The following is a 115,343-nucleotide window of genomic DNA, read 5'->3' as shown; positions in this document are numbered from 1 at the left end:
TGTAAAAATATACTCTTTGGTAATAGGAAACTTTAATAAACGTGATAAAGCAGAACGTTTTAAAAAACGCGTAGATAAAAAATACCCCGATAGTTTTATTGTAGATTTTGCAGAACTAACCAGTAATTAATAGATTATGCAAAACATTCTAAGTCTTTTTTCTCTTATACTCTTGCTTAACGCGTGTAAAACAAGCCAAAACGATTCTGGGCAAAATGAAAATTCTTCTCAAGGTAATAACCAACATTTAACTTATGAAGTTCTTATAAAAGAACCGGGGTTTATAGCTTGGAAAAAGAACCAGCCGCAAATAAACACCTATAAATTAGGGTTTTTAAAAGAAAAAAATACTGATTTTATAAACAATTTTAATAAGCGGGTCGATAATTCAGAATATGATAAAGAGCTATACCTCTCTGAGATAAATTATGACGAAAATCGCGAGTACGGCAAAGAAGTGCATTACAACTTGTACAATTACTTTATTTATTTTCAGGAGAAATATAAACAAGACTTATGAAGAAATTAAAAGAACGTTGGGGCATTAGCTCTAACTTTCAGCTAACTATAATTTTTATTGTTTTTGCCATAACCGGCTCGCTTTCCGCATATCTGGCTAAGCCTGTTTTAGACTTATTAAACCTTACTAGAGACAACTTTTCGGAAAGTTTCTTTTTTGGCGGATTTATTTATTATTTTTTACGTATAGCCTTAATATTTCCTATTTACCAAGTACTTCTGGTTTTTAACGGATGGATTTTCGGGCAGTTTAAATTCTTTTGGGCTTTTGAAAAAAAAATGCTTAGTAGATTAGGATTAGGTTGGCTCTTTAAAGAATAACCTAAAGTAAGTTTACATATTTTTCGATATGGTCAGCTTTAATCCTATTCTTTATGCTTGTCACAGGTTGGGGAACTTTGAATTTCTGCTTTTTTATATCTATTACCATTTCTTTAAAAGCATCGGTTTACATATAATCTGCGTAACCCCTAAACGATTTATTGCGCCACGTTGGCTGAATTTGGCTTTGGCGTTCTTCTGCCGCCTAAAGCTTTTAAATGTTTGTACGCAATGTTTTCTCCCGGTAAAGATTCTGCTAAGGCTTCTTTTTTTAAATGTAGAAATTTACGTGAGCCAGGAAAACTTCTTACATCTACCAACATTTCTATCTCGGCAGCTTTTAGCATAGCCAGAAATTCTTCCAAACTATGGGTAGAATGCCCTATGGTATAAATGATTTTAGAGTTTTCTTTATTCCTAATAAACAAACTTGTATTATTTTTCTACTGAAAAATTTTTACTAAATATAAGCTATACTGCTACATTTCTAGTAGCTAAATATTGATAAAAGTTCAATATTTGAGCAGTTCTGCATTTTCTTTTTCCGTAAAGTAAAATTTTCTTTTTTAATAAACTACTAACTAGTTGCTCTCAAATAAAATATTCTTTGCCGTAATAGACAAAGAGCATAAAATACTTGGTATTTCCGGCAAACCTTGCCAAATCTAAATTTTATAAAAGCGTTGCTTCCATAGTGATTTTAAGTGATATAGCTTTGCTTACCGGGCAATTATCTTTTGCCGTGTGGGCACACTCCATAAACTTGTCTTTATCTATATTTGGTATTTTAGCTTTAAGGTCTAAATGCGACTCTGTTAACTCCAGTTCATCTGCATTCATAGTTACCGCACCAGAAACTTCTAAAGAATCTGGAGTAAAACCTTCTTACCTAGAATAAGGCTTAAAGCCATTGCGAAACAACCTGCATGCGATGCTGCAAGCAACTCATCTGGATTCGTTTTCAAACCTAGATGCATACGAGTATGCTGCTTTATCTAGGCTTTTACTGGCAGTGGTTATTTTACCTTTTCCTTCTTTTACCGAGCCACTCCATACGGCGTTAGCTGTTTGTTTCATAGATTCTATTTTTAAGGTTTAATACTGTTTCGTTATTTTTCTGCAACAATTGCAAAGGCGGCCATTTGGTTTTTATAATGCCTAAAAATTCTCCGCATTTGTTTAAATTCTTTTTTCTCTTTGGGATGTGATATTAGGTAATATCCCAGTTATAAGTTCAAAAAAAACCTTCATCTTTCTTAACTCTAATCGGTTCTAATGTTGCATAAGGTTTTTATACACTTCCTTTATTTTAAATCCTTTTTCGTTAATAGTTCGCACCATTCATTTTGCGCTAAAGAAGATCCAACGTTAATTTAGATTTCTTTTAGACCAACATTAGCCACATTAGTATTTATAATTTTACGTTTTCCCTACTGTATTGTTTGTTTAATTTGGTAGCAACCTCTTCAATAAGTTCGATACCGGTATAGGTTCAGGATTCTTTTTTAATAAGATTCATACCGTAATCTATGCCCGGCGAAAACTCTATCAAATTATTTTGCTTCTTAAAACTTAAGGGATCTACTAACTTTAAAGTAAGTTCTTTATCTCTTGGACGCAATACATTTTGCCCATATTGGTCAAAATCTAATATCCTTCTTCTGTATTTATGGCTTTATGGCTCATCAAGATTCTTTTGCTACATTTTCTACGCGTTTTGCGCTATCTGCTTTATTTAAACTAAGCCGAACTATACTGTCTTTTAAAGCCTTTAAATCGTGCGGCACGTTTCCTTCTAGACCAACCAAAGCACCTTTTTTTAAGTTATGTTTGTCACCGTTTACTCCAAATTCTATTTCTCCATCAAAAATTTCTACTATAATTGGGAAAGGCGTTTTGTGCTCTTTCATAATCTGCTCTTTTTTAAAAGCTATTCTTATTTCTTTTCCAGACGCGGTTTCTAATAAAACTTTTATTGCCGGACGCTTTTCTTGGTATTCTATTGCCGAAGTTAAAGAAGCTAATTTCATGTTTATCTTTTTACATTATTTAGAATGATTCAAAATTAATAAATAATTTATACTTTAGGGAATTATTTGCGGAAAATTTTCGGTTTAATTTGATTAATTAGCAAGTATTTATAGCTCAGGAAAAATTGTTAGTAATATGAGCTAAGCTAAATTAAATAATTCTGCATTATAAGTGCAGAGTTTAAAATTTAAAGTGTTTAGATAGCTGAAATAAGCATATACTTTAACTGTAAACTTTTAAATTAATACTTATTTTATAAAAATTTCTGTTTAAATTTTAGCAATACTTTAAGGAATGATTGCCTTATGAAATTAGCAAAAAAAAGCCGACTTAAAAAAGTCAGCTTTTTATTAGGTAAGATTTACCGAAAATTTATTCAAATCTGCTTATGCGTGTTGTAAATCGTGTTTTCCTTCTTTAATTTCTTCAATTAACTTATCGTTAAATGCATCTAGATCTTTTGGAGATCTGCTGGTTACAAGAGCTTCGTCTACCACCACTTCTTTGTCTACCCAAAGTGCGCCGGCATTTTCCAGATCTTTTCTTATAGAGTGGTAAGATGTCATTGTTCTGCCTTCTACCACATCTGCATTAATTAAAGACCAAGGCCCGTGACAAATTGCGGCAACGGGTTTGCTTTGCTTAAAAAAGTCTCTAATAAAAACCAAAGCATCTTCTTCTACTCTTAATAAATCCGGATTTATTACTCCGCCGGGTAAAACCAAAGCGTGGTATTGTTTGGCGCTAACTTTGTCTACTGTTTTATCTACATCGTATTCGTTAGACCAATTACCATCGCTCCAAGCTTTAATCTTTCCGCTTTTTAAGCTAACAATGTCTACATCAAAGCCTTCTTTTTCCATCGCTTTTTTTGGCGATTTTAATTCGCTTTCTTCAAATCCGTCTGTAGCTAATATTGCAATTTTCTTTTCCATAGTGTTTTTTTTATAATTAAAAATATTTTTTACAAAATTAAACACTGTTTATTTTATTATTCCTAAACCTTTAATAAAAAAAATTAGAATTACGTTAAAAAGACTTAAGGAGAAAGTTTATCTAAATCTTTTTTATTGTGTTCTATATCTCGGCGTTTTTGTTTTAGTTCTTCTAATTCTTGATAATAAGCAGGTTCCGCCAATTTACTGGGTTGAATATCTTCGTTTTTATACAAAGCATATTGTACAGTAAATTCTGCACCAAAAAACAAAATCATACACGAATAATATACCCACAATAAAATTAAGACCACAGAAGAGGCCCCGCCATAAACCGATGCCGGATTGCTTTGACCAAAATAAAAACTCAAAACGTATTTACCTATTAAAAATAAAATAGTAGTTAAAGAAGCACCAATAAAAGTTGTTTTCCATTTAATTTTGATATCGGGAAGTAAGCGAATAATGCTGGCAAATAAAAAACCAATAAAAATATAACTTAACAGAAAGTTTATTACTGCTACGCCGTAAGAGGTTAATTCTGGTGCATAGACGCTAATATAATCGCTTAAATAAGAAATTAGCGTAGTGACTACCAACGAAACTAACATTAGAAAACCTATAACAAAAATCATCCCCAGAGATATTACTCTATCTAAGATTATCCCTTTAATATTTTCGTTTTTTGGGCGTACGCTCCAAATATTATTCATAGCTTGTTTAAGCTGAAAAAATGCCCCGGTAGCACCAAATACCAAAACGCCAATACTAATGATTAAAGTAAAGAAACTGCCGTCTTCTATTGCCGCTTTTTCTACCATAGATTGGATAGAAGTGGCGGTTTCTGGCCCGATAATATCTGCAATTTCGTTTATTAGTTTTTCTTCTACATTAGACCTTTCAAAAAAATAGCCGGCAATCCAGGTTACAATTAGCAGTAAGGAAGGAAGAGAAAAAAGCGTGTAATAAGCTACTACCGCACTGTGCTGAAAAGGATCATTTTTCATCCAGTTTTGATAGGTTTTTTTTAGCACCATTAGTTTTTCTTTCATTTTTGCAGCTTTAGTTTATCTTAAAAATAAAAAATCTGCCGGGATAGGCAGATTTTATGTAGTTAAAAAAGCGCTAAATTAAGCAATACGCTTCACAAATTGCCCATCTCTACGCTTCTTCTCTTCTCGCAATAATGCCAGCTCTCTACCGGTTTGACCTTTTACAGATGAGTTTTCTTGCGCTCTACGAATAAGATAAGGTATAACGTCTCTAACTGGTCCAAATGGCACCAATTTGGCTGCATTATAACCATTTAGTCCAAGATTAAAGCTAATATGATCACTCATACCAAATAATTGACTAAACCAAATGCGGTCATCGTCTTTAGCTATATCTTTTTCATCCATTAATTGCATGGCCAAATAATTGCTTACTTCATTATGCGTACCTATATAAAGATTTATTTCATCTAGGTGCTGCATTGCATAATACAAAACCGCATTAAAATTAACGTCTGTAGCTTCTTTATCTTCACAAATTGGAGTAGGGTAATCTTTTTTAGAAGCGCGTTCGTTTTCTTTTTCCATATAAGCGCCACGCACAATTTTAACGCCTATTTTAAAACCCTTATTTTTGGCGCGTTTATGTAAGTCTTTTATATACTGCAAACGGTCCCAACGGTAGCATTGTAAGGTATTATAGACAATAATTTCTTCTTGGTTGTATTTTGACATCATCTCTTCTAGCAAATCGTCTGCTGCATTTTGCATCCAGCTTTCTTCTGCATCTGCCAGTATGCGTATACCTAATTCGTGCGCTAACTTGCAAATGTTATCTACGCGTTTTTGAATGTTTTCCCACTCTTTTTGTTCTTTTTGTGTTAAGGTTTCTTCCGCAGAAACTTTTTCCCAAATGGCAAAACGCCCAACCCCGGTTGGTTTAAAAACTGTAAAAGGAATCTCGCCGTGTTCTTTTGCAAAGCGAATTAAACCCATTTTAATATTCATAGCTTTGTCAAACTCTTTTTCGGTTTCTTTTCCTTCCGAAGAGTAATCTAAAACACTATGCACGTGCATTTCGTGCATTTTTTTTATGATGTCTAACGAATCTTCTTTCGAAACTCCACCACAAAACATATCAAAAATTGTTTTTTTAATAAGCCCTTCTATTGGCAAATGTATAGACAATGCAAAATTGGTTGCGCGCGTACCAATATCTACAAGCGGACCTTTGTTCATTAACGTAAAAATCCACAGAGCTTTTTTTAAATCTTTATCACTTTTTAAAGCAAATGCGCGCTTGGTGTTATTAAATATTTTTGTAACCATTTTTTACTGAAAGTTTTTACAAATATAAACTGCAAGAAACAATAATTTGATTATTCTTTTTAATTTCGCACTGTATTTAACGCAAATTTTAATGAAGTCTATTCAATCTGTTAACAACTTTATATATTTTGGAAAACCGGGGTATTTGCAGCTCAATGAAATGCTACAAAAATTACAGCCATCCAAAATTTTCATTCTTACAGACGTCAACACACAAAAATTTTGTGCTTCGCTATTTCTGCAACAACTACAAACCAATATTGATATAGAAGTTTTAGAAATTGAAGAAGGCGAAAAACATAAGAACTTAGAAACCTGCCAAGCGCTATGGGAAACGCTATCAGATTTTGAAGCAGATCGTAAAGCTTTGCTAATCAACTTAGGCGGTGGCGTGGTTACAGATTTAGGCGGTTTTGTAGCTTCTACCTTTAAACGCGGTATTGCTTATATAAATATACCAACCAGTCTTTTAGCAATGGTAGATGCCTCTGTAGGCGGTAAAACCGGAATAGATTTAGGCTACTTAAAAAACCAGATTGGTGTGATTAATAATCCGGAAATGGTGCTTATAGACGTTGCTTATCTAGCCACCTTGCCACAACAAGAAATGCGCAGTGGCTTAGCAGAAATGCTTAAACACGGCCTTATTTACGACGCTGCTTATTGGAAGAAAATGAAAGACTTAAGCAAATTAAGCTCTAAAGACTTAGAGCAACTTATTTACGAATCTGTTATAATAAAAAACACTATTGTTTGCCAAGATTTAGAAGAAGATGGTATACGTAAAACCCTTAATTTTGGTCATACTTTGGGGCACGCCATAGAATCATATTTTATGCAAAACACTGCTAAAAAGAGTTTGCTGCACGGTGAAGCAGTAGCTATTGGAATGATTTTAGCAGCTTATCTTTCTACCAAATTAACCGGCTTGTCCGGCAAAGAATTAGCAGAAATAAAAGCAGTTATTCTGCATAATTTTCAGCGTGTTGCCTTTGCCGATGAAGACATACAGCCCATTATAGATTTACTGAAATTTGATAAAAAGAACTCGCACGGTAACATAAACTTTGTGCTTCTAGAACAAATTGGTAAACCTATAATAGACTGCAAAGTTTCTAACTCTTTAATTAAAGAGGCCTTTAATTTTTATGCCGAATAATTACAAGATTTGCTCGGCGTGGGTTTTGGTTTTCACCTTTTTAATTATCTCTTCTATTTTACCTTCTTCGTCTATAATAAAAGTAGTACGTAAAATACCTTCGTATTCTTTTCCCATAAACTTTTTTGGTCCCCAAACGCCAAAAGCCTCAATCATTTCTTTGCTTTCGTCTGCAATTAACGGAAAAGGCAAATCGTGTTTTTCTTTAAAGTTTTGTTGTTTTCTGGGAGAATCTGCACTCACACCCAATATTTCAAAGTTATTATCTTGAAAGTTACGCCAGTGATCGCGCAAATTGCAAGCTTCTGCCGTGCAACCCGGCGTATTTGCTTTCGGGTAAAAAAAGATGACTAACTTTTTTCCTTTATAATCTTCTAATTGGTGTTTATTTCCGGCTTGGTCGTGCACAGAAAAATTAGGCGCCTTATCGCCCGGCTCTAATGTTATCATAATTCTTATTTTTGTTTAAAAATAGCCAAAATGACCAAACAAGAAAAAGTTGCGTTTGTTATAAATAAGTTAAATGAGATATATCCCAAAGTTGCCATCCCGTTAGACCATAGAGATCCGTACACTTTATTAATTGCAGTTTTATTATCTGCTCAAAGCACAGACAAAAAAGTAAATGAGATTACCCCTATTCTTTTTAAAAAAGCAGATACACCGCAAAAAATGCTTACACTTAGTGTGGAAGAAATAAGGGAAATAATAAAACCGGTAGGTTTATCGCCTATGAAAGCAAAAGGAATTTACGGTTTGTCAGAAATTTTGTTAGAAAAGCACGACGGAAAGGTTCCCGCCAGTTTTGAAGCGCTGGAAGAGTTACCAGCCGTAGGACACAAAACTGCCAGCGTTGTAATGTCACAAGCTTTTAATGTACCGGCTTTTCCTGTAGACACGCATATACACAGACTTATGTATCGTTGGAATTTATCTACGGGCAAAAGCGTAAAACAGACAGAAAAAGATGCCAAACGGCTTTTCCCTAAAGAAATATGGAATAAACTGCATATACAAATTATACTTTACGGAAGAGAATATTGTCCGGCCCGCGGTTGGAATTTAGAGCAAGACGAAATTACCCAAAAAATAGGTAGAAAAAGCGTCATACAAGCGTACCACAAAAATAAGAAAACCCGAAAATAGTTTTTCCGGGTTTTTCAAAGTTTAGTTTAGCAGGGTATCAAATTGCATAGCGTTTTTACTGTTTGTAATGCATAAAGCTTTAGAATAATTCAGTAAAAAATCTATGGTTTCTTTTTTTGGCCGCAAAGGCTTAGCTGTTTTTTCTTCTTTGGAAGGATTTAAGTAAAGTTTTGCCATCAAAAAATGTTTTGTACGGGTTAGCAAAATAATAACGTACAAAACAGTAGCATATTGCCTTAACGCGTCAAAACTATATTATGCTTGTCTATTACTTTGCGCATATTTATCAAAGCATAACGCATTCTTCCTAAGGCAGTATTAATACTAACCCCTGTGCGCTCGCTAATTTCCTTAAAACTCATATCTTTATAAATACGCATAACCAAAACATCGCGTTGATCTTCTGGCAATTCTTTTATTAAGCCGCGAACATCACTTTCTATTTGGTCTTTTACCATTTCTTTTTCGGCATCTAAACCACCATCTTCTATTACAGAAAAAATATTAAAATCTCCTTTGCCTTCAAATTTAGGCATCCGGTTGCTTTTTCTAAAGTGGTCTATTACCAAATTATGCGCTATACGCATTACCCACGGCACAAATTTTCCTTCTTCGTTATATTTACCGCGTTTTAAAGTGCGTATTACTTTTATAAAAGTATCTTGAAAAATATCTTCGGTTACATCCTTATCAAAAACTTTAGAAAATATAAAGTTATAAATTCTTTGCTGGTGCCGGTTAATAAGTTGAGAAAGTGCTTCTTCGTTGCCTGCGATATATTGTTTTACCAAAACCGCATCGGTAGTAGTTTTTATTTTCTTCATACAGTTTTTCCTCTTTAAATTCAAAACAATAGTTTTGAAAGATCTACGTTCACGTAAAATTTAAGTTAATTAGAGTAACTGTATGTTATAGGCAACTGGGGTTTTTGTGTGGGCGTAAATATAACAACATATCTTTAAGAAAACCAAATAAGTTAAAAATTTTAACAGTTTTAAAAGAAATTCTTGGCTTTTTTGCACGTGCTAGTTTAATTATCTTTGCAGCTTATTGATAAACTATGCAGAAAGACTTGTCGAAAATAAATCCGAAAGAAAATATTATAATTAAAGGTGCAAAATTGCACAACCTAAAAAATATAGATGCGGTAATACCTCGTAATAAAATGGTAGTTATTACCGGTTTGTCCGGCTCGGGAAAATCTAGCTTGGCTTTTGACACGTTGTATGCAGAAGGTCAACGACGTTATGTAGAAAGTTTATCTTCTTATGCGCGTCAATTTTTAGGCAGGTTAAACAAACCAAAAGTAGATTACATAAAAGGTATTGCGCCGGCCATTGCCATAGAGCAAAAAGTAAATTCTACCAACCCGCGTTCTACCGTAGGAACTTCTACAGAGATTTATGACTATTTAAAATTGCTGTACGCACGCGTTGGTAAAACCTACTCCCCCATTTCGGGCAGAGAAGTTAAAAAAGATCGCGTTAGTGATGTTATAGATTACATTAAATCTTTCCCCGAAAGGGAAAAACTTTTACTTATTGCTCCAATTTATGTGGAAGAAGGTAGAAGTCTTAGCGAAAAAATAAAGGTTTTGGCACAACAAGGCTATAGCCGAATAAAATCTAACAACAAAGTAATGCGTATAGACGAAGCCGATTTGGATACGCTAAAAAAAGAAGAAACAGAATTGGTAGTAGACCGGATTATTACCAAAGACGACGAAGATTTTTACAACCGACTGGCAGATGCATTAGATGCCGCTTTTTATGAAGGTAAAGGTGAGTTGTTTATAGAAAAAATGCAAGATGGTAGCAGGCAGCATTTTAGCAATAAATTTGAGCTGGATGGTATTAAATTTTCTGAACCCAATGTGCATTTATTCAGCTTTAACAATCCGTACGGCGCTTGCCCCAAATGCGAAGGTTATGGCGATGTAATTGGTCTGGACGAAGAACTTATTTTTCCTAACACTAATTTATCTGTTTACGAAAACGCCATTTTTCCGTGGCGCGGAGAAAGTATGAGTTGGTATCGCGACCAGTTGGTAAATAATTCGCATAAATTTGATTTTCCAATTCATAAACCGTTTTATGAACTCACCGAGGCGCAAAAAGAATTATTATGGACAGGAAATAAACATTTTACCGGTTTAGAAGCTTTTTTTGAAAAGTTGGAAGCCAAAGCCTATAAAATTCAAAACAGGGTAATGTTGTCACGTTACCGCGGAAAAACAAAATGTAACCTCTGCAAAGGAAAACGATTAAGAAAAGAAGCAGAATATGTAAAAATTAACGATACGCCAATAACACATTTGGTAGAAAAGCCATTGGACGAAGTGTATACGTTTTTTCAAAATTTAGAATTAAACGAGCACGACGCCAAAGTTTCTAAACGCTTGTTAAAAGAGATTTGCAGCAGGTTAAAATTTTTAAACGATGTTGGCTTAAGCTATCTTACATTAAACAGAAAATCAAATACTTTATCTGGCGGAGAGTCGCAACGTATAAATTTGGCAACTTCTTTGGGTAGTAGCTTGGTTGGTTCTATGTATATTTTAGACGAACCTTCTATAGGTTTGCACCCCAAAGACACAGAGAATTTGATACGGGTTTTAAAGCAACTTCGCGACATTGGCAATACCGTGGTTGTGGTAGAACACGACGAAGATATTATGAAAGCCGCAGACGAAATTATAGATATTGGACCCGAAGCTGGTAGTCACGGCGGCGAAGTTGTTGCTACGGGTAACTTTATGGAAATTTTAAAACAATCTTCTTTAACAGCAAAATATTTAAACAACGACCTCGCTATCGAAGTGCCAAAAGAAAGAAGAGAATATAAATATTATACCGATATAATTGGCGCGCGAGAGCATAATTTAAAAAATATAGATGTGCGTTTTCCGCTTGGTGTCTTTACGGCGGTGACCGGGGTTTCGGGAAGTGGAAAAAGTACTTTGGTAAAAAACATTCTATATCCTGCAATTTTAAAAGAGACAGACGGCTACGGACAAAAATTAGGCGAGGTTTCTAAAATTGAAGGTAAATTTGGTAATGTAAAAAACGTAGAGTTTGTAGATCAAAACCCTATTGGCCGTTCTTCTCGCTCTAATCCCGTAACCTACATTAAAGCCTATGACGATATTAGAAATTTATTTTCTAATCAAAAGCTTTCAAAAATAAGAAACTTTAAACCTAAACATTTTAGTTTTAACGTAGAAGGCGGTCGTTGCGAAATTTGCAAAGGCGAAGGCGAAGTTACCATAGAAATGCAGTTTATGGCAGATGTGCATTTAGAATGTGAAGCTTGCGACGGAAAGCGTTTTAAAGACGAAGTTTTAGAAGTAAAATTTGAAAATAAGTCTATTCACGACGTTTTGGATATGACCATAGACGATGCGGTTGCATTTTTTGGAGAACATAAGGAGAAAAAAATTAGAAAAAGTTTGCAACCCTTGCAAGATGTTGGTTTAGGCTATGTAAAATTAGGACAAAGTTCTGCAACACTTTCTGGTGGAGAGGCACAGCGTATAAAATTGGCTTCTTTTCTTGGCAAAGGAATCACCAAAAATAAAACTCTGTTTATTTTTGATGAACCCACCACCGGTTTACACTTTCACGATATAAAAAAATTGCTCAAATCTTTTAATGCCCTTATAGAAAAAGGCCATTCTATTGTGGTGATAGAACATAATATAGATTTGGTAAAATGCGCAGATTATATAATAGATTTAGGTCCCGAAGGCGGTATAAACGGCGGAAATTTATTAGTTAGCGGTACGCCGGAAGAAATAGTAAAAAGCAAAAAATCGTATACAGCAAAATATCTAAAACCAAAACTAAAATAATGGCACAGAGTTTGCTTAAATATTAATAGATTGTCACATTGCTTTGCAATCATGATAATAAATTTTTTGGTTGGTTAGTTAGAAAAAGCCTTGACAGATACTGTTAGGGCTTTTCTTTTTTGTTATTGCACAGAAATCAATTCTATTTGGCAAAAACCTTCCGTAAAAACTTTTTTATCAACAAATTAATATCTTCTGAAAAGTTTAATTTATATGCCAGAAAAACATACAACACACTAATAAAACCAGACTTTAATAAAATATTAATTACGGGATTAATATTAAAATCTATATAATAAAAACCCGCGGTAAATAATGCAATAAAAAGCAGAATAAAAGCTGTGTTTTTAGAAAACGGATGCATTTTAAATTTTTGTAAGACCACCAGTAGTTTTGTGATGTTGTAAGCAATAAAGGTTATAAAACTTGCTACAGCTGCTCCTACCAAGCCCCATTTTGGTATTAACCATAAATTGGTTAAAAAAGCAAAAACTATAAGCCCCACAGAAAGTAACAAGATAAGTTTGTAATAGTTAGAATTAAATAAAATACTGTTGGCATTACCCAACATATTATCAGAAAGTTTGATAAGCGCCAAAAGCAAAATAATACCAATCTCTACTTGATAAATTTCGGGCATTAGTGCGTATACTTGATTAATATTGGTAACAATAATCACAAATATAAGTCCGCTAACTATCAAAAGACTTACAGAGCTTTTTGTGTATAGCGTACGCAATTCTTCAAAATTTTTATTGTTTAATAAATTGGCCGTAATTGGATGCGAAATTTGATTCATTGCCCTTGCGGGAACGGCAATAACCGTTGCAACATATACGGCAATACCATAAATAGAAACTTGTTCTATTGGCAAATAATGTTCTATCATAACTTTGTCTAAATCTAGTAAAGCAATGGCTATAGAACCAACAATAAAAATTAAAAAGCTATATTTAAAAACTTCTATTTTATTATGCGGAAACCGGAATTTCAAACTAGGTTTAACAAGGCTAAAGGCATAAATTTTTATAATTAACGCCCTTATAAAATAAACACCGGTAAGCAAATAAACAAAGCTTTCTATCCCTATAATTTCCAAATAAACCAGAACCAGCAAAATACTTACGCAAACTCTATGAAAAACCTCGCGCATAAAATTACCAAAAACACTTTTGTATTTTAATTTGGCCCAAGCATAAAAAACTTCAAAATAAGCGCTAAAAATAGCAATTACAAAAATGAGCCAAACATAGGGTTGCACAATAGGGTTTTTAGTAAAATAACCTAAAATAGCTTGGTTACAAAACAAACCGAATAACCCCAAAATTAAACCAACGCCCAAAGGTAAAAACATAGCTAAACTTAATAAACCCTGCTTATCTATTTGTTTAGTATACCCACTGTAAAATTTTATTAATGTGTGGTTTACGCCAAAAGACATTATAGGCCAAAGCAAAGTGCTTGCAGATAACAAAAAAGTAATTAAACCATAATGTTTAGGCGTAAAAAAATTGGGATAGAGCAACAGAACATTTATTGCTCCTATTGCAAAACCAAAATAGGTAGTAATTAAATTTTTAAACGATTGGTCTACAATTATTCCCATAAAATTATACGGCAGATTCTATTAATTTGCTCAGTTTTTTTGTGAGGTTTTTACGAGAAAATTCTTCCAAATCGTGTAATTGCAATTGGGATTTATTTTCTTGATAAGCTTCAAAAACTTTTAAGATATCTTTTTTTATGGCATTTTTTTGATTGTATAAAAAACTTTGCCCTGCTCCTACTTGCGTTAAAATTATTTGTACATCCCAATTTTCAGGACCAATTGCCAAGATAGGTTTTTTGGTATAAAGATATTCAAATAACTTACCGGGTATTATTGCCTGGGTTTCGGGTTTATCTATTTCTATCAATAGCAACAAATTAGATTCGTACTGAAATTTTATGGCTTCTTCGTGCGTCACATAACCCTTTTTATCCAGATAACTTCCCAATTCAAACTTTCTTAGCATTTGCTCTACTACTGTACTTACTTTCCCTACCAAAAGCAAACGAAATGCTTCTTTAAAAGCTTTGTTTTCCCGTGTTAACTCTGAAAGCGCTTGCCACAGCATTTTTGGATTTCTTTCTGAAAGTAAAGAACCAATATGCGCCACTGTAAAATAATTATCTGGTTTTACTACTGGCTTTTTATAGGTTTCGTAACCATTGGTAATAACGCTAACGGATTTTGGCGTTAGTTGTTCAAATTCTTTTTTAGTACTAAAACTGGTGGTTATTATATGTGATGCGTTTTGCAAAACTTCTTTCTCGAGCTCGCGATGTTTCTTTGCGGAAGTTTTTGAAAGTTTTAATTTTTTATGATAACCAATACTCGTCCACGGGTCCCGAAAATCTGCAATCCAAGTAATGTTTAGCGCTTGCTGAAGTTTTAAACCAATTAAATGTAAACTATGCGGCGGACCGGTGGTAATTATGGTTTTAATTTCGTTTTCTTGCAGATACGTTTTTAAAAAGCTAACTGATGGTTTTACCCAGAATTTCCGGGCATCGGGAATAAATAAATTTCCTCTTATGGCAAGTAAAACTTCTTGTAGAACACTGGTTTTTTCTTTGGTTTTTATTAAACCTGCGCTTATTTCTTTGGTTTCTTTTTTAGCGAATAAAGAAGCCAATTTGTAAGGCTCTAAAATAGGTTTTTTGATAATTTTTAGCTGTGGCAGAATTTCTTTTTCCAAGCTTTTATCTATAATGGGATAACTTGGATTTTCAGGAACGTAAACTATAGGTTCTATCCCAAACTCCGGCAAGTATTTTACAAAGTTTAACCAACGTTGCACGCCGGGACCGCCGGCCGGTGGCCAATAATAAGCAACGATTAAAACTTTCTTCATTTATAAAAATTAAGACGGTTTATTTTCTTTGTACAAAAACCAAATGCCGCCAATTAATACCAGCAATAAAACTACGCCGCTAATTATAGTAATCGTGCTACCGGTTTTAACAACTTCAGGATCAAATTTAAAAACCAATTCGTGCGTTCCTGCCGGTAAAACCGCAGCACGTAAAACATAATCTGCTCTAAAATGCTCTATAGGTTTTCCGTCTACAAAAGCTTTCCACCCGTGTGGATAATAAATTTCTGAAAAAATCGCCAATTGAGGAGAATCTATATTATAGGTGTAAACTAACTCATTAGGTTGGTACGACTGCAATGTAATACTGTCTTTTGGCGAAGGATTAAAATTTTGTTTTGAAATATATTCTAAAAACTTCTCATTAACTACCGCAGTTTGCTTTGTTTGAAGTGTATCTAAACTCAAAATTTCCTGATTGGCATTTTTTACCGGTACAACTTTATTTACAAACCAAGCATTGCCATTAGCATTTGGGTTTAATTGCGCCATAGTTTGCCCTTGATTGGAAATAATAGTGTATTTGGTATTGAGCATGTTTAATACTTCTTGATTTCCTTCGTAAATATGAAAATCAAAAAGTTCTTGCATTTTGCCTGGTTTGGCAGCGTGATATCCCCCAACCGAATTATGGAAAAAAGAGGCTCGGGCAGAATTTAACGGACTTCCGCTTAGATCTAAAACTCTAAAATGTCCTTTGTCTTGTAAAATTTCTTTGTCTGCTCCGGTTGCCTGAAAAGGCTGTTCCATAGCTTTTTTACTCACAAAATCTTCGTTATTTACATAGCGTTTATCTACATTAATAAGATCTACCATTAACAACAACCCAAGCGCAACAATGCTAACTCCTTTAGATAATTTCCCTTTAAGGTAAAACCATATAAATCCTGCTGCCACCAAAACAATAATTAAACTTCTAATTGTATCTTCCGTAAAGATTGCAGCACGGTCAGCTTTTAGAGCGCTAACAAAATCCGGTCCTAATTGTTCGATATACATTCTGTCTGAAGTCGAAGAAAAATCAAACAGCATAGATTTTAATAATAAAAACAACAATGCCAAACCGCCGGTAATTACTGTACTCCATTTTAAAGCTTCTAACTTTTCTGAATTTTCTACATCGGGCTTATAGATTTTAGATAAACCAATTATTGCTAAAATTGGCAAACAAAGTTCTATTATTACCTGTATGGAAGAAACTGCTCTAAACTTATTGTACAACGGTACATTATCTATAAAAAACTTGGTTAAAACCGAGAAATTATCGCCAAAAGAAAGTAACAAGGCCAAAACTGAGCCGCCTACCAACCACCATTTTTTTCTGCCTCTTACCAAAAAAAGTGCTAAAACAGCTAAGAAAATAACACCTGCTCCAATATAAGCCGGCGCGCCTACAAAGGTTTGATCTCCCCAGTAGGTAGGAGCATTTTTAATAAAATTGTCTGCTTGCGCAGGCGATGCCCCTATTTGCCGCAAAGCTTTATAGGTTTCTGAGTCAGAATCTAATGTTTCTGTACTGGCACCACCCATAAATCTGGGAATAAAAAGATTAAAACTTTCTAACCAGCCATAACTGTATTCTGTAATATAATCGTAATCTAAACCTTGTTCTTTTTTAACAGAACCATCTTTGTTAATAGTTAAACCGGTTTGTCCGCGTGTACTAAATTCTGAATATTCTTTTGTGGCCAGCAAGCCGGTAGCGTTTGTTCCTACCGCAATTACAACCGTAATTACCATAACGCCCAAAGCGGTAAAAAAGGTTTTTAATTGCTTTTTTCTGAAATAATCTATAAAATAAGCTATGCCCAAAACAATAACCAAAAGCAAAAGATAATAGGTCATTTGCGGGTGATTGGCATTTACTTCTAAAGCCATCGCAAAAGTTAAGAGTAAACCGCCGGTAATATATTTTTTCCTAAAAGTGGTAATAATACCTGCCAGAACCAGTGGCATATAAGCAATGGCATGAGCTTTTGCGTTGTGCCCAACACCAAGAATAACTATTAAATAGGTAGAAAAACCAAAGGCTAAAGCGCCAACGGCCGCTAACCTATAATCTATTTTTAGACAACATAGTAAAATGTAAAACCCTATAAAATATAAGAAAAGATAGTCTGCCGGCCGTGGCAAAAAACGAAGGCTGCGGTCTATTTCTTTAATATAATTGTATGGATAGTTTGCACCTAATTGGTAAGTTGGCATTCCGCCAAAAGCGGCATCTGTCCAATAAGGTTGCTCGTTCTCGTTGGCAATAAAATCTTTTTGTTGTTTTGCCATTCCCTGGTATTGAGCAATATCACTTTGGTAAATAACTTTACCCTGTAATACCGGGTAAAAGTAAATAAGCGAAACGGCAATAAAACCAATTAAAACAAAAAAATGGCGTAGAAACTTTTTCCAATTAAACGTCATGGACATTAGTTTAAGATAGAGGTTGGTAAATTAATCAATTTCTTCGTATTCTATGTACTCTCCAACGTCTTTATTGGATTTTGTTTTCTTAGTAGTTTTTTTTTGGGAAAGCGTTTCTTCCTCGCTTTTATGGTTTTGGTTATTAAAGCCCTGTTGCTCCCGAAACTTTTTTTCGATATTGCTTCCAACTTTATTCATTATATATTTTAATATGGAAGGTCCAAACCATTTAAAAAAAAGTTTAACCCCAAAATAAACCAAAAGAATTATTAGAATAGTCTTTATTACGCCCGTAAATGATGCTTCGTACATACTTTACTTTTTCCGCAAAATTATTAATATAAACCATTAAAAAGCCTTTTTTAGTCATAAAAAATCGTAAAAATCTATCTATATTTGATGCTTAAAACTAAATTGACGATGCGTAAACCACTATTTTTACTTGTTTTATTTTTTAGCTTCTCGCCCCTATTTGCTCAATATACAGAAACTATAAACTCTGATAGACCAGGAGAATCACAAGGTGCGTTTGCAGTTGGTACGCAGGTTTTACAGCTGGAAGCCGGCGGAAAATTTGGTAGCGATGAGCACAATTTACTCAATACAGAAACCAATCAATTTGGTGTAGATTATGCGTTGCGTTACGGAATATTTTTAGAACAATTAGAAATTAGTATTCGAGGTACCTATTTAAACTCAGAAGTTTCTATGCCGGTTGGCGGACTTATAGAAAAAAATTCTTATGCCAATTTTGAAAGTAATACTATAGGAGTAAAATATTTAGCATTTGACCCTTTTAAACACCTATCAGATCCTAAAGCCAATCTTTATAGCTGGAAAGCCAATAACACTAAATTTAAATGGCGCGATTTAATTCCGGCTGTTGCTGTTTACGCTGGTTTAAATGTGCTTAGTGACGACAATCCTTACCTGCCACCGGGACAAGACGCTATGTCTCCAAAATTTGCGGCTATAACCCAACACAATTGGGGCCGATGGGTTTTTGTAACGAATCTTATAGCAGATATGCCAACCTCAGACTTTCCTTCGTATGCAGGGATTTTCACCCTTACCCATTCTATAAACAGTCGTTATTCTGTTTTTGGCGAATACCAAGCGATTAAAAGCGATTTTTATGCAGATAACATTGCCAGATTGGGAGGCGCTTTTCTACTTACAAAAAACTTACAGTTTGATCTCTCCGGATTAATCAATTTTAAAGACACGCCTTCTCGCTGGAAAGTTGCAATGGGGGTTTCGTATAGATTAGATATGCATTCTGAAGATGAAATAATTATAAAAAATCGCAACGACAAAAAGAAAGAAGAGGAAGAAAAAGAAAAAGAGATAGAGATTGAGGCACAACCAGAGTAAAGTTTCAAAATTATTCTTCAGGTTGATAACCCTATGTCTTTCACCGCTATAATTTCCGTAAAGTAGATAAATATATTCTTGTTTCAACAAAAAAGTAAAAGAAGATACTTGGTTTTGTTTTAAAACTTTTTTCTATAACGCAACTTTTTTTCTAAATAGCAGGCAATATTTTCGTTTCCAAACCAATACAGAAATTTGAATTTTTCTACAGGTTTATACTCTCAAGTTAGCGGTTTTTTATTTTCAAAAAAAGTTTCTATTGGTTTAATATTTGGGTATATATAGTAGGTAGTAATTTAAAAAAATTGTTAATATTGTGGCTTTTAATCTAACTTTATACTATGAAAAACATTCTATTAGTAATGTTCCTAACATTTGGTTATGGACTTTATGCCCAGACAGAGTACAAAAAAGGTTTTTATATTAATGATTTTGGAAACAAAGTAGACGGATATATAAAATATGAAGATTGGAAATATACACCAACTACTTTTGAGTATAGGGAAACCCCAAGTTCGTCAACAAAAATTATAGCTATTGACGATGCAAAGTTGTTTGCATTTGATAATTTTAAGGAATATGAAAGATTTACGGTAAAGCTGGACACATCGGCCACTAAATTAAAAGATTTAGATTTTGAAAGAAATCCCCTTTTTAAAGAAAAAACAATTTATTTAGAAAAGTTGACAGATGGTAATGCTAAGCTATACGTATATAGTTCTAGTAAAACCAATAATAAATATTTTTACAGCAAAGGATCTGGAACCCCTCAACAATTAGTTTTTAAAGAATATATGGTGAGTAAAAATGGCAATACACCCAAATTGGCTGTTAATGAATATTATAAACAGCAAATTTTAAATAGTTTAGATTGCGAAACCATTACCACTAGAAAGGTGACCGGATTGGATTATAAAGAAAGAAACTTAAAAAAAATATTTGAGGATTATAACTCGTGTAAAGATGAAAATTATACGACCTATTACGATAAAGATAATCATAAAAAAGATGCTTTTGCTTTGTCTATAAGACCTGGTGTAACATATTCTACAGTAGATTTTACTTTTTTACAATCTATAGGTGTTGATCGAAGTGCTAGTTTAGATTATGAATTAGGTTATAAAATAGGTGTAGAATTAGAATATACTTTACCTTTTAATAATAATAAATGGAGCTTAATTCTAGAACCCTTATATACTCATTATAAGTCACAAACGTTTGTAAAAAATACTTTAGATAGTGATTATTTTACCAATAACGAAAATGTAAATGTAGAGTATAACAGTTTTGGCGCGCAAGCAGGCATACGCTATTACTTCTTCTTGAATGAAGAATCAAGTATTTTTATTAATGCAAGATACTATCAGCAATTTTTTGTTCCAAGTTCTAGCTTTGCTTTTGAAAGATCTAGAGACTATACTTTCTACGAATCTACCAATAGCATTAGTTTTGGTGCAGGCTACAATTATAATAGAAAGTTTTCTGTAGAATTAAATTATGTTCCTGCACGCGCGCTAATTTCTAACTATAACTACACCGCCAAATTAAGAGAAGTATCTCTTACTTTAGGATACAACTTTCTGTAGTTAAATAATTAATATAAAAAAAGACGCCTCAATAAGCGTCTTTTTTTTAGTATATTTTATGGGATTTTTACGCTCCTAAAGTTTCAGAAACTCCAGAAGACATACGTTTATATAAACCGCTTTCTAATCTTTCTCTTATAGCAGAGAAAGCTTTTAAAGTAATATCAATATCTTCCATTGTGTGCAATGCAGTAGGAATCATACGTAGTAAAATAAGTCCTTTAGGAATTACAGGATAAACAACAATACTACAGAAAACACCGTGATTTTCGCGTAAATCTCGCACCAAAGCCATTGCCTCAGGTACTGTTCCTTTCAGGTAAACCGGAGTTACACAACTTTGGGTAGTTCCAATATCAAAACCGCGTTCTTTTAAGCCGCTTTGTAAAGCATTTACATTTTCCCAAAGTTTATCTTTTAATTCTGGCATGCTGCGCAGCATATCCAAACGTTTTAAAGCACCAACCACCAGTTGCATTTGCAAAGATTTAGCAAACATTTGCGAGCGCAGATTATATTTTAAATAATCTATAATTTCTTGATCTGCCGCAATAAAAGCACCCGTACTGGCCATAGATTTTGCAAAAGTAGCAAAGTAAACATCAATATCGTCCTGCACGCCTTGCTCCTCTCCTGCTCCGGCTCCAGTTTTTCCTAAAGTACCAAATCCGTGGGCATCATCTACAAAAAGTCTAAAATTGTATTTTTCTTTAAGGGCAACAATTTCTTTTAATCGGCCTTGCTCTCCTCGCATACCAAAAACACCTTCAGAAATTAATAAAATTCCGCCGCCGGTTTGTTCTGCTATTTTTTCTGCACGTTTAAGGTTTTTTTCAATACTTTCTACATCGTTGTGTTTGTAAGTGAAACGTTTTCCTAAATGCAATCTAACGCCATCTATTATACAAGCGTGTGCATCTACGTCGTACACAATAACATCGTCTTTTCCTACCAAAGCATCTATGGTACTTACCATACCTTGGTAACCAAAATTAAGCAAATAAGCCGCATCTTTTTTAACAAACTCTGCTAGCTCGTTTTGTAGTTGTTCGTGCAGTTCTGTGTGGCCGCTCATCATTCTTGCGCCCATTGGATAAGCAGAACCGTATTTTTTACCGGCTTCGGCATCTACTTTTCTTACTTCAGGATGGTTGGCTAAGCCAAGATAATCGTTCACACTCCAAGTAATAACTTCTTTTCCTTGAAATTTCATACGATTACTTATCTCTCCTTCTAATTTTGGAAATACAAAATATCCTTCTGCTTGACTGGCCCATTTTCCTAACGGCCCTTTATCTTTATATATTTTTGCAAATAAATCTACCATGTAATTTTGATTTTAAACCAAGCGGCAAAAGTACTAATATAAACCTTACCAGCTTTCTAAACGACTTGATTTTTTAATATAATCACCTCTTAGTCAAAAAGATGTAACTAAGATGTTCTTCTTTATTCTACAGTTTACTACCTATCGTATTTTAGCAAAATTCAGTTTGATAATAAGCATAAACCAAAGTTAATCCTCGACTTAATTAAAGCTTTATCCGTTTACTTTACGGATTACTTTATATATTCTACTTTCTCTGCTCCTACATTGTTTTCGCTATCCGAAAAACCTTGCTCTTGCATCCAGTTGTCGCTATAAATTTTGCTCATATAACGCGAACCGTGATCCGGGAAAATAATAACTACTTTGCTATCTGCATCAAACTCACCTTCTTCTTCCAGTTGTTTTACGCCTTGAAAAGCCGCTCCGCTGGTATAGCCCACAAAAAGACCTTCTGTGCGAGCAATATTACGAGCTGTATGCGCGGCAGCTTCATCAGAAACTTTTATAAACCTGTCTATAATATCAAAATCTGTAGCAGTAGGAATTAGGTTTTTTCCCAAACCTTCAATTCGGTAAGGGTAAATCTCGCTAGGGTCTAATTCTTTACTTTCGTGGTATTTTTTTAATACCGAACCATAAGCATCTATACCTATAATTTTAATGTTAGGGTTTTGTTCTTTTAAATATCTCGCAGTACCAGAAATAGTGCCGCCGGTACCACTACACGCTATTAGGTGCGTAATTTCACCTTCGGTTTGTTTCCAGATTTCTGGCCCGGTTGTGCGGTAATGCGCATCTATATTAAGCTCGTTAAAATATTGATTGATATAAACAGAACCCTTCATTTCTTGGTGCAAACGTTTGGCTACCTGATAATATGATCTGGAGTCGTCCGGAGAGACGTGCGCGGGACATACATAAACTTTTGCGCCCATTGTTTTTAACATGTCTATTTTATCTGTAGAAGATTTAGAGCTTACTGCCAAAATACAATCGTAACCTTTTATTACGCTTACCATTGCAATACTAAAACCTGTATTGCCAGAGGTAGTTTCTATTATAGTGTCTCCCGGTTTTAAAATTCCTTTGCGTTCTGCTTCTTCAATAATATAAAGCGCAATTCTATCTTTTGTACTATGACCGGGATTAAATGCTTCTACTTTGGCATAAAAATCACCATCAAAGTCTTTTGTTATACGGTTTAATTTGATTAGAGGGGTATCACCTATGAGTTGTAATACATCGTTATAAACCTGTAAGTCTTCTCTCATAAATTGATGTTTCTTATTAAGAGTACAAATGCTGTTGTAATAAAACTAGATTTGTACAAAACACGGCAAATTTACATGTTTTTTTTTAATTATTCAGTAATTCCTTCTAAGTCTAATAAAAATGCATAATCTTCTGCGACTTCTTTTAACGCTTCAAAACGTCCCGAAGCGCCGCCATGCCCCGCATCCATATTAATATGAAATAATAATTTGTTATTATCTGTTTTCATTTCTCGTAATTTTGCAATCCATTTTGCCGGTTCCCAATATTGTACTTGCGAATCGTGAAACCCGGTGGTTACTAGCATATTCGGGTAGTCTTGCGCTTTTACATTATCGTAAGGCGAATATTTTTTCATATATTCATAATATTCTTTTTGATTTGGATTGCCCCACTCATCATATTCTCCCGTCGTTAGCGGAATGGTATCGTCTAACATCGTACTAAGAACGTCTACAAAAGGCACTGCGGCAATAATACCGTTATATAATTCTGGCGCCATATTGGCAATACCGCCCATTAACATTCCGCCGGCAGATCCGCCCATAGCGTATAAATGTTTGGCAGAAGTATATTTTTGCTGAATTAAATACTCAGATGCCGCGATAAAATCTGTAAAGGTGTTCATTTTATGCAGCAATTTTCCGTCATCGTACCATTTTCTACCCAAATATTCGCCTCCCCGAATATGAGCAATTGCAAAAATAAATCCGCGATCCAACAAACTTAACCTGCTGGTAGAAAAAGTAGGATCTGTGGTATGGCCATAACTTCCGTAAGCATATTGTAATAAAGGTCGGTTGCCTTTTCGTTCAATTCCTTTTTTGTAAACCAAAGAAATTGGTATTTCTTTCCCATCTTTTGCTGTAGCCCAAATTCTCTCTGATGCATAATTATTTTTATCAAAACCAGGATCTAAAACTTCCTGTTCTTTCATCACCTTACTGGTTTTTGCCTTCATATCATAATCTATAACAGAAGCCGGCGAAGCCAAACCGGTATGCGCATAGCGTAAAATAGTAGTATCAAATTCTGGGTTACTGCCAGTCCCAGCGGTGTAGGTTTCGCTATTAAAAGGCAGATAAAAATCTTCGGTATCATCCCAACGGATTACCCTAATTTTATTTAAACCTTGAAAACGCTCTGTTACCACCAAATATTCTTTAAAAATGTCTACATCTTCCAACAAAACTTCTTCCCGGTGTGCAATTACTTCTTCCCAATTTTCCGGATTGGTTTTTACCACAGGCGTTTTCATCAATTTAAAGTTGGTGGCTTTGTCTTTATTGGTAAGAATATAAAAATGATTGTTAAAATGTGCAATACCATATTCTAAACCACGTTCTCGCGGAGCAAATAATTTGAAATTATCTCTCGGCGTATTGGCATCCAGAATACGATATTCGTCACTCATCGTGCTGCTGCTACCTATAATTATATATTTTCTAGATTTAGATTTATAAACATAGGTATTAAAGGTATCGTCGTCTTCTTGGTAAACCAAAATATCATTTTCGGGTTTTTCTCCTAAAATATGCTGGTAAATCTGATTAGATCGCAAGGTTTCTTCGTCTTTCCTCGTATAAAACAACGTCTTATTATCATTGGCCCAAACCGAGCTTCCGGTAGTAGTTTCTATTTTAGTCGGATAGATTTCGCCGGTCTTTAAGTTTTTTATTTGTATGGTATATTTTCTTCGGCTCACCGTATCTACGCCAAAAGCCGCCATAGTATTATCTGGACTTATGCTAATTCCGGATAATTTGAAATAAGCGTGGTCTTTGGCCATTTCGTTACAATCAAACAAAATTTCTTCGGTGTTTTCTAAACTTTCTTTTTTTCGGCAGTAAACCGGATAATCTGCACCGGTTTCAAAACGCACATAATACCAATAGCCATTCTTTTTATAAGGAACCGAGCTATCATCTTCTTTAATGCGCGCCTTCATTTCCTTAAACAAATCTTTTTGAAATTCTTTGGTATGTGCCGTCATCGCATCGTTATACGCATTTTCTTCCTTTAAATAATTTAAGACATTTTGGTTTTCCCTATCGTTCATCCAAAAATAATTATCTACACGTTCGTGGTTATGGATGCTTAATTTTTTGGCTATTTTTTTCGCTTTGGGCGGAATTATCTCGGTCTGAATCATAGATTTAATTTTGAAACGCAAATTTAAGGTTTCAAAAAGAGATAATGCATTAATTTGGAATAGGAATTAGATAGAATCTGTATTTTTGTGTTTAAACAAAAAAACGATAAGCTATGTTTGGAGATATGATGAACAAACTGCAAGAAACGCAGAAAAAAGTAGAAGAAACAAAAGAGCGTCTAAACAGCGTTACTTTGCAAGAAAATTCTAATGATAATCTTTTGAAAGTTACCATTACGGCCAACCGCGAAATTAAAAATATTGAAGTTGCCGAAGAGTTGTTGCAAGACAAAGAGCAATTGGAAGATTATTTGGTGTTAACGGTAAATAAAGCCATAGAAAAAGCCACCGAAGTAAACGAAGCAGAACTTGGAGCCGTAGCAAAAGATGGTATGCCAAACATTCCGGGAATGGATATGTTTAAATAAGTAATAAATATGGGAAAAACCGGAATTTAAATTCCGGTTTTTTATTCTTAAGCTTCTCCTCTAGCCGGATAATCTTTATCTAACACAAAATCGATAGATTTTAACAACTCTTTTAATTTTGGTCTAGCAAATGGCATTGTTTGAATAGCTCCAGCGTATAAAGTTTGATCGGGTTTTACTAAAAAAAGACCTGGTTCAAAAAACACTTCTGGTTCTTCATCTTTTATTCCTTCAGAAACATATAAATCCCATTTTCTAGCTTCTTTAATATCCATTCCGTACCCTATAGTTACATTTTTTATATCCCACTCTTCAACAGTTTTTTTTGCTACTTCTTTTGAGTTTGCACTAACAGCAATTACGTCGACACCTTTTTTCTTATAATCCTCTATTAACGTATTTAATTCTTCTAAATAAGATTTACAAACGGGACAGTGCAAACCTCTATAAAAAATTACAAGTGTAAAGTTTTTTGGTTGCTGTTCTTTTAAATTGTAGGTTAATCCGCTTACGGTTTCTACAATTAATTTTGGTACTTCTTGTCTTGGCTTAAAATTTTTCATGTTTTTATTTCAAAGCTAAAGGAAGTAAATTTTAAACTCTAGTAATAAAAAATAAGTTCTTGTTAAAATTTAATTGAAATGTCGTAAAAAATTGATAAGCTTCTCATGCATCTCTCCCGTATAATCCAAATGCGTTACGATTCGCATTTTACCTTCGCCCATTGCGCTTATACCTATGTTTTTTTCTTCCAGTTTTTGCATAAATTGCTGCTGACTTAAAACTGTTTCGTTTAGATAGAAAATTATAATATTGGTTTCTACCGGCTCTACTTCTTTAATATATTCTTGTTCTTCTAAAATTTTGCCCAGTTCTTTTGCGCGTTGGTGGTCTTCTTTCAAGCGTTCTATATTATTTTCTAAGGCATACAAACCTGCTGCGGCCATAAACCCTATTTGTCGCATTCCGCCACCCAAAACTTTCCGAACACGCATGGCGTTTTTCATTAAAGCTTCTTCGCCTATTAAAACAGAGCCCAATGGCGTGCCCAAGCCTTTCGATAAACAAATAGAAATGGTATCGAACACTTCGCCATATTGTTTGAGAGTTTCGTTTTTGGCTACCAAAGCATTAAACAAACGCGCGCCATCCAAATGCAAACCCAGTTGGTTTTTATCGCAAACTTTACGGATATTTTCAATTTCCGTAAAGTCATAACACGCTCCACCACCTTTATTGGTCGTGTTTTCTAAACAAACCAAAGAAGTTAACGGACTGTGGTAAAAGTCCGGTGGATTGATAGCTGCTTCCACCTGTTCCGCTGTTACCATTCCGCGATTACCATCTAATAATCTACACGAAACACCGCTGTTAAACGAAGCGCCGCCGCCTTCGTAATTATAAACGTGCGCCCATTTATCGCAAATAAGTTGTTCGCCGGGTTGGGTGTGTAATTTTATGGCCGCTTGGTTGGCCATACTTCCGGTAGGGAAAAACAGCGCTTTGTCTTTACCAAACATTTTAGCCAAGCGCGACTCTAATTCGTTTACCGTAGGATCTTCTTTATAGACATCGTCGCCTACTTCTGCATTCATAATTGCTTCTAACATTGCGGGCGTTGGTTTGGTTACCGTATCGCTTTTTAGGTCTATTTTCATATACTTTTTCTTCTTTGGGTATAAAACTAAGAATTAGACCGGAAAAAGTTTTGAGAAACAGGTCTAAATTTTAATTTTGTTAGCAATAAACAAATCCGTAAAGAAATGAGCATAGGCCAAGATAATATAAAAGACTTGCAAGATCGTGTAACCGCCCTAAAACAATATCTTTGACATTGCTGCTAAACGAATAGAAATAAGCAACGAAGAAGAAAAAACCTTTGCGCCAGATTTTTGGGACAATCCGCAAGAAGCGCAAAAAGTTGTACGCGCGCTAAACAACGAAAAAAAGTGGGTAGAAGATTATGAAACTGCCCAGACTTTGGTTGAGGATTTAGAAGTAGTTTACGAATTTTATAAAGAAGGAGAAGCCGAAGAAGAAAACGTAGAAAAACGTTACGAAAGTGCTTTAGACCATATTGAAAAATTGGAGTTTAAGAATATGCTTTCGGAAGAAGGCGATGACTTAACCGCTATTTTGCAAATTACCGCTGGCGCAGGAGGAACAGAAAGTTGTGATTGGGCTTCTATGCTTATGCGGATGTATATTATGTGGGCAGAAAAACACGGTTATAAAATTAAAGAATTAAACCATCAGGATGGCGATGTGGCCGGCATAAAAACAGTGACTTTAGAAATTGAAGGCGATTATGCTTTTGGTTGGTTAAAGGGTGAAAACGGTATTCATCGTTTGGTAAGAATTTCGCCGTTTGACAGTAATGCGAAGCGACATACTTCTTTTGCATCGGTATATGTTTACCCAATGGTAGACGATTCTATAGAAATTACTGTAAATCCTTCTGATATTGAAATTACCACAGCAAGATCTAGTGGTGCCGGCGGACAAAATGTAAACAAAGTAGAAACCAAAGTGCAATTGGTGCACCACCCTACCGGGATTCATATATCTTGTTCTGAAACCAGATCGCAACACGACAACCGTGAGCGTGCAATGCAGATGCTAAAATCGCAATTGTATGAATTAGAATTGCAAAAACAATTGGAACAGCGCGAAGATATTGAAGCAAGTAAAAAGAAAATTGAGTGGGGTTCGCAAATTCGCAATTATGTAATGCATCCTTATAAATTGGTAAAAGATGTACGCACCGCAGAGGAAACTGGTAACGTAGATGCCGTGATGAATGGCGATTTAGACGCATTTTTAAAAGCTTACCTTATGATGATGGGCCAACAAGAGGAAAGTTAAACTATATTAGTTTTGAGTTTTGAATTATTTTTTTAACTTATTCACCAATTAACTAATCATCAAGTTAACTATTCTACCAATTAACAAATAACAAAATAAAATGATAAAAATATACCACAATCCGCGTTGCAGTAAGTCGCGCGAAGGCTTAAAAATTTTAGAAGAATCTGGAACTACTTTTCAGATTGTAAAATATTTAAACCAACCTTTAGAAAAGGAAGAAATTAAAAGTTTACTAAAATTGTTAGATATGCCCGCCAAAGAACTTGTACGTACCAACGAGAAAGTTTGGAAAGAAAACTACAAAGGAAAAGATTTGTCTGAAGACGAAATTATTACAGCGATGCACGAGCATCCAAAATTAATTCAACGTCCTATTGTAGAAAAAAACGGCAAAGCAGTAATTGGCAGACCACCAGAAAAGATTAAAGATTTGCTATAATTTAGCAAATTGCTAAGATTTTTTAACGGAAAATAAAGGTAACTTTAGTTTGTCTTTGTTAATCAAATTAAAGATTTATGAAACGATTAGTTTTACTTTTATTTTCCTTTTTTCTGTTTCAAAACATTTCTGCGCAACATCACCTTTTATTAAGAGAAGCAACTCCCTCTATAAAACAAAAAGCCGAAGATGAGGTTAGAGAGTTAGCCAAAATGTTAGCTCTTGGCGGCGAACAAAGACTTCTAGTGCGCAATGCTCTAATGGTTCATGAAGTGCAACGCCAAAAAGTAATGGCTGCCAACTGGAGTCCCGAACGAAAAAAGAAATGGTTGCAACGTATAGATGTACGGAAAACATCTGAATTGGCAGATATTCTTACCCGCTACCAATTTAATTATTATTTACAACGTAAAAGAGAAATTCGGAAAAAACACGAAAAAGCCTCAGAATCAATTTATAAGGAAAGGTCTCTAGGTCCTCTTTAAAGAGTGATAACCTATATTGCGATTTATCTACTCATTTGCCACTAAAGATGATATTAATCGAATTTATGATAGTTTTAATCGATTTTTAACGAATTGTTAACCAGATTGTTAAGCATAGCCGTTATATTAGTAGCGCAAACAAAAACTAATACACACCATGAAAAAATTACTATTAACCTTAACGATAATTGGAATGAGCGTTCATTTTGCAAGCGCACAATCTTTATTGCATAGAACATCAGAAGATAGGGCTGCAAAGAAAGTTGATAACCAAATAGCTGTTTTAACAAATCAGTTACAATTGAACGATGACCAGCAAGAACGCATCAGTAAAGAATTTGAAAAATATTACGAGCGTAAAAACGAAATAATCCAGTCTGATTTATCTAGCCGTGAAAAACGCAAAGAGATAAAATCTTCTTTAGAAGAAAGTTTATCTAATATAGAAAGCTATTTGACAGATGCACAATCTGACAGATACAACGATATTAAAAGAAATAAAATGAGAGAAATGCGCAAACGTGTAAGAAACGCACCGCGAAGACAATAATTAAATCGTTACAGTTCTAATAACGAAACCGTCTTAATTTGCTTTAAGACGGTTTTTTATTTTAACTACTTATTAACTAAGTCCTTACAATCTATTTTTTAATTTTAAACTAAACCTTAAACTATGAGAACTTTACTATTATTTTTTGCATTTATAAGTTTAAGCCTCAGTGGTTTTACACAAGATAGATTACAATCTGAACCTATACCAGAGGTCGAGAAACGTGTAGAACAGAAAACAGAAATCTTAAAAGAACAATTAGCGCTAACCGGAAAACAAGAAGTTTTGGTAAAAAAGAAATTGACCGAGTTTTATATAGAACGCAACGAAATTATTAATTCTGGAATGAGTATGGCCAAAAAACGTGATGCCATAGAAGCAGTAGTAAAGAACCAAGATAAAGAAATTCGGAATATATTAACAGGGCAGCAATACGAAGTATACTTAAATTACCGCGGTAAAAAACGCTAATTCTGTATTGTAACATTGATTTAGATTTAGGTAGATTATTTTAAACTATCAGGAATGTTTAAGCTTTAACTACTCCCAATGGCGCTAGCTCTACCACTATGTTTACCAAATCTTTTTGCAAGCGCATAACATTTTTAATGTCTTTGTATGAGCCTGGTGCTTCGTCCAAGTCTTTTTTATGACGTAAAGCATGTAGAATTCCCTTGTTTTTTAATTGAGCTACTTCTTCTTTAAAGTTTAGCGACTTTCTAGCTTTGGTTCGGCTCATAACTCTGCCGGCACCGTGCGAACAAGAATTAAAAGACTTGGCATTTCCTTTGCCTCTAACCAAGTAAGAATTTGTGCCTTGTGAGCCGGGTATCATCACCCACTCGCCTTCTTCGGCGCGGGTGGCACCTTTTCTGTGTACCATTAAATTTTCTTCAAAATGCCTTTCCCAAGCAGCAAAATTATGTGGTTTATTAATAAAATTTGAAAATTGTACAGACGGTAACAATTCCGTAAAGGCTTCTTTTACCCTATACATCATCAATTTTCTATTTTGCAAGGCAAACTCGATACAATAATTCATTTCCTTAAAATAATTATCATAATATTCTGTACCACGAATAAAATAAGAAAGATCTTTTGGTACATTATTACCGCGTTTTTTGGTCTCTTCTATTGCTTTTTCGTGATAATGTTTGGCTGTTGTATAACCAATATTTCTGGAGCCGGAATGTACCATTATCCAGATATAATCATCTGAACCGCGCTGAATTTCTATAAAATGATTGCCACCACCTAAAGTCCCTACCTGATCTCTCCCTCGCTCGTATTCTTTAGAAACTATTGGCAGATTTTCTTTTAAAACAGGCATATACTTCTCATCCTGTTTTTCTTTGTGGTGCTTATGACCCACAGGAACAGTTTGCCGTATTTGCTTCATAACGTTTTTTAAATCTGCGGTGTTTATTTCTTTCAAATCTGTTCGCAGGCAGCACATTCCGCAGCCAATATCTACGCCAACAGCATTTGGAATAATTGCGTCTTTTGTGGCCAAAACCCCGCCAATCGGCATTCCGTAGCCTTGGTGAGAATCTGGCATGATAGCAATATGTTTAAAAGCTATTTCTAAGTTGGCCAAATCTTTTGCTTGTTGCAAAGCGCCTTCTTCAATATCTTCTAACCATAGTTTTATGGGAATTTTCTCTGTGTTTATCTTTCGTATCATAAATTTTAAGATACAAATCTTTCCTATTAAAAACAAAGCTTTAGAAATTAGCAAGCCGTAGATAAAGTGCTGTGTTTTTTACTTCACGGAAAAATTAATTGTTGGGTAAGATAAAATTCCGTAAAATTTTAAAAAAAAGAAAATAAATTAAAAGATACATTTTCAAGCTCTTAATCAAAAAAAGCACCTCAAAAAACGTGATTTTTTAAAATTCTGTAAAATTTTCGGGATTACCCATTAAACTATTTACATAAAGATTAGTCTTAAAAAGAAAAACTGTTCATGAAACTACGTCCCAAATTTTTGGCAAGAAATTTCTTTTTGCTATTTATTCTTTTCCCTGCTTTAAGTTTTGCTCAAGGTAAAAAAACCGTAACCGGTAATGTGGTAGATAAAGATGCCGGTATTCCCTTAGAATATGCTACAATTACGTTTAAAGATCCTTCCGGAGAAAAAAGCGATCAAGGTGGTGTTACCAACTTTGACGGCGAGTTCTCTGTAGAAGTTACTCCGGGAACATATACGATTTTGATAGAATATATTTCTTTTGAGCCGAAAATAGTTGAGAACAGAAAAGTAACTTCTAATATAAATTTAGGTACCGTAAGGTTAGGCTTAGATACCGACAGTTTGGACGAAGTGGTGGTACGCGCAGAAACCACAGAAGTAGATATACGTTTAGACAAAAAAATATACAATATTGGTAAAGATCTTACCACACAAGGTAGCACAGTGAGTGATGCTTTAAATAATGTACCCTCTGTAACAGTAGATATGGAAGGTGGTATTAGCTTACGCGGAAATGAAAACGTTCGTATTTTAATAAACGGGAAACCTTCTGCAATGGCCGGATTTGGAGATACCAATGTTTTTCAGCAATTACCGGCAGATGCTATAGAGCGTGTAGAAGTTATCACGAGTCCATCTGCACGATACGATGCCGAAGGTTCTGCAGGAATTTTAAATATTATTTTAAAGAAAGAAAAAACCCTAGGTTTTAACGGTTCTGTTTCTGCAAATGTTGGCTATCCTACAAATTCTAATATTTCTACCAATTTAAATCTACGTACAGACGATTTTAATATTTTTACCACCATTGGTAATTACTATAGAAAGTCTCCAGGAAATGCTTTTTTTGATAATAGGTATAAAACCGGTTCGTTTGATAAAATTATAGAAGACCGCGAATATGACAGAAGATATAATGGTTTTAATGCCAATATAGGAATGGAGTATTTCTTAAACGAGCAATCGTCTGTTACCGGTAGCTTCTTTACACGTTTTGGAGACGATAAAGACGTAACAAAAAACAATACCAGCAGGTTTGTAGATAATACATTAGACAGTCGTACGCTTCGAGAGCAAATAGAAAAAGAAGACGATAAAAGTTACCAGGCTTCTGTAAATTACCAAAATAGGTTTAACGACGAAGGCCATAAATTAATGGCAGATTTTCAGTATTCTTACGATAACGAAGACAGACCAACTACTATTGAAGAAAACATAACTTTTCCTACTACAACATTTTTAGATAAGGAAAAGATATTTGAAAAAGAAACACAAAACGAATTTTTGATACAAGCAGATTATGTTTTACCAATAGGCGAAGCACAATTTGAAGCTGGTTTTCGTAGTAATTTTGAAGAAGAAGTAACAGATTATTCATTAGATACATTAAACCAAAACACCGGCAACTTTGAACCAAACTTGAGTTTAAGCAACAAATTTACCTATACCGAAAATGTAAATGCGGTTTATTCTCAATATGGTAATAAATTTGGTGATTTTTCTTTCTTGGTTGGTTTGCGTTTAGAGCAAACAAAACTAAAGGGAGAATTAGATACTGCTTTGCCTGAAACAGATTTGGAAGAAGAAGTTGGTTTTGCTTTTGAAACCAATTTTGAAAAAGATTATTTAGAGCTCTTCCCTACCATAAACTTAACTTACGAGCTTAGCGAAGACGAAAATATTACTTTAGGCTATAACCGGAGAATAAACAGACCTCGGAGTTGGTATATCAACCCGTTCCCCTCGAGATCTAGTAGAACAAATATCTTTCAAGGTAACCCAGACTTAGATCCATCTTTTTCAAGTGCTTTTGATTTGGGTTATTTAAAAAAATGGGACAAATTAACCTTAACCGGCTCAATCTACTATCAACGTGAAACTGATGCTTTTGAAAGAATACAACTTAACCCTGAAGATACCGGCAATACAGACGAAACCACAGATGGTATACCAATTGTGCGTACTTTACCAATTAACCTATCTACAGAAGAGCGTTTTGGTGCAGAAGTAGGTACAATTTATAATCCGGCAAAATGGCTTAGATTAAATGCAAGTTTTAACTTTTTTAGTCGGGAGTCTGAAGGTGAATTTGAAGGCGTAGATTATGGCAATAAAAGTACCAGCTGGTTTGGTCGTTTTAGTTCTAAAGTTAATTTACCCGGCAGCATAGATTGGCAAACTACAGGTTTTTACCGCGGTCCGCGAGAAAGCGCCCAATCTGAAACAGATGGTATTTTCTCTTTAAACCTTGCTTTTAGTAAAGAATTGGTAGAAAACACGCTAACCGCTTCTTTAAATATAAGAGACGTTCTCAACTCGAGAAAAAGAAATAGTTACACGGTTACAGAAAATGTAGTAACAGATAGCGAATTTCAATGGAGAGAGAGACAAATTACGGCTTCTTTAATTTACAGATTTAACCAACCTAACGATCAGCGTGGTTCTCGTCAAGGAAGTCAAAATAATTATGAAGAAGGAGATGGCGGTGGTTTTTAAGCTAGAAAACCATCCAACAAAAAAGGGAAGCAAAATTAATTGCTTCCCTTTTTTTATCTGGTAATTATATATTATTTTAACTGTTCTACCGTGGTTTCGTTATTTTGGTTTTTCTTTTCTTTTCTTTCACGAATCATATCTTTTACCGCACCACCAATCCAGTAAGGCACTACAAAAGTTATTAAAAAAATCATCAACCAAAATCCTATAGTTGCGATTCCCATAAAAATCAAAAACCCGATATACTGATCAAACTCAAACATAATTTTTAAATTTCAAGAATTTGTTCAAAGATAAGTATATTTTAAAATTAATTGCAAAGAAAAGTTAAAAAATATATTCTGCTTATGGCGCCCTGCTTAGGTTCAGATTTTTTATTTATGATTTTAGCTGTAGCTGAAATTTCTCCTGTAAGCTGCAATTCTATAAATCAAACTCTCTAGAATTTTGATTTACAGCCGAGGCAATTCCGTAAAGCAAAACAAAATTCTATTTTCAATTTAAAGGTAATTGAGCGGCTAAATGTTTAAATTTGTAAAAACCTTAAAATAACACACGCAAATGGAATATAGAATAGAAAAAGACACGATGGGCGAAGTAAAAGTGCCGGCCAATAAACTTTGGGGCGCACAAACAGAACGCTCTAAAAATAATTTTAAAATTGGACCCGCCGGTTCTATGCCGTTAGAAATCATCTACGGCTTTGCATACTTAAAAAAAGCAGCAGCTTTTACCAACGAAGCTGCCGGCGTACTTTCTACAGAAAAAAGAGATTTGATTGCCAAGGTTTGTGACGAGATTTTGGAAGGAAAACATGACGATCAATTTCCGTTGGTAATTTGGCAAACCGGTTCTGGTACGCAAAGCAATATGAACGTAAACGAGGTAATTGCCAATCGTGCGCATCAATTGGCAGGAAAGAAAATTGGTGAAGGCGATAAAACATTACAACCAAACGACGATGTAAACAAATCGCAATCTTCTAATGATACTTTTCCTACAGGAATGCATATTGCCATTTATAAAAAATTGGTAGAAACCACAATTCCTGGCGTAGAGCAATTGCGCGATACTTTACGGAAAAAATCAGAAGATTTTAAAAAAGTAGTAAAAATTGGCCGTACGCATTTTATGGATGCCACTCCCCTAACCCTGGGACAAGAATTTGGTGGTTATGCTTCGCAATTAACCCACGGTTTAAAAGCTTTAAAAAACACGTTACCGCATATGGCAGAATTGGCTTTGGGCGGCACTGCAGTAGGAACAGGATTAAACACACCAGATGGTTATGCAGAAAATGTTGCTAAAAAAATAGCAGAGCTAACCGATTTACCCTTTACCTCTGCCAAAAATAAATTTGAGGCTTTGGCCGCCCACGATGCTTTGGTAGAAACCCACGGGGCTTTAAAACAATTGGCGGTAAGTTTAAATAAAATAGGTAACGATATTAGAATGTTGGCCTCGGGACCACGAAGCGGAATTGGAGAGATTAACATTCCGGCCAACGAGCCGGGTTCTTCTATTATGCCCGGAAAAGTAAATCCTACGCAATGCGAAGCTTTAACCATGGTTTGCGCGCAAGTTATTGGTAACGATGCGGGTGTTGCCGTTGGCGGGATGCAAGGTCAGTTTGAACTAAACGTTTTTAAACCAGTAATGGCAGCAAGTTTATTGCAAAGTGCACAACTTTTAGGCGATGCTTCTGTTTCTTTTGACGAACATTGCGCTGCCGGCATAGAACCAAACCAAGAGCGTATAGATACGATGTTAAAAAACAGCTTGATGTTGGTAACCGCATTAAACACCAAAATTGGTTATTATAAAGCTGCCGAAATTGCCAATACTGCCCACAAAAACGGTACAACTTTAAAAGAAGAAGCGGTTAATTTAGGCTACACTACCGAAGAAGAATTTGATAAATGGGTTAAACCCGAAGATATGGTAGGAAAAATTGATTAATTTTTTAGAAAATACGTAGTTATTTTTAGAGAATAAATAAAGATCCGTCTAAAACTTTTATGTTCTTAGACGGATTTTTTGTTGGTCGAAATATTAGTCCAATTTTAACAAAGCTCTTTTATTTCTTCTATGATTTTTTCTGCTAGATTTTCGGCTTGTTGTTCTGTTTTTGCTTCTGTGTAGATTCTTATTATTGGCTCTGTATTAGATTTTCTAAGATGCACCCAAGAATCTTCAAAATCTACTTTTACACCGTCTATGGTAGAAACTTCTTCATCTTTATAACGTTGCGCCATACTTTCCAAAATCTTATCTACGTCTATTTTGGGCGTTAATTCTATTTTATTTTTACTCATAAAATAATCTGGATAGGTATCGCGTAATGCAGAAACAGAGATGTCTTTTTCTGCCAAATGGGTTAAGAATAAAGCTGTTCCTATTAAACTATCACGCCCATAATGCAACTCCGGGAATATTATACCGCCGTTTCCTTCTCCGCCAATAATTGCATTGGTATCTTTCATTAATTTTACCACATTTACTTCGCCCACTGCGCTGGCTTGATAGCTTCCGCCGTGTTTTTCGGTTACATCCCGTAAAGCTCTTGAAGACGATAAATTGCTTACCGTATTGCCTGCTTTTTTACTTAGAATATAATCGGCTACAGCCACTAACGTATATTCTTCGCCAAACATATTACCGTTTTCGTCAATAAAAGCCAACCTATCTACATCTGGATCTACCACAATGCCAAAATCTGCTTTCTCTTTAACTACCAAATCAGAAATATCTTTTAAGTGTTCTTTAAGCGGCTCAGGATTATGCGGAAAATCTCCGGTTGGCTCACAATACAACTTCACGACATCTACGCCCATTTCTTCTAACAAACGCGGAATGGCAATACCTCCGGTAGAATTTACACCATCTACCACTACTCTAAAATTAGCTTTTTTTACCGCGTTTACATCTACCCATTTAGATTTTAAAATCTCTTCAATATGCAAATCTATATACGCATCGTTCATGGTTATTTTGCCCAAATCGTCAACTTCCGAAAAGGAAATAGCTTCTTTTTCTGCAATGTTTAATATTTTTTCGCCTTCTTTTCCGTCTAAAAATTCGCCTTTAGAATCCAATAATTTTAAGGCATTCCATTGTTTTGGATTATGGCTTGCGGTTAAAATTATGCCGCCGTCTGCGTGTTCCATCGGGACGGCCATTTCTACGGTTGGCGTGGTAGATAAACCGAGGTCTATAACGTGAATTCCCATTCCTACCAAGGTTTGCATTACCAATTCTTGTAACATTTCGCCAGAGATGCGCGCATCGCGACCTACTACCACGCGGTAATTTTCTTTTTGGCGCTGTTCTTTAATCCACGTGCCGTATGCCGCCGCAAATTTTACAGCATCTATTGGGGTTAAGTTTTCGTTTACTTTTCCGCCAATAGTTCCTCTAATTCCTGAAATTGATTTTATTAATGTCATTCTTTATATCGTTTCTAAAGTTGATTTATATTGAAAGCAGAAATATAAAAATTATAACCCGAACCCTTGCTTTGCTTTGCTGTATTTTAGGATAATTTTTACAAAGCCTTCGTTTTCTAAAGATTTTAGCATTCCGTAAAGTTGCTACTATATTTTTGATTAGTTTTACTTTATGAATTTTCTCGCGCATATTTATCTTTCCGGAAACGACGATTTTTTAAAGATTGGTAATTTTATGGCAGATTCTATAAAAGGAAAAAGCTATAAAAAATATCCGTTTAAGTTGCAACAAGGCATTTTATTGCACCGCAAAATAGATACGTTTACAGACGCGCATCCCACGGTTTTTAAAAGTACGCACCGTTTATTTCCTAAATACAGCCATTATGCCTCAGTAATTGTAGACGTTTTGTACGATCATTTTTTGGCAAAAAACTGGCAGGTTTATCATAAACAGCCATTAAAAGATTTTGTGCAGGATTTTTATACATTGCTCGATAAAAACTTTGATGTTTTACCAAAAAATGTACAGCGCTTTTATCCCATAATGGTAGAACAAAATTGGTTATTTAGTTATAGAAATTTAGAAGGTTTAGAGCAAATTTTATGGCAAATGAATGGGCGTGTAAAAACAGATATTTATTTAGATAAAGCTGTAAAAGACATTAAAGAAGACTACTTACTTTATGAAACAGAGTTTACCGGTTTTTTTGAGGAAATACAGCTTTTTGCAAAGCACGAACGAGAAAATCTAAACTCTTTGTCTTAAATTCCTTTACGGAAAACGTCATTTAAATTCCAATTTTTTCTTTACGGAAAAAACTATTGCTATTTAATTACAATAAAGATAAACTTATTTATTTTGAGCTTCAGAAAAGTGGGGCAATTTTTATTGCTAAATGTATCAACTCCCAAACACAATTTACAAAAGCTTTAAGAAGGTTTTTTTCTAAAATTCAAGCTTTTAACTAACTTTGCAGCTTGCAAAAAATTATGGCAAATTTCGACGAAAAAATAGATGTTTTAGGTGCGCGGGTGCATAATCTAAAAAACATAGATGTTAGCATACCACGCGAAAAATTAGTAGTTATTACCGGACTCTCTGGCTCCGGAAAATCTTCTTTGGCTTTTGATACGATTTATGCAGAAGGTCAACGCAGGTATATAGAAACTTTTTCTGCGTACGCCAGGCAGTTTCTTGGTAGTTTAGAACGACCGGATGTAGATAAAATAGACGGTCTATCTCCCGTAATTGCGATAGAACAAAAAACCACGAGTAAAAACCCAAGAAGTACAGTTGGCACCATTACAGAAATTTACGACTTTTTACGTCTTTTATTTGCTCGTGCCGGCGATGCGTATAGCTATAGAACCGGCGAAAAAATGGTTAGCTATACAGATGCGCAAATAAAAAACTTAATTAAAAAAGAGTTTAAAGACAAGCGCATAAATATTCTTGCGCCTATAGTACGTTCTAGAAAAGGTCATTACCGCGAGTTGTTTGAGCAGGTGGCAAAACAAGGTTTTGTAAAAGTGCGTACAGATGGCGAAATTAGAGATATAGAAAAAGGTATGAAATTAGACCGGTATAAAACCCACGATATAGAGGTGGTAATAGACCGGCTAAAAATAAACGACTCTAAAGATTTAGATAAACGCCTTTCTGAAAGCATAAATACCGCTATGAACCAAGGCAGCGATGTAATGATGGTCTTGGAGCACGACGCAAAAGAACCACGCTTTTTTAGTAGAAATTTGATGTGTCCTACCACCGGAATTTCCTATCCCAATCCAGAGCCAAATAATTTTTCTTTTAACTCGCCCAAAGGTGCTTGTCCAAAATGTAACGGTATTGGGCATTTGTATGAAGTAAATATAGATAAGATTATTCCAGATGCTAAAAAATCTATTAAAAATGGCGGTTTAGAGCCCCACGGTGCACAAAAAAAGAATTGGGCGTTTAAGCAAATGCAGCTTATTGCAGAACGTTTTGATTTTAAATTATCAGACCCGATAAAAGATATACCCAAAGAAGCTTTGGATATGATTTTGTTTGGGGGAAAAGAACGCTTTGAAGTTACTTCTAAAGAATTGGGAGTTACCAGAAAATATAAAATAGATTTTGAAGGTGTTGCAACCTTTATAGAAAACACCTACCATAACAACGATTCGCGCTCGCTAAAACGCTGGGCAAAAGAATATATGGACAATGTGGTTTGCCCCAAGTGCAACGGCAGCAGATTGCAAAAAGAGTCGCTTCATTTTAAAATAAATTCTTTAAACATTGCCGAGCTGGCCCAAAAAGACATTTTAGAATTAAGCAGTTGGTTTGAAGATTTGTCAAAACACTTCAGTAAAAACAAATGGAAAATTGCCGAAGAAATCGTAAAAGAAATTCGGACCCGTTTACAGTTTTTGGTAGATGTTGGGCTCACCTATCTTTCGTTAAACAGAGGCTCTAAGAGTTTATCTGGCGGCGAAGCGCAGCGCATACGTTTGGCAACGCAAATTGGCTCGCAACTGGTTGGCGTTTTATATATTTTAGACGAACCCAGTATTGGCTTACACCAACGCGATAACGAAAAACTTATTAATTCTCTTATTAGCCTGCGCGATGTTGGCAACTCTATAATTGTGGTAGAGCATGATAAAGATATGATAGAAAGCGCAGACCACGTTATAGATATTGGTCCCTTTGCGGGGAAACATGGTGGCGAAATTATAAGCGAGGGCACTCCAAAACAAATACGAAAACACAACACGCTTACTGCATCTTATTTAAATGGCAAAAAAGCTATTGAAATTCCAAAAGAAAGACGCGAAGGCAACGGAAAGTTTATCGAGCTAAAAGGCGCTACCGGCAACAACCTGAAAAACGTAAATGTAAAACTTCCTTTAGGGAAAATGATTGTAGTAACCGGCGTTTCCGGTAGCGGAAAATCTAGTTTAATTAACGGTACATTATACCCGATTATGAATGCGCATTATTTTAACGGCGTAAAAGAGCCAATGCCTTACAAAAGCATTAAAGGATTGGATAATGCAGATAAAGTAATAGATATAAACCAATCTCCTATTGGCAGAACACCACGTTCTAATCCGGCTACTTATACCGGTGTTTTTTCAGAAATTAGAAGTTTGTTTGCCAAAACCCCCGAAGCACAAATAAGAGGTTATAAACCGGGACGTTTTAGTTTTAACGTAAAAGGCGGTCGTTGCGAAACTTGTCGCGGAGCAGGTTTGCGCGTTATAGAAATGAATTTTCTGCCAGATGTTCACGTAGAATGCGAAAATTGTCAGGGCAAGCGTTTTAATCGGGAGACCTTAGAAATTCGCTATAAAGGTAAATCTATTAGTGATGTTTTAAATATGACTATAGAAGAAGCTACCAGCTTTTTTGAGCATATTCCTAAAATCTTCCGTAAACTAAAAACTATTCAAGATGTTGGTTTAGGATATATAACGTTGGGGCAGCAAAGCACTACACTTTCTGGTGGCGAAGCACAACGTGTAAAATTGGCTACAGAACTTTCTAAAAGAGATACCGGCAATACATTTTATATTTTAGACGAGCCAACTACAGGTTTACATTTTGAAGACATTAGAGTTTTATTGCAAGTGTTAAATAAACTTACCGATAAGGGTAACACCGTTTTGATTATAGAACATAATATGGATGTAATTAAACTAGCAGATCACATTATTGATATTGGTTATGAAGGCGGAAAAGATGGCGGGAAAATAATGGTAGAAGGCACGCCAGAAAAAGTAAGCAAACATAAAAAGAGCTATACCGCAAAATTTCTAAGAAAAGAACTACATTAGCCAATTTTGCAGATTTTAAAAATACAATAAATGAGAAACGAACAACGAAACAAGGCCTGGAACGAAATAAAGACAAACGATAGCTGGGCGCTTTTTAAAATAATGAGCGAGTTTGTACACGGCTACGAAAGAATGAGCGAAATTGGCCCTTGTGTATCCATCTTTGGCTCTGCCAGAACAGATCCTGAACATAAATATTATAAATTGGCCACCAAGGTTGCCGAAAAAATTGTAGAACACGGTTATGGCGTTATTACCGGCGGCGGTCCCGGCATTATGGAAGCGGGAAACAAAGGCGCACATTTGGCCGGCGGTACTTCTGTTGGTTTAAATATAGATTTGCCTTTTGAACAACACGATAATCCGTATATTGATAAAAACAAGAACTTAGATTTTGATTATTTCTTTGTGCGCAAAGTAATGTTTGTAAAATATTCGCAAGGTTTTGTGGTTATGCCCGGTGGTTTTGGAACTTTAGATGAGCTTTTTGAAGCTATTACGTTAATACAAACGCATAAAATAGACAAATTTCCGATTATTTTGGTTGGAACCGAATTTTGGGGCGGCCTTTTTGATTGGGTAAAAAGTACGCTTTTAGACAGTTTTAAAAATATTAGCGCCGCAGATGTAGATTTGGTACAAATTGTGGATACAGCAGACGAGGTAATAGAGATTCTAGATAAATTCTATGATGAGTTTAATTTGAGTCCAAACTTTTAAAATGATTCCGTTTATTGACCAAAAGTTTTTTAAAATAATTTTTACTTTGGCGTTTCTGCTTGGTTTTTACAACTATAGCAGTTACGCCCAAACCAATATTGAGGTAGCGGTAAAACTCGATAGTTTAGAAAGGGAATTATTGTTAGACCAAGCTATTGTTTATACCAATCAATCTACCAAAAATTTAGATACCCTCTACCTAAACGATTGGAACAACAGCTACAAAAGTAAAACCACCCCTCTTGGAAAACGTTTTGCAGAAGATTATATACGCAGTTTTCATTACGCCAAAAAAGCAGATAGGGGTTTTACTTTTATCAATTCCGTAAAGATAAATAAAGATAAAGTTACAAACTGGATTAGACCGGAAAAGCATCCAGATGTTATTGCAATTCCGTTGCAACGGAAATTAAAACCCGGCGACAGTATTACTTTAAATTTGAATTACCGGGTAAGACCGCCGCACCATCGTTTTAGCAATTATGGTTATGAAAATAAGAATTTTAAATTAAAATACTGGCTTATAACGCCGGTAAATTATACCAACAAATGGAATTTTTACAGCAATAAAGATTTAAACGACCTGTTTTTTCCTTTAATGGATTTGAAAATAGATTTAGAGCTTCCGCCGGAATATGAAGTGTATTCTAACCTTACCCAAATCAGCGAAGAATTAAAAAATACGCAAAGCAAACAGATAGAACTAATTGGTAAAAACCAATTAAATACCGAATTATATCTAATTAAAAATTCCGATACTTTTAGAAACATCGACACAGATGTTACCCAAGTGGTAACCAACATAAAAGAAGGTAAAATTCAGCCGGAAGTAAGAGCTTTAATTACAGATAGGGTTCTTCATTTTCTACAGACAAAATTAGGAGATTATCCGCATAAAAAATTATTGCTTACGCAGGAAGATTACCAAGTGAATCCGGTATATGGTTTTAACCAATTACCAGAATTTATACGACCGTTTCCAGATGGTTTTCAATACGATATTAAATTGCTGAAGACTATTGCAAAAAAATACTTAGAAAATACTTTACGCTTAAATCCGCGCGAAGAACGCTGGTTATTAGACGCTATTCACATTTATTTAATGATAGAATATGTAGAAGTTTTTTATCCGGACGTAAAATTAATAGGAAACTTTAGTGATATAATTGGTATACGCTGGTTTCACGCGGCAGACTTAGATTTTAATAGTCAATATGCGATGTTGTACCAAAATATGGCGCGTTTAAATTTAGACCAAGCTTTAACTACCCCACAAGATTCTTTGGTGAAATTCAATAAAAACATTGCAAATCCTTACAAAGCGGGGATTGGTTTTAACTATTTGAATGATTATTTACAAAATGATGCTTTATCTAAAACAATTCGAGAATTTTATCAAAATTATAAGTTACAAACGGTGAACCCGGAAGATTTTCGGGCAATCTTAAAAAAATATGGTCAAAAAAACGCAGATTGGTTTTTTAATGATTACGTACAAAGTAATACTCTTATAGATTTTAAGATAAAACGCGTAAAAAAATCTAAAGATAGTCTGGAGGTGACCCTAAAAAACCGCTACGAAAACCAGATGCCGGTTTCTTTATATACTATAAAAAACGACAGTATAGTTTCAAAACTTTGGGTAGAAGGTTTTAACCAAGAAAAAACAGTGCGTATTGCTAGAGATGATGCAGATAGAATTGCCTTAAATTATGAACATGTTATCCCAGAAATAAACGAACGTAATAACTACCACCGCGTAAGTACTTTATTAAATAAACCATTGCAATTACGCTTATTGCAGGATGTAGAAGATAGCCGCTACCAGCAATTTTTTATAATGCCAGAATTTGATTACAACCTTTACGACGGTTTAACTATTGGTCCTAAATTGTATAACAAGACCTTTTTACGCAAAACTTTTAACTATAAAATAGCTCCTAAAATTGGTTTAAATAGTGGCGCTTTGGTGGGTTCTGCATTTATTTCTAACACACATCAATACAGAAATGAAGAATTGAGTGCGGTACAATATGGTTTTAGCGGCACCAGATATTCCTATGCCAAAGATTTGTATTATCACAAATTTTCTCCTTTTTTAAACATTCGATTTAGAGACGAAAATTTGCGTGCCAATCAAGCTCAGCAATTAATTATTAGAAGTGTAAATGTTTTTAGGGACAAATCTTCTATAAATCCTGTAGACGAGCCAGATTATAGCGTGCTTAACATATATTACAATTATAGCAACCGTAATTTTACAGATTATTACACCAATAATATAGATTATCAGGTTGCAAAAAAATTCAGTAAAATATCGATAACTACAAAATGGCGAAAATTATTTTTGAATAACCGGCAGTTAGAGTTTAGATTCTTTAGCGGCTTGTTTTTGTATAACGATAACCACGATTCAGATTATTTTAGCTTTGCTTTAGATCGACCTACAGATTATCTATTTGATTATAATTACTATGGCCGTAGCGAAAGCAGCGGTTTATTTAGTCAGCAGTTTATTGAAGCAGAAGGTGGTTTTAAATCGCAATTAGAACCTGCATTTGCCAACCAGTGGATAAGCACCTTAAACTCTAGCGTTACTATATGGAATTGGATTTTGGCCTACGGCGATGTTGGTTTTCTAAAAAATAAAGGACAAAGTGCTGATTTTGTTTACGATTCTGGAATTCGCGTAAATTTAGTACAAGACTATTTTGAGATTTTCTTTCCTGTATATTCTAATCTAGGTTGGGAAATTGCACAACCAGACTACGACCAAAAAATACGTTTTATTGTTTCTTTAGATTTTAATACGCTTACTAAATTATTTACGCGTCGTTGGTATTAAATTGTTTTTTCCGTAAAAAAAAGCTTTAAAACAATACATTTATTTTCATATTCACAATACATTTCTTTTTCACTAAAAAATTCATAATATATAGGTTCCTTTTTTAGTTGAAATTTAATAGTATTTTTCTTATCTTCGCTAGCACTAAAAAAATTCAACGCATGCAGAACGATACGCTTACTAAAGATAAAGATATTTCCTTTGACGAATTCAAAGAACAGGTAATAAACGATTATAAAATTGCGGTTACTAGCCGCGAATGTAGCCTGTTGGGTAGACGAGAAGTACTAACCGGAAAAGCTAAATTTGGTATTTTTGGAGACGGTAAAGAAGTACCACAATTAGCTTGGGCAAAGTCTTTTAAAGATGGTGATTTTAGATCTGGTTATTATAGAGATCAAACCTTGATGATGGCAAAAGGTCTGCTTAGCGTAGAAGAGTTTTTTGCAGGACTTTACGCCAACACAGATATTAAGCAAGAACCTATGTCTGGTGGCCGACAAATGGGCGGACATTTTGGAACGCATAGTTTAAATGAAGACGGCAGCTGGAAAAATCTAACCGAGCAACCAAACTCCAGTCCGGACATCTCCCCTACCGCAGGACAAATGCCCCGACTTTTGGGCTTGGCACAAGCTTCTAAGGTTTATAGAAATGTAAAAGGTATAGATGCCGAAAATTTCTCTAAAAACGGCGACGAAATTGCTTGGGGAACTATAGGGAACGCAAGTACTAGCGAAGGTTTGTTTTGGGAAACTTTAAATGCCGGTGGCGTACTGCAAGTGCCAATGGTAATTAATGTTTGGGATGACGAGTACGGAATTTCTGTACCGGCAAAATACCAAACCACCAAAGAAAATATTTCAGAAATTATAAAAGGTTTCCAGCGCGATAACAAGCATAAAGGTTACGAAATTATAAAAGTAAAAGGTTGGGATTATCCAGCACTTATAGAAGCTTACCAAAAAGCAGAAAAAATTGCGCGTGAAGAACACGTGCCGGTGTTAATTCACGTTATAGAGCTTACACAACCACAAGGACATTCTACTTCTGGTTCTCATGAGCGTTATAAAGATAAAAATCGTTTAGATTGGGAAAAAGAAAACGATTGTAACCTAAAGATGCGCCAATGGATGATTTCTTCTGAAATTGCAACCGAAGAAGAACTGGATAAAATAGAAAAAGACGCCAAAAAACAAGTACGAGAAGGTAAAAAAGCCGCTTGGAAAGCTATTACGGCACCACAGAAAGAAGACAAAAAAACCTTGTTGGGCATTTTAGAAAAAGTAGCGCATAACGAGGAAATAAAGAGTTTAATAGAAAATCTTAAAAATCGTAAAGAACCAGAAAAGCATCACCTTTTAAGAACTGCGCGTAAAACCTTGCACTACTTAATTAAAGAAAGCAGTGCCGAAAAACAAGAATTGGTTTCTTGGATTGAGAATTACCGCAACGAACATCAACCGGATTATAGCAGTCATTTATATAGTGAAAGTGAATGGGCTGCCAAAAATATAGAAGGCGTAGAACCAAATTATGCAGAAGATGCAGAAATGGTAGATGCGCGTTTAATTTTACGTGATAATTTTGACAAGATTTTCGAAACCAAACCGGAAACCTTAATTTTTGGGGAAGATTCCGGTAATATTGGCGATGTAAACCAAGGTTTGGAAGGCTTGCAAGAAAAACACGGCGTTTTACGTGTAGACGATGCCGGGATTAGAGAAGCCACCATTTTGGGTCAAGGTATCGGGATGGCAATGCGAGGCTTACGCCCTATTGCAGAAATTCAGTATTTAGATTATCTTTTGTATGCGTTGCAAATTATGAGTGACGATTTGGCAACCGTACAATATCGTACCAAAGGAAAACAAAAAGCACCATTAATTGTTAGAACGCGTGGACACCGTTTAGAAGGTATCTGGCACTCCGGTTCGCCAATGAGTGGTATTATAAATCTAATTAGAGGAATTCACGTTTTGGTGCCAAGAAACATGACCAAAGCCGCTGGTTTCTACAATACTTTATTGGCCAGCGACGAGCCGGCACTTATTGTAGAATCGCTTAACGGTTACCGTCTTAAAGAAAAAATGCCAGATAATTTAGGCGAATTTAAAACGCCTATTGGCGTTATAGAAACAGTAAGAGAAGGTAAAGATATTACCTTGGTTTCTTACGGTTCTACTTTTAGAATTGTAGAGGAAGCCGCAGAGGAATTGGCGAAAATTGGTATAGATGCAGAAGTTATAGATGTACAATCGCTGTTGCCTTTAGATATTAACCAAGATCTTGTAAAAAGTGTGCAAAAAACCAACAGATTATTGGTTATTGATGAAGATGTGCCAGGAGGAGCTTCTGCTTATATTTTATCTGAAATTGTAGACAAACAAAATGCTTATAGATATTTAGATAGTAAACCGCAAACTTTATCTGCCAAAGCGCATAGACCTGCGTACAGTACAGATGGCGATTATTTCTCAAAACCTTCTGCCGAGGATATTTTTGAAAAGGTTTACGGAATTTTTAATGAAGTAAACCCAAGTAAATTTACGGCTTTGCGTTAAATAAACCTGCAATTTAAATACAAATAAAAATAGTTACATCCACGCTTTTGTGGATGTTTCTATTTTATACAGTATATAATTAATTTCTTTAGCTACACTTTCAGAAATAAATCTGTAATGCAAATCGCCCCCGGCTGTATGCAGAGTAATATTTACTAGCCCTCTTTTTTTGTACCAAAAAGGCTGCTTTATACTAACGCCTTGAAATTTGAATATCTCCGCAATTTCCTGTTTTTGATTCCATAAACCTATATTTTTTCTAATGAAATTTGGCGATATACTTAGATAAGTCTTTCTATAAGCAAAAAACTGATAAACACTTACTAAAATTAAAAATACAGCACCAAATAGAAGAATATAATGCCATTCTGAAAACTCAAAAATAAAGTTTAATCCTGTTATTAATAATAGAGGAATAATAGAAAAACGTACTACTTTACGGAAAATCCAAATCTTATGAGGTTTATAAACCGTTCCGTTTTCAGAAGGTTTATCAAATATAAAACGATGAATATGTTTTAAAAACTCTTGTTTTAAGCCGGGGATTTTTACTTTGTTTTTACTTAAACCATCTGTGCTTCCGGCAATTGCCAATTGCACCTCATATAAATTTAGCTTTTTTTGAATGGGATTGGTAAGCACCCGATAAAGCTGAACCCTTTTTGGCTTTAGCGCAATATGTTTAGTGGTTTTTAAACCCATCTCTAACAGCAAACTAGTTTTGGTTTGCGTTAATTTAAGATTGTAATATTTTATAAAAACTTCTACTACGGTTATAAGCAAACCGGCAAAAAAAAGTAAAATTGCGCCAATAAAAATGTACAAAGCGCTTTTAAAAATAATTTCGGTAGAGTTAGACATAAATTCAGATGCATCTCCTACTACTTCGTTATCTACAGCAAATTGGTTTATCTCGCTTTGAATTGTTCCGTAAAGAAAAAATAACAAGCCTATACCGCGCAGATAATTGGAGGTTAACCCAATTTTAAGTAGTCTGCCAACAGACAAACGGTACGTCCATTCTTCTTCTTTTTCCGGCTCTTTTTTATTTTGTACGCTGGCTTCTTCCGTTTGAAACTCTTTTTCTGTTACGGTTTCGGTTTCTATATTTTCTACCAGGTTTAACAGAATCTCTTTTAAGTGGGAGGCCTTTTCTTGCTGTAAAGCTTTAATTTTTATTTCTTTTTCTTTACTACCGGCCGTGTCTACCACAACGCTTTTAATACCAATAATACGTTGTAAAATAGATTGCTCTAAATAGACTTGTTGTATTTTGGAGAAAGGAATAGCGGTATTATCTGTATTGAAAACGCCTTTGCTCAAAACAAATTCTTGTGCAGAATAATTAATATGAAACTGAAACTTAAGATAATCTACATAACTGTAAATCAAGGCTGCCAAACCTAATAAAATAGAACCTGCAACCATATACCAAGTGAGGCCGGAAAAAAAATCTCCCAAAATAAAATAGACTGCCAACACCCAGAAACCCCGTAAAAGTTTATAAATAGTTCTAAGAAATATAAACAAAATACCAATTTTAGATTGGCGCTCGGGTTTAGAAAAACTTTTAGTCTGCATCTACACTTTCGCTAATTTTATTGGCTAATTCTTGTTTTAGTTGAAGTGCCAAATCTGGGGTTAAGCCGGGAATACTTACGTCACTTGCCTGTCCACCGGCAGTATAAATATTTAATTGCGAAAGGCTAAACAACTTATCTAAAAAACTGCGAGAAGTAGACACATGTTGAATTCTATTAAAGGGAATTAGCGTTATTTCTTCTACAATATACCCGTGTTTAAAGGCAATATCTTTTCCGCGTAAAGCGTAACCTAAAGCTTTATGAGCCAAAAAACAATGTATTACCAAAAGCAAAATTAATACACCAGAAATGCTTGTGATAATGGGCAACCAAAAACCGGATGCTAAAAACCAGTAAGCCAGAAAATTAAGCAAAACTAACACCAAAGCAAATATGCCGCTTTGTAGCAAGGTTTTGCTAAGGTTGCGTTTATTAATTGTATGAAAATGCAAATCTTCATACTTGGGCAAGGTTTGCAAATCTATCTGTTGGTTGGTAAAATTAGTTTCTTCTACGGAAGCCATTTCTTTTCAAAATTAGGTTTTCTTTTTTCTAAAAAAGCATTTCGGCCCTCTTTGGCTTCTTCTGTCATATAAGCCAAGCGTGTTGCCTCTCCGGCAAAAACTTGTTGCCCCACCATTCCGTCATCGGTAAGGTTCATAGCAAATTTTAGCATTTTTATAGAAGTTGGGCTTTTGGCTAAAATTTCTTGCGCCCATTCGTAGGCGGTATCTTCTAAATCGTCATGTGGTATTACGGCGTTTACCATTCCCATTTCATAAGCTTCTTGAGCCGAGTAATTTCTTCCTAAAAAGAAAATCTCGCGTGCTTTTTTTTGTCCTACCATTTTGGCAAGATAAGCAGAACCGTAACCGGCATCAAAACTGGTTACATCTGCATCTGTTTGTTTAAAAATTGCGTGTTCTTTGCTGGCCAAAGTCATATCGCAAACCACGTGTAAACTATGACCGCCGCCTACTGCCCAACCCGGCACCACACAGATTACGGCTTTTGGCATAAAGCGAATGAGACGCTGCACTTCTAAAATATTAAGTCGGTGATAACCATCTTCTCCCACATAACCTTGGTGACCGCGCGCTTTTTGATCGCCACCGCTGCAAAAACTATAAACGCCGTCTTTAGAAGAAGGTCCTTCGGCAGATAGTAAAACTACGCCAATGTCGGTATCTTCTTGCGCATCGTGAAAAGCATCTAATAATTCTGAAGTTGTTTTTGGTCTGAAAGCATTGCGCACATCTGGTCTGTTAAAAGCAATTCTGGCTACGCCATTTGATTTTTTGTACGTTATATCTTCGTATTCCTTTGCGGTCTTCCACTCTATTTTACTCATAGTCTTAAAATGTTTTTTGTAAAATTACAGCTTTTAAAAAGAACAAAATAATAAAAATACACGCTATATAAGCTATTCAATAGATTATAATTTTTATTATATTTAGGGAAGCAAATTATGCTATTATGAAAAAACCAATTGTCTTGTTTTTACTTCTTTTTATTTTTCTACACGGCAATGCACAAAAAAGTGGCATTACTGCAGATTCTTTACAATTGCAGTTTTTAAGTTTTAAAGATTTAGATAAAAAACAAAAATCTGTTTTACCAATCCACTTATATCAAGTAGTAAATAAAGCAAAAACTAAAAATTTTGAATACAAGGCTTTTAAAAATTTAAATTACCAATACTTAAAGTATCAAAATATAGTAGAAGCTTACGCGGAAAGATATTATTTGTTAGAAAATTTATATCCCAATATTAGCTATTATGTTATAGAGAAGCCAAGAAATTTTAAGCTTGTTGGAATTCCCACTACTCCGCCCATTCGTAAAAATTATTGATTAAAAGAGTAGTTTTGCATACTATTTGTTACTTTTAAACAAAATATGTTTTTGAGAATGAAGCGATTATTTTTGTTACTTTTTTCTGTTATTTTATGCCAGTCACTCTTGGCACAAGAAAGCCAATCTTTAGATCTGCCGGCGGTAAATAACGAAGTAGAGACTTCTTTGTTTAGTTTATCTATACAACCAAGTTTAACCACTTTAAAAACAACCAACCACGTTTTTGGCAATTTTAATTTGCCGCTTATAAGCAGTTATTCCGCAAAGAAAAAAGTAAATATTTTTGCCCCCGAAGAAGTTTATATGGCGTCTAATCAAAAAACCAATACTGAATTTCCGCAAAGGCAATTAGAACAAATAAATTCTACGGTGCAAGTTTATTATAACCAAACCAATTTTAATCAACGTACCAATGTAGATTTAAATTATTATGGTAAACGCACCTTAGACGGCGGAATTAAAAATGAAGTATACGAAGATGTGCGCCAACCTTTATTAAATACCGGTTATTATTTACACCGCAACCGTTACGACCGCAACCAACCCGTATTTTATTTACGCAGGTAAATCCCGTCTTCTTCTATACTAATTTCGCGTTTTTTATAGAGTGTACCAATTGCTTTTTTAAAGCTCTTTTTACTCATTTCTACAGTATCTTTTATTACTCCTGGCGCAGTTTTATCGTTTAGAGGCAAAAAGCCACCGTGCATTTCTAATTCTTTTAAAATTATATCTGCATTTGGCTCTATACTTCTGTAGCCGGGACGTTGTAAAGCTATGTCTATTTTGTTGTCTTTTCTGGTTTTGGTAACCCAACCACTAAGTTTATCGCCGGTTTTTAAATCTTGAAAAATATCGTCATGATAAACCAAACCTTGGTGCAGCTCGTTTACAATAACGTTAAAACCAATGTCTGTTTTATTGGTGACAATTAGGTCTACTTTTTCGTAAGGTTCTACGGTTAACTCTGCATTGGTAAGGAAATGGTTTACCTTGCTGGAAGCTACTAACCTGTTGGTTTCTTCATCTAAATAGCAAAAAATCAAATACCATTCGTTCTTTTTCATAGGATAGGCTTGTTCCTTAAACGGAACAAATAAATGCTTCTCTAATCCCCAATCTAAAAATGCACCAATTTTAGAAACCTCTACGCATTTTAAAAATCCAAACTCATCTAATTTTACAAACGGTTTTAACGTAGTAGCTACCGGACGTTCGTCGTGATCTAAATAAACAAAAACCCTTATCTCGTCGCCAATTTCAAAACTTTCGGGTTTGTATTTATTGGGCAATAAAACTTCATTTTCTTTTTCACCGGTTTCGTCTTTTAAAAACAAACCTGGAGGCGTATCTCTGTCTATAATTAAGGTATGGTATTGACCTAAGTTTAGCATAATTGTAATTTAGGGCGCAAAGATAGTGAATAAATAACTCTATATAACATTTCGTTTCTATAGTTATGCTTCGCTTGTTTTAAAGAATTTCGTAATGAATAGGTTTAAAAGAGCCATTGTTGCTGTCTTCTGCAGAGCACGCGGTTATACCAATCAATAAATCCATTTTCGCTTCAAACAGAAGATAATCTCCCGCTTTGCTTAATGGTGGCTCTACAGATAGGTTGCCATCTTGATCCCATTGCACATTCATAAAAATATTAAATGCCGTAGGAATATCATCCGGTTCTATTTCAAATTTCTTTAAATTTTTAGATAAATTCTCAAAGCAACTCGGGTGATAGTCATTATTGCCATACATAATCTCGAATGTTTCCGGACTACAAGGTGCCAATAAAAAGTCGTTTCTACCGTTGGTGTCTTCTAAAATTTCCATCATTTTATTACAACGGTTTGACCATAAAAAATCGCCTTTTCCAATTAAAATTTTTTCTTGAAAATCTAAGGTTTTGCCGGAAGAAAGTTTTTCGCGCGGGTCTTGTGCATTAAATAAAACCATATCGCTTACTTGCTCTCCCATAGGATCTATCACTTTTAATTGTTGACCTTTTTTCAAGGTAAAGGCGGTACCGCTTTGTTTTTCTATTTTACAAATCATGCTCTTTCTTTAAATCGTTAATTAATGGGTTGTGTGGACAGGTTTGTTGTAATTCGGTAATAATATTTTTTACATCTTTTTTTTCAAATGTTTGGTGCCATTTCCCTACTCCACGAATAGTTTGCGGGTAACAGTAAAAACCCGTTATACCGGGTAGATGCTCTTCAATCATTTTATCTGGTAAATCTTTATAAAATAACGGATTAGCTTGTTCTTTTTCGAAAAAATAAACTAAATCTTTTAAAGAGGCTACCAGCTCTTCTTTTGTCTGAATTTTTATTTTACAATTTATATGAACTGCAGAATAATCCCAAGTACTAATGTTTTTCTCTTGGTACCAACTGGACGAAATATAAGCATCCGGGCCCGAAAAAATTAATAAAGCTTCTTTTTTATCGTGCAAAAAATCTGCTTGCGGATTGTTGTTGGCCAAATGTGTAACCAACCTAAAACCATCTTTTTGGTCTTCTAACATAACAGGAATATGTGTTGCCAAAAGCTGTTTACCTTGTATAATAAATTGCGCAAAAGGATTATTCTTTATTAATTTTTTGGCAAATTGCGTAGAGTTTTTTTTATACTTTTTTGGTTGATACATAAAGTTAGTTTTTAGGATGAAAAGGACATTTCCACTCCTTCTCTGGCATTCTGCCACTATACTGTTTCGCTTCAGAATCTTCACCAAAATCTTTTAAAACAGGATTAATATTGCCTTGTAGTTTTTTATCGCGTTTCCTAATTCTATTTTTAACTGTTTGGTAGGTGCTCATTTCCCGTAACTTCTCAAACTGCCAGTGTAAATTAAAAACAATGGTTGGAAAAGGTGTTTTACGCGCCAACCTAGAAGCTTTCTCGTGCATACCAACAATATAAAAAGCACGACCTTTTAGGCTAAAACTAAAGTTAGAGCTCTCCGGATTTTTCTCTACAGTCTCGTCCCAATCGCAATCATCTTTTTGATGTAAAAAATTTAATTGTTGCCACAGTTTTTCTTCAAAATTAATTTCGGAGTTTGTAGAATCGTTTGGGAAACAAGCAATAAATGTAAAGAAATTGTTATCCGTAAAGTCATATTTTTTAAGATAGGTTTCCAAATCTTCTAATAGTTTATCAGTAGATTTTTGAGTGCCAAAACCTTCATAATCTTTTAGAAATACGTGATCTTGTTTAAAAACTGTTTGTGCCATTAAACAAGGATGGTTGTTTTCTAAAATCCATTCTTTAAACCACTCTTTACTTGTTGTCATCTTTATATTTTTTATTAAAAATAGAAGCTTTTGTGAAAAGTAGTAAACAAATTAGGATTATCTTATAAGCAATTTAATTAAATTTAACAGCTTGATTATTCTATAAATAATTTTCTTGTATTTCTTTAAAATATTCTTTACGGAAAGTTTTTTTACATCAAAATTGAATTAAACCTACAAATAACACCGCCTTAGTGTTAAAAATATATTTAAACAGTAGGTTTCTATACATAAATTATAAGATATTTATAGTGTAATTAAAGAACTAAAGATTAAATGAAAATTTTACTTATTGGTTTAGGAATAGCGGTACAGTTATTAGTATTGGTAGATATGTTTAAAACCATAGTTAATATAAATGGTGCCGGACAACTTTCTAATTGGGTATCTAAGAAAGTATGGCGTCTCTTTTTTATTATAGCCCGTGGAAATGGCGATAACAAAATATTAAATATTTGCGGTCCAATTATTCTTTTAACTTTTCTGTTTATGTGGATAACGCTAATATGGTTTGGCTATAGCTTAATATTTATATCAGACCATAATTCGGTTCTTAATAACCACACGCAAGAACCGGCAACTGCTCTAGGACAAGTATATTATGTGGGTTATACTTTAACTTCCTTAGGAAATGGCGATTATCGTGCAGGCTCCGGTGTTTGGCAAATTGTCTCTAATATTATGGGACTCAATTCTATGATATTTATAAGTTTGGGTATTTCTTATATCTTACCGGTTCTTCAAGCTGTTGTAGATAAAAGAACTTTGGCAGTACATATAGATAAGCTTGGCGCCACGCCAGAAGAAATAATAGAAAATGGTTATAATGGTGATAATTTTGAACCGCTATATCAGCGTTTTAGTAACTTAGAAAACCTGCTTATAAAGCATGGCGAAAGACATTTGGCTTATCCTATTTTGCACTATTTTCATTCTAATAAAAAAGCACACGCCGTAACACTTAGTTTAGCCGTGTTAGACGAAACAATAACCATTCAGGAAGTTTATCAGATAGATAAATCTACAAAGAGATACCATTGGTATATATTAAGGGGAGCATTAGACAACTTTTTTGAGCGCCTTGATTCTAGCTTTATTCTCGCAGCAAAAGAAGCCCCTCCTTTTGATTATTTCGAAAAGCTATCGGATAAATTTACAATGGAGAACAAAAAAGAATGTTTGAAAAAAATTAAAAATATGGAAGAACGCAGAAGAAAAATCAAAGGTTATATAAGAAATGACGGTTGGAACTGGAAAGACGTTAAAATTGCCCGTTCTAAAAAAGATAAATAAAAAATTTACCTACCTTAAAATTTATCAAATGGAAATTGTTTTTACAGATTTTTTAATCAAAGCCGGGGCCGCAACTCTAGCGGGTTTGTGCATGGGTCTAGAAAGGCAAATAAAAGGCAAACCTGCGGGTTTAAAAACCAATATTTTGGTAGCCTTAGGAGCTACAATTTTTGTAATGATTTCTACACTTTTTCATAACGAACCCAACGCAGACCTTACTCGTATAATTGGTCAAATTATAGTTGGCGTAGGTTTTTTAGGTGCCGGGGTTATTATAAAACAAAAGAAATCTGACAAAATTTGGGGATTAGCTACTGCCGCAACAATCTGGTGTAGTGCTGCTGCCGGATGTTTGGCCGGATTAGGCATATACAACGTTCTAGCAGGTTTTACAGTTTTGGTGGTAATAATTAATTTAATTTTTGGATACTTTGGTAAAAAAGTACATAACAGTATTTAATCTATATCGCACCAATTAAAACAGAAGATACCAAACTCTGTAAATTTATCAAAAAAATAATTCCGTAAAATAAAAAAAGTATAAAGTTAGCTTTTACTTACTCTATACTTTTCTAGTATGTTTCTTTTAAAAATGCGTGGTTTACTTATAGATAGACTCTTTATTAAAATGTTTCGCAAGTAAATAATAGACCACTACCCGATATTTATTCCTGTTAGATTTTCCATATTTTTCCATAACACTATCAATCGCTTCATCTAAATTATCAGATTCGCTTAATCCCAACTTTTTCATCAAGAAATTTTTCTTAACTGTTTCCAACTCTTTTTTGTCTGAAGAAGAAACGGTGGAAGCATCTTGATTATAAATAGATGGCCCCATACTTTTAGCAATTTTACGTATTAAATCTACATCCGGATTGCTTTCTATTTTATTGGCATCCTCAATATACTTACCTACTAATTCGTCTAGTTTACTCATTTTAATAAATTTTAATGGTTACTTAATCTCTTGCTATAAATATAAACAAAAAATCATAAAATTCAGTTTTCATATAAACTTTTAAAATAATTTTTTAAGAATAAATCATTCTCTTCTCTTGGCGTAAAGATTTCCAAAATTTTAGGTTTATCACTTTCTGTATAAAAATTACCTAAACATTCTTCCAGACTTTGTTTATCAGTTGCTTTTATATATTCAAAATTATACATAGCAGCCAAATGTGCTGCATTAAACTTGTGTTGGGTTTCAAAAAAAGTATCAAAGTAAGACGTTTCTTTAGCACCGGGCAAAATTCTAAAAATACCGCCGCCTTGATTATTTATTATCACAATTCTAAAAGTAGGTGGGATATAATTATTCCAAAGTGCATTGCTATCATAAAAAAAGCTCAAATCTCCGGTAATTAAAGTTGTAGAATGCTGGGCTTTTACGGCAGCTCCCACAGCTGTAGAAGAACTACCATCTATTCCACTGGTACCTCTATTGCAATAAACTTGCAAACTTGAAGATAGTTTAAAAAGCTGTGCATAACGCACAATACTACTATTAGAAAGGTGTAAAATTTGCTTTCGCGGAATTTTATCTAACAAGATATTAAAAGCCAATAAATCACAAAAAGGGATACTTTGCATATATTTTTCGTGATGAATATTTCTTTTTTTATTAATCGCTAACCAAGTTTTTTGATAGTCGCTTTCCGGAAATTCTACCAGCGGCAAAAATTCCTTGAAAAATATATTGGCCTTAACATCAAAATGTTTGTTTAAGCAAAAGTAGGTATTCAAAGCCTTTTTTGGGTCAACGTGCCAATGGTGCGTAGGTTGATAGCTGCGTAGAAATGCTTTAATTTTTTTAGAAATAATCAAGCCCCCAAACGTCAATAAAACATCGGGTTGTAAGTCTTTTAAAAATTGCCGCTCATCTGCCGTATTTTCTACCGGGGCAATAAGTTTGTCTATTCTGGTAATAAATTTCTTGTGGTGTAAATTAGAAGTAGTTTCCGTAAAGATAAGCACAGAAGGATCTGCGGCTAACTGTTCTAAAAACTCTTGCTCTACGGCGTTTGGCTTATTGACGCCTACCAAAACCAACTTTCGTTTTGCTGTATTCCATATCTTGGCATAAGGCTTTAACGCTTTCGCGGAAATTGTTTTTGCATCCCGAATAGGTTCTATTTTTAGGGGCTCAACAATTGGCGCATTGGTAAGACCATAAAGCGGTTCGTAGAAAGGCGCGTTAATATGTACCGGACCATTTTTTTCTATAGCTGTATTTAAAGCCAAATTTATTTCCCGTTCATTATGTTTACAGGCTTCAAACTGTTTTTGCTTTAATTTTTCGTCTAACGGAAAAGCTTCTACCACCAACTCAGAATACAAGTTGGCCGAATATAAAATATGATTGGCAAATACATTTTTTTGTCTAATTGTTTGTCCGTCGCCAATATCTATTCGCTCTACCGGCCTATCGGCAGAAATAATCACCAGCGGAACGTCACTATAATAAGCCTCTGCAATAGCCGGATAATAATTTAAAAGTGCACTGCCCGAGGTGCAACAAAGTGCCACGGGTTTTTGCAACTGTTGCGCCAAACCAAGTGCAAAAAAAGCAGCAGAACGCTCGTCTACCACACTGTACGCTTCAATTTCAGGATGATTAGAAAAGCTTATCGTTAAAGGAGCATTTCGAGAACCCGGAGAAATTACTACATGATTAATATCTTTTGATAAACATAAAAAAGTAATGGTCTGCGCAAGCGGAATGCTAGAATATTGCATAGAAGTTGGTATTTTTCTTCAAAAATAAACTTAATTATACTACTTGCAGTATAGTTTTAGCTTTGTTTAAGGTTTCTTCCCATTCTGCCATAGGCTTAGAATCTTTGGTAATTCCGCCCCCAACATATAGCAAAATTTTGTTTTCTAAAACTTGCATACAACGCAAATTAACATACAAATTGCTTTGGCGCTTTATTAGATTATAAGCAGAGTTTTCTACATTTCTGCTTCGTTTATTGCGTGTTTTTTGCACTTTGGTATTCAATTCTCCCAAATAACCGGTATAAAATTGCCTATTATAATTTTCTTCTTTTAAAATAAAATCTTTGGCCATTTTTTTAGGAAAACCACAAACTGCCGGGGTGGGATGTAAAGCAGTAACTATTTCTCCTAATTTTTTTTTGTTAAAAACACCGGTAATATCGGTACGTAAATGTGCTACTTTTCCCGCCGGATGCGTATAAGTTTTAGAAGTTGAAATTCTTTCTGCGCCGCCGCTACTTTCTAAATCTTCCAAAATAGATTGGGTTACCCAAGCTTGCTCTTCTATTTCTTTTTTCTGCCACTTTAGTTCTTTTTCTTGATAAACTTGTGTGCCAGCCAAAGCCATTGTTTTAAAATTATTGCCTTCGGTTTGTAGTAAAGTTTCGGGGGTTGCACCCAACCATAAACCAACTTGCGGATGGTACCAAATGTAAACAAATGCCGTTTTGTAAATGGCCAACAGACTTTTAAAATATGCAAGAGCATGGGTTTGCGTAGCTAAAACCGGATTGTGCGAAACAATCACTTTTTCTAAATCCGTATTATTTATTTCCGCAATAGCTTTTTCCACCAAATGCTCGTGCTGCGTTTTTTCCTGAATATTTGGCGTATACTTTACGGAAGAATTTACGGCCGGCATTTCTATATCTTGCGAAATGCTAAAACATTCTGCATCTTCATTAGCAAAAAAAATGGTTTTACTAGATGTATCGAAAGGAGCAAAAATAAAACCTTCTTGCTCAAAGCTTTCTAAAAACTCTAAAGTAGCCGTGTTTTGAAATTGCGCTTTTATGGTTTTGCTGTTTGGATATCTATACACAACAAAAGGTAAACTATTGTTTAGCTGGGTAGATATTCTCTCAAAAAAAGCCGATGCAGTAGTCATAATTTATTTTTTAGCTAACGCGATAGTGGTTAATTTAACAAACGAAATCAAATTATCTTCAGCATCCCGAATTTTAATATCCCAAACCTGCGTGGTTCTGCCTTTATGTAAAATTTTTGCTTTTGCAAAAACCTCTCCTTCTGCAATACTTTTTATATGATTGGCAGAAATCTCAATACCTCGAATATAATAGTTTTCGCCATCTAAAAATATAAAACTGGCGGCACTGCCAACACTTTCTGCCAAAGCCACCATTGCGCCACCATGCAAAACGCCATCAGGTTGGTGTACTTTTGTTGTTACCGGCATTTTAGCCGTTAAAAAATCTTCTCCAACATCTATAAATTCCATTTCTAAGGTTTCCATCATTGTGTTTTTGCACATTTGTGCACAACGCGATAATATTTCTTCTTTTGTATACTTCATTTTTTTTCTTGGTAAAAAGGCTAAGCTTTTTTAAAAGCTTCGGCAGAATTTAAAATTATTTACTTCTTTTGTAAAAATACAAAAATCAACCTATATGGCTTCTGCAGAAAAGCAAGTTTCTTATACTACAACCAACTCCTACTCTACCCGAAACCAATTGCAAGAAAAAACAAAAAATGTATGGATTGCTTGCCACGGTTTAGGCTATTTGAGTAAGTATTTTATTCTATATTTCGCGCAATTAGATAAAGAAGAAAATTATATAATCGCACCCCAAGCACCATCTAAATACTATCAAAAAACAGATTTTAAACATGTTGGTGCCAGTTGGTTAACGCGCGAAAACACAAAGCAAGAAACAGAAAATATAGTAAATTATTTAGATGCCGTTTTTACAAACGAAAATATACCCGGCGATAAACGCCTTATTCTTTTTGGCTACTCGCAAGGGGTTTCTGTAATTATGCGATGGCTTGCCAGCCGAAAAATAGATTGCGCAGATTTGGTAATTCACTCCGGTGGTATTCCTAAAGAATTAACAGCAGAAGATTTTAAGTTTTTAAAAGAAACGAAAGTTAGTTTGCTTTACGGAAAACAAGACGAATACCTCAACGCAAAACGCGTTAAAGAAGAAATTACCCGCGCCGAAGAACTTTTTGGAAAAGAGAATTTAGAAATTCTTCCCTTTGAAGGAAAACATGAAATAAACCGGGGTTTATTAAAAAAGATTGCAGGCTAAGGAATTAGAGAATGGAAAATAAGGGGTTAGGGAATAGATTTTGCTTCTTCCCAAAATTCGTCCATTTCTGCTAAGCTTAACTGGTTTAGGGGAGTTTTGTTTTCTGCTGCTCTTTTTTCTATGTGTTGAAATCTGCCTATAAATTTTTTGTTGGTGCGTTCTAAAGCATTTTCCGGATTGATGTTTAAAAATCTGGCGTAATTTACCAAAGAAAAAAGTACGTCGCCAAACTCGGCTTCCATTTTGTCTTTATTTTCGGTTTTTACTTCGTGCTGAAATTCTTCTAACTCTTCTTTTACTTTTTCAAAAACCTGTTCCGGTTTTTCCCAATCAAAACCAACCCCGGCTACTTTCTCCTGAATTCTGCTGGCTTTAACCATTGCCGGCAACGAACGCGGAACGCCTTCTAAAACGCTTTTTTTACCTTCTCTTAATTTTAAACTTTCCCAATTTTTTTTAACGTCTTCTTCACTTTCTACTTTTACATTGCCGTAAATATGCGGATGTCGAGATACTAATTTTTCACAGATAGTATTGGCTACATCTGCTATGTCAAAACTTTTTTTCTCACTGCCAATTTGGGCATAAAAGACAATGTGCAGCAAAACATCTCCGAGTTCTTTTTTTATTTCTTCCAGGTCATTATCTAAAATTGCATCGCCAAGCTCGTAGACTTCTTCTATGGTAAGATGGCGCAAACTTTCTAGGGTTTGTTTACGGTCCCAAGGGCATTGCTCGCGCAGCTCGTTCATTATAGTGAGCAATCTGTCTAAGGCTTTTAGCTGGGTTTCTCTGGAGTTCATAGCACGATTTTTTTGCAATTTACAATTTTTTATAAAGAAGTTATTTTGCGTTAGGGATTGTAGTGTAAATCCTTTTTTTGCTGCCATAAATGGCAAAAAAAGATTGCAATGTAAAGCCCGACCTTTTCTGCAGATAGCAGAAAAGGTAACGCCATAAAAAAACTGCTTAAAAACAAAGTTCTTAAACAGTTTTGATACTTTTTATCTGCTGTATTTATTCTTCTTCCTTTGTATCGGGTTTTTCTTCTCCGTTGCTTTGCTCTTCCGGTTCTGAGAAGTCTGTTTTACCGGCTTTTACCAAAATGTTATACCATTGGAAAACTTTTTTAATATCGCTGGCATATACGCGGTCTTCGTCGTATTCTGGCAATACTTCAGAAAAATAGTTTTCTAATTTATCTTTAGATTCTCTGTGGCTAATTGCTTCTTTGCCGTCTTCTTTTTCTGCAATATTTTGAAAAACTTCGCGCAATGGTACTTCTTCTGTATAGGTGTACATTGCGATTTCGCTAAGCATACTCACGTTGTGGCGTACGTTTACAGATATTTTTCTGCCGTCTGCCAAAGATTCTGCCACAAAACCGCCGCGGGTTTGGGCTTTTAATTCGTATAAACCGGGTTTTCCCGAAATGGATAATATTTTTTCTAAGCTCATTTTTTTATTTTTTGGTTGGCAAATATCTAATCTCTTGTACTATTTACAAAATGATTACCGTGCTTTTTTTACTTTTGGAAAACGCATACGGTAGTCTACACTAATAGCACCTTTGGCTATTTTTTGCAGTTTGCCTTTAATAAGTCGTTTTTTAAGGCTGGAGAGTTTGTCTGTAAATAAAATGCCTTCTATATGGTCGTATTCGTGTTGTACTACTCTAGCAGCTAAACCTTTTAAAGTTTCAGTATGCTTTTCGAAATTTTCGTCTTGGTATTCTATTGTAATTTGCGGAGTTCTAAAAACGTCTTCGCGTACTTCTGGTATGCTTAGGCAACCTTCGTTAAACGCCCATTCGTCTCCTTCTTCTTCTACAATTTGCGGATTGATAAAGACTTTTTTAAAGTTTTTTAAGGCTTCTTTTTCTTCTTCCGGCAAAGAGTCGTCCTCTGCAAAAGGCGAGGCATCTACCAAAAATAGGCGTATAGACCTTCCCACTTGTGGTGCGGCCAAACCAACGCCTTGTGCGTTATACATGGTTTCCCACATGTTTTCTATCAACTCTTTTAGTTTGGGGTAATCTTGTGGTATGTCTTTACATTTTTTCTTTAAAACAGGATCGCCGTAAGCTACTATGGGTAAAATCATTTTTTTCTTCTATTAAATTGAAAAAACTTTCGTTTTAAATCGCTGCAAATTTAAGCATTTAAACTATTTATAGAGCTTACGTTGCCGCTTTTTCTAAAATTTATAAATGTACTTAGCGTTTTATTCTTTAATTAAAATCAAAAATTAGTTGCTTTTCTGAATTATCAGCTTCTTCTGTATAAATATAATTTCCGTTTTTTACTGATGTTTAAATGTCTACTATTTATACAAATAATTCTGCAAAATTATAGTGGCGCTAATCTCGTCTATCAATTCTTTGTTACGGCGTTTTTTCTTTTTTATACCGCTGTTTATCATGGTTTCCATCGCCATTTTAGAGGTGTAACGTTCATCTGCTCTTTCTATAGGCATTTGCGGAAATTTCTCTTTAAACTCTTTTAGAAATTCTTGTATGGCTTCTTCGCTTTGCGATGGCGAACCGTCTTTTTGCGTTGGTTCTCCCACCACCATTGTTTCTACTTTTTCTTTGGCAAAATAATCTTTTAAAAAAGTAAGCAAATCGGGGGTTTTTACCGTGGTTAGTCCGGAAGCGATAATTTGTAGTTCGTCGGTTACGGCAATGCCGGTACGTTTTGTACCAAAATCTAAAGCTAAAATTCGTGCCATCTATTTTTTTTGCAAAGATAAGACTTCTCCAGCGCTTTTTTGTAGTATTTGCGCATAAGCCCTTATATTTACCCCAAAATTGAAATTATGGAAAAACTAAAAGAAACTATTTTAAAAGCTTGGGACAACCGCGAACTTTTAAAAGAACAAGATACAATAAAAGCCATTAGAGAAGTTATCAATCAAATAGATGCCGGGAAATTACGTTGTGCGCAACCTACTAATTCCGGAGATTGGCAAGTAAACGAATGGGTTAAAAAAGCCGTGGTTTTATATTTTCCCATCCAAAAAATGGAAACGATGGAAGCCAGTATTTTTGAGTACCACGACAAAATGCCACTTAAAACCGGCTATAAAGAAAAAGGCATTCGCGTGGTGCCAAGCGCTGTTGCCAGACACGGCGCCTATATTTCCAGCGGTGTGATTATGATGCCAAGTTATGTAAACATTGGCGCGTATGTTGACGAAGGTACTATGGTAGATACTTGGGCAACGGTTGGCAGTTGCGCGCAAATTGGCAAAAACGTTCATCTTTCTGGCGGCGTTGGCATTGGCGGCGTTTTAGAACCCTTGCAGGCAGCTCCCGTAATTATAGAAGATAACGCGTTTTTAGGTTCGCGCAGTATTGTGGTAGAAGGCGTAAAAGTAGAAAAAGAAGCAGTTTTAGGCGCCAATGTCGTACTTACCGCTTCTACAAAAATTATAGACGTTACCGGCAACGAGCCTAAAGAAAGCAAAGGTCTTGTGCCAGCGCGATCGGTAGTAATTCCCGGAAGTTATACCAAAAAGTTCCCTGCCGGGGAATACCAAGTTCCGTGTGCATTGATTATTGGAAAACGCAAAGAAAGTACCAACAAAAAAACATCTTTAAACGATGCTCTACGCACTTACGACGTGGCGGTTTAAATTGTGATTAAAAAGTTGCTCTGAACTTATAAATTTGGAGCAACTTTTTTTACTTTAACTTGCTAAATGTACTAAAACTAAACCAAGAATATCGCAATGACCAAATTATCTAAAAATAGCAGCAATTCTTCTTTACGGAAGGATTTGAACGGAAAGAAATTTTTGGTCATTCAGCAAAAAATGATTGGCGATGTGCTTACCTCTTCTATGTTATGCGAAGCCATAAAAAAAGAATTTCCAACCGCAGAAGTACATTATTTGGTAAACCAGCATACATTACCGGTTTTAGAAAATAATCCGTTTATCGATAAAAAAGTGGTCATCACTACCCAAATTGAGAAATCTGTAAAACGGTTTTATAAATTCTTGTTGGGCATTAAAAATGAAAACTACGATGTAGTTATCGATGTTTACGGAAAAATTGGCAGCACGTTAATAAGTTATTACAGCGGTGCAAAAATTAAAATTGCCTACCATAAAAAGCATACCAGTGTTTTTTATTCGCACACCATAGAGCGTTTAGCCACACCAGAAAATCAAGCAAGTTTGGCAATAGAAAATAGGTTAAGCTTGTTGAAACCTTTAGGTATAAATTTTCAAAATCTAGAGCCAAAAATTTATTTGAGCACGTCTGAAAAAGAAAACGCTAAACAATTTTTAGAAGAATCCGGTTTAAATCTATCTCAGCCTATTGTTATGATTAGCGTTTTGGGAAGCGGTCCGCAAAAAACCTATCCGCCAAACTATATGGCAAAACTCTTAGATTATTTGGTAAACCACTGGCAAGAAGTGCAAGTATTGTTTAATTATATACCTAAACAACGCGAAGAAGCTTTAGCAATTTATTCCGCTACGACGGAAAAAACCCAGAAACATATTTATTTTGAGGTTTTTGGTAAAAGTTTACGGCAATTTTTAGCAATTACGCATTTTTGCAAAGCGGTAATCGGTAACGAAGGCGGGGCAAACAATATGGCAAAAGCTTTGGGTATTCCTACTTTTTCTATTTTTGCACCTTATCTTAATAAGCAAAATTGGTTCGGGAAAATTGAGGAAGATAAACACCTTGCAAAACATTTATCAGAATTTATTTCCTTTACGGAAGAAGACCTAAGCAAAAGCAAAAGGAATCCGGAAGCTTATTACCAGGCTTTTAAACCGGAATTTTTAAAAAAAGATTTGCACCGCTTTATAGAAAAAATAAAAGATGAAGTATAAATTTTTAATATATATCTCCTACAGTTACGCCGTACCAATTGGCGAACCTTTGGAAAAAGAAATTTTGCGTCAAGGCCATAGCGTAAAATGGTTTAGCGAGCTGGAAGACGGTAAAAGTGCTTTATCGCATAAAGAAAATGTGTTAACTATAAAACAAGCGGTTGCCTACCAACCCGATATAGTTTTAACCGCCACAGACGACGTAGCCGACTTTCTAACCGGAATAAAAGTGCAAATTTTCCACGGATTTTTCGCACAAAAACGACCAGGAAAAAATAACACGTTTTACCATTTTAGAATTCGGGATTTTTTTGACTTATATTGTACGCAAGGTCCAAATACCACCCGGGTTTTTAAAGAAAAGGCACAACAATACGGTTTTTTTAGGGTAGAAGAAACCGGCTGGAGCAAAGTAGATCCTCTATTTCCTTTAGAAGAGAAAACACTCACTAGCATTCCTACAGTAATGATTGCCTCTACTTTTAGTCAGAAATTAAGTTTAGCTTATAGGCAAGATGTTTTTGATGTAGTTAAAAATTTATCTGCCTCGGGAGATTATAAATTTAAGATGGTTTTGCATCCCAAACTTCCCACGGAAATTAAAGAGAAATGGAAAAACCTAAGCGGCGATAATTTTACTTATTATAACACTACAGATTTAATTCCGCTCTTTAAGCAAGCAGATTTTATGTTTGCAGATACTACTTCTGCCATTCAAGAATTTATTTTACAGAAAAAACCGATAGTAACGTTTAGACACACCATAGAACACGATTATTTGCTTAATGTTACCGAAGCAAAAAACATTTCTGAAGCTTTTAAAAAAGCCGCCAATCCTTCTGAAAAATTGTTGCAAAACATAGAAAATTTTATTGCAGAATTGCATCCGTATTACGACGGAAAATCCAGCGCGCGCGTTATAAATGCAAGTATTAATTTTCTAAACTCTGATAAATCGGATTTAAAATCCAAACCTTTTAATTTTTTACGTAAATATAAAGTTAGAAAACGTTTAGATTATTTTCCGTTAAAAACCTATAACAAAGCTTATCAAATAGAAAAATCGAAAAAATAAATTAGATTAGATATTTGCTTGAAAGATTGTTTTATTAAATACAGTTGGAGTCCAGCTAGGGACGTCTCGACTGCGCTCGACGTGACATTGGGATGCTTTCTGGTTTATTTGCGAAACTAAACAAGTATGCCAAAAGAGGTTATAAAGACTTAATTCCATAAGCCGTGGTAACACATCTCTGCTTTTTGGTATTTTTTCTAATAGCTTGGTTTTTTTGCAAACTTTCTTCGTTTTTATACGGCCGTTCGTGAAATAAATGCAGACAAATTAAACTGTAACGCGCTTGTATAAATTGGTAACCGGCATTTTGTAAACGCTCGCCAATTTCGCGGTCTTCGCCGCCATATTGCATACGCTCGTCAAAACCGTTTACTTCTAATATGGCAGATTTTTCTCCGGAAACATTCATCCCGTCAAAAGTGGCTTTGGTTGGTGTAAACTGGTTTAGCAGTTTTTCTTTTAAACCTTTAGCGGTAAGTTTATTTACCTTAAACGATTTCTTTACGCCATTATTTAAAAGCCACTTCGCATCAAAACAAATTTGATTTTCTATATGTTTTTTTTCGATTAAATCGGAAGTTGCACGCGGTAATTTAAAATAACCGCCGGAGAGAAAACAACCTTCTTTGCTTAAAGCCAAGTGTTTTTCTACAAAATCTTTCCGCGCCAAGCAATCGCCATCGGTAAATATTAAATAATTGCTTTGGGTTTTTACAATGGCTTTGTTTAAGATAGTGGTTTTTCTAAAACCTTTGTCTGCCTGCCAAACATGAGAAATACTAAGATTGCTTTCCTTTTTAAAATTAGTTATAAGTTCTTTAGTTTCATTGGTAGAGCCATCATCGGCAATAATTATTTCAAAGTTTTTTTCTGTTTGGAAGGTATAACTCCATAAAACTTTTTGCAACCATTTGGGTTGGTTGTACGTACTTATAATTACCGATGCTTTAAACCTGCTCATTCCAGCAAAAATAGTATTTTTACGAATATTTTGAAGCGAAAATGAAAAAAGTATCTGCCGTAATAATAACCTATAACGAAGCCCGAAATATAGAAGCTTGTTTGGCTTCTTTAACCCCGGTAGCAGACGAAATTGTGGTGGTAGACTCCTACTCTACAGACGCCACGCCAGAAATCTGTAAAAGCTTTTCCGTAAAGTTTATAGAGCAAAAGTTTTTAGGCTATGTAGAACAGAAAAACTTTGCTTTGCAGCAAGCTTCGTACGATTATGTAATCTCGTTAGACGGCGACGAAAGCCTTTCTAAAAAATTGCAAGAAAGCATTATAGAAATAAAGAAAAACTGGCAAAAAGACGGTTATTACTGTAAACGCTTTAATAATTTTTGTGGACAATGGATAAAACATTCCGATTGGTATCCGAATAAAAAATTGCGGGTTTTTGACCGTAGAAAAGCAACTTGGGCAGGTATAAATCCGCACGATCATATAGAATTGGAAAAGGCTGCCAAAGCCGGAGATTTACAAGGGGATATTTTACATTATACCTACCAAAGCTATTCGGAATTTAACCAAAAAACCGAATATTTTTCTACCATTGCTGCTAAGGCTTATTACAAACTGGGCAAAAAAGCCCCATGGTATAAAAGTGTTATAAATCCGTCTTGGGCTTTTTTTAAAGCTTACTTTTTACGTTTAGGATTTTTAGACGGCTACAACGGTTTTGTTATTTGCGTGCAAACCGCCAATATTACCTTTCTAAAATATAGCAAGTTGCGGGAGTTGTGGAAAAGTAAAACCTAGCAATTTATTTTTTCCAAAACTTTATTTTCTTTTTTAAACGTCTTTTTCGGTGGTATTTTTCTTGAAAAGCTTCGGTTTCTTGCCACATTAAATCGAATACTTTTTGGTACGGCTCATTGATACATTTGGCATACTCGTGGCTCATAATTTCTACCATTTTTTTATGAATGGTCAACCGGGAGAAATTTTTAATGCGTTCTTCAAAGCTTAAGTTTTTAAACTGCATACGGTTTAAATCTACCAAGTAAAAAGAATAAGCATTTTGCTCCTTTTTTATTAAGGTATTACCAGGAGAATGGTCTAAAAACAAGACTTGGTTTTCGTGTAATTTGTAGGTAAAACGCGTAAAAGCACGTAAGATTTCTTCGTAGTTTGGAATGTCAAAATCTTTTGTCAAATCGCGATAAGTGTAGTCTGCTTCCAAATGTTCGCAGATATAAAAACTTTTTTTAAACAGAAATGCGCTAGGATATTCTATATACGCAATAGGTTGCGGCGTACCAATATTGCGTTCTTGCAAAATGTTGGCATACTCAAAAGAGCGTTGGGCTTTGCTTTTTCTAAAATGTTTGTACGCGACTTGATTAATGAGGTTTGGCACTTTAAAAGCCTTAACGTTAATACGAATATCGTTAGAAAGTAAGAAGGTTTTTAGCGTATTTCGTTCGCCGCCGGAAATTAGGTTTCCTTTTTTTGTAAAGTTATTCAGAATTTGTTTTACCTCTTTTTCGTAAGCGGTAAACTTTTCGTGAAAAACGCTTATTTCCTTCATATAGATTAGTCTTTATTCTGGCTAACAAAAGTATAAATTTAAACTGTATATTTGCATCCCAAAATAGCTTATTGCCTATATGCGCAAGCAAACCGTATACATTTTACATAAAAATGGCGCCAACAGTCACTATATTGGCTTGCGTTATTTGTTAGAAAAGCAACATATAGTTTTAAAATATCGGGAGTTTTCGGTATTCGGGAAAATGTTTAAATCTGCAAAAAAAGCCGACTGGAAAAGTTTTAAAAAGCAATGGGTTAATTTGTTTTTCCTGCTGTTTTTGCTTTTCCGTAAAGATAAAAAAGTAGTTTTAGGTATCGCGCCTTTCGACAAAAAGCTAAAGCGATTACTGCCGGTTTTAAAAAACCATCAAATTTATTATCACACGTCTTGGACTTGCTGGGACAAAAGCTTTCATCCCAAAAAAAATAAAAGTGAAAAAATTTTTAAGGTTTGGAAAGACTTTTTAGAAGAAAAAACCAACCATATTTTTTGCGTTTCAAAAACCAGCAAGCAATCTTTATTGGAAAACTATAAGATTCCGTCACAGAAAATAAGCACGGTATTTCATAGTGTGAACCCTTTATTTTTTAAGAAATCTGCACAGTCTAAAATTCCGAAAAGTTTTATTTATATAGGTAGAATGCTTCCTGAAAAAGGTATTGAAGAGTTAATAGGTTTTTTCGCTGCAGCGGAAAACAAAGCTCTGCAATTAAGTTTAATTGGTAGCGGTAAATTAGAAAATTTGGCAGAAGAAGCTGCAAAAAACAATGCGAATATTTCTTTTACAAGCCATATTGCAGACAAAGATAAATTGGTAGAACTGCTTGGCAAACACGAATTTTTACTTTTAAATTCTAAAAAAACCAGGAAGTGGGAAGAACTTTTTGGTATGGTACTTATAGAAGCAATGGCGCAAGGCGTTATACCAATTGCGGCAAAGCACTCTGGCCCCAAAGAGATAATTACAGAAAAAACCGGTATTCTGTTTACGGAAGGAAAAGTAGAAGAAGCCATTTTAAAAGCGCTAGAACTGCCGGAAGTAACCTATAAGGACTTAGAAAAAAACGGCAAAGAAGAAGCCAAAAACTTTTCAGTTAAAAAAATTGCTTTAAATTGGCAATCCATTTTAGATTAAAATGATAGACGTTTCCTGCATTATAATAAACTACAATACCGCCAATTTTACCATTGCGGCCACCAAGTCTATTCTGCAAATGCACGACACTAGCAGATCTTTAGAGATTGTGGTAGTAGACAATGCCTCTAAAAAAGGAGAATTTGCGTTATTAAAAAATGCCTTTAAAGAAGAAAAGCAAGTAAAACTGGTACGCAGTAAAATAAATACCGGTTTTGGAGGCGGCAATATGTTGGGGGTAAACCACGCCGCAAAAGCAAAATATTATGCTTTTATAAACAACGACACCTTACAAATTTCTAAAAATTGCTTGTGGCAATTGCAGGATTTTATGCAAACGCAAAAAGACGCTGCTATCTGCTCTCCGCAAATGCTGGATGAAGATAAAAATTTTATGGTGAGCATAGATCATTTTTCCAGTTTAGGAAGAGAGATTTTACGCCGACCTTTGTTAGAGAAATTATTTCCAAAAACCTATTTAAACCGAAAAATACGCTATAAAAAACCAACCAAAGTACATTATGTACAAGGTGCTTTTATGTTTTGTGATTCCAAAACTTTTAATCGAGCCGGAGGTTTTGACACTAATCTATTTTTATATTATGAAGAATCTGATCTAAGCAGACGTATTTTAAAAACTTTTAAAAAGCACACGTATTTAGTGCCACATTTAGAATACATTCATTATAAAAGTAAAAGCACCCAAAAGAATATTAGTATAAAAATAGAGCAAAAAATCTCTTTGCTTTATTACATTAGAAAACATTATGGTTTTTGGCAACATAAAATTTTGCTTGCTTACTATCTTATTCGGTATTTTTTTAGTTCTATTGTAAAACCAAAATATTGGCAATTATTTGGTATCTTTTTAATTGGCGCCCCACTTAGTAAATCTTTAAAAATGCAACAGCAAGTACATGAAGAAGTTTAAAAATAAAATAGCGCAATTTCTTCGCTTATTTTCTTCTATGCCTAAAGATTATAAGAAAACACCTATTTTTATCAATAATTATAATCGTTTAGAAACCTTGCAACAGCTTTTAAATAGTTTAGAAACCCGAGGCTATACCAATTTGCATATTTTAGACAACCAATCTACCTACCCGCCATTAGTGGAGTTTTATAAAAAAACCGACTATCACGTACATTTTCTGAAAAAAAATTATGGTTCAAAAGCTTTATGGAAAAGCGGACTTTGGTTCAAGTATATGCATTCTTATTTTGTTTACACAGACTCTGATGTAGTGCCGGTAGAAGAATGTCCGGCAGATTTTTTAAACTATTTTTACAGTCTGCTTAAAAAACATCCGCAAGTACATAAAGTTGGGTTTTCTTTAAAGTTAGACGACCTTCCCGACACTTTTAAAAATAAAGAAAAAGTAATTGAATGGGAAAAAAATTATTACAATAAAACCTTAGAAAAGAATGTTTATTTAGCACCAATAGACACTACTTTTGCTTTATACCGGCCTTTTTCTAAAGCCGGCAAAAGAAGTGGCGCAACTCCTATTGTTCGCACAGGTTTTCCTTATCAAGCAAGACATTTGCCTTGGTATGTAGATAGTGATAATTTGAGCGAAGAAGAAAAATATTATCAAAAATCTATACAAACCAGAACCCACTGGACTCGTCAACATTAAAAATTATGAAAGAAACCATACAACAAGCTATACATATTCTTAAAAAAGGCGGACTCCTACTCTACCCAACCGATACGGTTTGGGGCATTGGCTGCGACGCCACCAATGCAGAAGCAGTAGATAAAATTTATGCTTTAAAACAGCGCCAAGAAGAAAAAGCAATGATTTGCCTGGTATCCGATTTTAAGATGCTTAACCAATATGTAGAAGAAGTACCGGAAGTTGCTTACGATATTTTAAAATATGCCGCCAAACCTACTACTATCGTTTACGATAACCCAATTAGAGTAGCAGAAAATGTGGTAGGCAAAGACAACACTTTAGGTATTCGGGTTTGTAAAGGTAAATTTTGCAATCAGCTTATCCGTAAGTTTAAAAAACCTATTGTTTCTACCTCCGCCAATTTTAGCGGTAAATCAACACCAAAAACTTTTCAGCAAATAGATCCTAAAATTATTGAAGCTGTAGATTATGTGGTAGAAGATAAAAAGTATAAGCTCGGCAAACCATCAACGGTTATTAAATTAAGCCTTGACGGAAAAGTTTCGGTAATAAGAAAGTAGTGTTTTAAGAATAATCAAAAAATTCCTTAAACATAAAATTCTTATCAGTCTCGCATTTACAATTAGAAAAACGGAAAAAAACGATATAAAACTATTCGTTAATCCTTTAAGAATACTACTGCAAAAATTTACTTAAAATAAATAAGCATGCTATTTTTGCAACCAGAAAAACAAAGCTTGTTATTACAAAAAACAAGTTTAAAAAAAGGATTTCTACACTGTGCAAAACTATCAAGAAGCTTTATCCCATTCCATTTTTGAATACATTGGCCAAGCCGCAGAGAACCTGAATTTAGAAACCTACGTAATTGGTGGTTTTGTACGCGATTATTTTTTAAAGCGTGGCAATCCCAAAGATGTAGATATAGTAGCTGTTGGCAGTGGTATTGCCTTGGCAGAAGAAGTTGCTAGACTTTTACCGCACCAACCAAAAGTACAGATTTTTAAAACTTATGGCACGGCAATGTTGCGTGCTTTTGACATGGAAATAGAATTTGTAGGCGCCAGAAAAGAGTCTTATTCAGAAAATAGCAGGAAGCCTTTTGTAGAAGCCGGCAGTTTGCAAGACGACCAAAACAGGCGAGATTTTACTATAAATGCATTGGCACTTCAGCTAAATAAAGAAAATTTCGGAAAATTATTAGATCCGTTTAACGGCTTAGAACATCTTAAACAGAAGCTTTTAAAAACACCCTTAGATCCTGATATTACCTACTCAGACGATCCTTTACGGATGATGCGCGCCATTCGGTTTGCTACACAATTAAATTTTAAAATAGAAACCGATTCTTTAGAAGCGATTACCCGCAACCACAAACGCATAAAAATAATTTCTAAGGAAAGAATTGTAGACGAATTGCATAAAATTTTATTGGCAGAAAAACCTTCTGTAGGTTTTGCTTTACTGAACAAAACAAAACTACTGCCATTTATTCTACCAGAACTTTCGGCTTTAAAAGGCATAGACGAAAAAGAAGGCCAACGCCACAAAGATAATTTTTGGCATACCTTAGAAGTAGTAGATAATATTGCTCAAAATACAGATAATTTATGGTTGCGTTGGGCGGCATTATTGCACGATATTGGTAAAGCACCAACCAAACGTTTTCATAAAAAAATTGGTTGGACCTTTCACGGACACGAGTTTGTGGGTGCAAAAATGGTTTTTAAGTTGTTTAAACGCCTTAAAATGCCGTTGAATGAAAAAATGAAATTCGTACAAAAATTGGTTTTAATGAGTTCACGACCAATAGTTATTTCAGAAGAAAATGTAACCGACTCGGCCGTACGGAGATTGATTTTTGATGCCGGCAACTATATAGAAGACCTAATGACGCTCTGCGAGGCAGACATAACTACCAAAAATCCTAAACGCTACAAAAAATACCATAATAACTTTAAGATAGTACGTGAAAAAATTAAAGAGGTAGAAGAACGCGACCATATTCGTAATTTTCAACCCCCAATTTCTGGAGATGAGATTATGAAAACTTTCGGCTTAAAGCCATCGCGCGAAATAGGTATTATAAAAAGCGCGATTAAAGAAGCTATTTTAGAAGGAGAAATACCAAACGAATACGAGGCGGCTAAAAAATTTATGTTAGCTCAAGGCCAAAAAATGGGATTAACCGCTGTGGCCTAAAAAGAGCGGTTATAATAAGGCTATGAAACAAAGAAAAAAAGACAATAAAAAAGTAATTTACTGGTTGCTTACCGGTTGTTTTTTGTTATTTATTATGGTAATTGTTGGCGGCATTACCCGTCTCACAGACTCCGGTTTGTCTATGTCTAATTATAAATTAATTACCGGTACCATCCCGCCCCTTACCGATGCAGAATGGCAAGAAGCTTTTGATTTGTATAAACAATTTCCGGAGTTTAACGCCTATAACACGCATTTTGAATTAGAAGATTTTAAAGCTATTTATTTCTGGGAATGGTTTCACCGTGTGTTGGGACGTTTAATCGGTTTGGTGTTTATCCTTCCGTTTTTATATTTTTTAATAACCAAACAACTCAGTAAACCTACTATAAAAAAATCTTTGGTTTTACTAGCTTTAGGCGCTTTTCAGGGCTTTTTGGGTTGGTACATGGTAAAAAGCGGCTTGGTAGATATGCCAGATGTTAGTCATTACAGATTGGCAGCGCATTTAACTACAGCTTTTCTAACCTTTGCTGCAACTTTATGGGTGGCGTTAGATTTAATTTTTCCGAAAAGAAAACCTGCACTCAAACCGGTAAAAAACTGGTTGGTGATTGGAGTAATTATTTTATTAATACAAATTATTTATGGCGGTTTTGTAGCGGGTTTAAAAGCTGGTTTATTACATAACCACTGGCCAATGATGAACGAAGGTATGTTTATGCACGACACGGTTTATCTTTTAGAACCACTTTATAAAAATTTCTTAGAAAACCCTAGCGGTATTCAATTTATACACCGCACGCTCGCTTATTTGGTAGTAATTGCCGTGGCAATTATATGGCATAAAGCCCGAAAATTCGCGTTAAGCAAAGCACAGAAATATGCTGTTAACGCGTTGGTACTTTTGGTTATTTTACAATTTAGCCTTGGCGTATTTACTATTCTTTACAAAGTGCCTTTAAGTTTGGGTATTGCACACCAGATTGGTGCATTTTTTATGATTTCGGCAATGACATTTGCCTTGCATCGTTTTAGTAAATAAGTTTAAAAAACTACCTTTGCACGCGCAAAAAATAATATTATGGTTTACAGATTTCGGATTGTATTAGACACCTTAGACGAAGTTTTTAGGGATATTGAAATAGAAGATACAGCTACTTTAGAAGACTTGCATAATGCAACAACACAGGCTTTTGGTTTTGATGGTACTGAAATGGCTTCGTTTTACCTTAGCGATGAAGATTGGAACCAAGGCGAAGAAATTGTTCTTTTTGATATGAATGAAGGTGCAAATCCTGTAAGAATGATGAACGAAACTGCGCTAGATACTGTAGTTTCAGAAAGTCAAACCAAACTTATCTACGTATATGACTTTTTTGATATGTGGACATTCTATGTAGAATTGGCCGATATTGCCGAGCCAAAAGACGGTCGCGATTATCCAAACTTGATGTACTCGCACGGACATTTACCGGACAGTCCGCCAGAGAAAAAATTTGAAGCCGAAAAATTAGACGATTTTGAAGATGACTTTAAGGAAGACTTTGACGATAATATAGATTTTGACAGTCTGGATGATTTTGATCAAAATTGGAATTAAACTTTACGGAATAAACCCGGCAGACAAACAATTTTAAGATTAAAAAAGTTTTATTAAAAGCAGAAAATCTACTTTAAAGCTTAAGTTTGCTTTACGGAATAGATTATTAGAACTTGCGGTCTAAACATCTTCAATTCTTAACCCTTAACACAATTACAAATAATGATCAACTTATATGCTGCCCAAATAGAATCGCTTTCCATTCACCGTGTTGGTAATAAAAACCGTGGGGAAGAAATGTTTTTATCAGAAGAGCCTTACGCGGTAAACGACGAATTGCATGCGTTGTTAAAAGAGTATTTCTTAAAACCTTTTCGTTCAAAAGAAGAAAACTTTTATCAGTTTGTGCACGAGTCAGATTTAGAATTTCACGAATTGTATAATGCCATCAATACCATTTTTGATAATCCGGACAGCGCACACGAAACTTCCAAAAAGATCGCTCAGCATTTATTTGATCAAGCCAAGCATCCGCACATAAAAAGTGGCGAATTATACGTTGTATATTGGGAAAATGTTATGCTCAACAACGAGCGTATGGATGCTGTTGGCATATTTAAATCAGAATTAAAGCATGATTTTTTACAGTTTGATGCGCAAGGGCCAAATTTAGAAGCCGTTTTGCAACAAGGGGTTAATTTAAACAAATTAGACAAAGGCGCACTTATTTTTAATAGCAGCAAAGAAGAAGGTTACAAAATACTTTCGGTAGATTCTAACAGATACGATACCAAATACTGGCTAGAGCAATTTTTGGGCGTAGATGTTTTTGCCGATGAAAATTTCAACACAAAAAGCTATTTAAAATTTTGTCAGAATTTTGCCAAAGACGTGGTTTTACCAGCCGAAGATAAACAACAGGAAGTAATGTTTATGAACCGAGCGGTAAATCATTTTGCTAAAAACGACGAGTTTGAAGAAAGCAAATTTTTAAACGAAGTAGTAGAAAATCCCGAGCTTATACCGGAATTCCAACATTATAAAACCGAAAAAGCACCAAAATACAAAATTGAAGACCTCACGCAGTTTCCAGTTTCCAATACGGCTGTAAGTGCAGCGCGTAAAAAGATAAAAAGCGTGATTAACTTAGATACCAACGTACAAATAAAATTAGATTTTGTAAATCCGGAAAGCGCCGAAAAATTTATTGAAAAAGGTTGGGACGAAGAAAGACAGATGTATTATTACTTGGTGTATTTTAATAAAGAAGAGAAAAAGAAAAAGTAAAAATAGATAAAACAGTTTAATACGAATGGATATTAACAGGGTAAATCGTTAGAAATTAAAACTATCGAGACTGCACATTGCCCTCCCAAACTTTTTAATACTCCATAACTTCTTTAGCATTAACATCTACGTAATTACGTTTCACAAACTCTAAGGCCGTACGTAGCACATTGCCCATTGTTTTGGCGCGCTTAAACCTAATATCTTTAGAATATGCCATCAAATCTTTCCGTAAACTTTTTACGTTTTCGCTAGAAGACACGTGATCGTTTACCATGCAGCGTATTAGCTTTCTATACCGCTTTTGCGATGCAATTAAACGTTTGGCCAGTTGTGAACGTTCTTCCCGCCGGTATTGCTCTATAGAAGATTCTTCTAATTTTTCTGTAACCAACTCAACCATTGGGTAATTTTCTTTAAAAAACTGAGGTCGGTAAACTTTTAAGTTACCTTCATAAGATTGTTGGTCAAAATCTATGGCTCTAATTTGGTAAGCCACGTGGTCAAAATCATGGGTTGGTATTACCACATAATTGTACGAACGCATATCTCCCAAAAGACGTAATGTGCAGCGCTCGTTAAACTTTACAAACTGTTTAGCAATTTGTATTTTTGCACGCTCATCGCAATTAGGCAAATGTTCTTTTATAAAAACATCTCCGGGAATACCAGCAATATGCTCTTCTATTAAAGTATCGCGATATATCAAAAAATTAATACGGTGTGGCGATAAAACATGTTCAAACTCCAAACCGTAAATTCTGGAAGCATCTGCCTTTTTTATATAGAAATAAGTAAAAGAATCGTTCAAAATGTTACGTACTTTTACACGAAAGGGTTTAGAGTTTCCAAAAGTACAATAGTCAATTGCATCTACATTTAAATGTTCAAAAGCATCGTCACTACCATCGGAATATAAAATATTATACACGCGTTTTAGGCTATTATCAATTTCGGTTCGTTCGTGGTCCGGATAGTAACAACGCACCCATAAAGTATCTTCATCGTTTTGATCGTAAACCACAATAGAGCCGGAAAAACGCAATAAATCTTCATAAAACACCGGAATTTTTGTTCTTCGGTTATAAAAAGTTAAATATTTCTCCAATCGTTCGTTTATAGGAAACGATGGTTTTTTCTTAGACATTAGCTTTTCTTCCATACTTCAATGTATTAAAAATTTTGCGATTACAAACTTCGTTTCGTAACAAAATAGTACCTTGGTCGTTGCTTTTCTAAAACCACCAAGATTTTGAATACAATACTCACACTAAACAATATTACCAAAAATTATGGCGCTGTAACCGCGGTGAGCAATTTAAGCTTTACTATTGAAAAAGGCAATGTTTACGGCATTTTAGGACCCAACGGTAGTGGTAAATCTACCACTTTAGGCATTGTGTTAAATGTAGTGAATAAAACCAGCGGAGATTTTCATTGGTTTGACGGCTCCATTTCTACACACGATGCTTTAAAGAAAGTAGGCGCAATTATAGAACGACCAAACTTTTACCCTTATATGACGGCCAAACAAAATTTAGATTTGGTGTGTAAAATTAAAAACGTAAAAAACGTAAAAATAGAAGAGAAATTAGATTTGGTTGGTTTATTAGACCGTAAAGACCATAAATTTCGTTCGTTTTCTTTAGGGATGAAACAGCGTTTGGCAATTGCTTCTGCTTTACTAAATGATCCTGAAATCTTAATCTTAGACGAACCTACAAATGGGTTAGACCCGCAAGGTATTCATCAAATACGCGAGATTATTCAAAAAATTGCCGCAATGGGAACCACTATTTTATTGGCTTCGCATTTGCTGGATGAAGTAGAAAAAGTTTGTACGCACGTGGTTATTATCCGTAAAGGAAAAAAACTATACTCCGGTCGCGTGGACGAAATGACCGCCAGTCATGGTTATTTTGAGCTCAACGCAGAAAATGCTTCGGTTCTTTTAGATTATTTGAAAAATAGCAACAATTTTGAGAAAATTAAGACAGACGAGCAGTCGGGGTTAATTACCGCTTTTCCCTCTTCTCCGCTTCAAGCGGAAAAATTAAATAAAGAGTTGATGGAAAACGGCATTCAACTTTCTCACTTGGTTATGCGCCGAGAAAGTTTAGAACAACAATTTTTAGCACTTACCAACCAAGAAAACGCTTAATATGCTTAGATTACTTACCATAGAATATCATAAATTACGCTATAGCAGATCTACAAAAATCCTGACCTTTACTTATTTTGGACTGTTCTTATTTATAGCACTTTTCGCTTCGATTCGTTTTAATTTTATGGGAATCGATTTTCAATTAGCAGACCAAGGCATTTTTAATTTTCCGTACATCTGGCATTTCAATACCTACTTTGCAGCATTGCTTAAAATATTCTTGGCCATTGTAATAGTTTCCATGGTTTCTAACGAATATAGCAATCGCACCTTAAAGCAGAACTTGATAGACGGGATGAGCAAGAAAGAGTTTGTGCTTTCAAAATTCTACACCGTTGTTGCGCTGGCCTTGCTTTCTACCATTTTTATTTTTGTAGTTTCTTTGGTGCTGGGCTTAATATTTTCAGATTATAACGAGTTTTCTATTATCTTTTCAGATTTAGAATATATACTGGCCTATTTTGTAAAATTACTTGGTTTTTTTAGCTTCTGTCTGTTTTTAGGCATTTTGGTAAAACGTTCTGCTTTTGCTTTAGGCTTTTTATTTCTGTGGTGGATTTTGGAAAGTATTGTTTACGGAGTAATGCGTTTCTACATTTTCAGTAAAGAATCTATTGCAGATAATATCGCGCAATTTTTTCCGCTTGAAGCGATGTCCAACTTAGTAAAACAACCCATAACTCGTTTAAATGTTATAAAAACAGCGGCAAACCAAATGAAAACCGATATAAATTTAGATTATGCGGTGCATTGGTACCAGATTTTAATTGTTTTGGTTTGGATGGTTATTTTTACTTACGCCTCGTATGCGTTGCTTAAAAAAAGAGATTTGTAATGCAGAAAATGTATTTTTGTAAAAATCTCCCTTTTTATGCCGTTTAGAATTTTTATTGTCTGCTTGTTTTTACCAATTTTTGCATTTGCGCAAGGCGAGGCAAATTATTGGTATTTTGGTAATAATGCCGGCTTAAATTTTAATACAAGTCCGCCAAGCAGTTTAAGCAACGGCGCGCTAAGCACCAGCGAAGGTTGCTCTACCATTTCAGACGAAAGCGGCAATCTTTTATTTTATACAGATGGCAGAACGGTCTGGAATCGCAACCATCAAATTATGAGCAATGCAGATTATTTTAGTGGCTCTGGTTTGTTGGGCGACCCCTCTTCTACTTCTAGCGGTTTAATTGTTCCGCATCCTACCAATCCAGATTTGTATTATGTTTTTACGGTAGACGAACCGCATCACGACAACGCGGCGGCATATCCCAATCAAGGTCCGGGCACGCCAAACGGTCAATATACAGACTTGCCCAACAGCAGTGTTCCGCAAGACGACGATGGCTATAACAACGGTCTCAATTACTCGCTGGTAGATATGACTTTAGATGGCGGCTTAGGAAATGTGGTTGCCACCGAAAAAAATGTACATTTAGTAACCTATAACCCAAACGATTCCGAAGAAATAAAGTACCAAGTTTCCGAAAAAATAACTGCCGTAAAAGGAAGCGATTGTAATTCTATTTGGGTAGTAACCCATTTTATAGACGAATTTTACGCGTTTAAAATAGACGAAAATGGCGTAGAAGAAACTCCGGTAATTACGCAAATTGGTCCGGAAATTCCAATTGACTCTTATCGAAGAGCAGCAATAGGTTATATGAAAATTTCGCCAAACGGAAAAAAATTAATTATAGCGCACAATACTATAACTTACAACCAAGTTGGCAATAGCGATGCCGAAGATGGCGGCGTATTTTTATATGATTTTAACGACGAAACCGGTCAAATTTCTAACCAAACCATTTTAGTAGAAAACATAAACGCTTACGGCGTAGAATTTTCTATGGAAACAAAAAAAGCTTATGCCACGGTAACAAAAGGCGTAAATTTGCGCTTATACCAATGGGATTTAGAAGCAGAAGATATTGCTAATTCTATGGTGCAAATTTCGGGTACCACCGGAGGTCAAGCTACCGCATTGCAACTGGCACCAAACGGAAAAATTTATAAAACCCTAATTAATCAAAACAAATTAGCGGTTATTAATAATCCGGAATTAGATGGTAATGCGGTAGATTATTCAGAAAGTTTGGCCGGCGGCGCTTTACCGCTTTCAAACGTCAGCTTGTTTGGGTTGCCACCTTTTATTCAGTCTTTTTTTGCTTCTCGCGTAAATATTATAGACGACACCACAGAAGAAATTGTAACCGAATTAAACCTGTGCGATGGCGAAAATTTCACCTTGCAATATTCAGAAAATATCCCCGGGGCAACCTATACTTGGTATAAAAACGAAACAGAAATTATAGGCGAAAACAATTTTACTTTAAACGTGAGTCAAGAAAGTAACCAAACGCTACCACATACAACAACCTACAAATTAGTTATAGATCCTAACGATGGCTCTTGCCCGTTAAAAGGCATTGCAAATGTTACTTTTTATCCTTATCCGCCCGCAGAAAATTTAGAAGTGGTACAATGTGATCTTGACGGATTAGATCAAGCTGTTTTTAATTTAGAGACGATAAAATCAGAACTAACCAATAACGATTCTACTTTAGAGGTTACCTATTTTGAAGCTATGGCTTACGCCGAAACAAATCAAAATGCTATAGAGGATATTCAAGCTTACGAAAATTACGAAAATCCGCAACAAATTTTCACCCGCGTAAAAAACACCGAAACCGGATGTACAAGTTTTGGCGAAATAACTTTAAAAGTAAATAATTTAGCATTAGATAGTATAAAGCTTCAGCAATGTCCTACAAACGATAACGGTTTAGAAGAGTTTAATTTAAACGAAGCAACCAACATTTTACAGGAAATAGACTCTACTTTTCAAGTAAACTATTATTTAACCGAAGAGGAAGCTTATTTTGAGGAAAATTCTTTAAGTAGTATCTCTAACTATCAAAACACTACAGCGTTTTCGCAAAGTATCTATGCTCGTGTAAGCAGCGATGGCGGTTGCGAAGATATTGTAGAAATACAATTAGAGGTAGAAAACACGATTGCAATTGGCGAAGATAAGCAACTCTATTATTGCCAAGAAAATTTTCCGCAAAGCATAGAATTAAACTCCGGTATTCCTACTTCAGAAATAAATAACTATACATTTTTGTGGAGTCCTACCAATGCTACTTCAGAAAGTATAAACATTAATACGGCCGGAGAATATACGGTAACGGCAACGCACAAAACAACCGGTTGTTATGCTTCCAGAACCTTTACGATAATAGAATCTAACCAAGCAGATTTTTCTGTAAATACGAGAGGTTTTCAAGAAAATAACAACGAAATAGAAATCCTACTATCAGAAAATAGTTTAGGCGATTATGAGTTTTCTTTAGATAGTGAATTTACCAATTATCAGGACTCCCCCATTTTTAACAATTTATCGCCTGGTGTTTATACCGTTTACGTAAAAGATAATAATGGCTGCGGAATTGCCGCTAAAGAAATAGTGCTTTTAGGAGCTATGCAATTTTTCACCCCAAATGAAGACGGCTATAACGACCGCTGGGGAATTATAGGCCGTTCTAAAACCAATTTACGCGCTACCAAAATTTATATTTTTGATAGGTACGGAAAACTTTTAAAGAATTTTGACGGTAATTTTCAAGGTTGGGATGGTACTTACAATGGCAAGAATATGCCATCTAACGATTATTGGTACAAAATTGTTCTGGAAAATGGCCGAACTGTAAAAGGTAATTTTAGTTTAATTCGTTAAAAAACCTTAAATTCAGCATAAATTTAAGAAGCCATTCCTAAGTTTATGCAGCAAAAATTACTCCTCCTGTTTTGTTTTTTTTCGATTGGAATTGTAAATGGCCAACAAATAGAATTGTACACCCAATTTAACGGGCAATACGATTATACGGCAATTGGCAACACCTTAAATGTAGAAGAAAACGAAGCCTCGTTTAATTGTACAATTTTAGATCAATCTTCTGCCAGTCTTAATTTAAACCCAAACCAAACAGTAAAAGCTGCTTATTTATATTGGGCCGGTTCAGGAAATGGTGATTTTGACGTTAGTTTAAACAATCAGCAAATTCAAGCCGAACGTACTTTTTCATACACTTTAGATTTTTACCGAAGTTTTTTTGCCGCCTTTGCAGATGTAACCAATTTAGTTAACGCAGAAGGCAACGGCCTTTACACGCTTTCTGATATAGATTTACAAGAAGCCATAGAAGGTTACCATTGCCAAACTGGAACAAATTTTGGCGGTTGGGCCATAATAATTGTATACGAAGAAGATAGTTTACCAATAAACCAGGTTAGTATTTTTGATGGTTTGCAAGCAGTTTCTATTAATAATACTTCCTTAACTATAAATTTAAATGTAAATGTAATTGATAATCAAGACGCAAAAATTGGTTTTTTAGCTTGGGAAGGCGATCATCTTTTGGCTGTGGAAGAAACCTTGCAAGTAAACGGAAATATTATTAGCAACCCGCCGCTAAATCCTGCCGATAATGCTTTTAACGGAACAAATAGTTTTACCGGAGCAACCAATTTATATAATATGGATTTGGATGTGTACGATATAGAAAACAACATAAATATTGGCGATACTTCGGCAGAAATAAAATTAACTTCCGGCGATGGCGTGCAGCAAAGCGATTTTGTTATGGTACACAACATTGTTACAGTTTTAAACAGTAAATTGCCAAATCCGTCTCCAGAAATTTCCAATGTGGCAACCAACTGCAACTCGCACGAAATATTGGTAGATTATACCGTACATAATACCAATGCCACAGACACTTTACCGCCCAATACTTTAGTTTCTTTTTATGCGAACAATGTTTTTTTGGCAGAAACACATACACAAAACGCTATTCCGGTAGATGGTTTTGAAAACGGACAGATTTTATTGGATATCCCGACTTCTATTCCCAACAATTTTACCTTGGAAATGCAGGTGAATTTGGACGAACAAAACAACCCGATTATTAATGAAATTGATCCGGAAGATAATTTCGCTTCACAAAATATACAATTAATTGTCCCCACTATTGCCAATCCGTTGCAAGACATAAAAAAATGTGACGATGCAAATAATGATGGATTTGCTATATGGGATTTTACTGAAAATGCTACATTAGCCTTAGGCAATCAAGAAAATGTAGAAATCAGTTTTCATCTTTCGCAAGCAGATGCCGATAACAATACAAATCCTATTACACCAATAAATAGCTATCAAAACACCGAAATTCCGCAAGTAATTTATGTGCGGGCAACTTCCACTTTAGATGCAAACTGCTATCAAACCGATAATTTTCTTTTAGATTTATTTTATTTACCGCAAGTCACCACGCCGCAAAACCTAATTTATTGTGACGATCCGGGAAATGACGGTCTTGCAAGTTTTGATTTATCTGAAATAATTCCGGATCTTATTGGTAATCAAAATAATCTATCTGTTTCTTTTTACCTTTCGGGGGAAGAATTAGAAAATGATAATCCCATAGTAAATCCGGAAAACTTCGAAAACACCTCCAATCCGCAAACTGTTTATATAAAAGTATTCAATACAGCAAATCCGCTTTGTTATGACACAACCAGTATAAAATTAGAAGTAGAACCTATAGAATTATTTTCTTTTGAAGGTTTACTGGCTTGTGATAAAGGTTTTGACACTGCCATTTTCGATTTAACAGAAATAGAAGAATCGTTAAACCTATCGGCAGACGAAGAAATTATAGCCTATTTTACCAGCGCGGCAGATGCCGGTTTAAACGAAAATCCGATTGCTTTTCCTACAGCTTTTGAAAATCAAACAAATCCGCAAAGCATTTTTATCCGTAAAGAAAATCCGGAAACAGATTCTTGCTACCAATTATTGCAATTTCCTTTAAAGATAGAAAATTGTCCGCCTTTTATCCCGGATGGTTTTTCACCCAATAACGATGGCGTTAACGATGTGTTTGAGATAAGCGGATTATACGATATTTTTGAGAACTTTAATTTAAAAATATATACGCGTTATGGCAATTTAATTTACGAAGGCAATAATAATATACCGCCTTGGGATGGCACCAGTACGCAAGGTTTGACCAACACAGGCAAAAATTTACCAACCGGAACTTACTATTATATTCTCAATTTAAACGACCCCAATTACCAACTTATAAAAGGTTGGGTATATCTAAACCGATAATTTTTTTCAGTAAGAACCACCCAACAAGCGTTAATCTTTCTAAATAAGCCGGTTTAACTTCCGTAAATTAATCTTTACTGCTTAATTTTGCACTGCTTTTTATTCCTATGAATTTGAAAAATTATTTTACTATTATTTTATGCTGCTTACCGGCATTTGTTTTTGCACAAAATATAAGTGTAGATTTTAATTTTTATACGCCGCAAGAATTGGTAGAAAACATTTTAATAAACAGCGGTTGCATTGGCGATGTTACCGTAACCAACACCGTTAGCGGCGATTTTAACAACGAAAAAAGTTTCGGTTATTTTTCCGGTAACGGCAGTAATTTTCCTTTTCAGGAAGGTATTGTGATGAGTACAGGCCGTTTAAGTAACGTTCCCGGTCCTAACAACTCGCTGAGCGATGATGATGCGCCCGGTTGGGGAAGTGATCCGGATTTGGAAGACATCTTAGGCGAAAGCAATACCACCAACGCTACGGTAATTGAATTTGATTTTACACCAAATGCCAACAGCATTCAATTCCGATATATTTTTGCTTCGGAAGAATACCAGGAAGGTGACCAAAATACCTGTGTTTATTCTGATTTGTTTGGCTTTTTAATAAAGCCATTGGGTGGCGAATATGAAAATATTGCCGTGGTGCCAGACACTAATATTCCCGTAAAAGTTACCACCGTGCATCCCGAAATTCCCGGCGGTTGTGCTGCAGAAAACGAAGCTTATTTTGGTTCGTTTAACGGAACTGATCATCCTATAAATTTTAACGGACAAACAAAAGCGCTTACTGCGCAAGCAGATGTTGTTCCTAACACTACTTATCACATAAAACTTATTGTGGCAGACGAGCAGAATTATCGCTACGATTCGGCGGTTTTTTTAGAAGGCAGCAGTTTTAATATTGGTGCAAATCTAGGACCCAATTTAGTTGGTCAGGATGCACTTTGCCAAGGCGAAACCTACCAATTAAATGTTGGCGATAATGGTTTGACGCCGCAAAACTATACTTGGATTCTGGTAGAAGAAAATGGCAGCGAACAGGTTCTTGTAGAAAATCCTACGCAAGACAACTATACCGTAAATTCTCCCGGAACTTATAAAGTAGAAGTAGATTATGGCAATAATTGCATCGCGACAGATTTTGTGGTTATTGAGTATGTAGATTTGAGTTATTTAAGTAACGAAAGTCTTAGCGTTTGCGATGCAAATAACGACGGTTTAAGTGTTTTTAATTTAAACCAAAGTATTGGAAACCTGGTAGATAATCAGCAAAATTTAACCGTAAGCAATTTTTTCTTGTCTGCAGAAGATGCCGAAAATAATGTAGTTGCCAATGCAATTTCTAATCCGCAAAGTTTTGAAAACACAGAGCCCAATCAAATTATTTACGCGCGGATAGAAAGTCAGACTGGTTGTTTTAGGGCTTTAGAGATACAATTAAGCACCAATTTTAGTAATTATAATCCGGTTTACTTGGTTTCTTGTTCTACAGATCCTACCAATGTGGCTTTTATTTTAGAAGATGCAAATGCGCTTATCGCAGAAGAAATTGGTACCAACGCCTTTAGCGCTGTTTTTTACGCTACTGCGGAAGAAGCCGCCTCGCAGGAAAACCCTTTACCCGAAACTTTAAACCTACCCGAAACCGAATTACCTCAAAGCATTTTTGCTCGTTTACAAAACAGTTCGGGTTGTTTGGGAACTATAGAAGTTATTTTACAAAATATCGAGCCGCCAAAATTAGATAATAATTATCAAGTACCTCAATTCTGCGGAAGCGAAACCAACAACCTTACTTTAGAAGCTGGGGTAATAGAAAACTTAAGCTCTTATTCTTACGAATGGAATACCGGCGAAACCACGCCGAGCATCAGTATAGATTCTACCGGGGTTTATGAAGTTGCTATTACCAATACAAAAATTATAAACGGCAATACCTATACATGTACGTTAAACAACAGCTTTCAAATAGAAGGTTCTGGCGCGGCAACAATAGATTATACCGTTAGCGGAAATTTTGATAATTATACCATAGAAATTTTGGCCGAAGGTTTAGGAGATTATGTATTTGCTTTAGATAATGAAAATGGTCCTTTTCAAAGCGAAAATATTTTCAGTAATTTAAAAGGTGGCGAACATACAATTTATGTAAAAGATTTGAATGGTTGCGGTACTGTTTTAAAAAAGATCTATCTGTTGGATTATATGCAATTTTTTACCCCAAATTTTGATGGTTATAACGATTATTGGCAATTAAAAAATCCGAATAATGTTCAAACAGATGTAAGGAATATTTATATTTTCGACCGTTATGGGAAGCTGTTAACCAGCATTAGCGCCAACGGAAAATGGGATGGTACTTACCACGGTAAAAATATGCCTTCTAACGATTATTGGTTTAAGATTGTTTTAAAAAGCGGCCAAGAATTGAAAGGTCATTTTACGCTTAAGCGCTAAGAATTTTGTAGTTTATAAAGTTTTAAAAAGCAAGAGAATTAGATGAAGTTCAGTATAAAATCAGATTACAAACCAACAGGAGACCAGCCGGAAGCTATCAAGCAACTTACTAAAGGAATTGAAAGTAACGAAGCTTTTCAAACGCTTTTGGGGGTAACCGGTTCCGGTAAAACCTTTACAATGGCCAATGTGGTAGAAGAAGTGCAACGTCCCACTTTGGTTTTAGCGCATAATAAAACTTTGGCTGCCCAATTGTATAACGAGTTTAAAACTTTTTTTCCGGATAACGCAATAGAATATTTTGTATCGTATTATGATTATTACCAACCGGAAGCTTACATTCCCACTTCCGGAACCTATATAGAAAAAGATTTATCTATTAATGATGAGATAGAAAAATTACGCTTAAGCACTACTTCTTCTCTACTTTCGGGCAGACGTGATGTTTTGGTTGTTGCTTCGGTAAGTTGTTTATATGGTATTGGAAATCCGGTAGAGTTTCAAAAAAATGCTATTTCGCTTAAGCGAGATCAGCAAATATCGCGTACAAAACTTTTGCAACGTTTGGTGCAAAGTCTTTATGCCCGTACCGAAGGAGAATTCCATCACGGGAATTTTCGCATTAAAGGAGATACTGTAGATGTTTTTCCCGGCTATGCAGATGATGCTTTCCGGATTCATTTTTTTGGCGATGAAATTGAAGAAATAGAGTCTTTTGACCCGGTTAGCAATGAAGTTTTAGAAAAATATGAGCGTCTTACTATTTATCCGGCCAATATGTTTGTTACTTCGCCGGATGTACTGAATAATGCCATAGATCAAATTACTTTAGATTTAGGAAAACAGGTAGATTATTTTAAAGATATAGGCAAACCTTTAGAAGCAAAACGCCTAGAAGAACGTACCAATTTTGATTTGGAAATGATAAAAGAACTCGGTTATTGCTCTGGAATTGAAAACTATTCTCGTTATCTGGATGGCAGACAACCCGGCAGTAGACCTTTCTGTTTGCTGGATTATTTTCCGGATGATTATTTAATGATTGTAGACGAAAGTCATGTTACCATTCCGCAAGTTGGCGCTATGTATGGCGGCGACCGTTCCCGTAAAGAGAATTTGGTAGAATATGGTTTCCGTTTGCCAGCCGCTATGGACAACCGGCCTTTAAAAATGGAAGAGTTTGAAGCCTTACAAAACCAAGTGGTTTACGTAAGTGCCACGCCAGCTGATTACGAGTTACAAAAAAGCGACGGCGTTTATGTTGAGCAAGTTATTAGACCAACCGGTTTGTTAGATCCGGTTATAGAAGTGCGTCCTAGTTTAAATCAAATAGACGATTTAATTGAGGAAATTCAAATTCGTGTAGAAAAAGACCAACGAACCTTGGTAACCACTTTAACCAAAAGAATGGCAGAAGAATTAACCAAATATTTAAGCAGAATAGATATTCGTTGTAGGTATATTCATAGCGATATAGACACATTAGAGCGCGTAGAAATCATGCAAGATTTAAGAAGAGGTTTGTTTGATGTTTTGGTGGGTGTAAACTTACTGCGAGAAGGTTTGGACTTACCCGAAGTTTCTTTGGTGGCAATTTTAGATGCCGATAAAGAAGGCTTTTTACGCAGTAACCGTTCCCTTACCCAAACTATTGGTAGAGCGGCGCGACATTTGGAAGGAAAAGCCATTATGTATGCCGACAAAATTACCAACAGTATGCAAAAAACCATCGACGCAACCGAGTACCGTCGCGAAAAGCAAATTGCTTATAATGCAGAACACGATATTACGCCAACCGCGCTTAAAAAATCTTTAGACAATACTTTAGCAGGAAAAAAAGTACAACCGTACGAATTTAAACCGGCAGATAACCTAAAAGCCGCCGAAGAAGAAGTGGTTTATTTTGACGAAAGCCAGTTGGAAGATCGCATTAGAAATATCCGTAAAGAAATGGAAAAAGCTGCTAAAGAATTAGATTTTATGGCAGCAGCACGCTTTAGGGACGAAATAAAAATGTTGCAAGAAAAATTAAAAAAGAAAAAGGTTTAAGCTGAATTTAGAAAAAGGCAAATCATCATTTTTTAACTACAAATTGAGTATAAAAAAATCAATCTTCGAATCTTAAAAATATTGATTCGAAGATTGATTTTCTTTTTGTTATTTTGAAATAGCTACTTGCGTATTTATAGCATTGTTACTTCTTGTAATACTTTTTATATTTTTGGTACGCTATAGCTCCTAAAGCAAACCAACCTACCAATGAAATAACAATAAATTTATAGCTTATAATCTGGTCGCCACTGGCGTAAGAATGCAAGCCGGTAAGGTAAAAGTTAACGCCAAAATAGGTCATTAAAATAGAGCCAAAAGCTAAAATTGCGGCCCAATTAAAAGCAAATCTGCTACGTAAACCGGGAACCAGACGCATATGAATTACAAATGCATAAATCATAATACTTATTAATGCCCAAGTTTCTTTCGGGTCCCAACCCCAATAACGTCCCCAACTTTCGTTAGCCCATTGCCCTCCTAAGAAGTTACCAATGGTAAGTAAAACCAAACCAACGGTAAGCGCCAACTCTGTAATAATGGTAAGTTCTTTAATATTGAGCAGCATTTTACTGCGGTTTTTATCGTTGGTGAAAATCATCAGTAAAAGAGACGTAAGTCCTAAAATCATTCCAAGTGTAAACGGACCGTAACTTGCTACAATTACCGCAACGTGAATCATTAACCAATAAGAATCTAATACTGGTGCTAGATTGGCTATAGAAGGATCCATCCAATTCCAGTGCGCCACCATCAAAATCATAGAGGTAACAAAAGCGGTTGCTGCTGTAGTGAGGTCGCTTTTTCGGCCAAAAGCCAGTCCGAAAAACATTGTTGCCCAAGCTACGTAAATAATACTTTCGTAAGCATCACTCCACGGGGCGTGACCAGAAATATACCAACGAGCAATTAAAGCCAAAGTATGTAAAATAAACAGGACAAAAATTATTATCTGACTTGCTTTTACCAAATAACCGATAGATTTTTTGTTGTAAAATATTTGTACAATTACCAGTACAAACATTACCAAACCTGCTAACATATATTGCCAAAACAAGTTTCTAAAAACGTCGTATTCGTTATAAAGTATTTCGAGTTCTATTTTACGTTCAGAAGGTAAAACTTCTGAGCCGTATTTTTTTTGAAAACCTTTTATGCTTTCTAAAATATCGTTAGACTTGCTGTAATCTCCGGTAGTTTTAGCAGTTTGAATTGTTTGCATATACAAAGGCAACACTTTATGCACGTATAAAGAATCCGGTCCTTTAAATTTATCTGCGTGATCTTTTAGCATCGGGAAAGAAACCCATTTGTTATTTGGATCGTTTGGAATGGGAAAAATTCGCAAAATTCTTCCTTCCAAAGCATTGTACAGTAAATTTACTTTTTCGTCTGCAGAAATGAAATCTTTTTGAAATTGATTTTTCACTTTTGCCCGATACGCTTCTTCTAAAAACGGACTTAATTTATACGTACCGGTAGCATCAAAAAATTGAGCCAACCTAACATGTTTGTTGCCTTCTTTAATACCCAAAATATGGTGTAAACTATCGTTTTTTGCCTTTATGGAAATAAGGGGTACGTTATACCACAAAGTAGGATTTTCTGTCATAGAAAACAGCACTTGATCTGGGTTTAAACCTTCGTACTCGTTACTTTTACTAAGTTTACGAAGCAACTCAGACGAGTAGGTATGTGCAGGTTTCATTCTACCGCCGGCATCTTGTATTACCAATCTGCCAAATTTTGCGGCGTGTTCTTTTGAGATAGCGCTCATTTTTAGAACCGAATCAATTCTCGCTTTCGGAATTTCTACCGGCTCAGCAGCGTGATGGGCGTGTTCTTCTACTTGACTGTGATCTGGTTCGTTAATTTTGCCGGAAGTTGCGTCTTGTGCAAATCCCGAAAACCCAAACAATAACAGAAGTAAGCTAGCCATTTTGGCTTTTTTCTTCTTCAATTTTTTTAGCTGCGCTTCTAATTTTCCAAAACGTGAGCCTTTATCAAATAAAATCCACATTAAGCCTAGATATAGTAAGAAGTATCCAATATAGGTAATCCAAGTTCCCCACCAATCATGGTTTACAGAAAGAATGGTTCCTTTTTCATCTGCATCAAAACTAGCTTGAAAAAAACGATAACCTTTATAATCTAATACGTGGTTCATATAAATTTCGTGCGGAATAGATTCTCCGTTATCTATCAACTCTACTTTACTTTTAAAAGCTGCGTAACTTGGGGTAGGATTATCTGCCGTACCAGGATGTTTTTCTGCTATAAAATCGTTTAATTTTAAGGCAAAAGGCAACTCATATTCCTTACTTCCGTAACGAACATTTATTTCTAAATCACCTAATTCTACCGTTTTATAATCGTTTACAATTCCTCTTGCACCCAAAAGCTTAACGGTTTTGGTTCCTGCCTGCGAGGTTACTTGCAACACAACGCCGTCTGGTTGGCCATCTTGATTTACTTCGGTATCAACCATATCATAACGCCCTTTTACGGCCTCTTCCGGAAATACAAACTGCATTCCTGCCATATTATATAAAGAACGTAGCGCTAATTTTTGTGTAGAGTCTTTGGCAACATCGCTTTGTTTTTGGTCTGACATTCGCATATAAGTTCCTTCAAAAGGAGATCTTATTTTGTATTCGCCATCTTCCCATAAAATATTAATTGCACCTTCAGTAGGTTTATTAAAAGCAAAAAGTACATTATGTAAACTGGTAATTTCTCCTTCTTTAAGAAAATGATCATGTCTTGACCCACCACCGGCTTCTACGATTTTTAAAAAATTATCGCCATTTTCGTCTTTTACCAAACCTTCTTTTGCGCCGTGAATAAAGTCTACTACTTCAAACTGCACTTTTTCCCCCTTAAAATCTGTGGTAATGGTGGTAGAATTATCTACCCCGGGAGCCAGTACTAACTCGTGTTCTTGTGAGCGCCGCAAAGGCTTACCTTCATGTTCGCCGTCTATTAAGGTACTTAAATAGGTTTTTTCAGAAAGCATAGTGTTTGAAACCTGGCCTTCTCTAATTGGCATAATACCTTCATAACCTATATATCGCGTTACTCCTGCTCCTACAATTATCAAAAAGAAAGAGACGTGAAGCAAAAGAGTACTGAATTTTTCTTTTGTTAATAAGCGGTATCTTTTTATGTTTCCGGCAAAGTTTATGGCAAATAATAACATAATGGCTTCAAACCACCAAGCGTTATAAATCCAAACCCGCGCGGTTGCCGTTGTATAAGAATTTTCGACGAAAGTCCCAACGGCCATAGCAATTGCAAAAACTATAAATAAAACAGCCATTAATCGAGTGGAGAATAAGATACTCGCAAGCTTTTTTTGAATCATGGATAGCGTATTTAAAAACTGCACAAATTTATTGAATTTACTTCGATTTTAAGACAAAATTCACAGCTAAAGTCTACCAAAAAATGTTAATTTTAAGAAGCCGCGCTTATTTTATATTTTAGCGCTATGATACAGATAACCCTTTTAGGAACCGGCAATGTAGCCACGCATTTATTTAAGGTTTTTCATACTTCTGATAATGTGAAAATTAACCAAGTTTACAACCATAAAGAAGCAAGTTTATCGCCTTTTAAAAACTTGGTGAAAACTACCACCAAATTAGAAGAGCTAGAAGAAAGCGATATTTTTATTGTAGCGCTAAAAGACGACTTTATGGAAGAAACCATAAAAAAAATAGCAAAACCAACACGTCTTATTGCACATAGCTCGGGAAGTTTACCCTTATTACAAGAAAATTGCAGAAATGCAGTATTTTATCCCTTGCAAACTTTTTCTAAAAATACAGCGGTAGACTTTACGGAAATTCCGCTTTGCTTAGAAACAGAATTTGAAAAAGATTATGCTATTTTAGAAAATTTAGCCAAAAGCATCAGTAAAAAAGTATTTTCTATTTCTACTTCGCAACGCAAATCTTTACACCTTTCGGCTGTTTTTGTTTGCAACTTTGTAAATCATCTTTACAGCATTGGCGAAGATCTTTGTAAAGAAAACCAAGTTCCCTACTCTATTCTTACGAGTTTGATTACCGAAACTGCTCAAAAAGCAACTAAAAATTCTCCCGCGCAAGTACAAACCGGACCGGCTATAAGAAACGACCGCGAAACGATAAACCGGCATTTGTCGCAATTAAGTTCGGCTAATTTTAAAGAAATTTATACCTTGCTCACCCAATCAATTCAAGACAAACATGGCAAAAAATTATAAAGAAATTTTAAACGATATTAGCACGTTTGTTTTTGACGTAGACGGCGTTTTAACAAACGGTTCTATTTTGGTTTCTACCGAAGGAGAATTGCTGCGATCTATGAATATTAAAGATGGCTATGCGCTAAAACATGCAATAAAAAAAGGTTATACGGTGTGTATTATTTCTGGCGGTAAAAATGAAGGCGTGCGCAAACGCTTACGTAATCTTGGTATAACCGATATTTATTTGGGTATAGAAGACAAAGTAGAATGTTTAGACGAGTTTTTTGATATTTACGGAATAAAGCCGGAAAATGTAGCTTATATGGGAGACGATATTCCCGATACGCACCCAATGAAATTGATTGGCTTACCAACTTGCCCGCAAGATGCCGTAAACGAAGTAAAAAGTATTACAAAATACGTTTCGCATAAAAAAGGTGGCGAAGGCTGCGTACGCGATTTGATAGAACAAGTTTTGCGCGTGCAAGGAAACTGGAACAAATAATCCCCTAAATTTACTTTAACGTGAAATACCTTAAACTGGTTAGATGGCAAAACCTGTTAATGCTTGCTGCCACCCAACTCATTATAAAATACTATCTTTTTGAACCTTTTAATATTGCCATAACGCTAAACGATTTTGGTTTTGCTTTATTGGTAATATCTACACTTTTTTTAGCTGCCGGCGGTAATGTAATAAACGATATTTTTGATAGAGAAATAGATATAGTAAACCAACCCAAAAAGCAGTTAATCGGTAAAAATATAAGCGAAAAAACCGGTTATAATTTATTTCTAGTCTTTAATATAATAGGTGTTGGTATAGGTTTTTATTTATCTAATCTAATACAGAGACCAGAGTTTGCCGCAATTTTTATAGGTATCTCTGCCCTGTTATATTTATATTCTTCTTACATAAAATCGTATGCTGTAGTTGGTAATTTGCTAATAAGTATTTTGGTTGCAATGAGCATAATTATTGTGGGAATTTTTGATTTAATGCCGGCAATTACTACCTACAACCAACAATCGCAACTTACCATTTTTTCAATTTTATTAGACTATGCAATTTTTGCTTTTCTTATTAATTTTATTCGCGAAATTGTAAAAGACCAACAAGATATTAATGGCGATTATAAAGCCGGCTTAACAACCTTGCCCATTTTATTGGGCCAGGAACGCGTTAATAAAGTAGTTTTTGTTTTGTTGCTTTTACCACTGGCAGCGAGTATTTACTATATTTACAACTATTTATACACCCAAACTTTAGCGGTAATTTATGTTTTAGTGTTAATTGTTGCCCCTTTACTTTACGGAATGGTAAAAATATGGACAGCAAACACGGCTAAAGATTACAGTTTGATCAGTTCAATTTTAAAACTGATTTTAGTTTTTGGTATTTTATCGTTAGCGCTTTATCAATTTATTTTATCATGATTTTAGCTGAAAAACTCCGGGATAAAAAAATTATTTTAGGCTCTGCCTCGCCCAGGCGTCAGCAGTTTTTAAAAGATTTAGGACTTTCTTATTCGCTACAATTAAAACCGGTAGAAGAAGTTTATCCCAAAAATCTCAAACCGGAAGAAGTAGCAATTTACCTGGCAGAATTAAAAGCAAAAGCCTTTAAAGAAAATTTAGGTTTAAACGATTTATTGATTACAGGAGACACAATAGTTTGTTTAAACAAAAAAGTTTTAGGAAAACCAAAAAATTCCGCGGAAGCTAAAAAAATGCTTTTAAATTTATCTGGAAAAGAACACCAAGTTATCTCTTCGGTTTGTTTGAAAAATAGCTTAAAAACAGTAAGCTTTTACGATAGTACAAAAGTTTTCTTTAAAGAATTAACCCCCACCGAAATAGATTTTTATATAGAAAACTTCTCTCCTCTTGACAAAGCCGGCGCTTACGGCATACAAGAATGGATAGGTAAAATTGGCGTAGAAAAAATAGAAGGCTCTTATTTTACCGTTATGGGAATGCCGGTACATTTGCTTTACAGAGAATTACTGAAATTTTAGTTAAGTTTTACGCTTCAATTACTTTTAGAAGTATCTTTGCAAAAAATTAAACTACTTAAAAAATGGACAGTATATTTTTAACCTATCAGACAGAAATATCGTTTACTGCGGGGTTAATTATTTTTATGCTTTTTTTACGTTTGGCTTTAAAGACTGCTGCTAAAAAAGTAGGCAAACGCGAAGATATTAATATAGGTCGCATTAATTTGATGTTTAAGTACATCAATGTTTTGGTTGTTTTTATCGCTGCATTTTTACTCTTGCTCATTTGGGGAGTAGAAGCTTCCAGATTGGCCTTGGTTTTTTCTTCTGTGTTTGCGGTGCTTGGCGTGGGTTTATTTGCTATTTGGTCTATTTTAAGCAATATTACCTCCGGGGTTATTTTGTTCTTTTCTTTTCCGTATAAAATTGGCGATAAAATTCAAATACACGACAAAGACTTTCCCATAGAAGCCATTATAGAAGATATTCGCGCTTTTCAGTTGCATTTGCGCACTGCAGACGGGGAGTTAATTACTTATCCCAACAATTTAATCTTGCAGAAACCGGTATCCTTAAAAAAGAAAAACCCATTAAACGACGATGGCGCAGATGCGGTTTAAATTCGTGCCTTTGCCATAACTTCTTTATAAAAACCATATAAAAGCTGCATTTCCCGCTTGCCTTGTTTTTTACCTATCCGACCACCAATGTAGAGTGCCAACCACATAAGAACCAAAAAAACACCAACGCCAATTGGTACAATAATACCTTGCTTTAAACTATACAAAGAGTAACCCCAAGCCAGAATGCCCAAGAAACTGGTAATTAAAACAAAATGTAAAAACATAAACATTGTCCAAACTGTAGGATTTGGGCCAAAAAAACCGTGTATTTTATCCTTGCCTTCGAAGTCTGTTTTTATTTCCAGATGCAGTTGCGGCGTCCAAAAATTTTGATCTTTTTTAGGAATTTTAATAAAAATATGCGTGTCTACCAAAGACACAATAAAGCGTTTCTGACTTGTTTTTTCTGCCTTAAAACTTTCAAAAAGCGACTCTTTTTCTACGGGCAAAGGCTCGTCAAACCTTGGTCTTAGCACTATTTCGTTAGATAACTCCATTAGCTTATAATAGATTAAACTACCTTAATTAAAGTTAGTATATTTGGAAAAAACTGATAAACGCCTTATGAAAAAAATAAGTTTAAGCCTGTTTGCGCTACTTTTTGCTTTTTCTTCTTTTAGTCAATATAAAACACAACTTAACAGCTCCGAAATATATCAAAAAATTGAGAAACTCAACTTTTTAGGTTCGGTTTTATATATTGCCGCCCATCCGGACGACGAAAACACCAAACTTATTTCTTACCTTTCTAAAAACCTGCACGCCAGAACCGGCTATTTATCGCTTACGCGAGGAGACGGCGGTCAAAATCTTATTGGTCCCGAAATACGCGAAGCTTTAGGCGTTATTCGTACACAAGAATTGTTGGCTGCAAGAAGAATTGACGGCGGCGAACAATTTTTTACCCGCGCCAACGATTTTGGTTATTCTAAAAATCCTACAGAAACACTTTCAATATGGGATAAAGAAAAAGTATTGAGCGATGTAGTTTGGACAATCAGGAAATTTCAGCCAGATGTAATTATCAATCGGTTTGACCATCGTACAGAAGGCAGGACACACGGGCATCATACCGCTTCTGCCCGACTAAGTATGGAAGCTTTTGACCTTGCCGGCAAAAAAGGTAGTTTTTCAGAACAGTTAGATTATCTATCTACTTGGCAACCAAAACGCATGTTTTTTAATACTTCTTGGTGGTTTTACGGAAGCCAAGGAAAATTTAAAAATGCCGATAAATCCAATATGCTGGCCGTAGATGTTGGTAATTATTATCCAGTATTGGGAAAATCTAACACAGAAATTGCTTCTTTAAGCCGGAGTCAGCATAAATCGCAAGGTTTTGGAAATACCGCTGTACGCGGAAAAGATTTAGAATATATTGAACTTATAAAAGGGAAAATGCCAGCGGGTCAAGAAGCCATTTTTGCCGGCATTAATACCAGTTGGAGTCGGCTTAAAAACGGAAAAGAAATTGGCGAATTGGTAAGCGAAATCCAGCGTGATTATGATTTTAAAAATCCATCGCACAGCATTCCGAAATTGCTTCAGGTTTACACTAAAATAGAGCAGTTAGAAAATAAACATTGGCAAGAAATTAAGCTAAAAGAAGTAAAAGAAATCATTGCTTCTGCTGCCGGTTTATACCTAGAAGCTTACGCGGAAAATCAAATAGCAACTCCAAACGATTCTGTTAAAGTAAATATTGAAGTAACCAATCGTAATGAACTGGATACTAATGCTTATAGTGTTTATTTTAATGAAACTAATTTTACCAAATCTATACAGAAAAACCTAAGTAACAACACTTCTTATAACACAACGGTAAATTTCAAACTGCCAAAAGAAATAGCCTATTCCAGTCCGTATTGGTTAGACTTGCCACACACAATTGGTATGTATAAAGTACCCGAACAATTAAAGCGTGGCAAGCCGGAAAACGATGCCGCTTTAAACGCGGTTTTTAACCTAAATATAAATGGCACAAAATTGAATTTTACCAAGCCCGTAGTTTATAAAACTAATGATGCGGTAAAAGGAGAAGTTTATAAGCCTTTTTTAATCGTACCAAAAATAAGTTTAAAAGTAGAACCGGAGATTTTAATCTTTAACGAAAATACTTCTAAAGCGATTAGCCTTAAAGTAAAAAATAATTCTTCGGCCACAGAAGGAGAGTTACGCTTAGAAGCAGGAGAAAACTGGCAAATTGAACCAGCCGCCATACCGATTAGCTTTCAGAAAAAGGGAGAAGAAAAAACTTTTAGGTTTAAGATAACTCCTCCTAAAGAAAAAACAACGGGTAAATTAAAGGCGTTTTTCTTCCGTAAAGGAAAAAAATACAGCCAAGAAAATGCGATTATAGATTATGAGCATATTCCGCAACAAAGCATCCTTTCTCCTGCAGAAGCCAAATTAATAAAACTTGACATCAAAAAGAAAGGTGAAAAAATTGCTTACATTCAAGGAGCGGGAGATAAAGTTGGTGAAAGTTTAACCCAAATTGGCTATGATGTAACCTATTTGACGCCGGCAGAAATAAACCAAAACAAATTGGCACAATTTGATGCCGTAGTTGTTGGCATTAGAGCCTACAATGTTTTAGAAAGCTTAAAATACAAGCAAAAAACTTTATTCGATTTTGTGAAAAACGGTGGAAATATGCTAGTGCAATACAATACCGCCCACGCTCTAGAAACCAAGAATCTTGCGCCTTATTCTTTAAAACTTTCGAAAAACAGAGTTACCAACGAAAATGCTAAGGTAGACTTTTTAGCACCCGAACATCCGGTTTTAAACGCTCCAAATAAAATTACGAAAGCAGATTTTGAAAATTGGGTACAAGAAAGAGGTTTGTATTTTCCGGAGGAGTGGAATAAAAAATTTACACCAATTTTAGGAATGAACGATGAGCAGGAAACTCAAAAGAAAGGTAGTTTATTAGTAGCTCCTTACGGAAAAGGCTATTACATTTATACCGGGTTAAGCTTTTTTAGAGAATTGCCTGCCGGCGTGCCCGGTGCTTACCGCTTATTTGCCAACTTGTTATCTTTAGGAAAATGAAAAACGAAAAGCCTGAAAAATACCACTGGAAAAAGAGTTACACCTTGGTTTTAATAACCAATGCAGTGTATGTAATCGTATTTTATTTATTTATGCGTTATTTCGCTTAAACCTATATCTATGCATTATTTAGATTTAATCGTTCTGTTTTCTACCTTAGGTTTTATTGTTATTTATGGCTATTATCAAACGCGTGGAAGCAAAAATGTTAGTGATTATTTAAAAGGTGGCAATCAGGCTAAATGGTATACAGTTGGTTTGTCTGTAATGGCAACCCAAGCCAGCGCTATTACTTTTTTATCTACACCCGGGCAAGCTTTTCATAGCGGGATGGGTTTTGTGCAGTTTTATCTTGGCGTACCCGTTGCAATGGTAATTATAAGCATGGTTTTTATTCCTATTTACCATCGTTTAAAAGTTTATACTGCCTACGAGTATTTAGAAGATCGATTTGATTTAAAAACCAGAACTTTAACTGCAATTCTATTTTTGGTACAACGCGGCGTGGCGGCCGGAATTACCATTTTTGCGCCCGCAATTGTACTTTCGGCAGTTTTAGGTTGGGAACTTGCAACTCTAAATATTTTAATTGGCGTTTTGGTAATAATTTACACAGTTTCTGGTGGCACTAAAGCGGTAAGCTTAACACAAAAACAGCAAATGGCAGTAATTTTTGTAGGAATGTTAACCGCTTTTTTCCTAATTACCAGTTATTTGCCCGATGAGATAGGTTTTTCTAATGCTTTAGAAATTGCCGGCGCAAATGGCAAATTGGAAGTTTTAGATTTCTCATTCGATTTTGAAAATCGTTATACTTTTTGGAGCGGACTTATAGGCGGCAGTTTTTTGGCCCTCTCCTATTTTGGTACAGATCAAAGTCAGGTGCAACGCTATTTATCTGCAAGCTCTGTTAGGGAAAGTCAGATGGGTTTAATTTTCAATGGTTTGCTAAAAGTGCCAATGCAATTTTTTATTCTTTTAGTTGGAGTAATGGTGTTTATTTTTTATCAATTTAATCCAACTCCACTCAATTTTAACCCTGCCGCAGAAGCAGCTATAGAAAATTCTTCCGTAGAGCAAGAATATAAAGATTTACAACAAGAGTTAACCAATAACGAGGCAGAAAAAGCAAAAACTTCTTTGGCTTTCGCCGAAGCAAAAAAAGCAAATAACGAAAATGCCGAACAACTAAAAACCCAATTGGTAAATCTGGAAACCGAAAATAAAAGCATTAGAGAAGCTGCCAATTCGCTTATTAATAAAGCAGACCCAGATATTGAAACCAACGATAAAGATTATGTATTTATACATTTTATATTAAATAATTTGCCACGTGGATTGATAGGACTTCTGTTGGCTGTAATTTTAAGCGCGGCAATGTCTTCTACCGCTTCAGAATTAAATTCTTTAGCATCTACCACCGCAATGGACCTTTATAAAAGGAATAACAAAACAGAACATTCCGAAAAGCATTATTTAAATGCTTCCAAACTTTTTACTTTGGCTTGGGGAATATTTGCTATTGGGGTTGCCAGTGTGGCCAATTTATTTGATAACCTTATACAATTGGTAAACATTATTGGTTCTATCTTTTATGGCAACGTTTTAGGAATTTTCTTATTAGGTTTTTTCGTAAAATATGTAAAAAGCAAAGCTACTTTTACCGCAGCTATTATTACCCAAGCTATCGTAGTTTCAGGTTGGTGGCAAGAATGGATGCCTTATTTGTGGTTAAACCTTTTTGGGTGTGCTTTGGTTATGGGTATTGCTCTATTATTACAAAGCTTCGAAAACAAAAACTAAAAAAAAGCCAATTTAACTTTAGCTAGTTAAATTGGCTTTTAGTTTTAAAAAACGGATTTTGCAATTACTGCACGCCCCACTCTTTTAAAGTCTCTTTATTTAATTTTATATAATGCGCGTCTTCATTTTTTTCAGCTAATTGAAGCGATTTTTTTAAGGTTTGCATTGCTTCTTTTTTCTTACCCAATTGCGCTTGAATTAAAGCTTTTTGTCGCAGCATCCAATGACCGGGATTATCGCTCATGCTTATAGACTTATCTACCCAGCCTAATGCTTTTTCTAATTCTTTGTTTTCTGCAGCATAGTAACTTCCCGCCGCGTAATAATCTGCCGCAGTAGGCTTACCACTAAGCGTTGTTTCAATACTTTTTACGGCTTTTTCCATAGATGGTGTTGTAATAGCAATTGGCACCATAGTATTTTGCCACATAATACGTAAAACAGCAGAATCGTTTCGTAAATTATCAAACAATAATGTAAAAGTTTCCATACTATAATCTATTTCTTCCGCTCTTACCGAAACGCGTAAAGCTTCTTTACTCTTATCCCATTTTGATGGTAATCCCCAATTTTTGGTATTTGAATAAAAAATAATTTCCCAAGTTTCTTTACCTGGAATGGTATATAAAGCATAACTCCCCGCTTTTAAAGCTTTGCCTTCTACAGTAACATCATCCTTAAAACTTACAACTGTATTTTGGTTAGCGCCGGTTCGCCATTTTTTTCCGTAAGGTATTAATTCACCAAAAATTTCTCTTCCTTTTAAAGAAGGTCGCGAATAATCTATACTAATATTAGTTAATCCCACCATCTGCTCAATGCTTGCTTTAGGACTAGGTTGCGGGGTTTCAACTTGAGCTGTAAGCGTTAGTCCAATAAATAAAAATAAAATAAGAAATGTTTTTTTCATGTGTAGATAAGTTTAATTTTTAGTAAAAATACATAATTTTTATACTAATAGCTTTTTAAAGATTCTTTTTTACACCAAATACCCTACAAAAAATCAATTTTATGAATAATATGCTCGAATATTAAAATAACAATTTTATATTTACGCTAATTAAAACTTTAAACAAATGAATAGGAAAAAAATTACCCTTTGGATGCTACTTTGTATAGCATTTCCGACATTTTTATTTGCACAATCAAACGGATTATGGCAACGTGTTGACCAGAATTCTATTAAGCAAGATAATGTTTTGGAAAGCTACACAAAGGTAGACAAATTTGAAACATTTTATTTAAATGTAAATGCGCTAAAAACTAGTATTTTGCAAGCTCCTTTGCGAAATAACGGAACAAACACATCTGTAGAAATCAATTTTCCGGTTTCTAACAATGCTGTAAAAAAGTTTTCTATCTATAAAGTTCAAACTTTAAGTCCTGGACTTAGTGAAAAATTCCCTTCTATTACTTCTTATGTTGGAATTTCAAAAGATAAGAAAAATAGAATTCGTTTAACTTTAACCAACCAAGGCCTTTACGGAATGCTATCTTCTACAGAAGGTACTATTTATATAAACCCTTACACCAAAACCGGTGATATTTACACTGTTTTTAATAGAAAAGATAGTTACCGTTCTCAAGACGTAATGAGGTGTTTGGTAGAAAGCCAAATATCTGAATCTAGAATGCTAGGTAATACTTCTAATTTAATAGATGTAGACGAAAGTGTTTTAAGAAATTACGAATTAGCCGTAGCTACCACTGGAGAGTATTCTACTTTTCACGTAAACCAAGCCGGATTACAAAATGGCACTGACCAAGAAAAGAAAACGGCAGTTTTATCTGCAATAGCGGTTACAGTAGACCGTGTAGCAGAAGTTTATGAAAGAGATTTAGCGGTAACTTTTGAATTGGTACCAGACAACGAAGATATTATTTATTTAGACCCAACTACAGATCCATTTCAAAATGGAAATGCAAGTGTTTTAATTAACCAAAGTCAAACAGAAATAGATAACACCATTGGTCCTGGAAACTATGACATAGGCCATACTTTTAGTACCGGAGCAGGAGGTTTAGCACAGCTAATGTCTGTTTGTTCTGTAAATAAGGCAAGAGGTATTACAGGTATTAATGCGCCGGTTGGTGATGCATACGATATTGACTTTGTGGCGCACGAGATAGGTCATCAATTTGGCGGTAACCATACCTTTAACGGTGACACGGGAAGCTGTGCAGGTGGTAACAGAAATAATGCCACTGCAGTAGAACCGGGAAGCGGATCTACTATAATGGCATACGCCGGAATTTGCCCGGGAGAAAATGTACAAAACAATAGTGATCCTTACTTTCACGCAATAAGCATTGGAGAGATGTATAATTTTGTGTCTAACTCTATTGGCGGTAACTGCCCTACAGACGAAACTATTGGCAATTCTGCCCCGGTAATTATTCCTGGAGACGACAAGACAATTCCTTACGGTACTGCTTTTAGATTAACAGCAGACGCAACAGATGCAGACGGAGATGAGTTAACCTATACTTGGGAACAAACAGATACAGAAATCACCCCTGCTCCCCCAACCCCATCAGCAACACAAGGACCGGTTTTTAGATCGCGTAACTCCTTTGATGATCCAACACGTTATTTTCCGGAGAAAACTAGTGTTTTAGCTAACAACTTAACTCCCACATGGGAAGTTATTCCTGACGTTGCCAGAACTTTTAACTTTGCAGTTACCGTTCGTGATAACAATGTATTGGGCGGGCAAAGTTCTCGTGACGATGTTGTAATAAATGTTGCTAACACAGGACCTTTTCAGGTAACCTCGCAAGCTACCTCTGGTATTAACTATGACCAAAACGAAACTTTTGAAGTTACTTGGGATGTTGCCGGTACAGATGCCAACGGTATTAACACCAGCAACGTAAATATTTTAATTTCATATAACGCAGGTATTGCTTTTACAGAAGTATTGGCCACCAACGTCCCTAACACAGGTTCTGCAATGGTACAAGCTCCTATTGGCCAAAGTTCTTCTCTTTGTAAAATTATGATAGAACCTGTAGATAATGTTTATTACGCCTTAAACAGTACATTGTTTAGAATTACATCAGACTTATCTACAGAAGATGTTTTAGCTTCTACTTTTGCGGTTTATCCAAACCCAAATAATGGTTCTTTTACCATTAGCATGAAAGAGAATACTAGCGAAGTTTATACTGCAAACGTTTACGACATAAGAGGGAGACTAATAAAGAATTTTGAAGTTAACCCTTCTACTTCTTTAGAAAAAAGAGTTTCTTTAGATAATGCTCAAGCCGGAATTTACTTATTAGAACTAAGTAACGGCAAGCAAAAAACGGTTAAAAAATTAGTGGTAAACTAATTAATAAACTTCTAATTACAACAAAGGTCGTTCTTAACAAGAACGACCTTTTATGTATAGTACAGTAAAAATTTTCTTATTTAAAATTCATAATCAGCCACTATAGATTTTATAATTTGTGGCACTTGGTTGTTTTCAAAATTGATTGTTAATTTTCCATTCTTCAAATTTAAACTACCTTCATGCACTTTAAAATATCCGGCAGAGCCTTTACAAAAACAAAACCTTCCGTAAGTAAAATTTACTGTACTTAAAGCTTTATTATTCAATTGTAATTCTTTTTTATTTACAGGAATTTCAAATAAGACCTCTTCACGATATTGGCCATCCATCATTTTTTCATCCTGATTTTTATTAAATTCATATTTTATAACATGCGTAGAGTCGCTATCTTTTAAATTTGGAGAAAGCATACCAATACCATCTTTAGAATACGCAATTTTTTTATTCTTCATTAGCTCTATGGTGCAATTTGCTTCTCTAGGACAATCGCTCTTTAGAGTTAGACTTTTTATATTTTTAAAAGAATCTGTCTGGGTTTCACTGGTAGCGTTATGCGTAGTATTACAAGCAAAAGTTCCAAGTAATACGGCTACTAAAAAGGATTTTTTCATAATTAAAGTTTTAATAAATGTACTTAAATATTCAGTAAAGCTAAATAAAAGTATAAAAAGAATAACTTTTGTTTAACTATTACAAAGCAACATTAAACACTTATTTTTTTATATTTGTTTTATGAAAATTTACACTATACACGAAAAGCAAAAGCTTCCCATTAGTTTAGATAAAGCTTGGGATTTCTTTTCCGATCCTAAAAATCTTAAAATTATCACTCCAGATTATATGGGTTTTGATATTGTGAGCGGCGCAGACAGAAAAATGTATTCTGGACAAATAATAGAATATATCGTAACGCCAATAGCCGGAATAAAAACCAAATGGGTAACCGAAATTACCCACATAAAAGAAAAAGAATTCTTTGTAGACGAACAGCGTTTTGGACCTTATAAATTATGGCACCACAAGCATTTTTTAACACCAATAGAAAATGGAGTTTTAATGGAAGATTTACTTCACTATAAACTCCCAATGGGAAAATTGGGACAGTTGGCACACCCATTATTAGTAAAACCTAAACTGCAAGAAATTTTTGATTATCGTTTCAAAAAATTACACCAACTCTTTGGAGAATATAAAACACACTAAAATGAAAAATATATTATTAATTGGCGGTAGCCACGGAATTGGTTCCGAAATTGCAAATTTATTACAGAAAGATTATACCGTTTATGCTGCCTGTCGTACAAAAGGAGAATTAGAAAATAAGAAAGTTACTTATTTAGAATTCGATGCTTTAAAAGATGATATAAGTAAATTAAATTTACCCGATACTTTAGACGGTTTTATATTTTGCCCCGGCACAATTAATTTAAAACCTTTTAAAATGCTGAATCCGGAAACTTTTGAAAAAGATTTTGAGTTAAATTTTATGACTTTGGTAAAAAGTTTGAACGGTGTTTTTTCTAAATTAAAAAACGCAAAACAGGCAAGTATTGTATTTTTTAGTACCGTAGCAGTTCAAACGGGAATGCCGTTTCATACCAGTATTGCTGCTTCCAAAGGTGCTATTGAAGGTTTTGCGCGGTCACTCGCCGCAGAGCACGCGCCGCAAATGCGCGTAAATGTTGTGGCGCCAAGTTTAATAGATACTCCCTTAGCGGAAAAATTACTTGGTAGCGATAAGAAAAAAGAAAAAATGGCAGATAGGCATCCGCTAAAGCGAGTAGGAAACACAAACGATATTGCCCAAATGGTGCAGTTTCTAATAAGCGATAAAACCAGTTGGATTACCGGTCAAGTATTGGGCGTTGATGGTGGTTTATCTTCTTTAAATATTCAGTAAAAAATGGCTACAGAGAAGTATAATATTTTTTGGTTTAGAAGAGATTTACGGCTAGATGACAATATTGGTTTGTTAGAAGCTCTAAAAGAAAACATACCGGTACTTCCCATTTTTATTTTTGATACAGAAATTTTAAGAGATTTACCTAAAGATGATGCGAGAGTTACTTTTATTCATCAAAAAATACAAGAAATAAGAAAAGAGCTTCAGGACAAATACAATAGTTCTATGGCAATATACCAAGGCAAACCCATAGAAATATTTAAAGAGCTTTTACAAAACTACTCTATAAATGCTGTTTATACCAACCGTGACTACGAACCTGATGCACAAGATAGAGATGCAGCAATAAAAGAATTATTACAAAAAGACAATATAGATTTTCATCTCTTTAAAGATCAGGTGATTTTCGAAAAAGACGAAATTGTAAAAAAAGATGGCGACCCCTATTTGGTATACACGCCCTATATGAAAAAATGGAAAACACAATTTGATGCAGACAAGTTGCAAGTTCATTATACTACAACGCATTTGGATAATGTGATTAAAAATACGCGTTTACCCAATCTGAGTTTATCAGATGTAGGTTTTAAAAAATCCTCTATAGAAATTCCAGATTATGATTTAACACCAAACTTGATAGATAATTACGAAAACACCCGTAACATACCTTCTAAAGAAGGAACTTCTAGATTGGGCGTGCATTTACGTTTTGGAACTATTGGCATCCGTAAAGTAATAAAAAAAGCTGCCAATAGTAGCAATAAAACTTTTTTGGAAGAACTTATATGGCGCGAGTTTTTTATGCAGATTTTATATCATTTCCCTGAAACCCTTACAGAGGCTTTTAAGAAAAAATACGATAATATTAAATGGCGAAACAATAAAGATGAATTTGAACAATGGAAGAATGGTAAAACTGGCTTTGCCCTCATAGACGCTGGCATGCGGCAACTTAACCAAACCGGCTTTATGCATAATCGCGTAAGAATGGTGGTTGGTAGTTTTCTTACGAAACATTTATTGATAGATTGGCGCTGGGGCGAAGCCTATTTTGCAGAAAAACTCTTAGATTACGAAATGGCCTCTAACGTTGGTAATTGGCAATGGGTTGCGGGAAGCGGTGTAGATTCTATGCCGTATTTTAGAATTTTTAACCCGAATAGCCAGTTAGATAAATTTGATAAAAATAGAGAATACGTAAAACACTGGATTGATGAATACAATACCAACGACTATCCGGATAAAATGATAGATCATAAAACAGCACGTGAACGCTGTTTAAAAGAATACAAAAAAGCAGTTAAAAGCTAATTACATTTCTTTGTATAGTTTATACATACGCTCTCTAGTCATTTTTTCGCGCCAATTATTTCCTAAAGCATTTTCCCACAACGGATCCATCTGCATAGAAACATCTATCATAATATTAATTTGCTCATCGCTGAGGTCTTTGCAAATATTTTGCGGAATGTTTATCTGGTGTTTCTCTACCATTTGCTTAAAAATTTTCACATCTTTAGGGTAAAAATCTTCTAATTTGTCAAAAACAATGCAATTGCCAATACCGTGATGTGTTCCTAAAAGATAAGACAAACCATAGCTTAAAGCGTGCGCTACCCCAACTTGTGAGTAAGCAATACTCATACCGCCGTGCCAAGAAGCCATCATTAATTTTGCGCGGGCTTCTTCTTCATTTTTGTAAGAATCGTTTAAAAATATGTCTAAACAAAGTTCGTATGCTTTCTCGCCGTAGCTTTCGCTAAAGGTATTAAGATAAGTTCCGTTAAGAGATTCTACACAATGTATAAAACAATCCATACCCGTATAAAACCATTGGTCTTTTTCTACGGTTTTGGTTAAATCATAATCTAATATTACTTGATCAAAAGGCGTAAAATCTGAGTTGATTCCTAATTTTTTCTCTGGCCCGGTAAGAACGGTTGTTCTAGAAACTTCTGCGCCGGTACCGGAGATTGTTGGTATGCCAACGTGATATAATGCTGGTCTTTTCACCAAATCCCAACCTTGATATTCTGAAGATTTCCCGGGGTTTTTCAATAAAATAGCAACTGCTTTTGCTAAATCTAACATAGTGCCGCCACCAATGCCAACAATACCGCTTGGCATTAATTGAAAATCATTTTTAATTTTTTCTACTAAGGCATCTACTTGAGCTGTAGACGGCTCTTCTTCCGCAGAAATAAAGATAATTTTATCGTTTCCTTTGGTATGTATACGATTTAAAAATATGGTTTCGTTTTCAAATACGCTATCTACCAAAAATATAAATGGCGCTCCAATAGCTCTTTTCTCGTTAAGTATAAACGGTAATTGATCAAAACTACCTTTGCCAAAAACAACTTTTGGCACCATTGGGAAGTTTTTAAAACCGGGATCTGCTTTGGTTTTTTTTACTGGTTTTGAGGTGGCTTTTTTAGAATCGTCTGTCCAAATTTCATTTGCTTCTTGCAAGTCTTCCGGTGTATCAATCTCGATACCTTGCGCATTACTTTCTATCATTTTTATTGTTTTACCATATTCTAAATAACGTAAGCATTCTATCTTTTCTGCAGCTTCTACCGCCCGCATTGGCAGATGATAAAAATCTAACAAAGCACTTTTTCTAAATGCATAAATACCTTTATGCTTATAATAAGTAAGCTTGGTTTCTTGGTCTCTTGGGTAAGGTATTGGCGATCTAGAAAAGTAAAGCGCAAAATTATTTTGATCTACCACCACTTTTACCGTATTGGGATCTGTAATCTCTTCGTGAATACTTATGGGAGTCATTAAAGAAGCTAAATCTATTTTTTCTGCATCTTCTTGTTTAAAAACTTCCAAAACCTTTTCTAGACTTTCTTTTTTGGTAAAGGGTTCATCTCCTTGCACATTTACAACAATATCTACATCCATATCTGCAACAGCTTCGGCAATTCTGTCGCTACCGCATTCGTGCTGTTCTTTACTTCTTATTGCTTTGCCGCCGTTATTTACAATTTCGTCATAAATTATAGGACTATCGGTAACTACAAATACTTCATCAAAAAGCTGAGTAGCTACAGTAGCCTCATAGGTTCTTCTAATTACGGACATCCCGTTGAGTTCTTGCATTAATTTACCGGGAAATCTTGTTGCAGCGTAACGTGCGGGTATCATAGCGATAACCTTCAAATTTGTAGTACTCAAAATATTATTGCTTTTTTATAATTAATCAAATGTAAGGCTTTTTTAAACCAAAGGGAATTTAAAAGGCTAAATATAGCTAAGAATTCTCGACAAAAAAATCGTCTTTAAAACCTATTAAATATAACTTTTCTTGTGCCCGCGTGCAAGCCGTGTATAACCAACGTAAATATTCTTGCGTAATACCATCGCGCAAATAAGGTTGCTCTACAAAAACGGTATTCCATTGGCCACCTTGCGATTTATGACAAGTTATAGCGTAACTAAATTTAACTTGCAAAGCATTAAAAAACGGATTGTTTTTTACCTTCATAAATCGCTTGTATTTAGAAGTTTCGTCGGCATAATCTTTATTAACCTCTTGATAAAGTTTGTTGCTATCTTCGTAAGGCAATGCGGGCGCGTTAATATCTAAAGTGTCTAAGAGAATCACCGTTTCAAAAGCTTTCATTTTGGGATAATCTACCATTTGCACGTTTACTTCGGCAAACCTAAAACCATATAATTCTTTAATTGCAAAAATCTCTAGTATTTCTAAAATATCGCCATTGGCAATAAATCCGGCTTCAGAATTCGGTTTAATCCAAAAATAATTATTCTTTACCACCATAAGGTAGTCGCCGGCGCTTATTTCGCTTTCGCGGAAAAGAATGCGCGAACGTATTTGTTGGTTATAAATATTTGCTCGTTTGTTAGATTGAACAATAATAGCTGTTTCTTCATGCCCTAAATTGCTGTAAGCATCGTTAATGGCATCCATAATTTCATAACCGTCTACTAAACGCTCAAAATCTCCTCCTACATTTTTATTGAATTTAAAACTCTCATAAAATTCATCTGCCAAAACTTCTCGCAACTTCGTGGCATTTTCTAAAATACCACTTTCTAGGTTTTGCCGCACTACTTCGGTAAGTTCTATCTGGTCTACATCTTTTTGAAAGCTCAAGCTTAATTTATCGGCTTCTAAAGCCGGACTTATAGCCAACTTTACAGGTGGTAATTGCGCGGTGTCACCAATAAACATAAGTTTACAATTTCTGCCGGAATAAACATACTCTATCAAATCGTCTAATAAAGAACCGTTTTCAAAAAGTTTAGAATTTTGAGAATGGTCTGATATCATAGAAGCTTCATCTATAATAAAAATCGTGTCTTTATGCTTATTGCGTTGCAAAACAAATTCTACCTTAGAAGCACTACCCTTTTTGGGGTAATATATTTTTTTATGTATAGTATGTGCTTGGTAACCAGAATAGTTTGTCATTACTTTTGCAGCGCGTCCAGTGGGAGCAGCCAAAACCGGACTCATTTTAACCTTCCATAAATTTTTTACCAACGTACCAATTATGGTCGTTTTACCGGTTCCGGCATATCCTTTGAGTAAGAATAATTGATCTTTTTTAGGGTTTAAAGCAAAATTGGCAATTTTTTGTAAAGCAATATCTTGTTGGCTGGTTACTTTGTGCGGAAAATCTTGTAATAAGAGTTTGTAAAATTGGTCTGCCGTCATAAATCAACTTGGTTAAACATCAAATATAAGAGGATTTTTATCTTCTATACTTTTACGAATAAAAAAAAGTTGTAGATTTGCGAGTATACTAATATAATATTAAAGGATAAAAACTATGAAACTTGTAATTCAATTACTATTATGGATTGTCATTGGATTTTTAGGCTATTTGACTTTTAACGCCGTATACGAACCAATACAGTTTGATAAACAAAAAGAAATTCGTTACCAAAAAGTAATTGATAGGTTAAAAGATATTAGAAAAGCAGAATTAGCTTACAAAGAAGTAACCGGGAGATTTGCCGGTAATTTTGAGAGTTTAATCACTTTTGTAGATACTGCAGATTTTACCATTACCCAACGTAGAGACACTTCTTATTTAGATAAAGAGTACCAAAAAACCTACGGGGTAGATAAAATGATACAAGATGTAGTAGTAGATACTATTGGTACCTATCCTGTAAAAGATTCTATCTTTAAAGAATCTGATCGTTATAAAAAAATGATGTATGTGCCAACTACAGATAAAAAGAAATTTGATATTGATGCCGGAAGCATTACCAAAAACGAAACAAAAATTGCTGTTTTTGAAGTAAAAGTTCCTAAACGCGTTATTTTAGAAGGACTTGACGAAGATTTAATTGCACAAGAAGAGCAAGTAATCTCTGTAGATGGTGTAAACGGTAAATACATTCGTGTTGGTTCTATGAACGAAATTAACACTAGCGGTAACTGGCCCAAAGTTTACGGTGCTAATGACGAATAAAGCAACAGCAAATACCTATAAAATATCCATCTTGGTAAGCCGAGATGGATTTTCTTTTTGTGGTCAAAACAAGAAAGAAGAACTTGTATTGCTAGAGCAGAAATTTTTTACCGAAGAGAAAACCTCCCAAAATCTTTTAAAAAGTTTACAATCTTTTTTAGAACATACCGCACCTTTTTCTGTAGACGAAGTAGAGGAAGTACGCATAATTTACACCAACCAATTATTTAGCGTAGTACCGCAAAAGCTATTTGATGAAAAAAATTTAACAGATTATCTCAAGTTTAACATCAAACTACTACAGACAGATTTTATAGCTTACGATGCCTTATCTAAGACGGCAGCCAATATAGTTTTTGTACCTTATGCCAATATTAATAATTACCTTTTTGATACGTTTGGAGAATTTACCTATTCGCATTCTATTGGAATATTAATAGAAAGCTCTCTAACCACCAAACCAACCAAAAAAACAGTATTTATAAATTTTTATAAGAGTTTTTTTGAAGTTTGTTGTATACAAGAAGAAAAACTATTGTTTTGTAACAGCTTTGCTATAGAAACCCCAGAAGATTTTATGTATTATCTTTTGTTTTGTTTTGAACAATTTGAGTTATCGCAAGAAGAAACCCCGGTAATTTTATCAGGAAGTATAGAAAAAGATTCCGAAAATTATAAAATTTTATCTACCTATATTCGGAATATAGATTTTGCAGAAACACCAGAATTTAAAAAAGCAGAAAACGCACAACTTACGGCACGTGCAGATTATACAAATTATTTACTATTAAACAGTTTATAGATGCGCATTATATCAGGAAAAAATAAAGGAAAACGTTTAATAGCCCCAAACAATTTACCGGTACGGCCAACTACAGATATGGCCAAAGAAGCGCTTTTTAATATATTAAATAATTACGTAGAATTTAGCGAACTTAAAGTGCTAGATTTATTTGCCGGTACCGGAAATATCTCTTACGAGTTTGCTTCTCGCGGTGTAGAAGAAATAATTGCTGTAGATCAACATTTTGGATGTGTAAAGTTTATAAAACAAACAGCTTCAAAATTAGATATGCCCATAAAAACGGTAAAATCTGAAGTTTTTAAATTTTTAGAAAAAACCAATTTACAGTACGATTTAATTTTCGCAGATCCGCCTTACGATTTCACTCCAGAAGATTTAACCAAAATAAATAGCCTTGTTTTTGAAAGAAATCTTTTGACAGCAGATGGCTATTTAATCATAGAACATTCGCAACATACTAATCTTAACGAAACCGGTCATTTATTACAATCCAGAAAATACGGAAACGCGGTATTTAGTATTTTTAAACAAGAATAAAAAGTAGGTCTATAAGCCGAATTCTGTACACTTATCTCAATAATTATCACGATAAGCTTCTTATCATTTATCTGGAATTTTTGTTGCCAAAAATTTCTAAGCTGTCTACCCTCCGGCAATAATCGAGCAGATTTTAAAACCGGTTTACATGACATTGCACCGCATAGAGTTTACCTGGTTTCACTACAGCATTACCTGTACATTCTTTCTGTTGCACTTGTCCTATACAAATACTATTAATATTTATATGACGGCTGTTAGCCGCTATGCTGCTCTTTGGTGTCCGGACTTTCCTCTCTGGTAAATACCAAAGCGATAAGACGACCTACTTTTTTGCAAAGATAAGCAATAGAAAGCTTTAATTTTTATGAAAATAATTTTTTAATAGAATAAAACACTTGTAGTTCCAAATCAAAAAAGCTATGTTTATATTTGTGATTTAATAGTTGATTTTTATGGAACAATTTGTAGTATCTGCCAGAAAATATAGGCCACAAACCTTTGATGACGTTGTTGGGCAAAAAGCTATTACAAATACCTTAGAAAACGCCATACAAAACAACCATCTTGCGCAAGCCTTGCTTTTTACTGGTCCACGAGGTGTTGGTAAAACTACTTGCGCGAGAATTTTAGCCAAGAAAATAAATCAAGAAGCTACAGAAGACACGCAAGAAGATTTTGCATTTAATATTTTTGAACTTGATGCCGCCTCCAACAACTCTGTAGACGATATTAGAAACCTTATAGACCAAGTTAGAATACCACCGCAAGTGGGCAAATATAAAGTTTACATTATAGATGAGGTGCATATGCTCTCAGCATCTGCTTTTAATGCCTTTCTAAAAACTTTAGAAGAGCCGCCAAAACATGCTATTTTTATCTTAGCAACCACAGAAAAACATAAAATTATACCTACCATTTTATCGCGTTGTCAAATCTTTGATTTTAAGCGTATAAATGTAAAAGATGCGAAAGATTATTTAATAAAAATAGCGCAAAAAGAGGGTGTAAAAGCAGAAGATGGCGCTTTGCATATTATAGCTCAAAAAGCAGATGGCGCAATGCGTGACGCTTTATCTATTTATGATAGAGTGGTTAGCTTTAGCGGAAAAGATTTGAGTAGAAAAGCCGTTACAGAAAACTTAAACGTACTTGATTACGAGACTTATTTTGAATCTACTACTCTAATTTTAGAAAACAACATACCAGAATTACTTTTACAGTTTAATGTACTTTTAGCAAAAGGTTTTGACGGGCATCATTATATTGCCGGTCTCGCATCGCATTTTAGAGATTTACTGGTGTGTAAAAACCAAGCCACTATTTCGCTGTTAGAAGTTGGCGAAGAAACCAAAGCCAAATATTTTGAGCAATCGCAAAAAAGTGAACAAGATTTTTTACTGAAGGCAATAGAA

At 34.9% G+C, this 115,343-nt stretch carries 105 protein-coding genes, 1 other RNA gene and 2 pseudogenes (2 of these 108 cut by a window edge); 59 read left to right on the top strand and 49 right to left on the bottom strand.

Going from position 1 to position 115,343, the window contains the following annotated elements:
* The 3 genes in view from FKR84_RS02910 to FKR84_RS02900 are tightly spaced (at most 6 nt apart) and all read left to right on the top strand, a layout consistent with a single transcriptional unit that may run on beyond the window.
* Positions 1-130, top strand: partial view of a septal ring lytic transglycosylase RlpA family protein gene (locus tag FKR84_RS02910; RefSeq protein ID WP_141420694.1) — the final stretch only. It extends 626 nt beyond the left edge of the window; only the last 130 of its 756 coding nucleotides appear in the window; its start codon lies off the left edge, out of view; the stop codon is at positions 128-130.
* 6 nt (positions 131-136) lie between these two features.
* The gene (locus FKR84_RS02905; RefSeq protein ID WP_141420693.1) at positions 137-520 is read left to right on the top strand and encodes a DUF6146 family protein; all 384 of its coding nucleotides are present in this window, start codon (positions 137-139) and stop codon (positions 518-520) included.
* Positions 517-840: a DUF6787 family protein gene (locus FKR84_RS02900; protein WP_141420692.1), complete on the top strand. Its 324-nt coding sequence runs from the start codon at positions 517-519 to the stop codon at positions 838-840. The genes FKR84_RS02905 and FKR84_RS02900 overlap by 4 nt, the downstream gene beginning before the upstream one ends.
* 158 nt (positions 841-998) lie before the next feature.
* Here FKR84_RS02900 and FKR84_RS02895 read toward each other — a convergent pair whose 3' ends face one another.
* The 8 genes and pseudogenes from FKR84_RS02895 to FKR84_RS02870 all read right to left on the bottom strand — a co-directional run bounded on the left by FKR84_RS02895 (position 999) and on the right by FKR84_RS02870 (position 6,127).
* The gene (locus FKR84_RS02895) at positions 999-1,268 is read right to left on the bottom strand and encodes a DUF488 domain-containing protein (RefSeq protein WP_141420691.1); all 270 of its coding nucleotides are present in this window, start codon (positions 1,266-1,268) and stop codon (positions 999-1,001) included.
* A gap of 244 nt (positions 1,269-1,512) precedes the next feature.
* Positions 1,513-1,698 (bottom strand): annotated as a pseudogene (locus FKR84_RS13525) (OsmC family protein); the annotation flags it as partial.
* Positions 1,699-1,700: 2 nt separating this feature from the next.
* On the bottom strand, positions 1,701-1,817 hold the full coding sequence (locus FKR84_RS13520) for an OsmC family protein (RefSeq protein ID WP_317129099.1): 117 nt from the start codon (positions 1,815-1,817) through the stop codon (positions 1,701-1,703).
* Complete coding sequence (locus FKR84_RS13515) at positions 1,786-1,917, bottom strand: OsmC family protein (protein WP_317129098.1); 132 nt, start codon at positions 1,915-1,917, stop codon at positions 1,786-1,788. Before FKR84_RS13515 ends, FKR84_RS13520 begins: the two co-directional genes overlap by 32 nt.
* A gap of 608 nt (positions 1,918-2,525) precedes the next feature.
* On the bottom strand, positions 2,526-2,870 hold the full coding sequence (locus FKR84_RS02885) for a cupin domain-containing protein (RefSeq protein ID WP_141420690.1): 345 nt from the start codon (positions 2,868-2,870) through the stop codon (positions 2,526-2,528).
* Positions 2,871-3,257: 387 nt separating this feature from the next.
* Positions 3,258-3,806, bottom strand: a complete 549-nt coding sequence (locus tag FKR84_RS02880; protein WP_141420689.1) for a type 1 glutamine amidotransferase domain-containing protein — start codon at positions 3,804-3,806, stop codon at positions 3,258-3,260.
* Between the two features lie 104 nt (positions 3,807-3,910).
* Positions 3,911-4,858 carry a YihY/virulence factor BrkB family protein gene (locus FKR84_RS02875; RefSeq protein ID WP_141420688.1) on the bottom strand — a complete coding sequence of 316 codons (948 nt, stop codon included), beginning with the start codon at positions 4,856-4,858 and terminating at the stop codon, positions 3,911-3,913.
* A gap of 78 nt (positions 4,859-4,936) precedes the next feature.
* Positions 4,937-6,127, bottom strand: a complete 1,191-nt coding sequence (locus tag FKR84_RS02870) for a proline dehydrogenase family protein (RefSeq protein ID WP_141420687.1) — start codon at positions 6,125-6,127, stop codon at positions 4,937-4,939.
* A 91-nt stretch (positions 6,128-6,218) separates the two neighbouring features.
* On the opposite strand from FKR84_RS02870, the gene aroB reads away from it, so the two are divergent.
* The gene (gene aroB / locus FKR84_RS02865; RefSeq protein ID WP_141420686.1) at positions 6,219-7,286 is read left to right on the top strand and encodes a 3-dehydroquinate synthase; all 1,068 of its coding nucleotides are present in this window, start codon (positions 6,219-6,221) and stop codon (positions 7,284-7,286) included.
* Here the strand turns inward: aroB and bcp are convergent, their stop codons facing one another.
* Positions 7,287-7,736: a thioredoxin-dependent thiol peroxidase gene (bcp, locus tag FKR84_RS02860; RefSeq protein WP_141420685.1), complete on the bottom strand. Its 450-nt coding sequence runs from the start codon at positions 7,734-7,736 to the stop codon at positions 7,287-7,289.
* Positions 7,737-7,766: 30 nt separating this feature from the next.
* Between bcp and nth the strand changes: the two genes are divergently transcribed.
* The gene (nth, locus tag FKR84_RS02855; protein WP_141420684.1) at positions 7,767-8,432 is read left to right on the top strand and encodes an endonuclease III; all 666 of its coding nucleotides are present in this window, start codon (positions 7,767-7,769) and stop codon (positions 8,430-8,432) included.
* Positions 8,433-8,453: 21 nt separating this feature from the next.
* On the opposite strand, the gene FKR84_RS13290 is transcribed toward nth, so the two are convergent.
* The gene (locus FKR84_RS13290) at positions 8,454-8,609 is read right to left on the bottom strand and encodes a hypothetical protein (protein ID WP_233357645.1); all 156 of its coding nucleotides are present in this window, start codon (positions 8,607-8,609) and stop codon (positions 8,454-8,456) included.
* A 59-nt stretch (positions 8,610-8,668) separates the two neighbouring features.
* A complete protein-coding gene (locus FKR84_RS02850) occupies positions 8,669-9,256 on the bottom strand; it encodes an RNA polymerase sigma factor (protein WP_141420683.1) in 588 nt (195 codons plus the stop codon).
* Between the two features lie 236 nt (positions 9,257-9,492).
* Between FKR84_RS02850 and uvrA (FKR84_RS02845) the strand changes: the two genes are divergently transcribed.
* Positions 9,493-12,282 (top strand): excinuclease ABC subunit UvrA, encoded by a 2,790-nt coding sequence (gene uvrA, locus FKR84_RS02845; RefSeq protein WP_141420682.1) that lies wholly within the window; start codon positions 9,493-9,495, stop codon positions 12,280-12,282.
* Positions 12,283-12,424: 142 nt separating this feature from the next.
* On the opposite strand, the gene FKR84_RS02840 is transcribed toward uvrA (FKR84_RS02845), so the two are convergent.
* Genes FKR84_RS02840 through FKR84_RS02825 form a run of 4 tightly spaced genes read right to left on the bottom strand, consistent with a single transcriptional unit; the run spans position 12,425 to position 17,927 of the window.
* Positions 12,425-13,888: an MATE family efflux transporter gene (locus FKR84_RS02840; RefSeq protein ID WP_141420681.1), complete on the bottom strand. Its 1,464-nt coding sequence runs from the start codon at positions 13,886-13,888 to the stop codon at positions 12,425-12,427.
* A gap of 4 nt (positions 13,889-13,892) precedes the next feature.
* Entirely contained in the window at positions 13,893-15,179 is a 1,287-nt protein-coding gene (locus tag FKR84_RS02835; RefSeq protein WP_141420680.1) for a glycosyltransferase family protein, read from the bottom strand.
* A gap of 9 nt (positions 15,180-15,188) precedes the next feature.
* Positions 15,189-17,615 carry a YfhO family protein gene (locus FKR84_RS02830; protein ID WP_141420679.1) on the bottom strand — a complete coding sequence of 809 codons (2,427 nt, stop codon included), beginning with the start codon at positions 17,613-17,615 and terminating at the stop codon, positions 15,189-15,191.
* Between the two features lie 30 nt (positions 17,616-17,645).
* A complete protein-coding gene (locus tag FKR84_RS02825) occupies positions 17,646-17,927 on the bottom strand; it encodes a DUF4834 family protein (protein WP_141420678.1) in 282 nt (93 codons plus the stop codon).
* 108 nt (positions 17,928-18,035) lie between these two features.
* Between FKR84_RS02825 and FKR84_RS02820 the strand changes: the two genes are divergently transcribed.
* Together FKR84_RS02820 and FKR84_RS02815 are read left to right on the top strand one after the other, a co-directional pair.
* On the top strand, positions 18,036-18,989 hold the full coding sequence (locus tag FKR84_RS02820) for a transporter (protein ID WP_141420677.1): 954 nt from the start codon (positions 18,036-18,038) through the stop codon (positions 18,987-18,989).
* 362 nt (positions 18,990-19,351) lie between these two features.
* Positions 19,352-20,575, top strand: a complete 1,224-nt coding sequence (locus FKR84_RS02815; RefSeq protein ID WP_141420676.1) for a porin family protein — start codon at positions 19,352-19,354, stop codon at positions 20,573-20,575.
* Between the two features lie 67 nt (positions 20,576-20,642).
* Here FKR84_RS02815 and FKR84_RS02810 read toward each other — a convergent pair whose 3' ends face one another.
* From FKR84_RS02810 to FKR84_RS02800, 3 genes are all read right to left on the bottom strand, one after another.
* Entirely contained in the window at positions 20,643-21,902 is a 1,260-nt protein-coding gene (locus FKR84_RS02810) for an aminotransferase class I/II-fold pyridoxal phosphate-dependent enzyme (protein WP_141420675.1), read from the bottom strand.
* Positions 21,903-22,135: 233 nt separating this feature from the next.
* On the bottom strand, positions 22,136-23,176 hold the full coding sequence (locus tag FKR84_RS02805; RefSeq protein ID WP_141420674.1) for a PLP-dependent cysteine synthase family protein: 1,041 nt from the start codon (positions 23,174-23,176) through the stop codon (positions 22,136-22,138).
* 89 nt (positions 23,177-23,265) lie between these two features.
* Positions 23,266-25,329, bottom strand: a complete 2,064-nt coding sequence (locus FKR84_RS02800; protein WP_141420673.1) for a S9 family peptidase — start codon at positions 25,327-25,329, stop codon at positions 23,266-23,268.
* Between the two features lie 113 nt (positions 25,330-25,442).
* On the opposite strand from FKR84_RS02800, the gene FKR84_RS02795 reads away from it, so the two are divergent.
* Positions 25,443-25,757: a YbaB/EbfC family nucleoid-associated protein gene (locus tag FKR84_RS02795; RefSeq protein WP_141420672.1), complete on the top strand. Its 315-nt coding sequence runs from the start codon at positions 25,443-25,445 to the stop codon at positions 25,755-25,757.
* Between the two features lie 47 nt (positions 25,758-25,804).
* Here the strand turns inward: FKR84_RS02795 and FKR84_RS02790 are convergent, their stop codons facing one another.
* A complete protein-coding gene (locus FKR84_RS02790) occupies positions 25,805-26,320 on the bottom strand; it encodes a redoxin domain-containing protein (protein WP_141420671.1) in 516 nt (171 codons plus the stop codon).
* A gap of 69 nt (positions 26,321-26,389) precedes the next feature.
* The gene (locus FKR84_RS02785) at positions 26,390-27,415 is read right to left on the bottom strand and encodes a threonine aldolase family protein (protein ID WP_141420670.1); all 1,026 of its coding nucleotides are present in this window, start codon (positions 27,413-27,415) and stop codon (positions 26,390-26,392) included.
* 105 nt (positions 27,416-27,520) lie between these two features.
* Here FKR84_RS02785 and prfB point away from each other — a divergent pair.
* From prfB to FKR84_RS02760, 5 genes are all read left to right on the top strand, one after another.
* A protein-coding gene (prfB, locus tag FKR84_RS02780) for a peptide chain release factor 2 (protein WP_141420669.1) occupies positions 27,521-28,622 on the top strand; the annotation gives its coding sequence in 2 pieces (ribosomal slippage) (positions 27,521-27,586 and positions 27,588-28,622; 1,101 coding nt in all).
* A gap of 100 nt (positions 28,623-28,722) precedes the next feature.
* Positions 28,723-29,064 carry an arsenate reductase (glutaredoxin) gene (gene arsC, locus FKR84_RS02775; protein ID WP_141420668.1) on the top strand — a complete coding sequence of 114 codons (342 nt, stop codon included), beginning with the start codon at positions 28,723-28,725 and terminating at the stop codon, positions 29,062-29,064.
* 77 nt (positions 29,065-29,141) lie between these two features.
* Complete coding sequence (locus FKR84_RS02770; protein ID WP_141420667.1) at positions 29,142-29,549, top strand: hypothetical protein; 408 nt, start codon at positions 29,142-29,144, stop codon at positions 29,547-29,549.
* A gap of 157 nt (positions 29,550-29,706) precedes the next feature.
* Positions 29,707-30,099: a hypothetical protein gene (locus FKR84_RS02765; protein WP_141420666.1), complete on the top strand. Its 393-nt coding sequence runs from the start codon at positions 29,707-29,709 to the stop codon at positions 30,097-30,099.
* Between the two features lie 123 nt (positions 30,100-30,222).
* Entirely contained in the window at positions 30,223-30,570 is a 348-nt protein-coding gene (locus FKR84_RS02760) for a hypothetical protein (RefSeq protein WP_141420665.1), read from the top strand.
* A gap of 58 nt (positions 30,571-30,628) precedes the next feature.
* On the opposite strand, the gene FKR84_RS02755 is transcribed toward FKR84_RS02760, so the two are convergent.
* A complete protein-coding gene (locus FKR84_RS02755; protein WP_141420664.1) occupies positions 30,629-31,783 on the bottom strand; it encodes an RtcB family protein in 1,155 nt (384 codons plus the stop codon).
* A gap of 282 nt (positions 31,784-32,065) precedes the next feature.
* Between FKR84_RS02755 and FKR84_RS02750 the strand changes: the two genes are divergently transcribed.
* Positions 32,066-34,567 (top strand): TonB-dependent receptor domain-containing protein, encoded by a 2,502-nt coding sequence (locus tag FKR84_RS02750; RefSeq protein WP_141420663.1) that lies wholly within the window; start codon positions 32,066-32,068, stop codon positions 34,565-34,567.
* Between the two features lie 71 nt (positions 34,568-34,638).
* Here the strand turns inward: FKR84_RS02750 and FKR84_RS02745 are convergent, their stop codons facing one another.
* Positions 34,639-34,830 carry a hypothetical protein gene (locus tag FKR84_RS02745; protein WP_141420662.1) on the bottom strand — a complete coding sequence of 64 codons (192 nt, stop codon included), beginning with the start codon at positions 34,828-34,830 and terminating at the stop codon, positions 34,639-34,641.
* Positions 34,831-35,128: 298 nt separating this feature from the next.
* Here FKR84_RS02745 and fumC point away from each other — a divergent pair, with 298 nt between their 5' ends.
* Positions 35,129-36,526 carry a class II fumarate hydratase gene (gene fumC, locus FKR84_RS02740; protein ID WP_141420661.1) on the top strand — a complete coding sequence of 466 codons (1,398 nt, stop codon included), beginning with the start codon at positions 35,129-35,131 and terminating at the stop codon, positions 36,524-36,526.
* A gap of 104 nt (positions 36,527-36,630) precedes the next feature.
* Here fumC and glmM read toward each other — a convergent pair whose 3' ends face one another.
* Positions 36,631-38,013: a phosphoglucosamine mutase gene (glmM, locus tag FKR84_RS02735; protein ID WP_141420660.1), complete on the bottom strand. Its 1,383-nt coding sequence runs from the start codon at positions 38,011-38,013 to the stop codon at positions 36,631-36,633.
* Positions 38,014-38,185: 172 nt separating this feature from the next.
* Here glmM and FKR84_RS02730 point away from each other — a divergent pair, with 172 nt between their 5' ends.
* The 5 genes from FKR84_RS02730 to FKR84_RS02710 all read left to right on the top strand — a co-directional run bounded on the left by FKR84_RS02730 (position 38,186) and on the right by FKR84_RS02710 (position 47,967).
* Entirely contained in the window at positions 38,186-38,782 is a 597-nt protein-coding gene (locus FKR84_RS02730) for an acyl carrier protein phosphodiesterase (protein ID WP_141420659.1), read from the top strand.
* Between the two features lie 224 nt (positions 38,783-39,006).
* A complete protein-coding gene (gene uvrA / locus FKR84_RS02725) occupies positions 39,007-41,838 on the top strand; it encodes an excinuclease ABC subunit UvrA (RefSeq protein WP_141420658.1) in 2,832 nt (943 codons plus the stop codon).
* 30 nt (positions 41,839-41,868) lie between these two features.
* Positions 41,869-42,558, top strand: coding sequence for an LOG family protein (locus FKR84_RS02720; RefSeq protein WP_141420657.1), 690 nt, complete (start codon positions 41,869-41,871; stop codon positions 42,556-42,558).
* Position 42,559: 1 nt separating this feature from the next.
* A complete protein-coding gene (locus FKR84_RS02715) occupies positions 42,560-45,403 on the top strand; it encodes a M1 family metallopeptidase (RefSeq protein ID WP_141420656.1) in 2,844 nt (947 codons plus the stop codon).
* A 161-nt stretch (positions 45,404-45,564) separates the two neighbouring features.
* The gene (locus tag FKR84_RS02710; RefSeq protein WP_141420655.1) at positions 45,565-47,967 is read left to right on the top strand and encodes an alpha-ketoacid dehydrogenase subunit alpha/beta; all 2,403 of its coding nucleotides are present in this window, start codon (positions 45,565-45,567) and stop codon (positions 47,965-47,967) included.
* Between the two features lie 33 nt (positions 47,968-48,000).
* Here the strand turns inward: FKR84_RS02710 and FKR84_RS02705 are convergent, their stop codons facing one another.
* The 3 genes from FKR84_RS02705 to FKR84_RS02695 are packed head-to-tail and all read right to left on the bottom strand — an operon-like array spanning position 48,001 to position 50,901.
* A complete protein-coding gene (locus tag FKR84_RS02705; protein WP_141420654.1) occupies positions 48,001-49,548 on the bottom strand; it encodes a PH domain-containing protein in 1,548 nt (515 codons plus the stop codon).
* On the bottom strand, positions 49,538-50,074 hold the full coding sequence (locus FKR84_RS02700; protein WP_141420653.1) for a PH domain-containing protein: 537 nt from the start codon (positions 50,072-50,074) through the stop codon (positions 49,538-49,540). The genes FKR84_RS02705 and FKR84_RS02700 overlap by 11 nt, the downstream gene beginning before the upstream one ends.
* Entirely contained in the window at positions 50,062-50,901 is an 840-nt protein-coding gene (locus FKR84_RS02695; protein WP_141420652.1) for a 1,4-dihydroxy-2-naphthoyl-CoA synthase, read from the bottom strand. Before FKR84_RS02695 ends, FKR84_RS02700 begins: the two co-directional genes overlap by 13 nt.
* Before the next feature lie 125 nt (positions 50,902-51,026).
* Between FKR84_RS02695 and FKR84_RS02690 the strand changes: the two genes are divergently transcribed.
* Together FKR84_RS02690 and FKR84_RS02685 are read left to right on the top strand one after the other, a co-directional pair.
* Positions 51,027-51,404, top strand: a complete 378-nt coding sequence (locus FKR84_RS02690) for a hypothetical protein (protein ID WP_141420651.1) — start codon at positions 51,027-51,029, stop codon at positions 51,402-51,404.
* Between the two features lie 57 nt (positions 51,405-51,461).
* The gene (locus tag FKR84_RS02685; RefSeq protein ID WP_141420650.1) at positions 51,462-51,974 is read left to right on the top strand and encodes a hypothetical protein; all 513 of its coding nucleotides are present in this window, start codon (positions 51,462-51,464) and stop codon (positions 51,972-51,974) included.
* Here FKR84_RS02685 and FKR84_RS02680 read toward each other — a convergent pair.
* The 4 genes from FKR84_RS02680 to gntA all read right to left on the bottom strand — a co-directional run bounded on the left by FKR84_RS02680 (position 51,959) and on the right by gntA (position 54,706).
* Entirely contained in the window at positions 51,959-52,801 is an 843-nt protein-coding gene (locus FKR84_RS02680; RefSeq protein WP_141420649.1) for a CvfB family protein, read from the bottom strand. The two genes, FKR84_RS02685 and FKR84_RS02680, sit on opposite strands and share 16 nt — an antisense overlap.
* 79 nt (positions 52,802-52,880) lie before the next feature.
* A complete protein-coding gene (locus FKR84_RS02675) occupies positions 52,881-53,459 on the bottom strand; it encodes a DUF1989 domain-containing protein (RefSeq protein WP_141420648.1) in 579 nt (192 codons plus the stop codon).
* Complete coding sequence (locus FKR84_RS02670) at positions 53,449-54,057, bottom strand: FMN-binding negative transcriptional regulator (RefSeq protein ID WP_141420647.1); 609 nt, start codon at positions 54,055-54,057, stop codon at positions 53,449-53,451. Before FKR84_RS02670 ends, FKR84_RS02675 begins: the two co-directional genes overlap by 11 nt.
* A gap of 4 nt (positions 54,058-54,061) precedes the next feature.
* Entirely contained in the window at positions 54,062-54,706 is a 645-nt protein-coding gene (gene gntA / locus FKR84_RS02665; protein ID WP_141420646.1) for a guanitoxin biosynthesis heme-dependent pre-guanitoxin N-hydroxylase GntA, read from the bottom strand.
* Positions 54,707-54,982: 276 nt separating this feature from the next.
* Here gntA and FKR84_RS02660 point away from each other — a divergent pair, with 276 nt between their 5' ends.
* Both FKR84_RS02660 and FKR84_RS02655 read left to right on the top strand, forming a co-directional pair.
* Complete coding sequence (locus tag FKR84_RS02660) at positions 54,983-55,999, top strand: ion channel (RefSeq protein WP_141420645.1); 1,017 nt, start codon at positions 54,983-54,985, stop codon at positions 55,997-55,999.
* A 28-nt stretch (positions 56,000-56,027) separates the two neighbouring features.
* Entirely contained in the window at positions 56,028-56,459 is a 432-nt protein-coding gene (locus tag FKR84_RS02655) for an MgtC/SapB family protein (protein WP_141420644.1), read from the top strand.
* Positions 56,460-56,600: 141 nt separating this feature from the next.
* On the opposite strand, the gene FKR84_RS02650 is transcribed toward FKR84_RS02655, so the two are convergent.
* From FKR84_RS02650 to FKR84_RS02635, 4 genes are all read right to left on the bottom strand, one after another.
* The gene (locus FKR84_RS02650) at positions 56,601-56,939 is read right to left on the bottom strand and encodes a DUF2853 family protein (RefSeq protein ID WP_141420643.1); all 339 of its coding nucleotides are present in this window, start codon (positions 56,937-56,939) and stop codon (positions 56,601-56,603) included.
* Between the two features lie 62 nt (positions 56,940-57,001).
* Positions 57,002-58,738, bottom strand: a complete 1,737-nt coding sequence (menD, locus tag FKR84_RS02645; RefSeq protein ID WP_141420642.1) for a 2-succinyl-5-enolpyruvyl-6-hydroxy-3-cyclohexene-1-carboxylic-acid synthase — start codon at positions 58,736-58,738, stop codon at positions 57,002-57,004.
* A 34-nt stretch (positions 58,739-58,772) separates the two neighbouring features.
* Complete coding sequence (locus FKR84_RS02640; protein WP_141420641.1) at positions 58,773-59,888, bottom strand: chorismate-binding protein; 1,116 nt, start codon at positions 59,886-59,888, stop codon at positions 58,773-58,775.
* Between the two features lie 3 nt (positions 59,889-59,891).
* The gene (locus tag FKR84_RS02635) at positions 59,892-60,314 is read right to left on the bottom strand and encodes a PaaI family thioesterase (RefSeq protein ID WP_141420640.1); all 423 of its coding nucleotides are present in this window, start codon (positions 60,312-60,314) and stop codon (positions 59,892-59,894) included.
* 94 nt (positions 60,315-60,408) lie between these two features.
* On the opposite strand from FKR84_RS02635, the gene FKR84_RS02630 reads away from it, so the two are divergent.
* Entirely contained in the window at positions 60,409-61,053 is a 645-nt protein-coding gene (locus tag FKR84_RS02630) for an alpha/beta hydrolase (RefSeq protein WP_141420639.1), read from the top strand.
* Positions 61,054-61,079: 26 nt separating this feature from the next.
* On the opposite strand, the gene mazG is transcribed toward FKR84_RS02630, so the two are convergent.
* The 4 genes from mazG to ruvX all read right to left on the bottom strand — a co-directional run bounded on the left by mazG (position 61,080) and on the right by ruvX (position 63,783).
* Entirely contained in the window at positions 61,080-61,856 is a 777-nt protein-coding gene (gene mazG / locus FKR84_RS02625; RefSeq protein ID WP_141420638.1) for a nucleoside triphosphate pyrophosphohydrolase, read from the bottom strand.
* Positions 61,857-62,070: 214 nt separating this feature from the next.
* Entirely contained in the window at positions 62,071-62,511 is a 441-nt protein-coding gene (locus FKR84_RS02620; RefSeq protein WP_141420637.1) for a DUF5606 family protein, read from the bottom strand.
* A gap of 54 nt (positions 62,512-62,565) precedes the next feature.
* Positions 62,566-63,156 (bottom strand): peptide deformylase, encoded by a 591-nt coding sequence (gene def, locus FKR84_RS02615; protein WP_141420636.1) that lies wholly within the window; start codon positions 63,154-63,156, stop codon positions 62,566-62,568.
* 219 nt (positions 63,157-63,375) lie between these two features.
* Complete coding sequence (ruvX, locus tag FKR84_RS02610) at positions 63,376-63,783, bottom strand: Holliday junction resolvase RuvX (RefSeq protein ID WP_141420635.1); 408 nt, start codon at positions 63,781-63,783, stop codon at positions 63,376-63,378.
* An 87-nt stretch (positions 63,784-63,870) separates the two neighbouring features.
* On the opposite strand from ruvX, the gene FKR84_RS02605 reads away from it, so the two are divergent.
* From FKR84_RS02605 to FKR84_RS02595, 3 genes are all read left to right on the top strand, one after another.
* Positions 63,871-64,689 (top strand): 2,3,4,5-tetrahydropyridine-2,6-dicarboxylate N-succinyltransferase, encoded by an 819-nt coding sequence (locus FKR84_RS02605; RefSeq protein ID WP_141420634.1) that lies wholly within the window; start codon positions 63,871-63,873, stop codon positions 64,687-64,689.
* 96 nt (positions 64,690-64,785) lie between these two features.
* Positions 64,786-65,907 (top strand): glycosyltransferase family 9 protein, encoded by a 1,122-nt coding sequence (locus tag FKR84_RS02600; RefSeq protein WP_141420633.1) that lies wholly within the window; start codon positions 64,786-64,788, stop codon positions 65,905-65,907.
* Entirely contained in the window at positions 65,897-66,982 is a 1,086-nt protein-coding gene (locus FKR84_RS02595; protein ID WP_141420632.1) for a UDP-N-acetylglucosamine 2-epimerase, read from the top strand. The genes FKR84_RS02600 and FKR84_RS02595 overlap by 11 nt, the downstream gene beginning before the upstream one ends.
* A gap of 139 nt (positions 66,983-67,121) precedes the next feature.
* Here FKR84_RS02595 and FKR84_RS02590 read toward each other — a convergent pair whose 3' ends face one another.
* Positions 67,122-67,943, bottom strand: a complete 822-nt coding sequence (locus FKR84_RS02590; RefSeq protein ID WP_141420631.1) for a glycosyltransferase family 2 protein — start codon at positions 67,941-67,943, stop codon at positions 67,122-67,124.
* 41 nt (positions 67,944-67,984) lie between these two features.
* On the opposite strand from FKR84_RS02590, the gene FKR84_RS02585 reads away from it, so the two are divergent.
* The gene (locus FKR84_RS02585; RefSeq protein ID WP_141420630.1) at positions 67,985-68,743 is read left to right on the top strand and encodes a glycosyltransferase family 2 protein; all 759 of its coding nucleotides are present in this window, start codon (positions 67,985-67,987) and stop codon (positions 68,741-68,743) included.
* Positions 68,744-68,747: 4 nt separating this feature from the next.
* Here FKR84_RS02585 and FKR84_RS02580 read toward each other — a convergent pair whose 3' ends face one another.
* Complete coding sequence (locus tag FKR84_RS02580) at positions 68,748-69,515, bottom strand: lipopolysaccharide kinase InaA family protein (protein ID WP_141420629.1); 768 nt, start codon at positions 69,513-69,515, stop codon at positions 68,748-68,750.
* A 79-nt stretch (positions 69,516-69,594) separates the two neighbouring features.
* Between FKR84_RS02580 and FKR84_RS02575 the strand changes: the two genes are divergently transcribed.
* The 8 genes from FKR84_RS02575 (at position 69,595) to FKR84_RS02540 (ending at position 77,328) form a co-directional block, all read left to right on the top strand.
* The gene (locus FKR84_RS02575) at positions 69,595-70,653 is read left to right on the top strand and encodes a glycosyltransferase family 4 protein (RefSeq protein WP_141420628.1); all 1,059 of its coding nucleotides are present in this window, start codon (positions 69,595-69,597) and stop codon (positions 70,651-70,653) included.
* Between the two features lies 1 nt (position 70,654).
* On the top strand, positions 70,655-71,584 hold the full coding sequence (locus FKR84_RS02570; RefSeq protein WP_141420627.1) for a glycosyltransferase family 2 protein: 930 nt from the start codon (positions 70,655-70,657) through the stop codon (positions 71,582-71,584).
* Positions 71,571-72,293 carry a glycosyltransferase family A protein gene (locus FKR84_RS02565; protein ID WP_233357644.1) on the top strand — a complete coding sequence of 241 codons (723 nt, stop codon included), beginning with the start codon at positions 71,571-71,573 and terminating at the stop codon, positions 72,291-72,293. The genes FKR84_RS02570 and FKR84_RS02565 overlap by 14 nt, the downstream gene beginning before the upstream one ends.
* Before the next feature lie 5 nt (positions 72,294-72,298).
* The gene (locus FKR84_RS02560) at positions 72,299-72,856 is read left to right on the top strand and encodes an L-threonylcarbamoyladenylate synthase (protein ID WP_141420626.1); all 558 of its coding nucleotides are present in this window, start codon (positions 72,299-72,301) and stop codon (positions 72,854-72,856) included.
* A gap of 220 nt (positions 72,857-73,076) precedes the next feature.
* Positions 73,077-74,498 carry a CCA tRNA nucleotidyltransferase gene (locus tag FKR84_RS02555; RefSeq protein WP_141420625.1) on the top strand — a complete coding sequence of 474 codons (1,422 nt, stop codon included), beginning with the start codon at positions 73,077-73,079 and terminating at the stop codon, positions 74,496-74,498.
* A 22-nt stretch (positions 74,499-74,520) separates the two neighbouring features.
* Positions 74,521-75,543, top strand: a complete 1,023-nt coding sequence (locus FKR84_RS02550; RefSeq protein WP_141420624.1) for a COX15/CtaA family protein — start codon at positions 74,521-74,523, stop codon at positions 75,541-75,543.
* A 39-nt stretch (positions 75,544-75,582) separates the two neighbouring features.
* Entirely contained in the window at positions 75,583-76,101 is a 519-nt protein-coding gene (locus FKR84_RS02545) for a plasmid pRiA4b ORF-3 family protein (protein WP_141420623.1), read from the top strand.
* A 162-nt stretch (positions 76,102-76,263) separates the two neighbouring features.
* Complete coding sequence (locus FKR84_RS02540; protein ID WP_141420622.1) at positions 76,264-77,328, top strand: nucleoid-associated protein; 1,065 nt, start codon at positions 76,264-76,266, stop codon at positions 77,326-77,328.
* Between the two features lie 94 nt (positions 77,329-77,422).
* Here FKR84_RS02540 and FKR84_RS02535 read toward each other — a convergent pair whose 3' ends face one another.
* Complete coding sequence (locus tag FKR84_RS02535) at positions 77,423-78,490, bottom strand: hypothetical protein (RefSeq protein WP_141420621.1); 1,068 nt, start codon at positions 78,488-78,490, stop codon at positions 77,423-77,425.
* A gap of 90 nt (positions 78,491-78,580) precedes the next feature.
* On the opposite strand from FKR84_RS02535, the gene FKR84_RS02530 reads away from it, so the two are divergent.
* The 6 genes from FKR84_RS02530 to uvrB all read left to right on the top strand — a co-directional run bounded on the left by FKR84_RS02530 (position 78,581) and on the right by uvrB (position 90,169).
* The gene (locus tag FKR84_RS02530; RefSeq protein ID WP_141420620.1) at positions 78,581-79,489 is read left to right on the top strand and encodes an ABC transporter ATP-binding protein; all 909 of its coding nucleotides are present in this window, start codon (positions 78,581-78,583) and stop codon (positions 79,487-79,489) included.
* Position 79,490: 1 nt separating this feature from the next.
* The gene (locus FKR84_RS02525) at positions 79,491-80,327 is read left to right on the top strand and encodes an ABC transporter permease (protein WP_141420619.1); all 837 of its coding nucleotides are present in this window, start codon (positions 79,491-79,493) and stop codon (positions 80,325-80,327) included.
* A gap of 36 nt (positions 80,328-80,363) precedes the next feature.
* Complete coding sequence (locus tag FKR84_RS02520; protein WP_141420618.1) at positions 80,364-83,222, top strand: T9SS type B sorting domain-containing protein; 2,859 nt, start codon at positions 80,364-80,366, stop codon at positions 83,220-83,222.
* 45 nt (positions 83,223-83,267) lie between these two features.
* Positions 83,268-85,661: a gliding motility-associated C-terminal domain-containing protein gene (locus FKR84_RS02515; RefSeq protein ID WP_141420617.1), complete on the top strand. Its 2,394-nt coding sequence runs from the start codon at positions 83,268-83,270 to the stop codon at positions 85,659-85,661.
* Between the two features lie 113 nt (positions 85,662-85,774).
* The gene (locus FKR84_RS02510) at positions 85,775-88,120 is read left to right on the top strand and encodes a T9SS type B sorting domain-containing protein (protein ID WP_233357643.1); all 2,346 of its coding nucleotides are present in this window, start codon (positions 85,775-85,777) and stop codon (positions 88,118-88,120) included.
* Between the two features lie 42 nt (positions 88,121-88,162).
* Positions 88,163-90,169 (top strand): excinuclease ABC subunit UvrB, encoded by a 2,007-nt coding sequence (gene uvrB / locus FKR84_RS02505; RefSeq protein ID WP_141420615.1) that lies wholly within the window; start codon positions 88,163-88,165, stop codon positions 90,167-90,169.
* Positions 90,170-90,314: 145 nt separating this feature from the next.
* On the opposite strand, the gene ccsA is transcribed toward uvrB, so the two are convergent.
* A complete protein-coding gene (gene ccsA, locus FKR84_RS02500) occupies positions 90,315-93,533 on the bottom strand; it encodes a cytochrome c biogenesis protein (protein WP_233357642.1) in 3,219 nt (1,072 codons plus the stop codon).
* 126 nt (positions 93,534-93,659) lie between these two features.
* On the opposite strand from ccsA, the gene FKR84_RS02495 reads away from it, so the two are divergent.
* From FKR84_RS02495 to FKR84_RS02475, 5 genes are all read left to right on the top strand, one after another.
* Positions 93,660-94,418, top strand: a complete 759-nt coding sequence (locus tag FKR84_RS02495; RefSeq protein WP_141420614.1) for a Rossmann-like and DUF2520 domain-containing protein — start codon at positions 93,660-93,662, stop codon at positions 94,416-94,418.
* Entirely contained in the window at positions 94,402-94,908 is a 507-nt protein-coding gene (locus FKR84_RS02490) for a KdsC family phosphatase (protein ID WP_141420613.1), read from the top strand. The genes FKR84_RS02495 and FKR84_RS02490 overlap by 17 nt, the downstream gene beginning before the upstream one ends.
* 20 nt (positions 94,909-94,928) lie before the next feature.
* Positions 94,929-95,840 carry a geranylgeranylglycerol-phosphate geranylgeranyltransferase gene (locus FKR84_RS02485; RefSeq protein ID WP_141420612.1) on the top strand — a complete coding sequence of 304 codons (912 nt, stop codon included), beginning with the start codon at positions 94,929-94,931 and terminating at the stop codon, positions 95,838-95,840.
* Positions 95,837-96,421, top strand: coding sequence for a Maf family nucleotide pyrophosphatase (locus FKR84_RS02480; protein WP_317129097.1), 585 nt, complete (start codon positions 95,837-95,839; stop codon positions 96,419-96,421). The genes FKR84_RS02485 and FKR84_RS02480 overlap by 4 nt, the downstream gene beginning before the upstream one ends.
* A 62-nt stretch (positions 96,422-96,483) precedes the next feature.
* A complete protein-coding gene (locus tag FKR84_RS02475; protein ID WP_141420611.1) occupies positions 96,484-97,023 on the top strand; it encodes a mechanosensitive ion channel domain-containing protein in 540 nt (179 codons plus the stop codon).
* Here the strand turns inward: FKR84_RS02475 and FKR84_RS02470 are convergent.
* A complete protein-coding gene (locus FKR84_RS02470; RefSeq protein ID WP_141420610.1) occupies positions 97,020-97,523 on the bottom strand; it encodes a GTP-binding protein in 504 nt (167 codons plus the stop codon). The genes FKR84_RS02475 and FKR84_RS02470 overlap by 4 nt on opposite strands.
* Positions 97,524-97,590: 67 nt before the next feature.
* Here FKR84_RS02470 and FKR84_RS02465 point away from each other — a divergent pair, with 67 nt between their 5' ends.
* Both FKR84_RS02465 and FKR84_RS02460 read left to right on the top strand, forming a co-directional pair.
* Positions 97,591-100,083 carry a PIG-L family deacetylase gene (locus FKR84_RS02465; RefSeq protein ID WP_141420609.1) on the top strand — a complete coding sequence of 831 codons (2,493 nt, stop codon included), beginning with the start codon at positions 97,591-97,593 and terminating at the stop codon, positions 100,081-100,083.
* A gap of 120 nt (positions 100,084-100,203) precedes the next feature.
* Entirely contained in the window at positions 100,204-101,886 is a 1,683-nt protein-coding gene (locus FKR84_RS02460; protein ID WP_141420608.1) for a sodium:solute symporter family transporter, read from the top strand.
* 64 nt (positions 101,887-101,950) lie between these two features.
* On the opposite strand, the gene FKR84_RS02455 is transcribed toward FKR84_RS02460, so the two are convergent.
* Positions 101,951-102,796 carry a DUF2911 domain-containing protein gene (locus tag FKR84_RS02455; RefSeq protein WP_141420607.1) on the bottom strand — a complete coding sequence of 282 codons (846 nt, stop codon included), beginning with the start codon at positions 102,794-102,796 and terminating at the stop codon, positions 101,951-101,953.
* A 166-nt stretch (positions 102,797-102,962) separates the two neighbouring features.
* Between FKR84_RS02455 and FKR84_RS02450 the strand changes: the two genes are divergently transcribed.
* Positions 102,963-105,221 carry a zinc-dependent metalloprotease gene (locus tag FKR84_RS02450; RefSeq protein WP_141420606.1) on the top strand — a complete coding sequence of 753 codons (2,259 nt, stop codon included), beginning with the start codon at positions 102,963-102,965 and terminating at the stop codon, positions 105,219-105,221.
* 80 nt (positions 105,222-105,301) lie between these two features.
* On the opposite strand, the gene FKR84_RS02445 is transcribed toward FKR84_RS02450, so the two are convergent.
* Complete coding sequence (locus tag FKR84_RS02445) at positions 105,302-105,835, bottom strand: hypothetical protein (RefSeq protein ID WP_141420605.1); 534 nt, start codon at positions 105,833-105,835, stop codon at positions 105,302-105,304.
* A gap of 121 nt (positions 105,836-105,956) precedes the next feature.
* Here FKR84_RS02445 and FKR84_RS02440 point away from each other — a divergent pair, with 121 nt between their 5' ends.
* Genes FKR84_RS02440 through FKR84_RS02430 form a run of 3 tightly spaced genes read left to right on the top strand, consistent with a single transcriptional unit; the run spans position 105,957 to position 108,438 of the window.
* On the top strand, positions 105,957-106,427 hold the full coding sequence (locus tag FKR84_RS02440) for an SRPBCC family protein (protein WP_141420604.1): 471 nt from the start codon (positions 105,957-105,959) through the stop codon (positions 106,425-106,427).
* A gap of 1 nt (position 106,428) precedes the next feature.
* Complete coding sequence (locus FKR84_RS02435) at positions 106,429-107,124, top strand: SDR family NAD(P)-dependent oxidoreductase (RefSeq protein ID WP_141420603.1); 696 nt, start codon at positions 106,429-106,431, stop codon at positions 107,122-107,124.
* A 3-nt stretch (positions 107,125-107,127) separates the two neighbouring features.
* Positions 107,128-108,438, top strand: a complete 1,311-nt coding sequence (locus FKR84_RS02430; protein ID WP_141420602.1) for a cryptochrome/photolyase family protein — start codon at positions 107,128-107,130, stop codon at positions 108,436-108,438.
* Here FKR84_RS02430 and FKR84_RS13285 read toward each other — a convergent pair whose 3' ends face one another.
* The 3 genes and pseudogenes from FKR84_RS13285 to FKR84_RS02420 all read right to left on the bottom strand — a co-directional run bounded on the left by FKR84_RS13285 (position 108,439) and on the right by FKR84_RS02420 (position 111,820).
* Positions 108,439-109,500, bottom strand: coding sequence for an iron-containing alcohol dehydrogenase family protein (locus FKR84_RS13285; RefSeq protein WP_233357656.1), 1,062 nt, complete (start codon positions 109,498-109,500; stop codon positions 108,439-108,441).
* Between the two features lie 75 nt (positions 109,501-109,575).
* Positions 109,576-110,283: pseudogene (gene kdsB, locus FKR84_RS13280) on the bottom strand (3-deoxy-manno-octulosonate cytidylyltransferase); the annotation flags it as partial.
* Between the two features lie 106 nt (positions 110,284-110,389).
* On the bottom strand, positions 110,390-111,820 hold the full coding sequence (locus FKR84_RS02420) for an ATP-dependent DNA helicase (RefSeq protein ID WP_141420601.1): 1,431 nt from the start codon (positions 111,818-111,820) through the stop codon (positions 110,390-110,392).
* 115 nt (positions 111,821-111,935) lie between these two features.
* On the opposite strand from FKR84_RS02420, the gene FKR84_RS02415 reads away from it, so the two are divergent.
* Genes FKR84_RS02415 through FKR84_RS02405 form a run of 3 tightly spaced genes read left to right on the top strand, consistent with a single transcriptional unit; the run spans position 111,936 to position 113,928 of the window.
* Positions 111,936-112,586 carry a hypothetical protein gene (locus tag FKR84_RS02415; protein ID WP_141420600.1) on the top strand — a complete coding sequence of 217 codons (651 nt, stop codon included), beginning with the start codon at positions 111,936-111,938 and terminating at the stop codon, positions 112,584-112,586.
* Entirely contained in the window at positions 112,576-113,388 is an 813-nt protein-coding gene (locus tag FKR84_RS02410) for a DUF3822 family protein (protein WP_141420599.1), read from the top strand. Before FKR84_RS02415 ends, FKR84_RS02410 begins: the two co-directional genes overlap by 11 nt.
* Positions 113,389-113,928, top strand: a complete 540-nt coding sequence (locus tag FKR84_RS02405) for an RsmD family RNA methyltransferase (RefSeq protein WP_141420598.1) — start codon at positions 113,389-113,391, stop codon at positions 113,926-113,928.
* Here the strand turns inward: FKR84_RS02405 and rnpB are convergent.
* Positions 113,925-114,260: RNase P RNA component class A (gene rnpB, locus FKR84_RS02400), an RNA gene on the bottom strand. The two genes, FKR84_RS02405 and rnpB, sit on opposite strands and share 4 nt — an antisense overlap.
* Positions 114,261-114,383: 123 nt before the next feature.
* On the opposite strand from rnpB, the gene dnaX reads away from it, so the two are divergent.
* Positions 114,384-115,343: the 5' portion of a DNA polymerase III subunit gamma/tau gene (gene dnaX / locus FKR84_RS02395; RefSeq protein WP_141420597.1), read on the top strand. 756 nt of this gene lie beyond the right edge of the window; 960 of the gene's 1,716 nt are visible here — the first part of the coding sequence; the start codon lies at positions 114,384-114,386; its stop codon lies beyond the right edge, outside the window.

It is taken from the genome of Haloflavibacter putidus (assembly GCF_006546625.1).
GTDB lineage: Bacteria > Bacteroidota > Bacteroidia > Flavobacteriales > Flavobacteriaceae > Mesonia > Mesonia putida.
This window is presented reverse-complemented; position numbering and strand designations above follow the sequence as displayed.

What these genes read in the sequence shown, in the direction of transcription:
- glmM (WP_141420660.1), bottom strand. Translation starts at nt 38,013, where the DNA reads ATGACATTAATAAAATCAATTTCAGGAATTAGAGGAACTATTGGCGGA.
- FKR84_RS02805 (WP_141420674.1), bottom strand. Translation starts at nt 23,176, where the DNA reads ATGAGAGAAGACTTACAGGTTTATAACGATGTATTACAACTCATAGGT.
- menD (WP_141420642.1), bottom strand. Translation starts at nt 58,738, where the DNA reads ATGCAATATTCTAGCATTCCGCTTGCGCAGACCATTACTTTTTTATGT.
- FKR84_RS02870 (WP_141420687.1), bottom strand. Translation starts at nt 6,127, where the DNA reads ATGGTTACAAAAATATTTAATAACACCAAGCGCGCATTTGCTTTAAAA.
- mazG (WP_141420638.1), bottom strand. Translation starts at nt 61,856, where the DNA reads ATGAACTCCAGAGAAACCCAGCTAAAAGCCTTAGACAGATTGCTCACT.
- gntA (WP_141420646.1), bottom strand. Translation starts at nt 54,706, where the DNA reads ATGACAACAAGTAAAGAGTGGTTTAAAGAATGGATTTTAGAAAACAAC.
- FKR84_RS02690 (WP_141420651.1), top strand. Translation starts at nt 51,027, where the DNA reads ATGAAAAAACCAATTGTCTTGTTTTTACTTCTTTTTATTTTTCTACAC.
- arsC (WP_141420668.1), top strand. Translation starts at nt 28,723, where the DNA reads ATGATAAAAATATACCACAATCCGCGTTGCAGTAAGTCGCGCGAAGGC.
- FKR84_RS02560 (WP_141420626.1), top strand. Translation starts at nt 72,299, where the DNA reads ATGAAAGAAACCATACAACAAGCTATACATATTCTTAAAAAAGGCGGA.
- FKR84_RS02550 (WP_141420624.1), top strand. Translation starts at nt 74,521, where the DNA reads ATGAAACAAAGAAAAAAAGACAATAAAAAAGTAATTTACTGGTTGCTT.
- FKR84_RS02685 (WP_141420650.1), top strand. Translation starts at nt 51,462, where the DNA reads ATGAAGCGATTATTTTTGTTACTTTTTTCTGTTATTTTATGCCAGTCA.
- FKR84_RS02540 (WP_141420622.1), top strand. Translation starts at nt 76,264, where the DNA reads ATGATCAACTTATATGCTGCCCAAATAGAATCGCTTTCCATTCACCGT.
- FKR84_RS02730 (WP_141420659.1), top strand. Translation starts at nt 38,186, where the DNA reads ATGAATTTTCTCGCGCATATTTATCTTTCCGGAAACGACGATTTTTTA.
- FKR84_RS02430 (WP_141420602.1), top strand. Translation starts at nt 107,128, where the DNA reads ATGGCTACAGAGAAGTATAATATTTTTTGGTTTAGAAGAGATTTACGG.
- bcp (WP_141420685.1), bottom strand. Translation starts at nt 7,736, where the DNA reads ATGATAACATTAGAGCCGGGCGATAAGGCGCCTAATTTTTCTGTGCAC.
- FKR84_RS02545 (WP_141420623.1), top strand. Translation starts at nt 75,583, where the DNA reads ATGGTTTACAGATTTCGGATTGTATTAGACACCTTAGACGAAGTTTTT.
- FKR84_RS02760 (WP_141420665.1), top strand. Translation starts at nt 30,223, where the DNA reads ATGAGAACTTTACTATTATTTTTTGCATTTATAAGTTTAAGCCTCAGT.
- FKR84_RS02635 (WP_141420640.1), bottom strand. Translation starts at nt 60,314, where the DNA reads ATGAAGTATACAAAAGAAGAAATATTATCGCGTTGTGCACAAATGTGC.
- FKR84_RS02695 (WP_141420652.1), bottom strand. Translation starts at nt 50,901, where the DNA reads ATGAGTAAAATAGAGTGGAAGACCGCAAAGGAATACGAAGATATAACG.
- FKR84_RS02790 (WP_141420671.1), bottom strand. Translation starts at nt 26,320, where the DNA reads ATGAAAAATTTTAAGCCAAGACAAGAAGTACCAAAATTAATTGTAGAA.
- FKR84_RS02700 (WP_141420653.1), bottom strand. Translation starts at nt 50,074, where the DNA reads ATGGCTTCCGTAGAAGAAACTAATTTTACCAACCAACAGATAGATTTG.
- FKR84_RS02405 (WP_141420598.1), top strand. Translation starts at nt 113,389, where the DNA reads ATGCGCATTATATCAGGAAAAAATAAAGGAAAACGTTTAATAGCCCCA.
- FKR84_RS02755 (WP_141420664.1), bottom strand. Translation starts at nt 31,783, where the DNA reads ATGATACGAAAGATAAACACAGAGAAAATTCCCATAAAACTATGGTTA.
- FKR84_RS02590 (WP_141420631.1), bottom strand. Translation starts at nt 67,943, where the DNA reads ATGAGCAGGTTTAAAGCATCGGTAATTATAAGTACGTACAACCAACCC.
- def (WP_141420636.1), bottom strand. Translation starts at nt 63,156, where the DNA reads ATGATTTTACCCATAGTAGCTTACGGCGATCCTGTTTTAAAGAAAAAA.
- FKR84_RS02580 (WP_141420629.1), bottom strand. Translation starts at nt 69,515, where the DNA reads ATGAAGGAAATAAGCGTTTTTCACGAAAAGTTTACCGCTTACGAAAAA.
- FKR84_RS02605 (WP_141420634.1), top strand. Translation starts at nt 63,871, where the DNA reads ATGGAAAAACTAAAAGAAACTATTTTAAAAGCTTGGGACAACCGCGAA.
- FKR84_RS02705 (WP_141420654.1), bottom strand. Translation starts at nt 49,548, where the DNA reads ATGCAGACTAAAAGTTTTTCTAAACCCGAGCGCCAATCTAAAATTGGT.
- FKR84_RS02420 (WP_141420601.1), bottom strand. Translation starts at nt 111,820, where the DNA reads ATGACGGCAGACCAATTTTACAAACTCTTATTACAAGATTTTCCGCAC.
- FKR84_RS02445 (WP_141420605.1), bottom strand. Translation starts at nt 105,835, where the DNA reads ATGAAAAAATCCTTTTTAGTAGCCGTATTACTTGGAACTTTTGCTTGT.
- FKR84_RS02840 (WP_141420681.1), bottom strand. Translation starts at nt 13,888, where the DNA reads ATGGGAATAATTGTAGACCAATCGTTTAAAAATTTAATTACTACCTAT.
- FKR84_RS02620 (WP_141420637.1), bottom strand. Translation starts at nt 62,511, where the DNA reads ATGAGCTTAGAAAAAATATTATCCATTTCGGGAAAACCCGGTTTATAC.
- aroB (WP_141420686.1), top strand. Translation starts at nt 6,219, where the DNA reads ATGAAGTCTATTCAATCTGTTAACAACTTTATATATTTTGGAAAACCG.
- FKR84_RS02655 (WP_141420644.1), top strand. Translation starts at nt 56,028, where the DNA reads ATGGAAATTGTTTTTACAGATTTTTTAATCAAAGCCGGGGCCGCAACT.
- FKR84_RS02630 (WP_141420639.1), top strand. Translation starts at nt 60,409, where the DNA reads ATGGCTTCTGCAGAAAAGCAAGTTTCTTATACTACAACCAACTCCTAC.
- FKR84_RS02710 (WP_141420655.1), top strand. Translation starts at nt 45,565, where the DNA reads ATGCAGAACGATACGCTTACTAAAGATAAAGATATTTCCTTTGACGAA.
- FKR84_RS02460 (WP_141420608.1), top strand. Translation starts at nt 100,204, where the DNA reads ATGCATTATTTAGATTTAATCGTTCTGTTTTCTACCTTAGGTTTTATT.
- ruvX (WP_141420635.1), bottom strand. Translation starts at nt 63,783, where the DNA reads ATGGCACGAATTTTAGCTTTAGATTTTGGTACAAAACGTACCGGCATT.
- FKR84_RS02480 (WP_317129097.1), top strand. Translation starts at nt 95,837, where the DNA reads ATGATTTTAGCTGAAAAACTCCGGGATAAAAAAATTATTTTAGGCTCT.
- FKR84_RS02585 (WP_141420630.1), top strand. Translation starts at nt 67,985, where the DNA reads ATGAAAAAAGTATCTGCCGTAATAATAACCTATAACGAAGCCCGAAAT.
- FKR84_RS02470 (WP_141420610.1), bottom strand. Translation starts at nt 97,523, where the DNA reads ATGGAGTTATCTAACGAAATAGTGCTAAGACCAAGGTTTGACGAGCCT.
- FKR84_RS02810 (WP_141420675.1), bottom strand. Translation starts at nt 21,902, where the DNA reads ATGGTAGATTTATTTGCAAAAATATATAAAGATAAAGGGCCGTTAGGA.
- FKR84_RS13285 (WP_233357656.1), bottom strand. Translation starts at nt 109,500, where the DNA reads ATGGTGCCAAAAGTTGTTTTTGGCAAAGGTAGTTTTGATCAATTACCG.
- FKR84_RS02680 (WP_141420649.1), bottom strand. Translation starts at nt 52,801, where the DNA reads ATGCTAAACTTAGGTCAATACCATACCTTAATTATAGACAGAGATACG.
- FKR84_RS02785 (WP_141420670.1), bottom strand. Translation starts at nt 27,415, where the DNA reads ATGAAAATAGACCTAAAAAGCGATACGGTAACCAAACCAACGCCCGCA.
- FKR84_RS02905 (WP_141420693.1), top strand. Translation starts at nt 137, where the DNA reads ATGCAAAACATTCTAAGTCTTTTTTCTCTTATACTCTTGCTTAACGCG.
- FKR84_RS02495 (WP_141420614.1), top strand. Translation starts at nt 93,660, where the DNA reads ATGATACAGATAACCCTTTTAGGAACCGGCAATGTAGCCACGCATTTA.
- FKR84_RS02670 (WP_141420647.1), bottom strand. Translation starts at nt 54,057, where the DNA reads ATGTATCAACCAAAAAAGTATAAAAAAAACTCTACGCAATTTGCCAAA.
- FKR84_RS02570 (WP_141420627.1), top strand. Translation starts at nt 70,655, where the DNA reads ATGATAGACGTTTCCTGCATTATAATAAACTACAATACCGCCAATTTT.
- FKR84_RS02535 (WP_141420621.1), bottom strand. Translation starts at nt 78,490, where the DNA reads ATGGAAGAAAAGCTAATGTCTAAGAAAAAACCATCGTTTCCTATAAAC.
- FKR84_RS02525 (WP_141420619.1), top strand. Translation starts at nt 79,491, where the DNA reads ATGCTTAGATTACTTACCATAGAATATCATAAATTACGCTATAGCAGA.
- FKR84_RS02900 (WP_141420692.1), top strand. Translation starts at nt 517, where the DNA reads ATGAAGAAATTAAAAGAACGTTGGGGCATTAGCTCTAACTTTCAGCTA.
- FKR84_RS02650 (WP_141420643.1), bottom strand. Translation starts at nt 56,939, where the DNA reads ATGAGTAAACTAGACGAATTAGTAGGTAAGTATATTGAGGATGCCAAT.
- FKR84_RS02465 (WP_141420609.1), top strand. Translation starts at nt 97,591, where the DNA reads ATGAAAAAAATAAGTTTAAGCCTGTTTGCGCTACTTTTTGCTTTTTCT.
- FKR84_RS02795 (WP_141420672.1), top strand. Translation starts at nt 25,443, where the DNA reads ATGTTTGGAGATATGATGAACAAACTGCAAGAAACGCAGAAAAAAGTA.
- FKR84_RS02475 (WP_141420611.1), top strand. Translation starts at nt 96,484, where the DNA reads ATGGACAGTATATTTTTAACCTATCAGACAGAAATATCGTTTACTGCG.
- FKR84_RS02640 (WP_141420641.1), bottom strand. Translation starts at nt 59,888, where the DNA reads ATGACTACTGCATCGGCTTTTTTTGAGAGAATATCTACCCAGCTAAAC.
- FKR84_RS02850 (WP_141420683.1), bottom strand. Translation starts at nt 9,256, where the DNA reads ATGAAGAAAATAAAAACTACTACCGATGCGGTTTTGGTAAAACAATAT.
- FKR84_RS02520 (WP_141420618.1), top strand. Translation starts at nt 80,364, where the DNA reads ATGCCGTTTAGAATTTTTATTGTCTGCTTGTTTTTACCAATTTTTGCA.
- FKR84_RS02835 (WP_141420680.1), bottom strand. Translation starts at nt 15,179, where the DNA reads ATGAAGAAAGTTTTAATCGTTGCTTATTATTGGCCACCGGCCGGCGGT.
- FKR84_RS02880 (WP_141420689.1), bottom strand. Translation starts at nt 3,806, where the DNA reads ATGGAAAAGAAAATTGCAATATTAGCTACAGACGGATTTGAAGAAAGC.
- FKR84_RS13515 (WP_317129098.1), bottom strand. Translation starts at nt 1,917, where the DNA reads ATGAAACAAACAGCTAACGCCGTATGGAGTGGCTCGGTAAAAGAAGGA.
- FKR84_RS02875 (WP_141420688.1), bottom strand. Translation starts at nt 4,858, where the DNA reads ATGAAAGAAAAACTAATGGTGCTAAAAAAAACCTATCAAAACTGGATG.
- FKR84_RS02660 (WP_141420645.1), top strand. Translation starts at nt 54,983, where the DNA reads ATGAAAATTTTACTTATTGGTTTAGGAATAGCGGTACAGTTATTAGTA.
- uvrA (WP_141420658.1), top strand. Translation starts at nt 39,007, where the DNA reads ATGGCAAATTTCGACGAAAAAATAGATGTTTTAGGTGCGCGGGTGCAT.
- uvrA (WP_141420682.1), top strand. Translation starts at nt 9,493, where the DNA reads ATGCAGAAAGACTTGTCGAAAATAAATCCGAAAGAAAATATTATAATT.
- FKR84_RS02440 (WP_141420604.1), top strand. Translation starts at nt 105,957, where the DNA reads ATGAAAATTTACACTATACACGAAAAGCAAAAGCTTCCCATTAGTTTA.
- FKR84_RS02600 (WP_141420633.1), top strand. Translation starts at nt 64,786, where the DNA reads ATGACCAAATTATCTAAAAATAGCAGCAATTCTTCTTTACGGAAGGAT.
- FKR84_RS02765 (WP_141420666.1), top strand. Translation starts at nt 29,707, where the DNA reads ATGAAAAAATTACTATTAACCTTAACGATAATTGGAATGAGCGTTCAT.
- FKR84_RS02830 (WP_141420679.1), bottom strand. Translation starts at nt 17,615, where the DNA reads ATGACGTTTAATTGGAAAAAGTTTCTACGCCATTTTTTTGTTTTAATT.
- FKR84_RS02450 (WP_141420606.1), top strand. Translation starts at nt 102,963, where the DNA reads ATGAATAGGAAAAAAATTACCCTTTGGATGCTACTTTGTATAGCATTT.
- FKR84_RS02490 (WP_141420613.1), top strand. Translation starts at nt 94,402, where the DNA reads ATGGCAAAAAATTATAAAGAAATTTTAAACGATATTAGCACGTTTGTT.
- FKR84_RS02820 (WP_141420677.1), top strand. Translation starts at nt 18,036, where the DNA reads ATGCGTAAACCACTATTTTTACTTGTTTTATTTTTTAGCTTCTCGCCC.
- FKR84_RS02745 (WP_141420662.1), bottom strand. Translation starts at nt 34,830, where the DNA reads ATGTTTGAGTTTGATCAGTATATCGGGTTTTTGATTTTTATGGGAATC.
- FKR84_RS02815 (WP_141420676.1), top strand. Translation starts at nt 19,352, where the DNA reads ATGTTCCTAACATTTGGTTATGGACTTTATGCCCAGACAGAGTACAAA.
- FKR84_RS02415 (WP_141420600.1), top strand. Translation starts at nt 111,936, where the DNA reads ATGAAACTTGTAATTCAATTACTATTATGGATTGTCATTGGATTTTTA.
- FKR84_RS02715 (WP_141420656.1), top strand. Translation starts at nt 42,560, where the DNA reads ATGATTCCGTTTATTGACCAAAAGTTTTTTAAAATAATTTTTACTTTG.
- FKR84_RS02885 (WP_141420690.1), bottom strand. Translation starts at nt 2,870, where the DNA reads ATGAAATTAGCTTCTTTAACTTCGGCAATAGAATACCAAGAAAAGCGT.
- nth (WP_141420684.1), top strand. Translation starts at nt 7,767, where the DNA reads ATGACCAAACAAGAAAAAGTTGCGTTTGTTATAAATAAGTTAAATGAG.
- FKR84_RS02595 (WP_141420632.1), top strand. Translation starts at nt 65,897, where the DNA reads ATGAAGTATAAATTTTTAATATATATCTCCTACAGTTACGCCGTACCA.
- FKR84_RS02825 (WP_141420678.1), bottom strand. Translation starts at nt 17,927, where the DNA reads ATGTACGAAGCATCATTTACGGGCGTAATAAAGACTATTCTAATAATT.
- FKR84_RS02515 (WP_141420617.1), top strand. Translation starts at nt 83,268, where the DNA reads ATGCAGCAAAAATTACTCCTCCTGTTTTGTTTTTTTTCGATTGGAATT.
- FKR84_RS13520 (WP_317129099.1), bottom strand. Translation starts at nt 1,817, where the DNA reads ATGCATCTAGGTTTGAAAACGAATCCAGATGAGTTGCTTGCAGCATCG.
- FKR84_RS02750 (WP_141420663.1), top strand. Translation starts at nt 32,066, where the DNA reads ATGAAACTACGTCCCAAATTTTTGGCAAGAAATTTCTTTTTGCTATTT.
- FKR84_RS02410 (WP_141420599.1), top strand. Translation starts at nt 112,576, where the DNA reads ATGACGAATAAAGCAACAGCAAATACCTATAAAATATCCATCTTGGTA.
- FKR84_RS13290 (WP_233357645.1), bottom strand. Translation starts at nt 8,609, where the DNA reads ATGGCAAAACTTTACTTAAATCCTTCCAAAGAAGAAAAAACAGCTAAG.
- FKR84_RS02575 (WP_141420628.1), top strand. Translation starts at nt 69,595, where the DNA reads ATGCGCAAGCAAACCGTATACATTTTACATAAAAATGGCGCCAACAGT.
- FKR84_RS02675 (WP_141420648.1), bottom strand. Translation starts at nt 53,459, where the DNA reads ATGATTTGTAAAATAGAAAAACAAAGCGGTACCGCCTTTACCTTGAAA.
- fumC (WP_141420661.1), top strand. Translation starts at nt 35,129, where the DNA reads ATGGAATATAGAATAGAAAAAGACACGATGGGCGAAGTAAAAGTGCCG.
- FKR84_RS02770 (WP_141420667.1), top strand. Translation starts at nt 29,142, where the DNA reads ATGAAACGATTAGTTTTACTTTTATTTTCCTTTTTTCTGTTTCAAAAC.
- FKR84_RS02565 (WP_233357644.1), top strand. Translation starts at nt 71,571, where the DNA reads ATGAAGAAGTTTAAAAATAAAATAGCGCAATTTCTTCGCTTATTTTCT.
- uvrB (WP_141420615.1), top strand. Translation starts at nt 88,163, where the DNA reads ATGAAGTTCAGTATAAAATCAGATTACAAACCAACAGGAGACCAGCCG.
- FKR84_RS02720 (WP_141420657.1), top strand. Translation starts at nt 41,869, where the DNA reads ATGAGAAACGAACAACGAAACAAGGCCTGGAACGAAATAAAGACAAAC.
- FKR84_RS02800 (WP_141420673.1), bottom strand. Translation starts at nt 25,329, where the DNA reads ATGATTCAGACCGAGATAATTCCGCCCAAAGCGAAAAAAATAGCCAAA.
- FKR84_RS02455 (WP_141420607.1), bottom strand. Translation starts at nt 102,796, where the DNA reads ATGAAAAAAACATTTCTTATTTTATTTTTATTTATTGGACTAACGCTT.
- ccsA (WP_233357642.1), bottom strand. Translation starts at nt 93,533, where the DNA reads ATGATTCAAAAAAAGCTTGCGAGTATCTTATTCTCCACTCGATTAATG.
- FKR84_RS02435 (WP_141420603.1), top strand. Translation starts at nt 106,429, where the DNA reads ATGAAAAATATATTATTAATTGGCGGTAGCCACGGAATTGGTTCCGAA.